General features: G+C 52.5%; 95 protein-coding genes and 1 rRNA gene (2 of these 96 running past the window's edge). 40 read left to right on the top strand and 56 right to left on the bottom strand.

Annotated elements, in window-relative coordinates:
* From AC2IBB_RS10710 to pyrG, 4 genes are all read right to left on the bottom strand, one after another.
* A 16S ribosomal RNA gene (locus tag AC2IBB_RS10710) occupies positions 1-228 on the bottom strand; it reaches 1307 nt to the left of the window's first position.
* A 441-nt stretch (positions 229-669) separates the two neighbouring features.
* Entirely contained in the window at positions 670-1965 is a 1296-nt protein-coding gene (gene eno, locus AC2IBB_RS10705; RefSeq protein ID WP_486332847.1) for a phosphopyruvate hydratase, read from the bottom strand.
* Positions 1966-2092: 127 nt separating this feature from the next.
* Positions 2093-2938, bottom strand: coding sequence for a 3-deoxy-8-phosphooctulonate synthase (gene kdsA / locus AC2IBB_RS10700; RefSeq protein ID WP_486332846.1), 846 nt, complete (start codon positions 2936-2938; stop codon positions 2093-2095).
* Positions 2939-3080: 142 nt separating this feature from the next.
* Complete coding sequence (gene pyrG / locus AC2IBB_RS10695) at positions 3081-4709, bottom strand: CTP synthase (RefSeq protein ID WP_486332845.1); 1629 nt, start codon at positions 4707-4709, stop codon at positions 3081-3083.
* A 387-nt stretch (positions 4710-5096) separates the two neighbouring features.
* Here pyrG and AC2IBB_RS10690 point away from each other — a divergent pair, with 387 nt between their 5' ends.
* On the top strand, positions 5097-5876 hold the full coding sequence (locus AC2IBB_RS10690; protein WP_486332844.1) for an amino acid ABC transporter substrate-binding protein: 780 nt from the start codon (positions 5097-5099) through the stop codon (positions 5874-5876).
* Positions 5877-5906: 30 nt separating this feature from the next.
* Here AC2IBB_RS10690 and tilS read toward each other — a convergent pair whose 3' ends face one another.
* The 4 genes from tilS to AC2IBB_RS10670 form a co-directional block, all read right to left on the bottom strand.
* The gene (gene tilS / locus AC2IBB_RS10685; protein WP_486332843.1) at positions 5907-7244 is read right to left on the bottom strand and encodes a tRNA lysidine(34) synthetase TilS; all 1338 of its coding nucleotides are present in this window, start codon (positions 7242-7244) and stop codon (positions 5907-5909) included.
* Positions 7228-8181 (bottom strand): acetyl-CoA carboxylase carboxyl transferase subunit alpha, encoded by a 954-nt coding sequence (accA, locus tag AC2IBB_RS10680; RefSeq protein ID WP_486333948.1) that lies wholly within the window; start codon positions 8179-8181, stop codon positions 7228-7230. The genes tilS and accA overlap by 17 nt, the downstream gene beginning before the upstream one ends.
* A gap of 103 nt (positions 8182-8284) precedes the next feature.
* On the bottom strand, positions 8285-11761 hold the full coding sequence (gene dnaE, locus AC2IBB_RS10675; protein ID WP_486333947.1) for a DNA polymerase III subunit alpha: 3477 nt from the start codon (positions 11759-11761) through the stop codon (positions 8285-8287).
* A gap of 109 nt (positions 11762-11870) precedes the next feature.
* Positions 11871-12398, bottom strand: a complete 528-nt coding sequence (locus AC2IBB_RS10670; RefSeq protein WP_486332842.1) for a TlpA family protein disulfide reductase — start codon at positions 12396-12398, stop codon at positions 11871-11873.
* Positions 12399-12547: 149 nt separating this feature from the next.
* Here AC2IBB_RS10670 and arsC point away from each other — a divergent pair, with 149 nt between their 5' ends.
* The 4 genes from arsC to tfpB all read left to right on the top strand — a co-directional run bounded on the left by arsC (position 12548) and on the right by tfpB (position 15827).
* The gene (gene arsC / locus AC2IBB_RS10665) at positions 12548-12904 is read left to right on the top strand and encodes an arsenate reductase (glutaredoxin) (RefSeq protein WP_486332841.1); all 357 of its coding nucleotides are present in this window, start codon (positions 12548-12550) and stop codon (positions 12902-12904) included.
* Positions 12905-12934: 30 nt separating this feature from the next.
* Positions 12935-13555, top strand: a complete 621-nt coding sequence (gene wrbA, locus AC2IBB_RS10660) for an NAD(P)H:quinone oxidoreductase (protein WP_486332840.1) — start codon at positions 12935-12937, stop codon at positions 13553-13555.
* 28 nt (positions 13556-13583) lie between these two features.
* Positions 13584-13952 carry a DUF2069 domain-containing protein gene (locus AC2IBB_RS10655; RefSeq protein ID WP_486332839.1) on the top strand — a complete coding sequence of 123 codons (369 nt, stop codon included), beginning with the start codon at positions 13584-13586 and terminating at the stop codon, positions 13950-13952.
* Positions 13953-14042: 90 nt separating this feature from the next.
* Positions 14043-15827 (top strand): type IV pilus assembly ATPase TfpB, encoded by a 1785-nt coding sequence (tfpB, locus tag AC2IBB_RS10650; protein ID WP_486332838.1) that lies wholly within the window; start codon positions 14043-14045, stop codon positions 15825-15827.
* Here tfpB and AC2IBB_RS10645 read toward each other — a convergent pair.
* A complete protein-coding gene (locus AC2IBB_RS10645) occupies positions 15804-16913 on the bottom strand; it encodes a DUF3080 domain-containing protein (RefSeq protein WP_486332837.1) in 1110 nt (369 codons plus the stop codon). The genes tfpB and AC2IBB_RS10645 overlap by 24 nt on opposite strands.
* Positions 16914-17042: 129 nt before the next feature.
* Positions 17043-18563 (bottom strand): acetaldehyde dehydrogenase ExaC, encoded by a 1521-nt coding sequence (exaC, locus tag AC2IBB_RS10640; RefSeq protein ID WP_486332836.1) that lies wholly within the window; start codon positions 18561-18563, stop codon positions 17043-17045.
* A gap of 206 nt (positions 18564-18769) precedes the next feature.
* Here exaC and AC2IBB_RS10635 point away from each other — a divergent pair, with 206 nt between their 5' ends.
* From AC2IBB_RS10635 to AC2IBB_RS10620, 4 genes are all read left to right on the top strand, one after another.
* Positions 18770-19678: a helix-turn-helix domain-containing protein gene (locus AC2IBB_RS10635; RefSeq protein ID WP_486332835.1), complete on the top strand. Its 909-nt coding sequence runs from the start codon at positions 18770-18772 to the stop codon at positions 19676-19678.
* Positions 19679-19831: 153 nt separating this feature from the next.
* Positions 19832-21793, top strand: a complete 1962-nt coding sequence (locus AC2IBB_RS10630) for an endo alpha-1,4 polygalactosaminidase (protein WP_486332834.1) — start codon at positions 19832-19834, stop codon at positions 21791-21793.
* 220 nt (positions 21794-22013) lie between these two features.
* On the top strand, positions 22014-22685 hold the full coding sequence (locus AC2IBB_RS10625) for a response regulator transcription factor (protein WP_486332833.1): 672 nt from the start codon (positions 22014-22016) through the stop codon (positions 22683-22685).
* 33 nt (positions 22686-22718) lie between these two features.
* Complete coding sequence (locus tag AC2IBB_RS10620; protein ID WP_486332832.1) at positions 22719-24137, top strand: sensor histidine kinase; 1419 nt, start codon at positions 22719-22721, stop codon at positions 24135-24137.
* A gap of 354 nt (positions 24138-24491) precedes the next feature.
* Here AC2IBB_RS10620 and mtnC read toward each other — a convergent pair whose 3' ends face one another.
* Genes mtnC through AC2IBB_RS10605 form a run of 3 tightly spaced genes read right to left on the bottom strand, consistent with a single transcriptional unit; the run spans position 24492 to position 26373 of the window.
* Positions 24492-25193, bottom strand: coding sequence for an acireductone synthase (gene mtnC / locus AC2IBB_RS10615; protein WP_486332831.1), 702 nt, complete (start codon positions 25191-25193; stop codon positions 24492-24494).
* Positions 25193-25750 carry a 1,2-dihydroxy-3-keto-5-methylthiopentene dioxygenase gene (locus AC2IBB_RS10610; RefSeq protein WP_486332830.1) on the bottom strand — a complete coding sequence of 186 codons (558 nt, stop codon included), beginning with the start codon at positions 25748-25750 and terminating at the stop codon, positions 25193-25195. Before AC2IBB_RS10610 ends, mtnC begins: the two co-directional genes overlap by 1 nt.
* Positions 25747-26373 carry a methylthioribulose 1-phosphate dehydratase gene (locus AC2IBB_RS10605; RefSeq protein WP_486332829.1) on the bottom strand — a complete coding sequence of 209 codons (627 nt, stop codon included), beginning with the start codon at positions 26371-26373 and terminating at the stop codon, positions 25747-25749. The genes AC2IBB_RS10610 and AC2IBB_RS10605 overlap by 4 nt, the downstream gene beginning before the upstream one ends.
* 216 nt (positions 26374-26589) lie before the next feature.
* Here AC2IBB_RS10605 and AC2IBB_RS10600 point away from each other — a divergent pair, with 216 nt between their 5' ends.
* From AC2IBB_RS10600 to aspA, 3 genes are all read left to right on the top strand, one after another.
* Positions 26590-26844 carry a hypothetical protein gene (locus AC2IBB_RS10600; protein WP_486332828.1) on the top strand — a complete coding sequence of 85 codons (255 nt, stop codon included), beginning with the start codon at positions 26590-26592 and terminating at the stop codon, positions 26842-26844.
* 23 nt (positions 26845-26867) lie between these two features.
* A complete protein-coding gene (locus AC2IBB_RS10595) occupies positions 26868-29039 on the top strand; it encodes a tRNA(Met) cytidine acetyltransferase TmcA (RefSeq protein ID WP_486332827.1) in 2172 nt (723 codons plus the stop codon).
* Between the two features lie 74 nt (positions 29040-29113).
* Positions 29114-30526 (top strand): aspartate ammonia-lyase, encoded by a 1413-nt coding sequence (aspA, locus tag AC2IBB_RS10590; RefSeq protein ID WP_486332826.1) that lies wholly within the window; start codon positions 29114-29116, stop codon positions 30524-30526.
* Between the two features lie 64 nt (positions 30527-30590).
* Here the strand turns inward: aspA and AC2IBB_RS10585 are convergent, their stop codons facing one another.
* Positions 30591-31184: an SIS domain-containing protein gene (locus AC2IBB_RS10585; protein ID WP_486332825.1), complete on the bottom strand. Its 594-nt coding sequence runs from the start codon at positions 31182-31184 to the stop codon at positions 30591-30593.
* A 519-nt stretch (positions 31185-31703) separates the two neighbouring features.
* Between AC2IBB_RS10585 and AC2IBB_RS10580 the strand changes: the two genes are divergently transcribed.
* The 7 genes from AC2IBB_RS10580 to AC2IBB_RS10550 all read left to right on the top strand — a co-directional run bounded on the left by AC2IBB_RS10580 (position 31704) and on the right by AC2IBB_RS10550 (position 41340).
* Positions 31704-34109 (top strand): M64 family metallopeptidase, encoded by a 2406-nt coding sequence (locus tag AC2IBB_RS10580; protein ID WP_486332824.1) that lies wholly within the window; start codon positions 31704-31706, stop codon positions 34107-34109.
* 578 nt (positions 34110-34687) lie between these two features.
* Positions 34688-36238, top strand: coding sequence for an ABC transporter substrate-binding protein (locus tag AC2IBB_RS10575; RefSeq protein WP_486332823.1), 1551 nt, complete (start codon positions 34688-34690; stop codon positions 36236-36238).
* Positions 36239-36376: 138 nt separating this feature from the next.
* Complete coding sequence (locus AC2IBB_RS10570; RefSeq protein ID WP_486332822.1) at positions 36377-37354, top strand: ABC transporter permease; 978 nt, start codon at positions 36377-36379, stop codon at positions 37352-37354.
* 23 nt (positions 37355-37377) lie between these two features.
* Positions 37378-38319 (top strand): ABC transporter permease, encoded by a 942-nt coding sequence (locus AC2IBB_RS10565; RefSeq protein ID WP_486332821.1) that lies wholly within the window; start codon positions 37378-37380, stop codon positions 38317-38319.
* Positions 38320-38322: 3 nt separating this feature from the next.
* Positions 38323-39321: an ABC transporter ATP-binding protein gene (locus tag AC2IBB_RS10560; protein ID WP_486332820.1), complete on the top strand. Its 999-nt coding sequence runs from the start codon at positions 38323-38325 to the stop codon at positions 39319-39321.
* Positions 39322-39341: 20 nt separating this feature from the next.
* A complete protein-coding gene (locus AC2IBB_RS10555) occupies positions 39342-40349 on the top strand; it encodes an ABC transporter ATP-binding protein (RefSeq protein ID WP_486332819.1) in 1008 nt (335 codons plus the stop codon).
* A gap of 52 nt (positions 40350-40401) precedes the next feature.
* On the top strand, positions 40402-41340 hold the full coding sequence (locus AC2IBB_RS10550; protein ID WP_486332818.1) for a LysR family transcriptional regulator: 939 nt from the start codon (positions 40402-40404) through the stop codon (positions 41338-41340).
* 32 nt (positions 41341-41372) lie between these two features.
* Here AC2IBB_RS10550 and AC2IBB_RS10545 read toward each other — a convergent pair whose 3' ends face one another.
* Together AC2IBB_RS10545 and AC2IBB_RS10540 are read right to left on the bottom strand one after the other, a co-directional pair.
* Positions 41373-42254: a TraB/GumN family protein gene (locus AC2IBB_RS10545; RefSeq protein WP_486332817.1), complete on the bottom strand. Its 882-nt coding sequence runs from the start codon at positions 42252-42254 to the stop codon at positions 41373-41375.
* Between the two features lie 210 nt (positions 42255-42464).
* Entirely contained in the window at positions 42465-44093 is a 1629-nt protein-coding gene (locus tag AC2IBB_RS10540; RefSeq protein WP_486332816.1) for an immunoglobulin domain-containing protein, read from the bottom strand.
* 449 nt (positions 44094-44542) lie between these two features.
* Between AC2IBB_RS10540 and AC2IBB_RS10535 the strand changes: the two genes are divergently transcribed.
* The 4 genes from AC2IBB_RS10535 to AC2IBB_RS10520 all read left to right on the top strand — a co-directional run bounded on the left by AC2IBB_RS10535 (position 44543) and on the right by AC2IBB_RS10520 (position 51815).
* Complete coding sequence (locus AC2IBB_RS10535) at positions 44543-45328, top strand: helix-turn-helix domain-containing protein (protein ID WP_486332815.1); 786 nt, start codon at positions 44543-44545, stop codon at positions 45326-45328.
* A 245-nt stretch (positions 45329-45573) separates the two neighbouring features.
* Positions 45574-48747 carry a bifunctional proline dehydrogenase/L-glutamate gamma-semialdehyde dehydrogenase PutA gene (gene putA, locus AC2IBB_RS10530; protein ID WP_486332814.1) on the top strand — a complete coding sequence of 1058 codons (3174 nt, stop codon included), beginning with the start codon at positions 45574-45576 and terminating at the stop codon, positions 48745-48747.
* An 85-nt stretch (positions 48748-48832) separates the two neighbouring features.
* Positions 48833-50305 (top strand): sodium/proline symporter PutP, encoded by a 1473-nt coding sequence (gene putP, locus AC2IBB_RS10525; protein WP_486332813.1) that lies wholly within the window; start codon positions 48833-48835, stop codon positions 50303-50305.
* Between the two features lie 136 nt (positions 50306-50441).
* Complete coding sequence (locus tag AC2IBB_RS10520) at positions 50442-51815, top strand: C13 family peptidase (protein ID WP_486332812.1); 1374 nt, start codon at positions 50442-50444, stop codon at positions 51813-51815.
* Between the two features lie 60 nt (positions 51816-51875).
* On the opposite strand, the gene AC2IBB_RS10515 is transcribed toward AC2IBB_RS10520, so the two are convergent.
* The 10 genes from AC2IBB_RS10515 to ppc form a co-directional block, all read right to left on the bottom strand.
* Positions 51876-52451: a YceI family protein gene (locus AC2IBB_RS10515; RefSeq protein ID WP_486332811.1), complete on the bottom strand. Its 576-nt coding sequence runs from the start codon at positions 52449-52451 to the stop codon at positions 51876-51878.
* 66 nt (positions 52452-52517) lie between these two features.
* Positions 52518-53063: a cytochrome b gene (locus tag AC2IBB_RS10510; RefSeq protein WP_486332810.1), complete on the bottom strand. Its 546-nt coding sequence runs from the start codon at positions 53061-53063 to the stop codon at positions 52518-52520.
* Between the two features lie 98 nt (positions 53064-53161).
* Positions 53162-54061 (bottom strand): DMT family transporter, encoded by a 900-nt coding sequence (locus AC2IBB_RS10505; RefSeq protein WP_486332809.1) that lies wholly within the window; start codon positions 54059-54061, stop codon positions 53162-53164.
* Positions 54062-54478: 417 nt separating this feature from the next.
* On the bottom strand, positions 54479-55270 hold the full coding sequence (locus AC2IBB_RS10500; RefSeq protein ID WP_486332808.1) for a class I SAM-dependent methyltransferase: 792 nt from the start codon (positions 55268-55270) through the stop codon (positions 54479-54481).
* Positions 55271-55316: 46 nt separating this feature from the next.
* Positions 55317-55664 (bottom strand): hypothetical protein, encoded by a 348-nt coding sequence (locus AC2IBB_RS10495; RefSeq protein ID WP_486332807.1) that lies wholly within the window; start codon positions 55662-55664, stop codon positions 55317-55319.
* 152 nt (positions 55665-55816) lie between these two features.
* Positions 55817-56617, bottom strand: a complete 801-nt coding sequence (locus AC2IBB_RS10490; protein ID WP_486332806.1) for an undecaprenyl-diphosphate phosphatase — start codon at positions 56615-56617, stop codon at positions 55817-55819.
* 131 nt (positions 56618-56748) lie between these two features.
* Entirely contained in the window at positions 56749-57444 is a 696-nt protein-coding gene (gene tsaB, locus AC2IBB_RS10485; protein ID WP_486332805.1) for a tRNA (adenosine(37)-N6)-threonylcarbamoyltransferase complex dimerization subunit type 1 TsaB, read from the bottom strand.
* Between the two features lie 71 nt (positions 57445-57515).
* Positions 57516-58172, bottom strand: coding sequence for an adenylate kinase (gene adk, locus AC2IBB_RS10480; protein WP_486332804.1), 657 nt, complete (start codon positions 58170-58172; stop codon positions 57516-57518).
* A gap of 301 nt (positions 58173-58473) precedes the next feature.
* A complete protein-coding gene (locus tag AC2IBB_RS10475) occupies positions 58474-59862 on the bottom strand; it encodes an HDOD domain-containing protein (RefSeq protein ID WP_486332803.1) in 1389 nt (462 codons plus the stop codon).
* A gap of 175 nt (positions 59863-60037) precedes the next feature.
* Positions 60038-62683, bottom strand: coding sequence for a phosphoenolpyruvate carboxylase (gene ppc, locus AC2IBB_RS10470; RefSeq protein ID WP_486332802.1), 2646 nt, complete (start codon positions 62681-62683; stop codon positions 60038-60040).
* A gap of 418 nt (positions 62684-63101) precedes the next feature.
* On the opposite strand from ppc, the gene AC2IBB_RS10465 reads away from it, so the two are divergent.
* Positions 63102-63446, top strand: a complete 345-nt coding sequence (locus AC2IBB_RS10465; protein ID WP_486332801.1) for a type 1 pili tip component — start codon at positions 63102-63104, stop codon at positions 63444-63446.
* Between the two features lie 37 nt (positions 63447-63483).
* Here AC2IBB_RS10465 and mazG read toward each other — a convergent pair whose 3' ends face one another.
* The 4 genes from mazG to cysM all read right to left on the bottom strand — a co-directional run bounded on the left by mazG (position 63484) and on the right by cysM (position 68959).
* Positions 63484-64347 carry a nucleoside triphosphate pyrophosphohydrolase gene (gene mazG / locus AC2IBB_RS10460; RefSeq protein ID WP_486332800.1) on the bottom strand — a complete coding sequence of 288 codons (864 nt, stop codon included), beginning with the start codon at positions 64345-64347 and terminating at the stop codon, positions 63484-63486.
* Positions 64347-66587 (bottom strand): GTP diphosphokinase, encoded by a 2241-nt coding sequence (gene relA, locus AC2IBB_RS10455; RefSeq protein WP_486332799.1) that lies wholly within the window; start codon positions 66585-66587, stop codon positions 64347-64349. Before relA ends, mazG begins: the two co-directional genes overlap by 1 nt.
* Positions 66588-66631: 44 nt before the next feature.
* Complete coding sequence (rlmD, locus tag AC2IBB_RS10450) at positions 66632-67972, bottom strand: 23S rRNA (uracil(1939)-C(5))-methyltransferase RlmD (protein WP_486332798.1); 1341 nt, start codon at positions 67970-67972, stop codon at positions 66632-66634.
* Positions 67973-68068: 96 nt separating this feature from the next.
* Positions 68069-68959 carry a cysteine synthase CysM gene (gene cysM, locus AC2IBB_RS10445; RefSeq protein WP_486332797.1) on the bottom strand — a complete coding sequence of 297 codons (891 nt, stop codon included), beginning with the start codon at positions 68957-68959 and terminating at the stop codon, positions 68069-68071.
* 297 nt (positions 68960-69256) lie between these two features.
* Between cysM and AC2IBB_RS10440 the strand changes: the two genes are divergently transcribed.
* Positions 69257-72130 (top strand): response regulator, encoded by a 2874-nt coding sequence (locus AC2IBB_RS10440; protein WP_486332796.1) that lies wholly within the window; start codon positions 69257-69259, stop codon positions 72128-72130.
* A 40-nt stretch (positions 72131-72170) separates the two neighbouring features.
* Here AC2IBB_RS10440 and recO read toward each other — a convergent pair whose 3' ends face one another.
* From recO to rpoE, 11 genes are all read right to left on the bottom strand, one after another.
* Positions 72171-72887: a DNA repair protein RecO gene (recO, locus tag AC2IBB_RS10435; RefSeq protein WP_486332795.1), complete on the bottom strand. Its 717-nt coding sequence runs from the start codon at positions 72885-72887 to the stop codon at positions 72171-72173.
* 17 nt (positions 72888-72904) lie between these two features.
* Positions 72905-73819 carry a GTPase Era gene (gene era / locus AC2IBB_RS10430; RefSeq protein ID WP_486332794.1) on the bottom strand — a complete coding sequence of 305 codons (915 nt, stop codon included), beginning with the start codon at positions 73817-73819 and terminating at the stop codon, positions 72905-72907.
* On the bottom strand, positions 73816-74496 hold the full coding sequence (gene rnc, locus AC2IBB_RS10425) for a ribonuclease III (RefSeq protein WP_486332793.1): 681 nt from the start codon (positions 74494-74496) through the stop codon (positions 73816-73818). Before rnc ends, era begins: the two co-directional genes overlap by 4 nt.
* Positions 74493-74861, bottom strand: coding sequence for a DUF4845 domain-containing protein (locus AC2IBB_RS10420; RefSeq protein ID WP_486332792.1), 369 nt, complete (start codon positions 74859-74861; stop codon positions 74493-74495). Before AC2IBB_RS10420 ends, rnc begins: the two co-directional genes overlap by 4 nt.
* Before the next feature lie 80 nt (positions 74862-74941).
* Positions 74942-75709: a signal peptidase I gene (gene lepB, locus AC2IBB_RS10415; RefSeq protein WP_486333946.1), complete on the bottom strand. Its 768-nt coding sequence runs from the start codon at positions 75707-75709 to the stop codon at positions 74942-74944.
* Between the two features lie 50 nt (positions 75710-75759).
* Positions 75760-77559, bottom strand: a complete 1800-nt coding sequence (lepA, locus tag AC2IBB_RS10410) for a translation elongation factor 4 (RefSeq protein WP_486332791.1) — start codon at positions 77557-77559, stop codon at positions 75760-75762.
* 201 nt (positions 77560-77760) lie between these two features.
* Positions 77761-79170 (bottom strand): DegQ family serine endoprotease, encoded by a 1410-nt coding sequence (locus AC2IBB_RS10405; RefSeq protein ID WP_486333945.1) that lies wholly within the window; start codon positions 79168-79170, stop codon positions 77761-77763.
* Between the two features lie 150 nt (positions 79171-79320).
* A complete protein-coding gene (locus AC2IBB_RS10400) occupies positions 79321-79731 on the bottom strand; it encodes a SoxR reducing system RseC family protein (RefSeq protein ID WP_486333944.1) in 411 nt (136 codons plus the stop codon).
* 20 nt (positions 79732-79751) lie between these two features.
* On the bottom strand, positions 79752-80780 hold the full coding sequence (locus AC2IBB_RS10395) for a MucB/RseB C-terminal domain-containing protein (RefSeq protein WP_486332790.1): 1029 nt from the start codon (positions 80778-80780) through the stop codon (positions 79752-79754).
* 3 nt (positions 80781-80783) lie between these two features.
* Positions 80784-81416, bottom strand: a complete 633-nt coding sequence (locus AC2IBB_RS10390; protein WP_486332789.1) for a sigma-E factor negative regulatory protein — start codon at positions 81414-81416, stop codon at positions 80784-80786.
* Positions 81417-81554: 138 nt separating this feature from the next.
* Positions 81555-82151, bottom strand: coding sequence for an RNA polymerase sigma factor RpoE (gene rpoE / locus AC2IBB_RS10385; protein ID WP_127972760.1), 597 nt, complete (start codon positions 82149-82151; stop codon positions 81555-81557).
* A 255-nt stretch (positions 82152-82406) separates the two neighbouring features.
* Here rpoE and nadB point away from each other — a divergent pair, with 255 nt between their 5' ends.
* The 5 genes from nadB (at position 82407) to AC2IBB_RS10360 (ending at position 86804) form a co-directional block, all read left to right on the top strand.
* Positions 82407-84023, top strand: coding sequence for an L-aspartate oxidase (nadB, locus tag AC2IBB_RS10380; RefSeq protein ID WP_486332788.1), 1617 nt, complete (start codon positions 82407-82409; stop codon positions 84021-84023).
* 111 nt (positions 84024-84134) lie between these two features.
* Positions 84135-84395, top strand: coding sequence for an FAD assembly factor SdhE (locus AC2IBB_RS10375; RefSeq protein ID WP_486332787.1), 261 nt, complete (start codon positions 84135-84137; stop codon positions 84393-84395).
* Positions 84373-84804 carry a protein YgfX gene (locus tag AC2IBB_RS10370; protein ID WP_486332786.1) on the top strand — a complete coding sequence of 144 codons (432 nt, stop codon included), beginning with the start codon at positions 84373-84375 and terminating at the stop codon, positions 84802-84804. Before AC2IBB_RS10375 ends, AC2IBB_RS10370 begins: the two co-directional genes overlap by 23 nt.
* 15 nt (positions 84805-84819) lie before the next feature.
* Entirely contained in the window at positions 84820-85812 is a 993-nt protein-coding gene (gene ygfZ / locus AC2IBB_RS10365) for a CAF17-like 4Fe-4S cluster assembly/insertion protein YgfZ (RefSeq protein ID WP_486332785.1), read from the top strand.
* A 152-nt stretch (positions 85813-85964) separates the two neighbouring features.
* Positions 85965-86804 carry an HDOD domain-containing protein gene (locus tag AC2IBB_RS10360; protein WP_486332784.1) on the top strand — a complete coding sequence of 280 codons (840 nt, stop codon included), beginning with the start codon at positions 85965-85967 and terminating at the stop codon, positions 86802-86804.
* A 45-nt stretch (positions 86805-86849) separates the two neighbouring features.
* Here the strand turns inward: AC2IBB_RS10360 and ung are convergent, their stop codons facing one another.
* The 14 genes from ung to ffh all read right to left on the bottom strand — a co-directional run bounded on the left by ung (position 86850) and on the right by ffh (position 102201).
* Positions 86850-87611, bottom strand: coding sequence for a uracil-DNA glycosylase (ung, locus tag AC2IBB_RS10355; protein ID WP_486332783.1), 762 nt, complete (start codon positions 87609-87611; stop codon positions 86850-86852).
* Between the two features lie 42 nt (positions 87612-87653).
* A complete protein-coding gene (lysS, locus tag AC2IBB_RS10350; protein WP_486332782.1) occupies positions 87654-89177 on the bottom strand; it encodes a lysine--tRNA ligase in 1524 nt (507 codons plus the stop codon).
* Positions 89178-89248: 71 nt separating this feature from the next.
* Positions 89249-90347, bottom strand: a protein-coding gene (prfB, locus tag AC2IBB_RS10345) for a peptide chain release factor 2 (protein ID WP_486332781.1) whose coding sequence is annotated in 2 segments (ribosomal slippage) — positions 89249-90271 and positions 90273-90347 — 1098 coding nt in all. Because the reading frame shifts where the segments join, the coding sequence is not laid out codon by codon here.
* Positions 90348-90478: 131 nt separating this feature from the next.
* The gene (gene recJ / locus AC2IBB_RS10340) at positions 90479-92164 is read right to left on the bottom strand and encodes a single-stranded-DNA-specific exonuclease RecJ (protein ID WP_486333943.1); all 1686 of its coding nucleotides are present in this window, start codon (positions 92162-92164) and stop codon (positions 90479-90481) included.
* 152 nt (positions 92165-92316) lie between these two features.
* Positions 92317-93711 (bottom strand): threonine synthase, encoded by a 1395-nt coding sequence (gene thrC / locus AC2IBB_RS10335; protein WP_486332780.1) that lies wholly within the window; start codon positions 93709-93711, stop codon positions 92317-92319.
* 103 nt (positions 93712-93814) lie between these two features.
* Complete coding sequence (locus AC2IBB_RS10330; protein ID WP_486332779.1) at positions 93815-95110, bottom strand: homoserine dehydrogenase; 1296 nt, start codon at positions 95108-95110, stop codon at positions 93815-93817.
* 52 nt (positions 95111-95162) lie between these two features.
* Positions 95163-96353 carry an alanine transaminase gene (gene alaC, locus AC2IBB_RS10325; RefSeq protein WP_486332778.1) on the bottom strand — a complete coding sequence of 397 codons (1191 nt, stop codon included), beginning with the start codon at positions 96351-96353 and terminating at the stop codon, positions 95163-95165.
* A 524-nt stretch (positions 96354-96877) separates the two neighbouring features.
* The gene (locus AC2IBB_RS10320; RefSeq protein ID WP_486332777.1) at positions 96878-97621 is read right to left on the bottom strand and encodes a DsbC family protein; all 744 of its coding nucleotides are present in this window, start codon (positions 97619-97621) and stop codon (positions 96878-96880) included.
* Between the two features lie 146 nt (positions 97622-97767).
* Positions 97768-98673, bottom strand: coding sequence for a site-specific tyrosine recombinase XerD (xerD, locus tag AC2IBB_RS10315; protein ID WP_486332776.1), 906 nt, complete (start codon positions 98671-98673; stop codon positions 97768-97770).
* A 98-nt stretch (positions 98674-98771) separates the two neighbouring features.
* Positions 98772-99128, bottom strand: a complete 357-nt coding sequence (gene rplS, locus AC2IBB_RS10310) for a 50S ribosomal protein L19 (RefSeq protein ID WP_127972772.1) — start codon at positions 99126-99128, stop codon at positions 98772-98774.
* A gap of 29 nt (positions 99129-99157) precedes the next feature.
* The gene (gene trmD, locus AC2IBB_RS10305) at positions 99158-99934 is read right to left on the bottom strand and encodes a tRNA (guanosine(37)-N1)-methyltransferase TrmD (protein WP_486332775.1); all 777 of its coding nucleotides are present in this window, start codon (positions 99932-99934) and stop codon (positions 99158-99160) included.
* Positions 99909-100430, bottom strand: coding sequence for a ribosome maturation factor RimM (gene rimM, locus AC2IBB_RS10300; protein ID WP_486332774.1), 522 nt, complete (start codon positions 100428-100430; stop codon positions 99909-99911). The genes trmD and rimM overlap by 26 nt, the downstream gene beginning before the upstream one ends.
* A 21-nt stretch (positions 100431-100451) precedes the next feature.
* Positions 100452-100691 (bottom strand): 30S ribosomal protein S16, encoded by a 240-nt coding sequence (rpsP, locus tag AC2IBB_RS10295; RefSeq protein ID WP_486332773.1) that lies wholly within the window; start codon positions 100689-100691, stop codon positions 100452-100454.
* A 127-nt stretch (positions 100692-100818) separates the two neighbouring features.
* Positions 100819-102201, bottom strand: coding sequence for a signal recognition particle protein (gene ffh, locus AC2IBB_RS10290; RefSeq protein ID WP_486332772.1), 1383 nt, complete (start codon positions 102199-102201; stop codon positions 100819-100821).
* 247 nt (positions 102202-102448) lie between these two features.
* Here ffh and AC2IBB_RS10285 point away from each other — a divergent pair, with 247 nt between their 5' ends.
* The 5 genes from AC2IBB_RS10285 to AC2IBB_RS10265 all read left to right on the top strand — a co-directional run bounded on the left by AC2IBB_RS10285 (position 102449) and on the right by AC2IBB_RS10265 (position 108748).
* On the top strand, positions 102449-103255 hold the full coding sequence (locus tag AC2IBB_RS10285) for a cytochrome C assembly family protein (protein ID WP_486332771.1): 807 nt from the start codon (positions 102449-102451) through the stop codon (positions 103253-103255).
* 96 nt (positions 103256-103351) lie between these two features.
* Entirely contained in the window at positions 103352-104620 is a 1269-nt protein-coding gene (locus AC2IBB_RS10280; RefSeq protein WP_486333942.1) for an HlyC/CorC family transporter, read from the top strand.
* A gap of 174 nt (positions 104621-104794) precedes the next feature.
* Complete coding sequence (locus tag AC2IBB_RS10275) at positions 104795-105397, top strand: Yip1 family protein (RefSeq protein WP_486332770.1); 603 nt, start codon at positions 104795-104797, stop codon at positions 105395-105397.
* A gap of 240 nt (positions 105398-105637) precedes the next feature.
* The gene (locus AC2IBB_RS10270) at positions 105638-107905 is read left to right on the top strand and encodes a DUF1631 domain-containing protein (RefSeq protein WP_486332769.1); all 2268 of its coding nucleotides are present in this window, start codon (positions 105638-105640) and stop codon (positions 107903-107905) included.
* A gap of 93 nt (positions 107906-107998) precedes the next feature.
* On the top strand, positions 107999-108748 hold the full coding sequence (locus AC2IBB_RS10265; protein ID WP_486332768.1) for a hypothetical protein: 750 nt from the start codon (positions 107999-108001) through the stop codon (positions 108746-108748).
* A 41-nt stretch (positions 108749-108789) separates the two neighbouring features.
* Here AC2IBB_RS10265 and grxD read toward each other — a convergent pair whose 3' ends face one another.
* Positions 108790-109110 (bottom strand): Grx4 family monothiol glutaredoxin, encoded by a 321-nt coding sequence (grxD, locus tag AC2IBB_RS10260; protein WP_305900669.1) that lies wholly within the window; start codon positions 109108-109110, stop codon positions 108790-108792.
* 349 nt (positions 109111-109459) lie between these two features.
* Between grxD and AC2IBB_RS10255 the strand changes: the two genes are divergently transcribed.
* From AC2IBB_RS10255 to mep72, 5 genes are all read left to right on the top strand, one after another.
* Entirely contained in the window at positions 109460-110656 is a 1197-nt protein-coding gene (locus AC2IBB_RS10255) for an acetylornithine/succinylornithine family transaminase (RefSeq protein ID WP_486332767.1), read from the top strand.
* A 90-nt stretch (positions 110657-110746) separates the two neighbouring features.
* Entirely contained in the window at positions 110747-111661 is a 915-nt protein-coding gene (gene argF / locus AC2IBB_RS10250; protein WP_486332766.1) for an ornithine carbamoyltransferase, read from the top strand.
* Between the two features lies 1 nt (position 111662).
* Positions 111663-112715 (top strand): ABC transporter ATP-binding protein, encoded by a 1053-nt coding sequence (locus AC2IBB_RS10245; protein ID WP_486332765.1) that lies wholly within the window; start codon positions 111663-111665, stop codon positions 112713-112715.
* 554 nt (positions 112716-113269) lie between these two features.
* Positions 113270-114025 carry a biofilm-associated metzincin protease inhibitor BamI gene (bamI, locus tag AC2IBB_RS10240; RefSeq protein WP_486332764.1) on the top strand — a complete coding sequence of 252 codons (756 nt, stop codon included), beginning with the start codon at positions 113270-113272 and terminating at the stop codon, positions 114023-114025.
* A 26-nt stretch (positions 114026-114051) separates the two neighbouring features.
* Positions 114052-114861 carry the 5' end (the start) of a biofilm-associated metzincin protease Mep72 gene (gene mep72 / locus AC2IBB_RS10235; RefSeq protein ID WP_486332763.1) on the top strand. The gene runs 1035 nt beyond the window's last position, so only the first 810 of its 1845 coding nucleotides appear in the window; its start codon is at positions 114052-114054; the stop codon falls past the right edge of the window.

The following is a 114861-nucleotide window of genomic DNA, read 5'->3' as shown; positions in this document are numbered from 1 at the left end:
TAGGCTCATCTGTTAGCGCAAGGTCCGAAGATCCCCTGCTTTCCCCCGTAGGGCGTATGCGGTATTAATCCGAGTTTCCCCGGGCTATCCCCCTCTAACAGGCAGATTCCTATGCATTACTCACCCGTCCGCCGCTCGTCAGCTCCCGAAGGACTGTTACCGCTCGACTTGCATGTGTTAAGCCTGCCGCCAGCGTTCAATCTGAGCCATGATCAAACTCTTCAGTTTAAAGAGTGTGAATCAATAAGATTCTTAATCTTGCTCAAGTTAAAACTACTGTACTCTTGAGTGATTGCTCACTCATGAATTGTACGAGTCACTAACTTAAGACTTAATCTTTTCCAGATCCGCCTCAGTTAGCGCCCACAACAAATTGCTTGATTAACTTTTTAAAGAACTTTCTCTTTCGGAGAACCTCTCCGACCGAGGCGCGCATTCTACACTTTCAAACCTCTGTGTCAACTCCTTTTTAGCGCCGCCGACTCTCTCGAACCAGCTCTTTTCCCTTCCCCCCGAACGGCTTCCCCGTCGAAGTGGGGCGCATTATACGCACATCCTTTTTCCCGTCAACTCCATTCTTTCACTTTTATTGAAAAAAATTCACTTTACTCGTTAGCGGTACCCTAACAACAAGAAAGGAGGGCCTGGGCCCTCCTTTCTGAACAGCAATCAGCCTTGGCCTTTGATCTCTTTAAGGCCACGATATGGTGCGCTGCCCGCCAACTCTTCCTCAATTCGCAGCAAACGGTTGTACTTCGCTACACGATCCGAACGACACAATGAGCCCGTCTTGATTTGCCCAGCGCTAGTAGCGACAGACAAGTCAGCAATAGTTGTATCTTCCGTTTCACCGGAGCGGTGAGAAATTACCGCAGTAAAACCAGCATCCTTGGCCATTTTGATGGCGTCCAACGTTTCGGACAGGCTACCGATCTGGTTAAACTTAATCAGAATGGAGTTAGCAATTCCTTTATCGATACCTTGCTTCAGAATCTTAGTGTTGGTGACGAACAGGTCATCGCCAACCAACTGCACCTTGTCTCCAAGCTTTCTGGTTAAAGCCGCCCAGCCGTCCCAATCACTTTCATCCATACCATCTTCTATAGAGACGATTGGATAGCGTTGCGACAGGTCCCCCAAATAATCAGCAAACTCTTCAGAAGAGAACACCTTGCCCTCGCCAGCAAGGTTGTACTGACCGTCTTTATAGAACTCAGAAGATGCGCAATCCAACGCCAGAGTTATATCTGAACCCAGCTTATAACCCGCTTTAGTGACAGCCTCTTCGATCGCCGCCAATGCAGCTTCGTTGGAAGGCAAGTTAGGCGCAAAGCCACCTTCGTCTCCAACCGCTGTATTCAAGCCTTTATCGTGCAGAACCTTTTTCAGGTTGTGAAAAATCTCCGCACCAACACGTAACGCCTCACGAAAGCTGGCGACGCCTACGGGCTGAACCATGAATTCCTGAATGTCTACATTATTGTCAGCGTGCTCACCGCCATTAAGAATGTTCATCATTGGCACAGGCATAGAGTACTGACCAGACGTACCATTGATGTCAGCAATATGGGCGTAGAGAGGCACGCCTTTTTCCTGCGCCGCCGCCTTCGCAGCCGCCAAAGATACCGCCAAAATCGCATTAGCGCCCAAATTGGCTTTATTCTCTGTGCCGTCCAGCTCAATCATGACGCGATCCAGCTCACGCTGCTCTCTTGCATCCCTCCCAATTAATGCAGAACGAATAGAAGTATTAACAGCATCAACGGCCTTTAAGACGCCCTTACCCATGTAGCGCGCCGGATCTTTATCGCGTAGCTCCAAGGCTTCACGAGAACCTGTGGAAGCCCCTGACGGCGCGCATGCGGAACCAACAACGCCAGACTTCAGCACTACATCCGCTTCAACGGTAGGATTACCGCGAGAGTCGAGCACCTCTCGGGCGCGCACATCTACTATTTCAGCCATATCTCAATTTCTCCTGTAACAGTTGGTAATGTTTCGGAATTAATAATTATTGTGGTTATTGAAGTCATCAGTAGTATTTAGAAAACAGTCTATTGACCGTTTCTACACCAAGACAACCCACCCTTCCTCACGCAGTATCAATATTGGGAAATTGTTTGACCAAGTCGTCCAGCGACTTCATTTGAGCCAAAAATGGTTCGAGTTGAGACAAGCGCAACGCGCAGGGGCCGTCACACTTCGCCACATCAGGATCAGGATGCGCCTCCAGGAACAATCCCGCCAAGCCAACAGCCATTCCTGAGCGGGCTAGTTGCACGACTTGCTCCCTGCGACCGCCAGCTGAACTCGACCGTCCACCCGGCATCTGCAGTGAGTGCGTCACGTCAAAAAATACCGGGTAACCAAATTGCTTCATAACGCCAAAGCCAAGCATATCGACGACTAAATTGTTATAGCCAAACGACGAGCCGCGCTCGCAGAGGATCAGCTGATCATTTCCAGCTTCCTCACACTTGCTCAGAATATGTTTCATTTCCTGAGGCGCAAGGAACTGGGCCTTCTTGATGTTAACCGGACGTCCAGTCCGCGCCATCGCAGCAACCAGATCTGTCTGACGGGATAAAAAAGCTGGCAACTGAATAATATCCGCCACTTCCGCTACCGGTTGCGCCTGATGTGGCTCATGCACATCCGTGATGACCGGGACATTAAAAGTACGCTTGATCTCTTCAAAAATCTTGAGGCCTTCATCCAGGCCTGGACCACGATAGGAACTGATGGAAGAGCGGTTGGCTTTGTCGAAAGAGGCTTTAAAGACGTATGGAATGCCCAGCTTCTGGGTGACTTTCACATAGGATTCTGCGACTTGAAGAGCCAGATCACGGGATTCCAGCACATTCATACCACCGAACAGAACAAAGGGACGATCATTTGCGATATCAATACCGCCCACTTTCACAGTTCTAGTTGACATGTATTCAACCTTATTTTTGAGCATCCCCATCTAACGCCCGGGGTTGCATTGGGCCATAAAATGAAAAGGCCGCTATTTTAGCAAAAGCGGCCTCTCAAATAACCCTCAACTTTTGCTCATGGAACAAAATACATTGAATCGCCTACTTTCCGTCAGCATTCTCCAGCGCTGCGCGGACAAACCCTTCAAATAATGGGTGCCCATCACGGGGCGTCGACTTGAACTCTGGATGGAACTGACAGGCGACGAACCAAGGATGGTCCTTTACTTCAACCACTTCCACCAAAGAACCGTCTTGAGACCAGCCCGCAACCTGCAAACCAGCCTCTTCCAGTCGCGGCACAAGGTTACTATTCACCTCATAGCGATGTCGATGACGCTCCTGAATCAGCCCCTTGCCATAGCAATCACGCACCGTGGAGCCTTCAACCAGCTTACATTCCTGCGCACCCAAACGCATAGTTCCGCCGAGGTCAGAGGCCTCGTTACGTTGCTCGGTCTTGCCACTCGCATCCTGCCACTCAGTGATCAAGCCTACAACCGGATGAGCGGATTTCGGATTAAACTCAGTACTGTGCGCATCCTCCATGCCCGCCACATGACGAGCGTATTCGATTACCGCAACCTGCAACCCCAGACAAATACCCAAATAAGGAATTTTATTCTCGCGGGCGTAGCGGACTGTTTGAATCTTGCCTTCCACGCCACGCTCACCAAAGCCGCCCGGCACCAAAATCGCGTCAACGCCTTTGAGCAAATCAACGCCTTGCTGGTAAACCTGTTCGGAGTCGATATAACGAATATTCACCTTGGTTTTGTTGCGAATACCTGCATGTTTCAACGCCTCAATCAAGGATTTATAAGCGTCCAACAGCTCCATGTACTTACCGACCATGGCGATAGTGACTTCATGCTCAGGATTGGCTTCATTGTCGACAACATTCTGCCACTCGCTGAGGTCAGCAGGCCCACATTCCAGCCCGAAACGCTCCACGATAATCTCATCCAGGCCCTGCGCATGCAGCATCATAGGGATAGAATAAATGGATTTGGCGTCCTCAAGCGCAATAACCGCACGTTCTTCAACGTTGGTAAACAGTGCAATCTTGCGACGGGATGATTGATCAATACTATGCTCAGAACGACATACCAGAACATCCGGCTGCAGGCCTATCGAACGCATTTCTTTGACTGAGTGCTGGGTCGGCTTGGTCTTTACCTCACCGGCGGTAGCGATATAAGGCACCAGGGTCAAATGCATGAATAGCGCGCGCTTGGAGCCCACCTCCACTTTCAACTGACGAGTGGCCTCGAGAAATGGCAGCGATTCGATATCTCCCACTGTGCCGCCGATTTCAACCAGCGCCACGTCCGCATCGCCAGCGCCTTCCACGATACGGCGCTTGATTTCGTCAGTAATGTGCGGAATGACCTGCACCGTGCCGCCCAAATAATCGCCGCGACGCTCTTTGCGCAACACGGTTTCATATACGCGACCAGTAGTGAAGTTATTGCGTTTGGTCATGGTCGTGCGGATAAACCGCTCGTAGTGACCAAGGTCAAGATCCGTTTCCGCGCCGTCTTCAGTGACGAAGACCTCTCCGTGCTGGAAGGGGCTCATGGTGCCCGGGTCCACGTTGATGTAAGGATCCAGTTTCAGGATGGTGACTTTCAGTCCGCGTGCTTCAAGGATAGCGGCCAAAGATGCGGATGCGATGCCCTTCCCCAAGGAAGAAACAACCCCACCTGTGACGAATATATAGCGCGTCATGCAAAACCCGTTGGTGTAACAGATGTTAATCGGAAAGGAGGGAGATATTCATCTCAAAGATGGGACGCCAGAGTAACAGAAACAGGGGGGTATCTCAATGAATGATGCGATGATTTGCCCGAATTGATGCAGCGCCTTCGGCCGCTGCGACCATGGAAAGTGAGCGTTATAAGGAGACATTCGAGCTGTTTCCGGCCAACTGGCTATACTTCAACTATGGCCAGCTCCATCCTGTATAGGCAACCTGAGACAACAGACGTTACCAAGGCGTCGTCATTTTCTCTTTTTCTATCAAGAATAACTGGAGTTCTTCTACTTCTGACTTTTTCTCTCTTTGTCGACGCCTCAGAGATAACCAAGGTGCGGTACCCTGTTCCCGAGTCCGAAATGGATCTTCGCTATGAGTACCCCAAACAGCTTTTGAAGCTGGTCCTTGAAGAGACTCTCGACTCTCACGGAGCCTATAAAATCGAAGACGCCCCAATTAGAGCGTCTCAGACCCGTAACGAGATCTTCCTGCGCCAAGGATACAATATCGATATCATCTGGAGACCGGAAAACGGTTCTCTTGATGAAAACTTTCTTCCTATTCGCATTCCCTTACTTAAGGGGGCGTTGGGATATCGCGTTTTTCTGATTCGGCAGTCCGATCAGAGCCGCTTCCACGCCATCAGCACACTCAGCGAGTTAAAGTCCCTGACTGCCGGTTTTGGCCATGACTGGCCCGACGTTCATGTACTGAAGGCGAACAATATTCCCCTTGAGTTGAGCTCAGACTATGAAGCGCTCTTCAAAATGCTTATCACTGAGCGGTTCGACTATTTTCCCCGGGGTATAAATGAAGCCTGGGATGAGTATGAGCAGCGACATCCATTTCTCCCAGAGCTAAAAGTAGAAGACTCCATCCTCCTGTATTACCCCCTGCCCGTTTACTTTGTAGTGAACAAGTCAAACAAGAAACTCGCACAACGCATAGAAACCGGTTTACAGAAGGCCATTGCAAAAGGCGCTTTTGACCAGCTTTTTCTCTCTCACCACCAAAGCATGCTGGAGAGAGCCAATCTAAGCGGAAGAAAGTTGTTTGTTCTTGAGAATCCCTATCTACCGGAGTCTACACCCAGTGGAAGCCAATACTGGCTCAAGGTTGGCGACAGTCGAGCGCAATAAAGGGGGGGGTATAAGACGTCTCCAGTGTATTCAGTCGCACAGCAAGGGCAGCCAGGCTTCGCCGGCAGCAGCGAAGGGCTCTGCGACGCCATAGCCGACAACGGCGACCAACTCTTCGTTGAAGAAGATCAAGGGAATACTGTCTCGTCGCCAAGGGGGAACATTACGCTCTTGCAACCACTTTTTTAAAGGGCAGGAGCCGCCTCGTCCATTGGGTCGAAAGCTCTCCCCTCCACGACGAAATCTAACAACAACTTTTTCATCAGTACGAGGAGCCCTTATGCCCTCTACGACTTTCTCGGCAACCAGCAAACCAACCGGAGTCTGCAATGGTTCAGGCAGACTCCAAATCGCTTCATATCCTGGCGGAGGCGCCTCAGTCTTCTTTGTGACATAGAGCTTTCCGCCGTGACGACGCAAAACACAGCTCCCTAATTGATAGGCTGGCTGCCGAGAGGACTCCGCCCCCAACATCTGCGCAAGGATCTCAGACAAATCAACTTCAGAAGCAATTAACCCCACGGATTGCAGCCAATAGCGCAGCGCGTTCTTCCGACGATGAAGCGACAGACTCGACAGCACCCTAATCTCCAGCTCCGGCTCATCCGCGCTCGCCACACAGGAGTTCAAATCGATCTCAGCCAACTCATCCAACAATTTGGAAGCCTCGGACATCCGTCGCCCGCTTTCAGCGATCATAGCTACCGCACCGCGCCACCTTGCAGTCAACGGCCCGATTATTTCGTTACGAAGAAAATTCCTGTCAAATACAGAGCCCGCGTTGCTTTCATCCTCTACCCAATGCAAACCCCAATGCTGAGCCAAAATCTCAAGTTCCAGCCGGGTATAGCCCAACAGCGGCCGCACCAACATTCCTTTCCCGAGGCCACGCTGATAGGGAATACCTGCCAGGCCCTTAACGCCATGCCCTTTGAGCAGCCTGAATAAGATAGTTTCCGCCTGATCATTCTGATGATGACCTTGCAACAGCAGCGCGCCGGGGCGCTTAGAAAGATAGTGTTCAAACAGGCGGTAACGGGCATTGCGGGCGGCGGCCTCAAGTCCGGCGCCGTCACGCGCGACGTTCTCCCTATGGGCATGAAGCGATACGTCTAAGTCTTGACACTGCTGGCGACAGTGCGCCAACCAGGCGTCTGCATTCGGGCTGAGTCCATGATGGACATGTATCGCCTCAATCGCCACGCCAGCAGGCCATGCGCGAAGCGCGGCATGCAACAACACGCTGGAGTCCAGACCACCACTATAGGCGATGTACAACAGGGAAGATTCAGGCGCCCTTCGCAGGGCCAGGAGAAGACGCCGCTCAATATCGGCGGCGTCATGGGAAGTATTAGAGGAAGCGGTCATAGGAAGTCAGGCGCTTATACCGCTCTGCAACCAGTTCCTCGGCATCCATTTCCAGCAATTGACCCAATGAGTCTTTCAGCGCCGCCTTGATATGGCCCGCCATCAGCTCAGGGTTACGGTGCGCGCCGCCCAGAGGCTCATCCAGCACCTTATCCGCAAAGCCCAGCTCGGCGAGACGCTTGGCTGTGATACCCATCGCTTCCGCCGCATTGGCGGCGTATTCGGCGTTCTTCCACAAAATGGAAGCACAACCTTCTGGAGAGATGACGGAGTAAGTAGAGTACTGCAGCATGATCAAACGATCACAAACCCCAACCGCCAAAGCGCCGCCGGAACCGCCTTCGCCGATTACCGTGGAGATGATCGGCGTCTTCAAGCGGGACATGACCGCCAGATTAAACGCAATCGCCTCACTTTGACCGCGCTCTTCCGCGCCGATGCCAGGATAGGCCCCTGGAGTATCGATAAAGGTCAGGATCGGCATTTTGAAACGCTCGGCCATTTCCATCAGTCGAAGCGCTTTGCGGTAACCTTCAGGGCGCGGCATACCGAAATTACGCTTCACTTTCTCTTTGATCTCACGCCCTTTCTGATGCCCGATGATCATAACGGGCTCATCATCCAGTCTGGCGATGCCGCCAACGATAGCCAGATCGTCCGCGTATTTACGATCGCCATGCAGCTCGTCGAAATCTTCGAAAATCATCCGCACATAGTCCAGCGTATAAGGACGCTTGGGATGACGGGACAGCCGGGAAATATCCCAGGAGGACAGATCCGCAAATATATTTTCCGTGAGCGACACGCTCTTGGATTTCAGACGGTTGATCTCGTCAGTGATATTTAACTCACTGTCGTTACCAACCAGACGCAACTCCTCTATCTTTTCCTCCAGCTCGGCGATCGGCTGTTCGAAGTCGAGATAATAAGGGTTCATCTGCTTTTCATGCTTACTCATAGTTTTTTCTTGCTCGGCTATGTCTCTTGAGCTTGAGCTGACGCGCATGTCTTTACATGCCTTGTCGAATACAAGCGAGGGGTTAACTGTAACGCAGTTGCACCCGCTCCTTGCCCAACAAATATCGCAGCCCCTGAATCAATTCATCGCTTGGATTAACCCGCCAATCTTCCGCCAGACGCAGTCTGGTGCGGGCCGTTTCCGTTTCATAATTGATCAAAACCGGGCAACCTTCGGCGCGATGTTCTCCCAGAACGCCGCCCAGTTCGTCAATAAAGCCGTTATTAAAGTCTTTTTCGTGTACAAAGAGAATAAGCTCTTTGGCGAACTTCAGTCGCGCCTGACCGATATCCGAGGTCAATTTCGCCCGGACAGAAAGCCCACCAGAATAGTCATCCTCGCCGACCACGCCCTCAATCACCAGAATACGGTCATTGTGCAACATCTCTTTGGCCTGCTCATAAGCGTCGGAGAAAAACGTCACCTCAATACGACCGCTACGATCATCCAGCGTCGCGAAGCCAATGTAACCGCCGCGCTTGCTTTTCATGGTGCGCACCGCCACCACTAGGCCCGCGACATTCTGCGGACTCTTGCCAGGACGCAACTCCGAAATAGGAGTGCGCACGAAACGGCGCACCTCCTGCTCGTACTCATCGAATGGATGCCCGGTCAGGTAAAGACCCAGAGTTTCCTTTTCTAATTTCAGACGCTCTTTATCGCTCCACTCCTGCATACCTTCCGTCGCGCTGTAGGGATTCGGGTCCGTTTCCGGCACTACCTCGCCGAACAGGTCCAGCATACCGGCGTCTTCATTGCGGGAGTGCTGGTCCGCGCGGCGCACAGCTTCGTTGATGGACGCCAGCATACGAGCGCGATTCGGCCCCAGCTTATCCATGGCGCCAGAGCGAATTAGCGCTTCCAGCGCGCGTTTGTTGACCCTGCGCAGATCTACGCGCTGACAGAAGTCGAACAGGTCACGGAAGGGGCCGCCTTCTTCGCGGGCGTCCAGAATACTTTGCACAGGGCCTTCCCCCAGCCCTTTTACCGCGCCCAGACCGTAAACGATGCGATGCTTATCGTCGACAGTGAAGGTATAGCTACTGTTATTGACGTCCGGCAACACCAAGTCCAGCTTCATGCGCCGACACTCTTCCACCAGCGTCACCACTTTGTCGGTGTTCTGCATATCCGCAGTAAGCACCGCCGCCATGAACGGCGCAGGATAGTGGCACTTGAGCCATGCAGTCTGGTAAGACACCAAAGCGTAGGCGGCGGAATGCGATTTGTTGAAACCGTAACCCGCAAACTTTTCCACCAGGTCAAAAATCTTTTCCGCCAGGTCCTGCCCAATCCCCTGATTGATGCTCCCCTCTACGAAGATTTCCTTTTGCTTGGCCATTTCCTCGGGTTTCTTTTTACCCATCGCACGACGCAGCAAATCCGCGCCGCCAAGTGTGTATCCCGCCATCACCTGGGCGATCTGCATGACCTGCTCCTGATACAGGATGATGCCGTAGGTAGGCTGCAGGACCGGTTTCAAGGACTCCAACTGATAATCCGGGTGAGGATACGCCAGCTCCGCGCGACCATGCTTACGGTTGATAAAGTCGTCAACCATGCCCGATTGCAGCGGCCCCGGACGGAACAGGGCCACAAGAGCGATGATGTCTTCGAAGCAGTCCGGCATCAGGCGCCGGATAAGCTCTTTCATTCCGCGGGATTCAAGCTGGAACACCGCGGTGGTTTCACCATGCTTGAGCAAATTGAACGTAGGCGCGTCATCCAGAGGAATGAAGTTGATATCCAGCGGCGGCTGGCCTTTTTCCGCATGCTGGCGGTTAATGATATCTACCGCCCAATCAACGATGGTCAGCGTACGCAACCCCAGGAAGTCGAACTTGACCAGACCTGCCGATTCTACGTCGTCCTTATCGAACTGAGTCACCAGGCCCGAGCCCGTCTCATCACAGTACAAAGGCGCAAAGTCGGTCAGCTTGGTTGGGGCGATCACCACGCCACCCGCGTGCTTACCAACGTTACGGGTCACGCCTTCCAGCTTGCGCGCCATCTCCCAGATTTCCGCCGCTTCTTCATCTGTGGTCAGGTATTCCCGCAGCGGTTCTTCCTGTTCATAGGCTTTGGCCAGAGTCATGCCCACTTCGAAAGGAATCAGCTTGGACAGACGGTCGCCCATGGAGTAAGGACGCCCCTGCACCCGCGCCACGTCCCGCACTACCGCCTTCGCCGCCATGGTTCCAAAAGTAATAATCTGGGACACCGCATTACGACCGTATGCTTCAGCCACGTATGCGATAACCCGGTCCCGACCTTCCATACAGAAGTCGACGTCAAAGTCAGGCATCGACACCCGTTCCGGGTTAAGGAATCGCTCGAACAGCAAGTCGTAGGCGAGAGGGTCCAAATCGGTGATTTTTAGCGCGTAGGCCACCAGGGAGCCTGCGCCGGACCCCCGTCCCGGTCCCACTGGCACGCCGTTATTCTTGGCCCACTTGATGAAGTCCATAACGATGAGGAAGTATCCGGGGAACCCCATCTGGGTGATGATATCCAGCTCAAATTTGAGCCGGTCATAGTAGCTTTGGCGCTTATTGCCGTATTCTGGATCATCTTGCCTGAGCAGAGTGGCCAACCGCTCCTCCAGCCCCTCCTCCGAGACTTTGATGAAGAACTCATCAATGGTCATTCCTTCCGGTATGGGGTAATTCGGCAGGAAATATTTGCCCAAACGCAAGCTGACGTTGCAGCGCTGGGCGATTTCCACCGTATTCTCGATCGCTTCAGGAATATCCGAGAACAACTCTCGCATTTCCTCCGCTGTTTTCAGGTACTGCTCTTCGCTGAAGCGACGCTCCCGACGCGGATCGTCCAAAGTGCGGCTTTCGTGGATACACACTCGCGCTTCATGAGCTTCAAAGTCATCACGCTCAAGGAAGTGCACATCGTTGGTGGCCACCACCGGGCAGCCTGTTTCCAGCGCCAGCTCCACAGAGGCGTGTACGCACTCTTCGTCATTAACCCGCCCCGTGCGCTGCAGCTCCAGATAAAACGCATCCGGGAACATTTCCATCCAAAAGGCCAACCGTTCGCGCGCCAGCTCCGGCTTACCCGCCAGCAACGCCTGACCAACATCGCCATATTTAGCGCCGGACATCGCCAACATGCCTTCCGCCTGAGCGCCGATCCAGTCTTTCTTCAAAATGGCGCGACCGTGAGACTGCCCTTCGGTAAAACCACGGGATATGAGTTCCGTCAGGTTACGGTAGCCGGTTTCATTGCGAGCGAATAAAGTAAGCCGAAATGGGAGCAAGGGGTCATCCAGGTTTTCAACCCAGACATCTGCGCCGACCACCGGCTTCACGCCAGCGCCAGAGGCGGCCTTGTAATATTTAACTAGGCAACACATGTTGGACTGGTCTGTCACCGCCACAGCAGGCATCCCCATATCGGCCAGTTTTTTGACCAAAGGTTTGACTTTTACCAGTCCGTCAACCAGAGAAAATTCTGTATGAATGCGTAAATGAATGAAATCGCCCATCGGGCCTTTATCTCCAGCTTCTTCGCGCCACACGGCTTTCAGATCCGCGCTAGCCAACAATTCTCAGTAAAGTCACAAATTCTTAAATATAGACGCCAATTGGCGGCGATTATTGTGGAATAGCCGACAAAATCGCATTTTTCGTCTGTGCGCCAATCATCTCGCGCTGCACCTTGCCGTCATGAATCAACAGCGTAGTCGGCAACACCTTGGGGATTTCCACTTTCCAGTGACGGGTCGGATCGCCTTGCAAAACTGGGAAGTTAATGCCCATTTTGTCGATGGTTTTGGTCAGCGCCTCTCCCTTGTGGCTATCATAATCCACCCCCAGAACGATGACGCCGGGATGTCTATTTAGCTCATTCAACTCAGGAATTTCAACCTTACAGGGGCCACACCACTCCGCCCAAAAATTCAGAATAATCCACTGCCCGCCCAGTTGATCCAGGTTGATTTCTCCGCCATCCGCCAGCTTCACCACGGTCGTCAGCGGCTCATCGCCTTTGTCTTCCGAACAGCCCGCCAGTAACGCCAGCAGGGCTCCTGCGATCAGCGCGCTGAACATGGCCTGACGTATCGTCGAGACGCCACTTGCAATGACTTGAAACAGACCGAGGGTAATTTGACGGGCGATCAAAATGTTTCTCCTGATAATACGCAGACCGGCATTCTACACGAAAAAGGGTGGAGAATTGGGAGTCTGGCTTTTCCGTCATTGAAAGTGTTAGAAATGCGCTCCCCAGATGCTTAAACTTGCCCTCCTAATGCAATAACAGGAAACAGACGATGAGTAAAAACACCCTCACAATCTGGCACAACCCACGCTGCTCCAAATCCCGGCAAACGCTGCAGATTATTGAAGAAAGCGGCGTAGAGCCAGCGGTTGTGAAATACCTGGAAACACCTCCCAGTGCGGAGGAACTGAAGGCGGCGCTGTCCAAGCTGGGCATATCCGCAAGGGAGCTGTTGCGCAAAGGCGAAGAAGAGTACAAAGCTCTCAATTTAGCCAACCCTGATCTCAGCGAAGACGCGCTGATTGAAGCAATGGCCGCTCACCCTAAGCTGATCGAACGCCCTGTTGTCATTAAAGGCGACCGCGCCGTATTGGGTCGTCCACCGGAAAATGTTAACGAACTGCTGTAATTTCTCCATCTCTTATAAATGAAGGAAACCATGAAGCCAGCGACAGACGCCCCGTATCTACTGGTGCTTTACTACAGCCGCAACGGCGCCACCCGCCTGCTGGCGCAGCATGTCGCCCGCGGCGCAGCGCAGGCAACCGGCATGGACGTACGCGTCCGCACCGTTCCCCCCGTATCCGCCGTATGTGAAGCGACAGCGCCGACCATTCCCGAAGAAGGCGATGTTTATTGCACGTTGGAAGACCTGGAAAATTGCAGCGGACTGGTGATCGGGTCGCCGACGCGGTTTGGCAATATGGCCGCTCCCCTGAAATACTTTCTCGACCAGACTGGCTCACTCTGGCAGGCGGGAGCGCTAATTGATAAACCCGCCGCAGCCTTTACATCCACCAGCAGCCTGCATGGAGGACAGGAAACTACCCTGCAAACCATGCTCACCCCCCTCTTGCATCACGGCATGCTGCTGGTTGGCCTGCCCTATAGTGAGGCCGGTCTCAGCGAAACGCGAGGCGGCGGTTCACCCTACGGCGCAGGCCATTGGTCAGGCTCCGACGGCGCCCGTCGCGCAGACGAAACCGAACTACAGCTGTGTCGAGCCTTAGGCCGCCGGGTGGCGGAGCTGGCGCATCGACTGGCGATCACCAGGGTTTGACCCCTGTCGCGTAAACTGGAGATTAACGTTGTCCCTATCGCAAAAAGTAAAAGCCGCCCGCTCTTTGGTGACGGCGAGCTATCTGATACTGACTCTTTTGGTGCTGTTCAGCACCTGGCAGAGCATTTCTCAGAATACCGAAACATCATGGCTGCTGATTGTCGGCGTCAAATGTCTACCGCTGCTGGCGTTTTTCCCGGCGGTGTATCTGGGCCATATACGCGGCCTGATCTGGTTATGCTTTGTGCTCTGCCTATACTTTATAAGGGCCGTCGGCGATTACGCCGCAGGTCAGAATTTAATGATCAGTGGCGCTCTCGCTGTAATGAGCGTTATCCTGTTCAGTACGATTCTGTGCTTTATTAAATGGAACGCACAAGCGCGCCGCGCTGGCTAAACCCAGCGTCCAAGCCGCATTGACAGCGATGTCTGCGGCTTGCGGCGGGCAATACATATTCTCGGATTAGACAACAGTTATATTAAGCCAATGAGCATCGCCGCCTCCGCACAACCCCAATGGCTGACCACCGTCGACATCATCAAACGTCTGGTGCGTCTGAAACGGATCACACAGGAAGAGGGAGAGAAGTTCCTCAGCTCTCCTCGCAGCAAAAGCGAACTGGCTTTGCACCCTATCGAGCAGGTGGTCAACTCAGGCCTGATTGATCATAGTTCCGGCAAAGCTTTTGAACTGGAGGAACTTTCCTCCTGGCTGGCGAAAGAAGCCGGTCAATCTTATTTCCACATCGATCCGCTGAAGATAGACGCCAGAGGCGTAGCCTCTCTGATGTCCTTCGCCTATGCGCAGCGCCATCGCATACTGGGCGTGGAAATTCACAAAGACCATGTGGTGATCGCCAGCGCCGAGCCATTCGTCACCGGCTGGGAAGACAATCTTCGCCATGTCGTCCGTAAAGATATCAAACGGGTGGTGGCCAACCCTGCGGACATCCGTCGCTTTACCGTAGAATTTTATCGACTGGCCACTTCGGTGGACAAAGCCGTCGGAGGACGCGGTGAAACCTCCGCCGCTATCGGCAACTTCGAACAGCTATTGGAGCTGGGCAATGTCGCCAACCCTGACGCCAATGACCAGCACATCGTCAATATCGTGGATTGGCTGCTGCAGTACGCCTTCGACCAGCGCGCCAGCGATATTCACATTGAGCCCCGCCGAGAAATTGGCCATGTCAGGTTCCGCATCGATGGCGTGCTGCATAACGTCTATGAACTCCCCATGCAGGTCTCCATGGCGGTAGTGAGCCGACTGAAAATACTGGGTCGCCTGAACGTTGCTGAAAAGCGCAAACCCCAGGACGGTCGCATCAAAACCAAAAATCCGGACGGCCTGGAAATCGAGTTGCGTCTTTCCACGCTACCTACAGCTTTTGGCGAAAAGCTCGTCATGCGGGTATTTGACCCGGATGTATTGTTACGTTCTTTCTCCGATCTTGGCTTTGGCCATGACGATAATCGCCGCTGGAACGCCATGACCCGCCAGCCCAACGGCATCATTCTGGTGACCGGTCCTACCGGATCAGGCAAAACCACAACGCTTTATTCCACACTGAAAAGCCTGGCCACATCGGAAGTCAACGTCTGCACCATTGAGGACCCCATCGAAATGGTGGAGCCCGCCTTCAATCAGATGCAGGTGCAAAGCGGTATTGGCGTCACTTTCGCCAGCGGCGTCAGGGCGTTGCTGCGACAGGACCCCGACATCATCATGGTGGGCGAGATTCGTGACCTGGAAACAGCGGAGATGGCGATCCAGGCGGCGTTGACTGGCCACCTGGTGCTCTCCACGCTGCACACTAACGACGCTCCCAGCGCCATTACCCGACTGCTTGAGCTGGGCGTGCCCGGTTATCTGGTGAAAGCCACTGTGCTGGGGGTTATGGCGCAACGTTTGGTTCGCGTGCTTTGCCCTAACTGCAAGGAACCCACCACCATTGACGAAAAAGACTGGCAAAACCTGATTCACCCCTGGAAAGCCTCCATGCCGGATCATGCCTGCGCCCCGGTAGGTTGTCTTGAGTGTCGCAATACCGGTTATCGCGGTCGGGCTGGCGTGTACGAAGTCATGACGCTGAGCGAAAGCGTGAAAGAGTCCATCAACGAACAATGCGACCTGGAGCGTATCCGTAAAGTAGCCGTGAAGGAAGGTATGCGTACGCTGCGACTTAGCGGTGCGCAAAAAGTGGCTAACGGCATGACGACGATCGACGAAGTCTTGCGGGTGACGCCGTCATCGAGCCTGGCCATCGTCTGATTCTGCGGCGCCCGGAGTGCCGGGCGCCATCCCGCACTGAGCCAGCATTTGCGTCCATATCGCCGCGTGCTCAGCGGCGCTTTGACGGAACTCCCACCATAAACTGAACTCGCCCTCCTGCAAATATCGCTGCGCAAAAGCCTGCAGCGCCGCGGATTTATCCCCCTGCAAGAGACGATATGAACGCTGCAGCGGCGGCAACCATTCTCGACGGGCTTTTTCCAGCTGCGCCAGATAGGGCTGCACCCGAACGCTATATATATTCACCAGTACATTTTGCAGGATGCGGCTTCGCTCCGTCGGCGCTCCGCTCACACAGAGAGGCCGCTCCGCGAGCCGCCGCCGCAACCCCGCCACAATCGCCTTCATTTCCACAGTCGAACGCTCTGCGGAGAAAAACAATCGTCCCGCCAGGGGATAAGTCAGCAAACGACGATTAAGCGCCTCCAGACTGTCCGCGCTCAGACTCGGAGACTCAGGCTGCGCCGACCACTCCGCCAGCGAAGACAGAGCCAGACTCAACTCAGTCCAGTCGCCGGCCTGAAAATCCAATTCGAAGCCGCCCTCCTTCTGGGACATCAACGTCTGCCACTCCGGTCCGGCCCAGGTTGCATTCCAGGCTGTATTACGAATCTCGTCGCGTTTGCTCGCCAGCACACGTCGCAGCTCCCCGGCAAGCTCAGTGTCGCCATTCTGGGTTTCAAGCACCGCCAGACAGGCCTCCCCCAAACGCAAGAATTGCTGCTCATAAAGCCATTTCTGACTGGCGGGCATCACCTTGCCCAGTGAACTGTTGCGAAAGCCTACGAGACGATTCAATTCACAGTCGGATAAGCTCAGAAAGTCCAGTATGTTAATCTTCAGTTCAGCGACATCCCGCACCAGGTCTTTACTGCGCGGATAGAGCGCAACGGGTAATGCGCGCTCGCCAGATGGAAAATCTGTGTCCAGTACACGCTCCAGGCGGTCACGGTAATCCTGAAACAATTCCTCAGCAGTGTCGGGAGGGCCAATACAGGAGGACAGCGATGCGGTGACGAGAAGAATAGCCGCTGTCGCCAATATTTGACGTAAAGAAACAATCATGAAAAAAACGGCCGCTCCGATAGTCCTGTCAGTATCGAAATTGTCGGCCGCAAGCAGTCTGAAAGTCCAGCCCTCAGCTCCAGGGCTTAGGGGAATCCGCGCGTCCTGGCCAGAGTCCCCTGTCTGTATTTAGAAAAAGCCTAGCGGATTAATGTCATAACTCACCAGCAGATTCTTGGTTTGCTGGTAGTGTTCCAACGCCACCTTGTGGGTTTCCCGTCCGACGCCGGACTTTTTGTAACCGCCAAAGGCGGCATGCGCTGGATAGTGATGATAGCAGTTGGTCCATACCCTGCCCGCTTTGATTTGCCGCCCCATCCTGAACGCCAGATTGATATCCCGCGTCCACACGCCGGCGCCCAAGCCATACTCAGTATCATTAGCGATACGTAGCGCTTCATCCTCCGTTTTGAAAGTAGTGACCCCAACTACCGGACCGAAGATTTCCTCCTGAAACACTCTCATGTCATTACCGCCTTTCAATAGGGTCGGCTGGATATATAAGCCGTCCTGCAGATCGCCGTTAAGCTTTTCAATGCCGCCGCCCAACAACACTTGCGCCCCTTCTTTGCGGCCGATTTCGATGTAGCTGAGAATTTTATCAAACTGCTCTTGAGACGCTTGCGCACCAACTTGAGTGTCAGTATCCAGAGGGTTGCCCCGTTTTATGGTTTTGGTGCGATCAATAACTCTGCCGATGAAATCGTCGTAAATAGACTCATGAATCAACGCCCGCGAGGGGCAGGTGCAGACTTCGCCCTGATTGAAAAACGCCAGCACCAGACCTTCCACGCACTTGCTGATGAAAGCCTCTTCCTGGCGCAGGATGTCCGCAAAATAGATATTGGGGGACTTGCCGCCCAGCTCCACAGTAGAAGGAATAATATTTTCCGCCGCGCATTTCAGAATATGCGAGCCGACAGGCGTCGAGCCGGTGAATGCGATTTTGGCGATACGCTTACTGGTGGCCAACGCCTGACCGGCTTCCTGGCCCCAGCCATTAACAATATTCACCACGCCCGGGGGCAGCAAGTCGCTGATCAGCTCCATCAGCACCAATATAGAAGCTGGCGTCTGCTCCGCCGGCTTGAGCACCACGCAGTTGCCCGCCGCCAGCGCCGGCGCCAGTTTCCAGGCCGCCATCAGAATCGGGAAGTTCCAGGGAATGATCTGCCCCACGACGCCCAGCGGTTCATGGATATGATATGACAAGGTATTGGCGTCAATTTCCGCCAGCCCGCCCTCCTGAGCGCGAATACAGCCGGCGAAGTAGCGGAAATGATCTACTGAGAGAGGAATATCCGCCGCCAGGGTCTCCCGCACCGGCTTACCGTTATCCCAGGTCTCCGCCACAGCCAGGATTTCGAGGTTTTGCTCAATGCGGTCAGCTATTTTCAGCAACAGATTGGAACGTTCAGTAGCGGATGTTCTCCCCCAGGCGTCTTTGGCTTTGTGCGCCGCATCCAGCGCCAGTTCGATATCTTCTGAACCGGAGCGGGGGATTTCGCAGAATTTCTTACCATTAACCGGAGAGATGTTGTCGAAGTAGCGGCCTTGTACTGGCGCCACCCATTCGCCGCCAATAAAGTTCTGGTAGCGGGCTTTGAAGTTAACCAAGGCTTTATCGAGACCAGGTTGTTCATAAATCATGCCGTTGTCCTCTCTATTTTTGTTATGGCTACTTGTCGTTATGGACTGCGCCTGCCGGGCGCGGCGGCGCTACCGCCATAGGGCCACTTTAAACCTCTGGACAGTGGCTCTGCTTATCTGTTAGTACATATCTGTTGTCTGTGAGTCCACGGACACTGAGGTCTGCTGGTTACTCCCAAAAATAAAAACACTGACGGGTGACAGAGGTGACAAGAGCAATAGCCATTGCAGCCCGCGAGCCACGCGAGCTGATAGAAAACAGGGTCTCCTTCGCCGGCCCTAACTCGGAGTTGAGCGTCTACGACACCTATCTCCCCGCGCAAAGCGTCGGCCTGTCGGCGGACGAGCTGCTTTATTGCGGCATGATCAGCGGACGCAAAATTCTGCACGGTCGCGACGACTACACGGCGGAGTTTCTGCCGCAGGAATCGTTCGTGATGGCCCCCGGCGAAACCATCAGCATAGATTTTCCCGACGCTGAGCTGGACCGCCCGACCTCCTGCCTGACGGTAGAAATCTCGCGCACGCGGGTGGACAGCATTTGTTCGCATATGAACAACGTGGCGCCGCTGCATAAAGACTTTGAAGAATGGCGCTACCGCAGGGAGACGCTGCTCCACACACCTCATACTCAGGCCACCCAGGCGCTGCTTGAGAGAATGATCGCCACGTTCAGCGAAAACGGGCCAGACCGGGATATTTTGATCGATTTGGGCGTCAGCGAATTAATAGTGAGGATGCTGCGCCAGCAGACCCGCGCCTTCTTATTGGGCGCTTGTGAACGTCAGCCCGACATTAACGGCTTGGCCGCCGCACTCAGTCATATCCAGAAACATATCACACAGCCCTTGGATATTGATCAGCTCTGCAAAATCGCCTGCATGAGCCGCAGCCGTTTCTTCACCGAGTTTAAAAACCACTTCGGCTGCGCCCCTGCAGAGTTTCAACAACAACTAAGACTGCAACGGGCGGGCGAGCTTTTGCGTCAGGGTGAGTCCGTCACCCGTGTTTGCTTCGAGATGGGGTATCGCAATCTGAGCCACTTCAGCCGACGGTTCCAGCGACAGTACGGGCGCAGCCCCAGTCAATATCAGAAGCAGTTTACGACCACATAGAAACACGACAAAAAGTTCAGTTTTTGCTCAGCGCAAAAATCAAGCAATCATAATGTTCCGGTAAGTTTCTCCTGATTAGGATGAAACTGGCTCGCTCAAAAAGTGAGTCAGTCTTCCTACTTAACTAATAATTAGAACCTCAGGAGATCAGCAATGACCCAGAAGTTATTCGGTCCTTACATTTCCGCCAATCCGCCCTTCGCACGCAAACGCCTGCAACCAGCACTGGTTGCGGCTACGCTTGCCTGCGCATTGGGCCTCACCGCCTGCAACTCCGACGCAGGTACCCGGGATAATGAGACAAAAGCAACCAACAACGGCTCTGCTTCCGATGCTGGATCGCAAAACACCGCCAATATCTGGCGTCCCAAACCGGGAACAACCTGGATGTGGCAGCTGCAAAACTACGGCTCCATGAATATGAATCTGGATGTCACCGCCTACGACATTGATCTGTTTGAAGGCAGCGACAATGGTTCCAATAGCCTGATTCGGCAGTTGAAAAACAAAGGCAAACGCGTCATTTGTTACTTCAGCGCAGGCACCCGCGAAGATTGGCGACCCGATGCGGAGCAATTCACCCCTGGTTCGGTGATCGCAGATGGCGGCATGCAGGACTGGCCTGGCGAGACCTGGCTGAACATTGGCAATAAATCCGCCCTGGAACAGACCATCAAACCCATCATGGAAGCACGGCTGGATTTGGCCCGGGACGCAGGCTGCGACGCGGTGGAGCCCGATAATGTGGATGGCTACGCGAACCGGGACGAAACCCATGGCGCCATCAGCGCTTCCGATCAGCTTGCCTACAATAAATGGCTGGCGGAAGCCGCACACGCCCGAGGTCTCAGCATCGGCTTAAAAAATGACGTAGACCAGTTGCAAGAACTAGCGCCTTATTTTGATTTCGCCGTCAACGAACAATGCTACGCCTGGGGCAACGAGTGCGTGGCCTACGAGAACACTTTTCTAAGCGCCGGCAAAGCTGTATTCAATCAGGAATATTATGAAAGTGGCGAAGAAGGCGTCATCACCAAGGAGCAATTCCTCGGCAACGCCTGTTCCTATTTCGTCAGCGCCGGCATATCCGCTCTTTGGCGACAAAGCTTCGAACTGGATGGCGGAACCAGCCTGTCCTGTCCAGGCGCAACAGATCCCGGCGACGACGGGGATGGGGATGGAGATGACGACGGTGGCGATACCGGCGGAGACAATGGTGGCGACACCGGTGGTGATAACGGCGGAGATACTGGTGGTGACGGCGACGACGGAGACAGCGGCGGCGATACCGGCGGTGATGATGGAGACAACAGCGGCGATATCTGGAGCCCGACGCCGGGAACAACCTGGATGTGGCAACTACAGCGTTATGGTTCCATTAACTTGGACCTGGACGTCGACGCCTATGACATTGACCTGTTCGAGGGCAGTGAAAATGGCTCCAACAGCCTCATCCAGCAGTTGAAAAACAAAGGCAAGAAAGTCATTTGCTACTTCAGCGCGGGCACCCGTGAAGATTGGCGTCCTGACGCCAACCAGTTCACCGAGGATTCTGTCATCGTTGATGGCGACATGGACGACTGGCCCGGCGAAACCTGGTTGAACATTGGCGACCACACAGCATTGGAGCAGACCATCAAACCCATCATGGAAGCACGCCTGGACTTAGCCCGGGACGCAGGTTGCGACGCCGTTGAGCCGGATAATGTCGACGGCTACGATAACCCCGACGAAACTCAGGGGGAAATCAGCGCGGCGGACCAGCTGGCCTATAATATCTGGATCGCTCAGGCGGCCCACGCCCGCGGCCTCAGCGTCGGACTGAAGAACGATGTCGGTCAGGCGGAGGAACTCGTGGCTTACTTCGATTTCGCGGTCAATGAACAGTGCTTCGCCTATGAAGAGTGTGAGGAATATGAAGATACCTTCCTTAACGCCAACAAGGCCGTGTTCAATCAGGAGTACTACACGGACGGCGACGAAGGAGAAATATCCAAACGCCGCTTCCTGCGTCGGGCCTGCCCCTATTTCGAAAGCGTAGGAATTTCCGGCCTTTGGGCGAGAGGCTACAGCCTGAACGGACGTAACGTCGTCGCCTGCGAAGGCTATTATTAATCCTGCGTCTCGCCGCCAAGGGTGACAGGTCCTGACATGCGCAGGCCCTGTCGTTGTAGACAAGTGTCGTTGCAGGCGAATAGAAGGAAGCTATTTGTCCGCCTGATTAATAATATGGCCATGATATTGGCATGTTAATGAAAGTTGAGGCGAAAGGGCGCAGGGACGCGCCCGACTATCAGGGTCGGACAGACCGTCACTACAGGATCAAGTCCTTTTTATGCGCTTACTAGTCATTGAAGACGCCGAAATATTACGCCAAAGCCTGGTCATGGGACTGGGCGACGCCGGTTATGTGGTCGACGCCGCCGCAGACGGCGAGGAAGGTTTGTGGCTCGCCAGCGAGCAGGCCTACGACCTGATTATTCTCGACATCATGCTTCCCCGCATGAACGGATTCGAATTGCTGGACCGACTGCGCACACTGGGCGCCGACAGCCTGGTGCTGATGTTAACCGCCCGCGACGACGTTGAAGATCGCGTGCTGGGCCTCCGCAGCGGCGCCGACGACTATCTGGTAAAGCCCTTTGACTTCGCTGAATTGCTGGCTCGTATTGAAGCGTTATTGCGTCGCCGCGCTGGTTGCGCCAGCAACCTACTGGAAATCGGCGAACTGACGATTAACTTACACAGCAAGCAAGTCAGTGTCAGCGGGGCTCCCATCGCTCTGCCGCCTCGGGAGTATGCGCTGCTGGAGTGTCTGGCCTTGAACCGTCACCGCGTAGTATCCCGGCAGGAAATCGAGCACAAAATTTATGACGATAAAGTCGAGCCTATGAGCAATGTCGTGGACTCCGCCATTTCCAGCCTGCGAAAAATGATTGATCACAAAGACCGTCCTTCGTTTATCCTTACCCGCCGGGGACATGGCTATCAGATACGCCAGTCATAACCATCGACTTTCAACTTCCAAACGTTCAATGCGATGAAATCCATCCGTTTCACCACCACCTGGTTGACCTTCGTAGGCGTCAGTCTGCTGGGGCTGGCCCTGTGCTCCGCCGCCTATCTGGTTGCGCGCAAGATTCTCATCGACAACTTTGATCGCGATCTGCTGCTGGAATTTCAGAATGTCGCCAGCGTCGCCCGAGTCTGGCCGGACGGCGACTTCTATATCGATATCGACTTCGACGTGGCGACACACTATAACTCCGGCGGTTCACGCATTTTCCAGGCGTGGAGCGCAAATGGCTCAGAAATAATGGATCAGTCTCCCATGCTGGAGGAAGAAAATCGCCGTTTGTCCTACCCGCCTCGTCCTGCAGATAGAACTCCCTACTTCTTCGATCTGGAGGACAAACATCCAGCGCGGGCAGTTTTTCAGAAAGTCGACGCGCAATGGGGCTGGGCCGAGGAACAGCCCGACCTGGAGGTTTCAGAGGCCGTGCAGGGAATGCAAGTACAACTGTTGGTCGCCCGGGAGCGAGCCTCCCTGGACCAATCTATCGCGCTGCTGCGCAACTGGATGCTGGCTATCGCAGCAATCCTGCCTGCAATCACTTTTCTGATTGTTTACTTTACCATCGGCCACGGACTTAGACCGTTACGAGAACTGACATTCAAAGTCAGCGCCATTCGCTCCAGTGGCGAAAAACTGGAGGCAGATTCTCATTGGCCGCAGGAGATCACGCCGGTTGCGGATACGCTCAACGCACTGTTGAAACGACTGGACTTCACCCTGCAAAGGGAGCGACGCTTCACCTCCGACGCCGCCCACGAACTGAGAACGCCGCTGGCGGAGTTACGCATCGCCACGGACATCGCGCTACGCGCCCAGCAAAATCGGGAGCGCCTGCTGACAGCGGTGCGCCACGCGAACCACTTGTCGCATTCAATGGCCAATCTGGTCAACTCCATGTTGCTATTGGCCCGCTTCCAATCCGGGTCAAGCAAACCAGAAAACGCCTCCATCAACGCCGCCGCCTTATTCGACGAACAGCGTCAGCGTATACACGGACTCGCCAAGAAACGAGGTCTGCTGGTGCAGGCGGAAACGCCGGACACACTCATCATCACCAGCGACAAGGGACTACTCACCACTATCATGGCCAATTTATTTACCAACGCCGTGGAGTACGCCCCTCTGGAGTCCACCGTCGTCCTGACCCTGTCCGAGGGCGCCGACGGCTTTACCCTGGAAACTCAAAACACCGCGTCGGAGTTGAACCAAGAGGACCTCGACCGCCTATTCCATCCCTTCTGGCGTAAGGGCGAGTCCCGTAGTCAGCGCGACCACTACGGACTCGGCCTGGCTATAGTGCAGGAAGCCGTCGCCTGTCTTGCTTTGAAGTTGAACGTCTCATTAAATGAAGACAAAGTTCTAACCATTCGGATACAAACATAGCCGCGACAGATTTAGAGGCTTTTTAAAAACATAAAAGCCTCTTAATTTCAAAGCATTACGCCAAGACCAATCTTTCAGTTATGGCAGAGATAAACGGTTCGGAGGCTTCGCAAAAAGCCAGACAAGAAGCGCTGGATAAGGGGCGAGAAGTAAAGTCTGTCGATGATGATGATGATGGCAATATCGTAATTGATAAAAAGGACTCAAACGGGGTGACACGAACGACTATCGTTAAACGCAAAGTTGACTCATAGCCCGTCGCAATGAGCGGTCAACGTGAAAGCCGTTTAAATTAAAATCTCCTGCTAGTCACAGAAGTTTAAGGGGGCGTTCTTCATCGCCCCCTGTTTATACTCAGGCAGGCTTAATCACCAGATCAGCAAAGCTGGCGACCGCCGGATAAGTCTCCTGACGCTCGATGCCTTCTCCTCTCACCAGCTGGCACACCTGCAACTCGGCTTCCGCCGCTGCGCTGAGCTCCGCCGGCACATCGGAGAGAAACAAGACGCTGGACGCTGGCTCCGACACCTCGCGCACTATCGCCCGATAGGAGTCCGCTTCTCGTTTGCCGCCGACGCGCGTATCAAAATAGCCGCTAAATAACGGCGTCAGGTCGCCCGCTTCGGAAAAACCAAAAATCTGCTTCTGCGCCGCAACTGAGCCGGATGAATAGACAAACAAGCGAATGCCCAGCTCGCGCCAATGGCGCAGACGCTCGGCCACTTCAGGATAGACATGCCCCTTGTAGGCGCCCTCGTCGTAACCGGAGCGCCAGATCATGCCCTGCAGCGCCTTCAGCGGAGTGATTTTTTTGTCTTCCGCGATCCAGTCCAACAGCTGCTTGATCAGCGCATCCGGGCTTTTGCGGTCAACGCCGCCTAAACGAGCGACCTCATCCAATTGCTCTGCGACAGCAGGCGCGGAAAAGTTCTCCCGGATAAAAGCGTCCATATTCTTGGCGGCAAACGGGAACAACACCTCATGCACAAAACTGATGCTACTTGTGGTGCCTTCAATATCGGTGACGATGGCTCTGATTCCGTTAAACTCCGCCATTACGCCGCCTCGATCAGCTGCTCGAAGCGAGGCGCTTTAGATGCGATTTCGTCGCCAGTAAATTGCGCCACCCAGCCTTCAGGATTAGTGAACAAACGCACACAGGTGAACTCAGGCTCCGGCCCCATATCGAACCAGTGTTTAGTTCCGTTAGGAACGCTGATCAGATCATTTTTCCGACATTGCACAACATAAACCTTGTCTTCCAGGTGCAAATAAAACAGGCCTTGTCCACGCACGAAGAAGCGCACTTCGTCTTCACTGTGACGGTGCTCGTCGAGAAATTTCTTACGGAACTCATCTTTCTGTGGGTGGGCTGGGGTCAGGCTGACCACATCCGCCGTAGTGAAGCCGTTTTCCGCTTTCAGTTTTTCCACTTCAGCCTGGTACGCGGCCAGGATAGAGTCCGGCGTCGCGCCGTCTTCCAGTTCGCGGGTGGACCAGCGCTCAAAGCGAATGCCAACTTCGTTTAACTGGCGGGAAATTTCCGCGCCGTCTTCTGTAAACACCAGGGGGTGCGAAAAGTCGTTGTCGTTATAAATACGCAGGCTACTCATGACTTGATCCTCATCATCTCCAATTCACAGGCTAGCAGGAATTCCATGGCTTCCACATGGCGCAGACATTCCGCCATGGTCTCTCCCCAGGTATACATACCGTGACCGCGAATAAGGTAACCGGGGCAATCCGAATGCTCTTTCAGATATTCCACCGATAACGCGGACAACGCTTCAATATCCTGAGTGTTATCAAATATGGGAACAACACAGCGCCCTTCGTGGGTATATACGCCACGGAAGGCTTTTTGGAGTTCGTAATCTTCAAATACGATCTCCGTATTGGGACGCAATGCGCGGGAAAGCACCGTGGCGGTCACGGAATGGGTATGCAGCACCGCGCCGACATGGGGTTTCAGGTCGTAGATAACGGTATGCAGCAGGGTTTCCGCGGAGGATTTCATTTGGCTGGCCACCGCCCTCCCTTGCAGATCCACGACCATAATATCCTGCGCTTGCAGACGCCCTTTGTGCTTGCCGGATACCGTGATGGCGATGTTGGCGTCGTCGATGCGCGCGGAGTAATTGCTGCTGGTGGCGGGAGACCAGCCGGCGCCGTACAAAAACTTGCCGGCCTCAATGATTTCCTGCGCGCGAAGGGAAAATTTATGCAAATCAAACACAGTGGGTCCCCCTGAAATAATTGGCCGGTATTATAAGCGCCTCCGCCCTGTATTTGTATGGTTTCATCAGCATTCAAGCCATCTATGCGAACACTCTATAAAAACGCCCCATACGAACGCGCTATATGATCTCGTGCGGCGCTGCTAACATAGACACCACAGAGCCGACATGTTTGCACAGCCGGTTCCAAGGCCAACCACAGTGAGGAGCACAGGATGGACATTTCAGCGGAATTGAGCTTTTACCCCTTCACCAGCGACTTCAAACCACCGGTTCGGGACGTCATCAAGCACCTTGAGCAGCAATCTGGCGTGGATGTCCGCCCCAACCGCATGAGCACTCAGGTATTCGGTTCTTTCGACGATGTCATAGCGGCGATTAACGCCACGATGCGCTGGTCATTCGAGCGTTATGACAGCTGCGTGTTCGTCACCAAATTCATGAACAGCGACCGCACTCCAAAAGACTGACCCGACGCAGAAAACGACCATTCATGCAGTATTCCGTTCTTTCTCAAGGCGAGAGCTGGTCCGACGCCCTGGCGTCCATCCACGCTTCCGCCCGCGCGGCCAATTTCAGACTGCCTGTTTTAATTCAAGGAAACGCTGCTGAAATTGAGTCCGTGCTTTGGCCAATATTGGATGCCTTAGATCCCAGACAGAGAATGATTTGGGTCGGAGCCCCTCCCTCCCCACCCACCTCCTTCAGGGCCAACCTGGAAACCTTGGAAGCCGCTCGCTTTCAAACTCGGCTCGGACAAGAGGCCGACTGCCTGATCTATGACGCGCGCAACGGATTCCATGCAGATGCATTCGCCGCACTCACTGGAATAGTACGCGGCGGCGGCGCACTGCTCCTGCTGACTCCTCCGGCCCGGGAGTGGCCAACATTCGACGATCCAGACTACCGCAGGCTATTGGCGCATCCGTTTACCTACCAGGATGTCGAAGGCCATTATCTACGCCATTTGCAAAGCCATCTGAGCATCGCCCGCGGTTGGCTGCGAATCACATTTACGAATAACGCAACTCCCGTTGTCAGTCACACTGCGACAGGTCATTTATCCAATACCCGCGCAGACGCAGGAACAGTTTCTCAGTCCGCCGTGATAACCGCGCTGCGTTCGCTGGCGGCCAGACAGCAGGACGCCTTGGTGGTGACCGCAGACCGCGGTCGCGGCAAATCCGCCGCATTGGGCGTTGCAGCGGCGCACCGAATCGCAGAGCGTATGGAAACCATTGTGGTGACGGCGCCTTCCTTCGCCGCCGCCGCCACTCTTTTCAAACACGCGGAAATGACCTTCACGGAACTGGGACTGGATCAGGAGCAGTTAAAACGGCGCCTTACCTTCATTGCTCCCGACGACCTGCTCCAACGCCTTCCCACCGCGGACATGCTGCTTATTGATGAAGCAGCCGCAATCCCAACACCGATCCTCGCGTCTCTGATGGACTGCTATCCCACCATAGTCTTCGCCACTACGATTCATGGCTATGAAGGCACCGGACAAGGGTTTCCGCTGCGCGTCTTTCCTCTCCTGAATAAATGCCGCCCGGGATGGCGACGCCTCGCGATGTCGCAACCGGTTCGCTGGTCTCATGGCGACCCGTTGGAGGCGTTTATTAACGAGGCCCTGCTAGTCAACCTATACCAGCCCGCTCCCCTTCCGACAGAATGGAGAGAGACCGAACTATGCTTCGAAAAGCTTGATGGCCAGACGCTGCTACAAAGTCCGCAGCAGCTATCCGAAATATTTCAGCTGTTGACCCTGGCCCACTACCGCACGACCCCGGACGACTTAAGGACTCTATTAGACAGCCCAGGATTGGACACCTTCGTGCTAAAGGCGCAAGACCGTATACTGGGCGCCGTCCTACTGTCCCACGAGCGCCCGTTCACCGAGCCGTCATTGATAGAAGCGATCTGGCGCGGCGCCCGACGCCCTCGAGGTCACTTACTGCAACAGTTGTTCGCACAGCAGATGGGCATTGCCGAGGGCTTGCGTCTTCCTATGGCGAGGGTCATTCGCATCGCGGTGCACCCTGAACGCCAGAGACGCGGCGCTGGCTTATGGATGTTGCAGGCGTTAAAGAAAGCTTTGCAAGAAACCGACTGCGCTCTGATTGGCGCCAGTTTCGGCGCCTCCGATCCACTATTGCAATTCTGGGAACAGGCCGGTTACCGTTTGTTGCGCCTGGGCGGCAAACGGGATCATGTCGCCGGCGCCTACGCAGCCTGTGTGGCCACGCCTCTCACCCCACAGGGTAAAACACTGATAGCGCATGCTTACGCTCGCTTTGCTCGTCGTAGCGCTTTCGATGGCCGTTATGTTTTCGCCCATGAGCCCTGGATACTTTCTCGACTCCCCTCTGTCCCATGTGAAGCATTGAAAGCTGCGGAAATCGAGCTAATAAAATTGTTTGTGAAAGAGCATCGGCCCTACGAAAACGTCGAAGATCTCTTGCTGGAATTGAGCGCATCCAGCGACCCACCTGACTTGGATGAAAAAGCCGCTGCGCTCTGGAACGCCAAAGTACAACAACAGAAAGACTGGAGCGAAGTCTCCCTGCTGACAGGCTTAAGCGGCCGAAAACAAATCATCGCCCGTCTGAGAGACTGTGCGCAGAGGTTGCTGACGTCGCTCGAAGCCCCGCAGGATAAGTGATTCTACGAGATTGCAGCGGTCCGGCCGCCATGTTTCCATTGCCTGCATAATTGTTGGCCATGCGAGAAGTATCTATGACCGAGGTTCGAATCGAACACGACTTACTGGGTGATGAGCCCGTTCCCCGGGACGCGTATTACGGAATTCAAACCCAACGCGCCAAGCAGAATTTCAACATCACAGGCGTTCCCATCAGCCACTTTCCAGAACTGATCAACTCCCTGGCCATGGTCAAAATGGCGGCCGCCCGCGCTAACCAACAAACCGGCCAGCTAAGCGACGCCAAAGCGGACGTCATTGAAGCGGCCTGCCGCGACATTATCAACGGCGGCTATCACGACCAGTTTATCGTCGACCTCATTCAGGGCGGCGCAGGCACGTCCACCAATATGAACGCCAATGAAGTGATCGCCAACCGCGCGCTGGAGATCATGGGACACGTCAAGGGCGAGTATGAATTCCTGCACCCCAACAACGACGTTAATATGTCTCAGTCCACCAACGACGCCTACCCGACCGCTGCGCGACTCGCCATTATCTTCGCCTCGGAACCGCTGAGCGCTGCGCTGTCTGACCTGATCAAGGCTTTGGAAGAGAAGTCACGTGAGTTCGCTGACGTCATCAAGATGGGGCGTACGCAGTTACAAGATGCGGTTCCCATGACCCTGGGCCAGGAGTTTGGCGCTTACGCCGTGACGCTGCGCGAAGATATTGATCGCATCAGCTATGCGGCGGGCCTGCTGCAGGAAGTGAATCTGGGCGGAACCGCTATCGGCACCGGTCTGAACGCGCACCCGGATTACCCTGACCTGGCGATTGATGCGCTCGCGGACATCTCGGGCAAACCGATGCAATTGGCGCACTGCCTGGTTGAAGCCACCTCAGATATGGGCGCCTTCATTCTGTTCTCCGGCGTACTCAAGCGCCTGGCCGTAAAGCTGTCGAAAGTCAGCAACGATTTACGCCTGCTGTCCAGCGGCCCCCGCGCAGGTTTCAATGAAATCAACCTGCCTCCCATGCAGCCCGGCTCTTCTATCATGCCCGGCAAAGTTAACCCGGTTATCCCTGAGGCCATGAACCAGACGGCGTTTCAGGTCATCGGCAACGATCTCGCCATCACTATGGCGGCGGAAGCCGGGCAGCTGCAGCTGAACGCAATGGAGCCATTGATCATTTACAACTTGCTTAGCGGCATGCGTATGCTTGGCGAAGCCATCAAAATGCTGGAAACCAAGTGCATCGCCGGCATTACCGCCAACAAAGAGCACTGTGAAAACACCGTTAAGAACAGCATCGGCATCATCACCGCACTGAACCCTTTCATCGGTTATCAAAACGCCACGCGCATCGCCAAGAAAGCGCTGCATACCGGGCGCGGCGTTGTGGAGCTGGTGCTGGAGGAAGGGTTGTTGACTGCAGCGCAACTGGATGATTTGCTGCAACCATCCAAGATGCTTTCCACGCGCAGAATCAAGCCGCGCGGGTAAGCCATCGATCTGAACAGAAAAAAACCGGGATTCAAGCCCGGTTTTTTTATGGAAGCGCCGGGACTCATTCCTGCTCGTAGTTCTCAGGAAAGAAACGTCGCTCAACCAACTCAATTAATATGTGCAGCACTTTGATGTGCAGTTCCTGCACCCTGTCTGCATATGAGCCGCCGGGGGCGCAGATGCAGACATCCGCCAGACTCTCTAGTGGCGAGCCCGCTTTGCCGGTCAGGGCGATGACGCTGACGCCCATTTCTCTCGCCACCTTCGCTGCATTGAGTATGGTTGGACTCTTGCCGCTGGTGCTGATAGCGATGAGGCTATCGCCTTCACGACCATGACTCTCAATGTATCTTGAAAAAACAAAGTCGTATCCGAAGTCGTTGGCGACGCAGCTCATATGGCTGGGGTCGCTGATAGCAATCGCTCCCAGACCTGAGCGGTTTTTACGGTACCGCCCGGTCAACTCTTCCGCAAAATGCATGGCGTCGCACATGGAGCCGCCGTTGCCACAGGAGTATACCCGCCCTCTGTTTTCGTAGGTCCGAATCAAGGTTTCGGCCGCCGCCTCCACACCACGCATAGCCTCCGCATTGGCGATAAAGTCATTCAAAGCCCGCTGAGCTTCAAGCAGACTGCCTTTGATATGTTCGATCACAGTGGAGACACCCTTCATAAAAATTTAATAAAAGCTTATTTGGCCGTGCAGCCTGATTCCGATAATAAGCGTCAGAAGTTAATTTTCCTAATTTTTCATACGCTTTGTCGTCGGCAAAGTCAGCCGCGAATACAACACCCTCTATTTAATAAACGCATCCGTAATTATCCGCTTCAATTAATTTATTCGAAAAAAGTATTTCTTTATTTCCCTGAGTTATTTAGAGCTGGCGTTATGCAGGAAAGCAAATCGCCCTCTCATTTAGAAATAAGCCTAGGCCATTGATTTAACAAGCCATACGCCCTCCTGCATAGCTCCTAGGAACTACATAAAAGGCCTCCGCTCCTGTGTATTATTAAGCGGCTATGCTTATCAATTAACCAGTCCGGCGCAGAGGGAGTTAAGGCTCCGGGCATGTCATTAACCATGAGAAATGGATGATTCCGGATGATGCCGCCGACGCACAAACTCCAGCGCATATCCCGTCCATGGACCTCTTGCCTGAAAGGAGAGCTAGAAATGAAGGCGCTTGCGAAGTTATTCATACCTGTCTTTTTGCTGTGCTCATCCGCCTTCGCCACAGCAGAATCAGTGACCGAGCTGTATATCCAGCTGGATCGCACTCAAATTAACGCCGCCAATCCCAGCGACCTTTCCGCCGGCGTCAACGCCAGTGTGAAAGACAAAATCGCCAAACAGGCCAAATTTCACCAGGACGATGAAATCGTTTCCGACGACCAACTGATGGTCATCGGGAAAGACGCCCAGGGGCGTGAAGTCTACCGACAAGCGGTCGACAACCCTTTACTTATGCATGCGGAAGCGTTCGACCCCGAAAGCGGCCGGATAGAAGTTGCGGAGGAGATCGTCAAAAACACTGGGACGCTGCGTCTCGACGTCCCCAATCGCCTGGATATCCGCACATTGGAATTGAACACCGTTAAAAAGCAGCGCTCTGGCTATCAATTCAACTTATTACAGCGCATCAAGCTGGGAAAGAAACAGACAGCGCAGACGGCCGCCGCGGTGAGCCTGGAAGCCCAGGCGGATAACGGGGTTTTCAGCGTTTTCAAAACCGGTGATTCAGAAAACCGGGCTGACCTGGTATTGGTCTCCGAAGGCTACACCAACAGCGACCTCGGCAAGTTCGAAGAAGACGTTCGCAAAATCGTTGAAGGCTACTTCGGCGAGGATATTTACAAAGAATACAAAAACCATTTCAACGTATGGCGCGTGGAAGTACCGAGCAATCAAAGCGGCGCAGGCAACGGCGGCCCTATCGACACCAAATTTGGCGCTTACTTCAACTGTTACAACATCGAACGCCTTCTTTGTGTGGATGAAAACAAAGTATTCAACTACCTGAAATCAGTGATGCCGGCCAACGCCATGGATAAAGTTCTAGTGGTGGTTAACACTGAAAAATACGGCGGCGCGGGTGGCCAGGTAGCGACCATGTCCCTGGCGCCCCAGGCGATCGACCTTGCACTGCACGAGCTGGGGCACAGCTTCGCCAAACTGGCCGATGAGTACGACTACGGCACATGCCAGGTTCGTGAGCCAGACAACGCCAACGCGACGGCGGACTCCACCGGCGCAAAATGGCGCCACTGGTCGGATGTCGACGCAAACGTGGGCGTATATGAAGGCGCTATGTACTGCGCGCGCGGCATGTACCGCCCCACGCAGAATTCAATGATGAAAGAGCTGGGCCAGCCTTTCTACGCCGTCAATGAAAGCGAAATCGTGCGCCGCATCTATGGACGCGTTAATGTCATCGATGCGGCGAATCCCGCACAAACCGACATTTCCATGGGACAGGGCGAATCCAGAGATTTTTCCGTTACGCCAGTGAATACCGCTTCTCAGACCGTGAAGACCCTGTGGTATCTGAATGACCAACAAGTAGGCGAAGGCGCTGAATTCAATTTCAATAGCGGTAAGTACCAGGAGGGCGTATACAAACTGAAAGCCGTGGCGGCAGACAAGACACCTCGCGTCATTAAAGACCCCAACAAGCTGCTGGTCGCTGAGAACACCTGGACAATCACACTGGGCGATTCCGATACCGGCTGTAAAGAAGCCCCGGCCACGCCTACCGGTCTGGCTTCAGCAAATATCGGGTCAACCTCCTTCAGTTTCAGCTGGAGCGCCGTCTCTGCGGCGGAAAGCTACCATACCGAGATCTGGAGCGAGTCCGCTTCTAAGTGGGAAGCGCTGGAAGACACCTCTGAGACTACTTTGTCCGTCAACGGGCTGGAACAAGGCAGCACTCAATGGGTCAGAGTATCCGCCAAGAACGCCTGTGGAGCCTCCACGCCCTCGGAGCATCTCACTGTAGAACTGACTGACAGTCAGGATTGCACACAACCTCCTGGCGCTCCCGGCGCATTCGCCGCATCGGACGTAACGGACGGCCGCTTCACGCTGAGCTGGAGCGCAGCAGACGGCGCAGCGTCCTATGCAGTGCAAAAGTGGACTGGCAGGGAATGGCGCGATCATGAGGAAACGGATGCGACTTCTATGGAAGTCACGGCAAGCCGTCTGGGCACAACCGAGTACTATCGTGTTTACGCCAAGAATCAGTGCGGCTCCGGGCAGGCGACCAACTGGATCAAAGTGGTCATCCCTCAGAGTAAAGGCTGCACAAACCCTCCCGCCAAGCCGACTGGCCTGCAGTCCTCCTATGTGTACTCAACTCAGTTCAGACTGAATTGGCCGAAAGTAAACGGCGCTACACAGTATGAAGTGCAAACCTGGGACGGCTATGCAAGGGCCTGGAAACCTTATCAAAACACCCAGGGCAACTACGTGGACTTCTACCAGCTGCAAAGGGGTTACGTCTACTATCCAAGAGTGGTGGCGAAAAACGCCTGCGGAGCAAGCACTCCCTCCAACTATCTGACGGTTAGACTTCCACGCTAACCCAAACGCAAAGAACCCGGCTCCCGCCGGGTTCTTTTTTATTAACATGGTAATGATATTGGCATGTTAATAACCTGACGCATGAATGCGCCTGCGCGGCGGCCAGCCACGAGAGACGGGCCTGACATATGCGTAAAATCTATGGTGAATCCGACCACCTAAGATAGTCGATAGACTGTTTTTTCTCCATTTTCATCACAGTTCCCGTTATTTCAATCACTTACATACACCTGCCATAAGGTGAGAAAATATCGCAGAAACACCAGTTCATTCTGCACCAATTAATTTCAGCGTTTCACAATACGGGTGCATACTTATACGTTTCATGCATGAGCCGTGTCGAAATTTCGATTGTCTGAGTGATACGCGAGCCATTAGGCTGCTTATCTCATGATGCAGTACTCGCTTCTAACGACCATGTATCATTTTCTTTAGGGATAACCTGAATCAACGCTAGCTTGATTTAACGCCTTCTAGTGCTGACCTGTCGGCAGTAGACGCGGCTGGTGGCTCCAGGACGGAAATATCCGGTCGCTCATAATAAACAGTCATTCCCAACGAAGAAGGAAGACGAAACAATGAAAAAGTCTCTTGGTATTATTGCTGGGGCCGTTCTATCACTGGGCCTGGTAAACGCTAACGCCGCGACACTCAAGCTCGCGCTGGACGCAGATCCCGTTTCACTTGATCCCCACGAACAACTTTCCGGCGGCACCTTACAGTTGTCCCACTGGTTGTTCGATCCATTGGTGCGCTGGACCAAAGACCTCACTTTCGAACCGCGTTTAGCGGAAAAATGGGAGAGAGTCGACGATTTGACTATGCGCTTCCACCTGCGCAAGGGCGTTAAGTTCCACTCCGGAAACACATTCACCGCCAAAGATGTGAAGTGGACTTTTAATCGCCTGAAACAGTCTCCAGACTTCAAGGGAATCTTCGACCCATTCGCGGATGTTAAAGTCGTTGACGATTACACCGTTGATCTGGTGACCAAAGAGCCTTTTCCATTGGTGCTGAACAACGCCACTTATCTATTCCCAATGGACAGCGCCTTCTACAGCGGCAAAGATGACAACGGCCAACCCAAGGACCTGCTGGTCAAACACGGCAACTCTTTCGCCTCCCGCAAAGCTTCCGGCACAGGGCCTTTCACTGTGTCCTACCGTGAGCAAGGCGTAAAGGTTGAGTTCACCCGTTATCCCGGTTACTGGGACTCCAATTCTCCCGGCAATGTCGACAAGATGGTGCTGACTCCGATCAAAGAAGACCCGACCCGCGTTGCGGCGCTGCTTTCCGGAGACGTGGATTATATTGCGCCGGTTCCGCCGACAGACCTCAAGCGCATCGAGTCCGACAAGAATTCGAAACTGGTGACCATGAGCGGCACCCGCATCATCACTTTCCAGATGAACCAGAAACGTCGCCCGGAATTCAAGGACGCTCGCGTACGTCAAGCGATCAACTACGCGATCAACCAGGAAGCGATCAGCGACAAGATCATGAAAGGCTTCTCAACGCCAGCCGCTCAGCTGAGCCCAAAAGGTTACCTGGGATACAACGAAGACCTGAAACCTCGCTATGACCTGAACAAGGCCAAAGAGCTGATGAAAGAAGCCGGTTACGAAAAAGGCTTCAGCGTCACTATGATGGCGCCGAACAACCGCTACGTGAACGACGAGAAAATCGCACAGGCCGCTGCCGCCATGCTGGCGAAAATCAACATCAAGGTCGACCTGAAAACCCTGCCGAAAGCCCAGTACTGGCCTGAGTTCGACGCTCGCGCGGCGGATATCATGATGATCGGCTGGCACTCTGACACCGAGGACTCCAACAACTTCTACGAGTTCCTGGTGATGTGTCCCAACACCGAAACGGGCGCTGGACAGTACAACAGCGGCAACTACTGCAACCCGAAAGTGGATGAAATGGTGAAACAGGCCAACAAGTCCACTGACTCCAAAGAACGCGCAGAAATCATGCAGACCATCGAGAAAACCCTTTACGACGAGGGCGCTTTCGTCCCACTGCACTGGCAGGACCTGGCCTGGGCCTCCAAGAAGAATGTCGGCGCCGAAGAAGTGTTGAACGTTATGGACTTCCCGTACTTCGGCGACTTGGTGGTTAAGTAAGCTAACCAAGCTTAATTAGCCCGCCATTCAGGCAAAGAATCAGAGCCAGATTCTGGAGGGGATCGGACAGCAGTGATGGGACTGCTGTCCGAAGGGAAAGAATCTGGCTCTCCTTTTAACGCCTTAGGTATCTATTAGATGTTGGCATTTTTAATTCGCAGAATCGCTCAGGCTGCGGTGGTGATGTTTGTCATCAGCCTGATCAGTTTCTCCATTCAAGACAATCTTGGCGACCCACTCAGAGAACTGGTGGGACAAGCCGTATCCGAACAAGAACGCAACGCGCTGCGGGAAGAAATGGGGCTCAACGACCCTTTCCTGACCCAATACTGGCGTTTTGCAAAAAAAGCCGTTCAGGGAGATCTTGGCGACTCTTACTTTTTTAAAGAGCCCGCCCTGCAGGTTATCCTCAAGAAACTTCCCGCCACCCTGGAATTAGTTTTTGGCGCTACGTTGATCATTGTCCTGCTGTCGGTGCCGCTCGGCGTATTTTCAGCCATCCGGCCACACCACTGGTTTTCCAAGCTGGTGATGGGCGTCAGCATTATCGGGATATCAATACCGGTGTTTCTGACCGCCATACTATTAATGTATGTATTCGCTATTGAGCTGGGGCTAATGCCGTCCTTCGGACGCGGCGAACTGGTCCATGTCTTTGGCTACTGGGATACAGGCTTCGTTACCTGGGACGGGATAATGCACTTGATTCTTCCCTCCATCGCCCTGTCCTCTATCATGCTGCCGCTATTCATCCGTCTGATTCGCTCAGAGATGATGGAAGTTCTGGAGTCGGAATACGTGCGTTACGCATGGGCGAAAGGCCTGAACCCGAAACGTATCTACTTTCTGCATGCGCTTAAAAACACCATGTTGCCCGTCATTACCGTCGGCGGCGTGCAGATAGGCACCATGGTCGCTTACACGATCCTGACCGAAACGGTCTTTCAATGGCCAGGCATGGGCTTCCTGTTTCTGGAAGCAGTGAACCGGGTCGATACGCCATTGATCGTGGCGTATCTGATCGTCGTCGGCGGTATCTTCGTGATAACCAACACTATCGTGGACCTGATTTACGGACTGGTTAACCCAACCGTAAAACTGGCCGGTAAGCAATAGCATCAGGAAGGAGAGTAACCCTCATGCAATCTAACGTTAAAGCTTCACCGAGCCGATGGGCGCAGTTTAAAGACTCTCACTTTTGGCACAGCTTCAAAAAAGACAAGATCGCGATCGTCAGTTTCACTATCTTCGCATTGATTCTGATTGCGAGTCTGCTAGCTCCCGTATTGGCGCCCTTTGATCCTTACGACCTTACCCAGGTCGACATCATGGACGCGGAAATCCCACCCAACTGGGAAGAAAACGGAGACGAACGTTTCGTTTTCGGCACCGACGCCCAAGGGCGCGATATGTGGAGCACCATCCTCTATGGCACTCGCATCTCGCTGATGATTGGCGTCTGCGCCGTCGTGCTGCAGGCGTTCCTGGGAATTGTCATCGGCCTGATCGCCGGTTACTTCGGCGGTAAAGTCGACAGCTTCCTGATGCGCCTGGCGGATATCCAGCTATCTTTCTCCACACTGATGGTGGCGATCATCGTCCTGGCGGTATTTCAAGCAGCCTTCGGCGCAGAGCTTTATCAGGATCTGGCCCTGTTCATGCTGATTCTCGTCATCGGCATCGCCGAGTGGCCGCAGTACGCCCGGACTGTTCGCGCAACAGTATTGGCTGAGCGCAAGAAAGAGTATGTCGACGCGGCCCGAGTCATCGGCCTGCGCTCCAATCGCATTATGTTCCGCCATATTCTGCCGAATACTTTGTCGCCGGTGCTGGTCATCTCTACGGTGCAAATCGCCAACGCTATTATTTCGGAGGCGTCCCTGTCCTTCTTAGGGCTAGGCATGCCGCCTTCCAAGCCGTCTCTCGGCTCTCTGATTTCCAGCGGATTTGAGTTCATTTTCTCCGGCTCCTGGTGGATTACCATCATCCCCGGCATCGTGCTGATATGTCTGGTTCTGGTAGTGAATCTACTGGGCGACTGGATGCGCGACGTTCTCAATCCCAAGCTTTACAAGGGCTGATCCATGGCGCTATTAGAAGTTAAAAACCTGGAAGTAAAATTTGGATTGCGCAGCGGCGCCGTGACCGCTCTGCGGGACATCAGCTTCACTGTCGATCGAGGCCAGCGCCTGGGTATCGTGGGAGAATCCGGCGCAGGAAAATCCGTCGCCGCATTCTCGATTCTCAATTTGTTGAGCCGTCCTGGTTACATCTCTGGCGGAGAAATCAACTTCGACGGCAAAAACCTGTTGAAGATGCCCCCCGACCAACTGCGTAATGTGCGCGGCAACCGCATCAGCATGATTTTTCAGGACCCCATGATGACCCTGAACCCCGTGCTGTCGGTAGGCGAGCAGATGATTGAATGTCTGCAGGCGCACACTCGCGTGTCCAAAGAAGAAGCGAGAAAAATCGCTCTGGAAAAACTCAAACTGGTGCAAATTCCTTCTCCGGAAAAACGCCTTGATCAATATCCTCATGAGCTTTCCGGCGGTATGAAGCAACGCATCATTATCGCCATCGCTCTTTTGCTTAATCCAGACATCATCATCGCCGATGAACCTACTACCGCTCTGGACGTCACCATCCAGGCGGAGATCATGGACCTGCTGTTGGAGCTGTGCAAAAGCCAGAATCTGGGGCTGATCCTGATTACTCACGACCTGGGAGTTGTTTCCCAGGTCACACAACAAATGATCGTCATGTATGCAGGGAAAATAATCGAACAGGGCCCGACCAAGGAAATCATCAATGACGCTCAGCATCCCTATACGCAAGGACTGATCAACGCCTTGCCGCAACAGGGAGTGCCTGGAGAACGCCTGTACCAGATTCCCGGAGCGATGCCGCCGCTGCAACGCATCCCCAAAGGATGCGCTTTCCACCCGCGCTGCGCCTATGCGCAGGAACGGTGCGAAAAGGAGCAACCGGATTTTACGGTATCCGGCGGTTGCCACGTGGCCTGCCATATGGTGGAGGACATGATCAAACAGGCTGACGTCCCCGCTTCCGAAGAGAAATAGAATTACAAGAGCCCGGTCTTATGACAGCATTGGTGAATATAAAAAACTTATACAAAAAGTTTCCGATACATGGCGACTGGTTGGATCAAATCAGCTTCTCCAACGGTCGCTTCCATATGAAGCGCGAGTATGTGCACGCCATTAACGGCGTCTCTCTTGACGTACAAAAAGGAGAAGCGCTGTGCGTGGTCGGTGAGTCCGGCTGCGGCAAGTCCACGGTCGCACGCGTTGTGATGGGACTTCTGTCCCCCAGCGGCGGAGAGATTCGCTACGAAGGACAGCGCATCGATCATTTGTCGTCCAATGCGATGATGCCTTTCCGCCGCAAGATGCAGATGATTTTCCAGAACCCCTATGCATCGCTTAACCCGCGCATGACAATCAAGCAGACGCTTGAAGAGCCGATTCGTTGGCACCAGCCAAAACTGGCAGGCGGTGAGCTGAAAGACAAGGTCGAGGAAGTCATGAAGTCCGTTGGCGTAGACCCTTCCTGGGGCGAGCGCTTTCCTCATGAATTTTCCGGCGGTCAGCGGCAACGTATCAGCATTGCGCGCGCCTTGATCGTAGATCCCGAGTTCATTGTCGCTGACGAACCGATTTCCGCGCTGGACGTATCTATTCAGGCGCAAGTGTTGAACCTGCTGATGGACGCACAGGAACAGCGCGGACTCACTTATCTGTTCATTACCCATGACCTGTCCGTAGTTGAGCACTTCGGCACCCGGGTCGCCGTCATGTACTTGGGGTCACTCTGCGAAGTCACCACAGCCCGTAAATTATTCGCCGCCCCCAGACACCCCTATACCCAGGCGCTGCTCAGCGCAATTCCCAGACTGGAAGATGAAAAGCCTGATTTCATACGCCTCAAAGGCGAGGTTCCAACTCCAGTAAACCTTCCCTCAGGCTGCGTATTCCATGGACGCTGCCCCCACGCAAATGATCGCTGCAAGCGTGAAGTCCCCGTATTAAGGGAGGTAGACGGAACCCAGGTGGCGTGTCATGCTGTTGAAGAAGGCCGGCTGGATTAGCCGGCTTTTTCAACTACCCCAACAATAAAATCTTATAGCGGACTGTAGATCTGTGGAAATTCGTTGGCTTGAAGACTTCATAGCTCTCGCTAAAACCCGGCACTTTTCACGCGCCGCGGATGAGCAGAATGTGACGCAGCCGACATTTAGCCGTCGGATAAAACTTCTGGAAGAAGAAATGGGCGTACAGCTAGTGGACAGGAACACCCTTCCCTTATCGCTGACGCCGGCAGGTGAGCTGTTTTTGGACGCCGCCGACAAAATCACCCGAATCCTGCGAGATACGCGAGAGGAATGTCACGCTATCCGCGAGGAGCAATCGAGTCGACTGGTTTTCGCGACAACGCAAACGCTTTACCTTTCTTTCTACAAGGCATGGCTGGAGCCCTTCAGTCGCGCGCTGGATATCGTACTGGATCTGAACCTCCATTCGACGGCCTGGACAGTTCGCGACTTTTCCCATGCGCTACTGGAACAGCAATGCGACATCATGCTGTGCTATTGGCACCCCAGTATTGAACTATTGGCGGATGCAGCGCCCAATGAGTTCGAATACGTCAAAATTGCGGGAGAGCGATTACTGCCATGCAGCTCCGTCGATGAGACTGGCGCCCCCAAATTTGTTCTGCCTGGACATAAAAGAAGACCAATACCATTTATCGATTATCACGACAACGCCTTCCTCAAACCGGTAGTGCACCATACGATTACCCACTCGCAGAACGACCTGCACTTGGTGACCGTTAACAAGAATTTCCATTCAGTCAGCGTCAAAGCAATGATTAGGGAGGGATTTGGCGTAGGCTGGATTCCTTTCAGACTGGCGCAGGAAAGCATTCGCTATGGAAGAATGAAGCCTGCTGGAGATGAGAGGTACTATACAGACTTGGAAGTGCGCTTTTATCGTAAAAAAGACAACAAACACCCCAGCTTGGAAAAACTATGGAATAAGCTGAAAGAACATACGGAGGCCAATGTAAGCTTGGTTTAACCTCCGTATCAGGATATGGCGATCCAAGCGGATTATTGTTGCGAAACCCGGTAGCCCTGCTGTTGCAGCAAGTCCACTACACTGCCGGGGCCCACCAAGTGGCCTGCGCCCACCACCACAAAACAGATTTCCTTGTTACCCAGGCAAGTCTCAACCGATTTGGCCATCTTTGGATTGCGACCGTCAAACATCAGCTCGTATACCGGCTTTGCCTCAGGCGTCTCCTTCAAGGGATCTCCAATCGCCAACCGATACATTCCGTCCGCATCTCCTTTCTTCCAGGCGGTGGCCATCTCCTCCCAGATTTTTTCATACTCATCCATTCTGGACAGTTCTTCTCGCGTGGCCTCCTCTACTTCAGGGAGCTTCATGACCAACTCCATCTGTTCTTGAAAAGACTCAATTTCTCGAATGGGCTTACTCCCCCTCGCCTGACTAAGGAAGTAATAATCAATGCCCCTATCCTGCGAGTACCCCAGACGCATGGCCTCCAAAGCCGCCAATGTCAGCTCGATGAAACCAATGCGTTGGCGCTCAATCGCCTGCAATGGAATCTGATGCAAGCTGAGTCGCTCTCTAAGCAGTTTTATCGTTTCAGGAGACAGATGATCATGAATCGTTTCACCATTGGGATAAAACGCTGAACGCTGAATGATCTCCTGCTGCTTCTCTGGCGATGTCGCTTTCTCATCCATTTCCACAACCAAAACATTGCTACGTTTAAAAGCATCCATTATTTCCCGACGCATAGGGTAAAAATCATCTGATCCAAAGTGAATAGCGCCAAGTAGATAGGCTGTAGCGCCGTCTGACTCCACTCTCCAGAACAGCCCCTTATCTCCAGCCGCCTGAGCACAGACAGCCACAAATTGCAGAACGAGAAAGCACATAACGCGCTTCAACATGACATGCATTTTAACTCCTTGTTGCGATAGCTAAATCTGAAGGCCAACAGAGCCGCCCTACCATCGCCTAGCATAGCAGTAGAACTTATCAGGTAAAGGTAAATTATTCGCCAAGAAAGGGAGGGATAACTAATAACGAGAGACAATAAAAGGCCGGGCTTTATCCATTGCAGACAGGCTTCCGGCCTTAATCCATTCCAGCGCGCCCCGCGCTAGTGGTTATTTGAAAGTTTTAGACAGCGTTTTAGAGGATTCGCTTTCCAGTCCGCTTACATCAACCGCCGTTATCGCAAACGTATTGTAGCCTGCAGGCAGGTTAGACAATTCAATACTGGTCTGGGATGGGCTGTTTATCTGAATCACTTTTTCATAGTTTTCATCTGGAGCGCGATGGTAGATACGAAATCCTTTCAACTCAGACCTGGCCAACCCATCGCCATTCTCTCGCGTAGTTGGAGTACTCCAAGCAATCTTCACCTTACGCTCAGGCTTGGGAGATATTTTAATACTGGCGAGATTACTGGTGACGCTGCTTACATCATTGCTGACAACCACATCGTAGTTACCACTGTTACTCACAGTCAGGCCTTTCAACGCCAATGAACTATGTGTGGCGTTAGGCAAATTAACCCCGTTCTTACGCCATTGGTAGCGAATCGGATCGGTACCAGTAGCGGAGACATTCAATGTGACAGACTCCGATACGTAAGCGCTTGCTGAGGTAGGCTGGATAGATATCTTTACTGGCGTGGAGTCGCCTAACGCAGCGCGTTTGGCGAAGTCTGAAGATTGCTGGCTGATTTGCGAAAGTAATGACTGCACCGACTTATTGCCAGTCATCGCCTCCAGATCCAAAGAAATAGCCGACGCCTCATTGAACAGTACATTCATTGTCACCAGCGCCTGCGTATTGAAATCGCTGGCGGGAAGCTCACCGGAATCGGTATAAGACTTCACCGCATCAACCATAACTTTGGCGATCGACATACCTTGACGCTGCGCCAAACCAGCGAATGCGGCGTTGACCACGCTCACGCGCATGTACTCAATATCCACGCCAGCGGCATCGCCATTAGGCAAGGCGACCAGATCCAGAGGTCTCTTATCAATCAATTCGGCTTGAATACCCAAAGATTCAGCCAGATCAGCTTTGGCCTTACTCCAGGTTACTGATGTTAAACCTTTACTACTTTTATGGCTGAGCGCTACAGCAAGATGGGTCAATGCAGAGATATTCAGAACCGCTTTATCGGCTGACGGCAATGGCAGATAGGAATCAAGAACAAAACCTTCCGACAGAGACATAACGTCGCCAAAGGATGTTCCCTGCCCCGACGCATTCAAACCACAACCTGCAGTGGCGTCACATGCCATCCGCGTGCTTTCGTTGGAGGTCGCCTCGATCAGGTAACCTCCCGGCGCAGGATTCTTAATAATTAACTCATAACTGCCGTCAGCATTGGTCAGAGTCAGCGCAGCAGGATTTTGAAAATCAGCATCGTTCGCTGCGCCTTTCTCCACAACGGGAAACGCAGCGACCAGCGCATTCTTCAGCGCGCCTTTTATCACATATCCACTAACGGTCAGTGAGCGCTCCGGCTCTACAGGAGCGTCATCGTTGGAAGCATTGTCGCCATCATCAGGATTTGATGGCTCGGAAGGCGTAGTTGGCTCCGTGGGCGTATCCGGTTCAGAAGGCGTGTCTGGCTGAGTAGGATTTGTTGTGCCGCTCCCATCTGGATCGGGATTTGTTGGGGTGGACGTACCGGGGTCTGTGGAGCCGGAATCCGCACCAGTATTATTGCTATTGGAGTCTGAGCCGTTTTGCGTTGGAGAGGATGGATCCACAGGGGCGCTGTTGGACTGTCCGCTATTTTGGGCGGACTTGTCCCCATTGGAATCATGTTCGTTACAGGCTGCCAATCCCAAAGCGACAGCAAAGCATCCTGCCATTAGCAGCACACGGCGGTGAAAGGTGTAGGAGATCATTGTGTGTCGTTCTCTATTAGTCGCACGGTAAGGATACTGATCACAGTAAAATCCACCATTGGCCGTTAGGCCTATTTACCAAAACCGCACACAATCCATTTGGACTATTTTCATCCAAAGACAACACGTTGATTGCGTTAAGGAAAACACTCGGACCGGAAAAAGCGTGCAGTATAAATTTCAGCAGCATATAAAGGAAGAGGGTGGTAATATTGCGCCGCCTGACTTGCATGCCGCAATGGATGCATTTACCCTGAGCATATCTGTATATTTTTCAACCAAACCTAAACATTTATTCGATACTTTGCATGCTGCAAGCAAATGTGATCAGCCTGCCGCAAAACGTAAATCGGCACAAACATACGCATTACCAACTAGTGCTGGGTCTAACCGGCACCGCTGAAATTGATATGTGTGGTCTCGCAGCCCGGTTGGACGTGAGCCACGCCTGCATCGTTCCGACCGAAACATTCCACGACTTCTACGGCCGTCCCCGCAACCACGTGCTGGTCATAGATTTGGACCAGGACTATCCCGCCTTTCTTGATTCACACCATCCCGACTACGACCTTTTGAACCCTATGTTTGAAAGACCACAGCTTGTGACACTGGATCGCGGATTACAACAACTGACGCAGGTATCCATTCAGGAAATACAGTGGGCGCAAGACGACCGCGCACTGCGCCACCACTTGGCATGCAGCATTATCCGCTGCTTGAGCCGAAGAATCTCGCCCAGCGTAAAACGGCAGAAGTCGCCTGTACTGGACATGCACAGAATCGATCAATTCATTTATAAACATTTGCATGAGCGAATCTGTATATCAGATCTTGCTGGCAGCATTTGCGTCAGCGAGCGCCACTTCCACGAACTCTTCAAAATGGCGACCAATCAAACGCCCCACCAGTATGTCATCAGGGCGCGTCTGGATTACGCCAAACGCTTAATGCTGGAGACAAATCTGTCTATTGCGGAAATTAGTCAGAAATGCGGATTTTCCAGCCAAAGCGCCCTGACAAACTGCATGCGTAAGCATGACGGACTCACCCCCAAACAGGTGCAAAAACGCAGTCAGCAATCCGACAGAATGTAAATGCGACAGGTCAATTTCTGATTATTGCAGTTCTGTAAAGCACAGTTTTTTGCAAAATCCATGCAGTTTTTTGTAAGACCTGAACGATAGCAAAACATTACATTCTGTCCATTCGCCCCGACTCCGGCCACTGACGTTATTTCGACCAACTAAAACGACAGCGGATCAAGCCGGGCCGGCTCGACTTCAAGAGCCGGATCTTTACAAACAACAACGCCAATTATCGCGGTTCTGGAGTACTCCGTATGTTTAAAGCTTCATCCGTACTTTCGCCCGACATCCAAGCTGTAAGCCTGGACTCGCTGTGGACGGCGATAACTCAAAACTACGCCGTTGACGAAGCGGCCTATCTCGAAGAACTCATGGCTCTGGCCACGCCCGGAACCGAAGAGTTAAAGTCGATTACACAAGGCGCCACCAAACTGATCGAAGATGTCCGCGCCCAGGACGACTCCGTACACATGGTTGACGCCCTTTTGCAGGAATACAGCCTGGATACGCAGGAAGGCGTACTGCTGATGTGTTTGGCGGAAGCCCTCATGCGCATCCCCGATAAAGCAACAGCCGACGCTCTTATTCGCGACAAGATGTCCGCCGCCCAATGGGACAAGCATATGGGCAAGAGCGAGTCCACGCTCGTCAACGCCTCAACCTGGGGCCTGTTGCTGACCGGCAAAGTAGTCAAGCTCGATCGCAACATCGACGGCACTCCCGCCAACGTTTTAAAGCGTCTGATCAATAAATGCGGCGAGCCGGTTATCCGCAGCGCCATGAACCAGGCCATGAAAATCATGGGCAAGCAGTTCGTTTTGGGCCGCGACATCAGCGAGGCGCTGCAAAACGGGCGCAAATACCGAGACAAAGGCTATAGCTACTCCTTTGACATGCTGGGCGAAGCCGCACTGACGGCGGAAGACGCAGAGCGCTACTTCCAATCCTACATAAAAGCGATTGAGACCGTCGGCGCCGACCAATATGACTCTCGCCCGGGCGCGTCCAGTATTTCCATCAAGTTGTCCGCGCTGCACCCTCGTTACGAGCAAGCCCATCAGGACCGCGTCCTGACCGAAATGTACGAAAAAGTCCTGTTGCTGGTGCGCGCCGCTCGTGAACGCAACGTCAGTCTGACTATCGACGCAGAAGAAATGGACCGTCTGGAGCTGTCCCTGCGTCTTTTCGAAAAGCTTTATCGCTCACCTGACAGCCGCGGCTGGGGCGAGTTTGGTCTGGTGGTTCAGGCATATTCCAAGCGCGCACTGCCAGTATTGTGCTGGCTTACCGCCCTGGCGGCGGAGCAAGGCGACCGCATTCCGGTGCGCTTGGTTAAAGGCGCTTACTGGGATAGCGAAATCAAGCTGTGCCAACAACGAGGCCTCTCCGCCTATCCTGTGTATACTCGCAAAGAAAGCACCGACGTGTCTTACTTGGCCTGCGCCCGCTTCCTGTTCAGCGAATATGCGCGCAATCATATTTATCCGCAGTTCGCTACGCACAACGCACATACTGTGGCGTCCGTGCAGGCTCTGGCGGAAAAGAGCGACCGCTCTTTCGAGTTTCAGCGCCTGCACGGTATGGGCGATGCGCTCTATAACGCGATGTTGGCGAAGCAAAAACGCACAGTACGCATTTACGCTCCGGTAGGCGCGCACAAAGACCTGCTGCCTTACTTGGTTCGTCGTTTGCTGGAAAACGGTGCAAACTCCTCTTTCGTACACCGTCTGGTGGACGCAGAAACGCCCATCGACAGCCTGGTGCAACATCCGGTGCATGAGTTGACCCGATACTCTTCGCTAGCCAACCATCGCATCCCCCTGCCTGCACAGATATTCGGCAACCGTATTAACTCAATGGGAGTGAACCTGTTCGTGGAAAATCAATATTCGCCGTTAGAAAAACAATTGAGAGCCTGGGATCAGCACCAGTGGAAAGCCAGCCCCATCGTTAATGGTGAGCGCCGCACCCTGAATGCGCCCACGCCTGTCTTGAGCCCCTACGACCAGTCCCAGTCCGCAGGCGTCGTCCACTGGAGCCAGTCTAACGACGTCGATGACGCCTTGGCGGCCGCCTATGCCGGATTCGAAAAGTGGAACAGCACACCTGTCGAAAAACGTGCGCAAAGCCTGGAAAAGCTGGCGGACCTGATGGAGGCCAATTTGCCTGAGTTCATGGCGTTATGCTGCCGTGAAGCAGGCAAGACGCTGCAGGACAGCATTGACGAAGTTCGCGAAGCCGTGGACTTCTGCCGCTACTACGCGGATCAGGCCCGTAAGCACTTCAGCAAGCCTACCGTTTTGCCAGGGCCTACAGGTGAGTCCAACGAATTGTACCTTGAAGGCAAGGGCGTCTTTGTCTGCATCAGCCCATGGAACTTCCCACTGGCGATTTTCATCGGGCAAATCACCTCCGCTCTGGCTGCAGGCAACGCCGTTATCGCCAAACCAGCAGAGCAAACCAACCTGGTTGCTGCTCGCGCAATTGACATGATGCTGGAAGCGGGTGTCGCCAAAGAAGCCATCCACTTCCTACCGGGCGACGGCGCGCAAATTGGGCCACAGCTGCTGAATGACAACCGCGTATGCGGCGTCGCATTCACAGGCTCTACTCAGACAGCGCACATCATCAACCGCACGCTCGCGTCTCGCGATGGCGCAATTGCAACGCTAATCGCAGAAACCGGCGGCCAGAACGCCATGATCGTGGACAGTACTGCGTTACCTGAACAGGTGGTTAAAGATGTAGTACAATCCGCCTTCGCCAGTGCAGGTCAGCGCTGTTCAGCACTCCGCGTATTATTCGTGCAAAAGGATATCGCCAACGGAATCCTGGAGCTTCTGTCTGGCGCGCTGAAAGAACTCAAGGTTGATCATCCAAAGCATTTGAGCACTGACGTAGGCCCGGTTATCGACGCCGAAGCGCAGGCAGGCCTTCTGAAGCACATCGAAGAGATGAAAGCGAGCGCCCGCTGGAGCGCAGAGGCCACACTGCCGAGCGATCACAACAAAGGCTTTTTCGTTACGCCGAGCGCGTTTGAAATCGGTTCAATTAATGAACTAAGCAAAGAGCATTTCGGCCCAATTCTGCACATCGTTCGCTATGCTGCGGAAGAGCTCGACAATGTGATCGACAGCATCAACAACACAGGCTTCGGACTGACGCTGGGCATTCACAGCCGCAACGAAACAACCGCCGCTCACATCGAGAAGCGAGTAAAAGTAGGCAACACCTACATTAACCGCAACCAGATTGGCGCAGTGGTCGGTGTGCAGCCATTTGGCGGTCACGGCCTGTCAGGCACTGGCCCGAAAGCCGGTGGCCCCCACTACCTGTTGCGTTTCGCAAATGAGCGGACTCGCACCATTAACACGACAGCCGTCGGCGGAAACGCAACTCTGCTGTCGCTGGGCGTCGAGCACATTTAATTTCGCTCAGCGCCGCACTCATAGCGGGCGTCCTGCGTACGCCCGCGTTCATAGAACAATTAAAAACAAGCAGGAGTAACCTAGCATGATTGAAAATCAATTTGCTGTGGGAATGACTTTCTTAGTATATCTGTTAGGGATGCTGGGTATTGGAGTTTGGTCATACTTACGCACTAAGAACCTCTCCGATTATATTTTAGGTGGGCGTAGCCTTGGCCCATTTCCTTCCGCACTGAGCGCTGGCGCTTCCGACATGAGCGGCTGGCTGCTGTTAGGCTTGCCTGGCTATGCTTACGCCGCCGGCTATGAAGCTGCCTGGATCGCCATTGGCCTGTTGACCGGCACTTGGTTGAACTGGCTTATCGTTGCGCGCCGTCTACGCGTTTACAGTAAGGCCGCCAACGACTCCCTTACTCTCCCCGAGTTTTTCGAAAACCGCTTTGAAGACAGCAGCCGTCTATTGCGGGTAATTTCCGCGTTTTTCATCCTGATGTTCTTCCTGTTCTACACCAGCTCCGGCTTAGTGGCTGGCGGCAAACTGTTCGCCACTGTATTCGGGCTTGACTACAACTGGGCGGTATTCGCGGGCGTGGTGGCTGTTGTTTCCTATACCCTGTTCGGCGGCTTCCTCGCTGTCTCTTGGACTGACGTAGTGCAAGGCCTATTAATGGCCGCCGCATTGGTTATCGTACCAATTATCGCGATCAACGCAGATGGCGGCTGGGGCGCAGCCAATGCCGCTATGGCGGCGAAGAACCCCGAATTGCTGGACGTATGGACAAGCGTCAAAGGCGAACCACTAGGCATTATCGCCATCCTGTCGTTGCTTGGCTGGGGTCTGGGTTATTTTGGCCAACCGCACATTTTGGCCCGCTTCAAGGCCATCCGCTCTGAAGACGATATTCCAATGGCGCGCCGCATCGCAGTATCCTGGACCGCCGTGACTCTGATTGGCGCGCTCGCGTGCGGTTTCGCTGCGATCTCTTATTTCGCCAATCCGCTGGAAGACTCCGAGAAAGCCTTCATGCTGCTGATCAACGCTCTGTTCAACCCTGTCGTAGCAGGCATTCTGCTGGCGGCGATCCTGGCGGCGGTAATGAGCACTGCAGACTCTCAGTTGCTGGTATCCTCTTCCGCACTGGCTGAAGACTTCTACAAGGCGCTGTTCCGCAAAGACGCAAGCCAACAGGAGCTGGTCAACGTTGGCCGCCTCGCGGTAGTCGTTATTGCTGTTATTGCTGCACTGATCGCGCTAAACCCTGACAGCAAAGTACTGGGCATGGTGAGCTACGCATGGGCCGGATTTGGCGCTGCATTTGGTCCCGCCTTGATCCTGGCGTTATTCTGGAAGCGCATGAACCGTAACGGCGCTCTTGCAGGCATTCTTGTGGGCGGCATTACTGTCGTCGTCTGGAAGCAATTAAGCGGCGGTCTGTTCGACCTTTATGAGATCATCCCTGGTTTCATTCTAGCGACCGTAGCTATCATTGTTGTTTCTCTGGCGACGGAAGAGCCTTCCGCTTCCGTCCAAAAGCAGTTTGACAACGCTGTAGGCTAGCTTTTCCCGCGGCGCACCTTTTGCGCCAGTAGAGAATAGCCGGGCGCAGGGATGCGCCCTTCCCTTCGATTCAGCTTATCTCCCCATAAGGTTATACTGACCGCCAACTGCCCTACTTATTTAACGGCGTTTCAGTATGCTTAATAACCTTGCCCAGGGCTTACGCCTGGCTTTTTTCTTTCCCGCCGCCGCTATTCGGTTCCGCTTGAGCCCTGGCGCTTTCTGGTTCGTCGCCATAGTTGGCGCTTTGACAAGTGTGCTGACTGGTTTATATGCAACGGAGAGCCCTCGAATATTTCAGGCTGAAGGCGTATTTAGCGAAAGCTTCCTGTTAATAGCAATTCTGGCTGGCAGCTTTATCGCCAGTAAAATAGTTGGCGACCCATACTCTCAATACCGTATCCCCACGCTATTTCTCAACGCAATCATAGCGCCATATATTCTTTACACGGTATTCGAGCAGGAAGTCACCCTCACCTATTATTCCGACTACCCCCAACTTTTCTGGTGGTCATATTACGCTCTGGTCATCTGGACTCTGATCATCGCCTATCGGGCTGTGCGACTGTCCTCCTCCGGCCATCCTCTCCGACGCCTCACCGCCGCCTTACTGCTCACCATCGTGACGTTTCTACCAGCGCATTATCTGTACTTTTATGACTTCTGGATTACGGATTACAGCCAGAGCTTCGCACAGGAGCCCGAAGCGCCAAGCCTGAACGCAGAGCGCATACTCAGTCGCCAAGGGCCTCTGTTGCAAAGACAATTGGAAAAGCTACAGGCTTCCAAACCTGGCGAGCAAGACATGTTCTTCATCGGTTATGCCGGCTGGGGCGAACAACAAGTCTTCGCCAATGAGGTGGCTTTCGCCAGACGCTTGTTCAATCAGCAATATACCCGGTCCGAGCAAGAGCTGATCCTGGTCAATGATGTCAATAACCCCGAAGGCGCGCCTCTCGCCACTGCAACGAACCTCGAGACGGCGCTCACCCACATGGAGACATTAATCCAGCCGGAAGAAGACATTCTGTTCCTATTCATGACAAGCCACGGCGGAGAAGACCACAGCATCGCCACCAGTCTCAGCAATGTGCCGTTGAACGATATTCCTGCCGAAAAGCTTGGCCAAATACTAGACGCCAGTCCATTCAAGTGGAAAGTTGTGGTTGTTTCCGCCTGTTATTCTGGCGGCGTTATCCCCTATCTTGAAGGAGAAAACACCCTCGTTATTACAGCCGCCCGACCTGACCGCACCTCATTTGGTTGTAGCGATGACGCTGAGTACACCTATTTCGGTCGTGCGTTCTTGGTAGAGTCTTTAACGCAAACTCCTTCTTTCGTCACCGCCTTTAACAAAGCCAAAGATTTAGTGAGCCGCTGGGAGAAAAGAGACGGATTCACCCCGTCAGAGCCGCAAATTCGCGTGGGGGAGAAGGTATTACAACAACTGGTGCAGTGGAGCGAGAAAAGAGGCGCCGGCGAAGAGGTCCATTGCCGGACTAAGTGCTGATGGAGTTATTCCCTGCGACGGCTCCATACGGCGCCGCCGAGGGATACTCAGAGAAAGACCTTACTTGCGAATGCCTTCTACTGTCATGTATAGCTGGATTTCTTCCGCCGCGGGCCCCAGGCTTTTGGGAATGCCAAAATCTTTCAGCTTAAAAGTGGTAGTTCCCTCAAAGCCTTCACGATAGCCGCCCCAAGGGTCGTTGCCGCCAGCAATATGCGTAGCATCCAGTACAACTTCTTTGGTAACGCCACGCAAAGTCAGATCACCAACAATTTTCGCTTTGCCGTCCCCTTCAGGAACCACTTTCTTGCTCACAAATTTCGCAGAAGGAAACTCGTCTACATGCAAGAAGTCTTCGCTACGGATGTGCTTATCACGCTCAGCATGGTTGGTGTCCACACTGGCCGGATCGATGTTCACCGCCACTTTCGCCGCAGAAGGGTTAGCCTCATCATAAGAAAATTCGCCGTCAAACTTGTTGAAGCGCCCTAATACCCAGCTATAGCCCAAGTGGGACATTTTGAACTGGATAAAAGAGTGCGCGTTCTTGGTGTCCATGACAAAGTCCGCCGCATGAACAGATGCTGCGCCGGTCAACATAACGCCCAAGACAGCGCCAACGATACTCTTCTTCATAACTGTTTATCTCCTTGGATTTAGGTTAAATATATCTGTACTCACCGCCGCCGACAGCACTGGCGGCTATTTTGGGGAAAGCATTCTCATCAGAGTTTTATCTTTATCTATCACGTGATGCTTAATAGCCGCCAAAGCATGTAAAACGGCCAGCCCTACCAATGACCACGCCAGCCATTCGTGAACCTCGCCTGCAATATCCTCCATCCCTTTCACAGGGGGCAACAAAGCAGGAACCTCAAACAGACCAAACACATCAATACCCCGTCCGTCGGCGGTGGAAATGAGATATCCGGCGACCATGGCGGAGATCAACAACAGGTATAACAGGCGATGCGCCCATTCACTGGCGACCTTTTCGATACGGCTCAGTGAGGGCTCTGGCTCAGGACGCACATTGATAAGCCGCCAAACCAACCTGAATACAATTACAAACAGCAACAGCATGCCAATGCTTTTGTGGATGAAAGGAGCTTTTTGGTACCAGGCGTCATAATAGGACAGGTCTGTCATATAGAGCCCCAATCCGAATAAACCGAAAACAGCGAGCGCAACCAGCCAGTGCAGCAGAATTGCTATAAGTCCGTAATTTTGTTGCGTATTTTTCCACATTATAAGCAGCTCCCATCATCAATTGCCGTAGTCTAACCTCAATTATTTCGTATAAATATCGATAAATTTGAGATAGAGGATTCTATTTTTTAGAAAGCTTAGACCGAAGCTCCCCTCCTGCCAGCAAGTAGATAAAAAACTCGCCGCAACTGCTCCCTGGGCACATTAATAACAATGACTCCCAACAGCGTTAAAGCGCCGCCCAAGGCCAACTTCCAGGTCAAAACATCTCCAAACCATAGTATCCCGAACACCATTGCAAAGATCGGCGCCAGCAGCATCATCGGAGTCACCAAGGAGACGCTGTAACGCCCAAGCAAGCGATACACAATGCCGTGTCCGACAATGGATGCCACCACAGCGGAATAAAGTGGAGCCCAATAATCCGTCCACTCACTTTGAGCCAGAAGCCGCCATTGGCCCTCTTCAAATATATAAGACAACGCCAGCAGTGACGGTGTAGCCACTAATGCAATCCAGGCCTGTAGTCGCATGACGCCTAAATTCGGGCACTGCTTCATTAATATAGTCGCTATCGCCATACTCGCAGCAGCGCCCACCACCCAAGCCAGCGCGTCAAGATGATTAAAGACTACTGGATCAAACCCGATTATAAATACCCCGACTAAAGCCAGAATAATCGCACCACCTTTAACCCAACCAATGCTCTCTTTTAATATCGCCGCCGCCAGAATGGCTGAGAATGGCACATACAGCTGTGTCGCAATGGCGACCGACGCTATATTTCCTCCTGCGTTAAGCCCTAAAAACATCATACTGAAGTGTAATACACCCAATACAAATGCAACTGACAGCAACGGCTTCATATATCCTTTCGCTGGCTTCAGCCAAGGCGCCGTCAACACCAGCAAAAAAGCAAAACGCAGAGCAGTAAACAACAGAGGCTGAAAGTGCTGGGCGCCCTCCTTGCCTGCAATAAAGTTAAACCCCCACGCGAGGTTCGCCAGCAGGCCCAACAACAAATCCAATAGGGTCATAAATAGTCTTCGCCTGCGGCGACAGTTTGATACAAATTACAGCGTAAAAAGCATATACAAAATAACTTGGAATGAATCGTTAACATGCTGTAATCAGAAGGGCTCAGCGGATGTTCAATATTAGTACATTAGTATAGATAGGTAACTCTACTTAACTTGTTTTGTGGATAATTGGACTATATTTAACCAGTCCTTAAAAGGAGGGGAATCATGGAAAATCAATTTGACGAAGACGTAATTATCCCAAGCAACAACTAGAAGTAGTTGAAGTATCGCGAAGCCAGTTTACCGAACCGGCAGTCGTAAAGTCCGCTGACGCAACGGCGGAACCGCGCCTCAAAAAGGCGCCAAATAGAATTCGGATCAGTCATTATATCCAGACGCAGTGCGCCGTTGCGCGGCTACAACCGGTTGATGTTATCCACCGGTCAGCTTGCGTAGGGCGTAGACATCAAACCGGCCGCTTTTTCCTGCCACAATAAAGCTCGGCTCTCGCCCCAACAGGCATGGCGCGCCCTTAGGCCGTTTAACCACCACTCGCTTAACATCCTTCTGCAGAGCAGCAGCAAGCAATTCATTCGCATCTGGATCAGCGCCAACAATATCCTTAAACGCCTGCATTTCTTTTTTCACCGCACTACTCTTGCGACGCTCAGGAAACATGGGGTCAAGGTAAACCACATCAATCCCATCAGGAAAGGAACCAAAGGCCTCCCCTAAGTGCAATTTCATTCTAGACGCTACTGTCGCAGCCTCTGAACAATTTTGCGCTCTGCGCAGGCCATCCGCCAACAGGCAGTGGACAAGCGGATTACGCTCAAACATGTCCACTCGACATCCCAACGCAGCTAATACGTAGGCATCCCTTCCCAGACCAGCCGTAGCATCAAGGACATTCAGACTTTTCACTTCGCCCTTTAGACCTACCGCCTTCGCAACCATTTCACCACGACCGCCTCCATGCTCACGCCGATATGCCAGCGCACCTTCTACAAAATCTACAAAAACAGCGCCTGGCGCCTGCAAGCGCCAGTTCACCAGCTCTACTCTTGCATCAGAAAAGTTCAGCACGTATATCGGCCTGTCGCTCTTGGCAGGTAATGAATCAGAAGTAACAAAACGTAGCCCGAACTGAGAAGAAAACGCCTCGGCCTCGTTCAAGCGCATCTCACCCGAACTGACCAATACCTGCTCGTCATACGAAATCATGGTGCAATATCCATAACCAAAAAGAGGGGGGGATAGAAACAGGACTTTATACAAACAAATCAATACTTACCAAGCTGTCGACGCCATCGCGGGGGGAGTTGTTAGCGGTTGACTGGTAGGTTTGTATAGCCTGCTGCGCGGCAAGAGAGACATCGTCCGGTTCAGGATTCCGTTGTAACTGATTTTGCTCGGCGGAAGTGGTGGCGTAGACGCGGCGAAATGGCGTGATTTCCTGCCCCCCGGTCTGTAACACGTCTTCGGTCGCAGTCGCCTGCTCAATATTACGGCGTTGCGAGTCGTCGCGACGCGAAGCGTCAGCATCACTTATCGTCGATGCTTCATTGCGCTTAATCGTAGGTACTAACGGTAGCGAAGAGCCAACTCCGCCAATCATACGGCTATCCTTCCAGCGATAATCGCTCGGTCCGTGTCAATTTGAGACATTCAATCAGCAGGACTCCGAGCATATTGTCGGGGCGTTTTTCTAAAGTATAGACCGCCCCGAATCAGCCGCTAACAGAAGTCCGGCTAGTGCAGGCCGCTAACTCAGGCTACATACAGCCAAATCAACAAGCCTGCGCCTAGTATCATGCGATAAATTACAAACGGCATAAAACCTATCTTCTGTAAAAATTTTAAAAATAAGTGAATGCATGCATAGGCGCTGATTGCGGAAATAATGGTCGCCGCAGCGATTTCAGACCATTGCGAGCTGGCGCCCGTATTCACTAACTCCAGCCCTTTAAACAGACCAGCCGCGGCGATCAATGGAATAGAAAGAAGGAAGGAAAAACGGGCGGCTGTTTCTCGGTTCAGCCCCAAAAACAAAGCTGATGTCATGGTAATGCCTGAACGCGATGTGCCTGGAATCAGGGCCAATGCCTGAGACACGCCAATTATCAGCGCATCTTTTAACGTAAATTGATCCGTGTCGCGAGTTCCTTCTTTGCGATCAGCCAGCCCCAGCAAAATGCCGAAGCCGATTGTCGCCAAAGCAATAACCAATGCCGAGCGCAGGTTTTCTTCGATCCAGCTGTCCAACAATACGCCAGCCAATCCAGCCGGTATCGTACCTAGAATAACGGCCCAGGCGAGACGTGATTCCTGCGATGCGCCACCACCGGCGATCTGTTTAAACCAACCATTGAGCAAATTGAAAATATCAGCTCGGAAATAAACCATAACCGCCAGCAAGGTGCCGACATGAACGGCTACGTCAAACGCCAACCCCTGATCCTGCCACCCCCAAACCTCGGAGGGAAGAATCAGGTGCGCAGAGCTGGAGACAGGAAGAAATTCCGTCAGCCCCTGAATCAGCGCCAAAACAACGATCTCAAGCCAAGTCATTTAAAATGTTCCCATAAAAATAGTAAGCACTAATAAAAAAGCTCCTTAAAGTTCCACTTGTCGACGTCGGCGTCAAGCGCGACTTTCGTGAAAGTTTGGAGAGATATACAGACAAGAGGAAAAGTTAGCTTTTAACGTCCGGGGAGCTTCTTCCAGGCTACTTCATCGCGCAAATAGATCGGTTGGGCCTGTATGGCTGGCGTTACGCATCCCGCCTCAAACATCGCTACCGCCATTTCAGCCATAGCAGCGGCTCGAGGGCCCCACTCCAACTCCTGTATTCGAGCTTTCTCGGCCAACACGGCCGGCAAGCGTTTCAGATAAAGCAGACCGCTCCCCAATAATGCCGCCTCACCACTTTGCGTGGATACATCGACCATTTCAGGGGGAGTTACCTGCTCCGCATACACTTCCATCAAGCCCCCAGGGGAATTCTCATAACCCGCCCAGTAAACTTCGTTCATGCGCGCATCAAGTAGACATATCGCCTGACTGGCGAAGTTTTCTTGACTCTTAAACCAGGCGAAAGCCATCGCCTCCAATGTAGACACTGACGCGACAGGCAAATCCGCGCCAAACGCCAACCCCTGAACAATACCTGCTGCAATGCGCAGTCCGGTGAACGAGCCCGGCCCTCTTCCAAACGCCAGGGCATCCAACTGCTTAACGCGCAAACCGCTGTCGCCAAGCAAACTATCAATCATTGGCAGGCACCGTTTGGCGTGAGCCCTTGGCGTCGTTTCCAGCAGCTCAGTCAGTTCGCCATCGTTCCATAAAGCCACGGAGCAGGCGTCACTTGAAGTATCCAGTGCGAGTATTTTGGCCATGAAGGTTGTTCAATAAAATCTGAAGAGAAGGCGACGCAGAGTAGCGTCGCCCAATGATGAAGGTATAATTTTTACTTCTGCAAACCTGCGAAGACACGGTCACGAATTTCGTCGACAGAACCAATGCCTTCAACACGGAGATACGCAGGTGCGGCATCCACATCTTTCTCCGCCCAGCTACGATAATAATCAACCAGTGGAGCGGTTTGTGAGTGATAGACTTCCAAGCGCTTGCGCACTGTTTCTTCTTTATCGTCTTCACGCTGAACCAAAGACTCGCCTGTGACGTCGTCCTTCCCCTCCACTTTAGGCGGATTGTAGTCGACATGATAAACACGGCCGCTAGCTTCATGTACGCGACGCCCACTCAGGCGCTTGATGATCTCCTGGTCGTCAACTGCGATCTCCACGACATGGTCAATTTTCACACCAGCCTCACGCAACGCTTCCGCCTGGGGAATCGTGCGAGGGAAACCATCAAACAGGAAACCGTTGGCGCAATCGTTTTCTGTAATGCGGTCTTTTACCAGCGCTATGATGGTTTCGTCCGATACCAGTCCACCCGACGCCATCACTTCTTTCACTTTCAGACCCAATGGAGAGCCCGCTTTTACCGCAGCGCGCAGCATGTCGCCAGTGGAAATCTGGGGTATCCCGAATTTCTTCATAATATTCTGCGCTTGCGTGCCCTTTCCGGCGCCGGGTGCGCCCAATAAAATAATTCTCATACCAATTACACTCCTGATCCAAGCAACAAATTCCTGTGCGCTTACGTCAGCCGCAAGCTGACGCAGCAGTCTGTCGACGAGTTATTATTGTCGAGTTCCATGGAGCCCCTTTAAGGGACTTTTCTCTCAACACATTGATTCCAATCGCATTTCCCCGCGATTCCGGCGACAATACACATCCGATTAGAGACGCTGCACATTGTAGGGAAGATTAGCAAAGAGCTGAATTATACGGATATAGGCAGGCAACCTGAAGCGCCAATCTCGATAAAGCCGCCCGGGCGACGGCGCCCAGGCGAATCTATCCCATTTGTGAGGCAAGTTGATTCAGCGAATCGCTGGACTGCTTCAGCTGTTCGAACACTTCAAACACAATCTCAGGCTGCATATCCAGGCGTTTTGCGTAGTAGACAGGATCGTCCGGAACTTGATCGTCGCCTAACTCAAGCTCCTTGAGCAGGCAGTTGGACAGCTGGATCAGTAAAACGTAATCCTCGTAGGGACCGTGGTAATCCTTGACTTGATGCCCAGCAGCAGTCATAGAAACTTCCTTCGGCAAGCGCCAATGCTCCAACAGAATTGAGCCCAGCATACCGTGTCCCAATCCCACTAGCTCCTTAGCTCCACCCATGCCGAGCACCTGCTTTTCCAAAACAGCCAGCTCCGTCATCGGGTCCGCCTCGGCAAGCTTGTTCAGCATGGTGTATTCAGGGCGAAACAGATGCCCAAGGAGCAAAATACCGAAGTTATGCAGCAAACCGGTCAAGTAGGCCAGGGATGGATTGACGCGATCATCAGGAACATGGAAAGCCAAACGCTGCGCCAATAGCGAGACATGCAGCGCATGCCGCCAAAAGCAAACGATGCCGAGGGGGCCCTCATTGGGTAAATCAAACGCCTTACTGGCGGAAATAGATAACGCCAACTGGCTGACGCGCTCAAATCCCAGAACGCGCATAACCGCATCCTTGACGCTCTCAAGCTTCCCTCTATATCCGTAAAGCGCCGAGCGGGCTTGTCGCATAATCTGCGCCGCCAGACTGGGATCTTGCTCGATGATCGCCGCCAACTCCCCCGCGGTGGCGTCTGGATCAGAGGTAGCCTGCAGTATCCGCGTCGCAACCGTCGGCATCGGCGGTAGTTTATAAAGACGCTTTAAACGCTCCGCCACACGCTCGGCGTTGGCTTCGCCTACATCAGTACCTTCTGGAATATCGGATGACAAAGAATTCATTGCTAGCGCCTCACAGCAGCCTTGCTTAAGTTTTATAGCACGACTCATCACTCTCTGAAAGCTTTCGCGATCCAGACGCAACAGAGTATTGTGGCACCCTGACTGGATATATATTTGCTCCTTGGTGAACAAGCTCTCATCACACACGGCGTGAACGCCATAGGCGCTGGCGATGGGAGGGTGTGATCCAGGCTCACAGTCTCGGAACAAGCGATCCGCCTGACGCCCGGTAAGGCGCTGAAGGTTGCGACGAATAGCGCCATTAAGGGCGTCCAGATTCATTTGCATCCCGAATTCGGTGATCGCCATGACGACGCCTTTGGCGTCCACCAGGATTTCCGCCACCGCCACACAATCAGGCAGCACTTCAGCCGCCCTCAAAGCAGCGTCAATATTGCCTGCGCGATCATGGTGTATCTGCTGATACGGCACTCCCTGCCGGCTCAGATACTGCATAACTCTGGATGCAAGCGGCACACTTCCCCCGTTTTACTAAAACAACCCAAATAATAGTTTAGTTTATATGCGCCTGAAGGGACGTGCGTGATAGGAATCACATGCAAAGGTAAGCTTGCGTTGCGCTGTGTTGGAGTTTGGTAACCGCCCCGGCGACGCCGGGGCGACAGCGGGACTAGCCCGTATTACGCATACCAGCGGCGACGCCCGCCATCGTGACCTTCAGCGCTTTCTCAACCGTCTCTTTATTGGTTTCTCCCTCGGCTCGATCACGCACCAGGAGCTCCACCTGCAAGTAATGCAAAGGGTCGGTGTAGGGGTTGCGAACCTGCAGGGAATGCATGAAGACAGGGTTATCCAGCAGCAGCTCACCCTGTTCCTTTAGCTCATTGATCAGGTCCACGGCGCGACCCGCCCGGCGACGCAGCTCATCTCCCAACTGGTGTAGCTCTGGTTTGACCAGTCGCTCCTCATAAAATCGCGCAATCTCAGGGTCCACCTTGGAAAGCACCATTTCCAGCATATCCACGTGAGTTTCAAAGAACGGCCAGCCAGTCAACATCGCCTTCAATGTGTCCGCGCCGCCATCATCGACGGCAGTTTGCAGCGCTGTATCGCTACCCAGCCAAGCAGGCAGCATGAGTCGCATTTGCGTCCAAGCGAAAATCCATGGGATAGCACGCAGGCTTTCAACACCGCCGGAGGCCTTGCGACGCGCAGGACGACTACCCAACGCCAGTTTGCCGAGTTCCTGCTCCGGCGTCGCGGAGCGAAAGTACTCCACGAAACCGGGCCGCTCGCGCACCACTTCACGGTAAGAAGTCACCGCCAGACTGGATAGCTTATCCATCATCTCGCGCCAGGCAGGCTCTGGTTCCGGCGGCGGCACCAACGAGGCCTCCAGTACAGCGCCTAGATAGAGATTGAAGCTCTGTTTGGCGACTTTCGGCTGCCCGAATTTAAAGCGGATCATCTCGCCCTGTTCAGTAATTCTGAAGTTACCAGCGACCGACCCCGGGGGCTGCGAGAGAATTGCCCGGTTAGCCGGGCCGCCGCCGCGGCCGACCGTTCCACCACGACCGTGGAAGAGCGTCAGTTTTACATCATGCTTCGACGCCACCTTGACCAGCGCCTCTTGCGCCTGATACTGCGCCCAGGCCGCCGCCATCTGACCCGCGTCTTTGGCGGAGTCCGAGTAACCAATCATGACCTCTTGTTTACCGCCCATGTACTCCCGGTACCATGGAAGGTCGAGCAAACGACCAATGCTATCCGCAGCGCCTTGCAAATCACTCAGGGTCTCAAACAGGGGCGCAATCGGAATGCGGTGACGCATGCCGCTCTCACGCAGCAATAGAATCACCGCCAGAACATCGGACGGATCACTGGCCATGGAAATAACATAGGAGCCCAGTCCCTCCGGAGGCTGCGTCGCGACAACTCGACAGGTAGCCAACACTTCCTTGGCTTCCGCAGAAGCCGGCCACTCCTTGGGAAGCAGTGGACGCCGACCTTCCAGCTCACGAATCAAAAAGGCCTGCTTCTCCTCTTCGCTCCACTCTGAGTAATCGCCAATGCCAAGGTAAGCGCATACTTCTTTCATCACATCGCTGTGGCGTTCTGAGTCTTGCCGAATATCCAGCCTCACCAACTGTAAACCGAAGCATTGCGCGCGACGAATCACGTCCAGCAGCGGCCCATTGGCGATCACTTCCATGCCGCAATCCCGCAACGAGCGATAACACACCATTAACGGCTCAATCAGTTCCGCATTATTGAGCAAAACATCAGCGGATGGTTTTTTCGTGGCGTCCAGTGCCTCAGCAGCCCATGCCCGCGTTGCTTCCAACCGGCTGCGCAGCTTGGCGAGTATTTTCCGATAAGGCTCCCGGCTCTGCCCAGAGGCCCGCGCCAGTTCGCCATTACAGGCGGTCATGGATAATTCCGAACGTAGCGCTTCTATATCCCGCAGATACAAATCCGCCGCCATCCAGCGGCTCAGTAAAAAGACTTCGCGAGTGACCTCGGAGGTAACGTTAGGATTGCCGTCTCTGTCACCCCCCATCCAGGAGGCGAACCGCACAGGGCTCACGTTGATCGGCAGCCCCTCGCCAAAACGCGACTGCAACGCGGCGTCCATCTGGCGCATAAAATCAGGAACTGCCTGCCATAAGGAATTTTCGATTACGGCGAACCCCCACTTCGCCTCGTCCACCGCCGTGGGGCGCTCATAACGAATCTCATCTGTGTGCCAGGCTTCTGTGATCAAACGTCGCAGACGCTCAACGATCTTGCCGTACTCTTCCTCCAATAAGTCGCTACGGTCCGAGGCCTCCAGGCACTCAGAAATCTGGTCATATTTCTGAATCAGCGTGCGGCGGGTAATTTCGGTAGGATGCGCCGTCAGCACAAACTCTAAATTCAGATCCGCCAGTTGCGCGAAGACTTTCTCTTTACTGACGCCTTGACCAATCAAGCGATCAAACACGACTTCGATCGTGTCCAGGCGGTTATCCACCAGTTCGCTGGCAGGCGCCCGACGCCTGACGATATGGTATTGTTCAGCAATATTGGTCAGGTTCAAGAATTGATTGAACGCCCTTGAGACAGGAACCAGCTCTTCATCATTCAATCCAGAAAGCACCTCTTTCAGTTGCTTTCTCTGGCTGATTTCCGCATTACGGTCTGCTTTTGCGGCGATACGGATTTTCTCGATTTTATTGAAAATCTCATCGCCAAGGTGATAGCGAATGCTTTGCCCCAGCAACTCTCCCAGAAGGCGTACGTTTTCTCTCAGTTCAGGATGCAATTCCTTCATCATTTCTCTTACTCCGCCGCTTTTTCAATAGTCTCTTCTTCGTTGACGTTTTGTTGCAATCGCCTTATCTCAACTATAACCCTGTGAAATATCGAAAAATTCCGAACTAAAACAATAGCACCCCCTACCCTGGTTGTCTCATCATTCCACCAATCCGCATGCCGCTTCATCTGAGACGGTCTAAACTATTAATCAGGCAGACAAATAGCTTCCTTCTATTTGTTTACAACGACAGGGCCTGCGCAGGCGCATGAATGCGCCTGAGTACTAACATGCCAATATCATTGCCACGTTAGTAGTTAAAAACCTTCACAGAAAAACCGGCCGCCCTCTCAGGCCGCTACGTACATGCTCTTATGGCCCGACCTGGTGGGGCCTCCTAGACTGAAATTGATGTCGTTTGTTTTACATAGGCCGCTTTATGAAAATTAACGCTCTCGTGCAAAATTGGGAAAACACCGCCAACGTCCGTCTTACGAACAAGGAATATCCGTTGCGCCTGCGCATTGAGGACGCAGCCAGAGTTTCAGCCCTCGCAGAAATGTATCCACTACGCAGCCAGGAAGAAATCATCAGCGAACTCCTTTCCGCTGCGCTGGATGAGCTGGAGAGCAGCTTCCCCTATATTCAGGGAGCCAAGGTGGTTGCTGAAGATGAAATGGGCGACCCCATGTACGAAGACGTCGGGCCGACGCCAAGATTTTTGCAGCTAAGCAAGAAGTACATCAGCCTGCTCAAGCAAGAGCTGAAGGCGGCCAACAATTAAGCTTGCAACAGGTGCGCGTTGACAGCGCGCATTGTGCTTATAGGCCTTCTTCTTTAGCCTTGTCCCACAACAAGTCCATTTCTTGCAACGACGCATCGTCCAAGGTTTTGCCCTGTTCTCTCAATAGCGACTCAATCCGGGAAAAGCGCCTTACAAATTTAGCGTTAGCCCTGCGCAAAGCAGCCTCTGGATCAGCCTTAACGAAACGCGCCAGATTGACACAGCAAAACAACACATCCCCCAGCTCATCTTCCAACTTATCCTGATCCAGAACCGGAGCCGCCAACTCATGGCGCAACTCGTCAATCTCCTCGTGAATTTTATCCAGAACAGGGTTTATTTCCGGCCAGTCGAAGCCGTGTAATGATGCGCGCTTTTGCAGTTTCTGCGCTCGCTGCAGCGCCGGCATGGCGTTAGGGATATCCGCCAGAACACTTCGGTCAGCGTCGGAATCTGGAGCTTCACCCAATTTCTTCAGTTCACGCTCCTGTTGCTTGATCCGCTCCCAATTGGCTTTGATCTGCTCCTCGCTGATCCTTTCATCTGGAGCCAAGCGACTTTTAAGAGTCCCATCAGGAAACACATGAGGGTGCCGGCGCAATAGCTTCCGAACAACGCCATCAACAATATCGGGCCACTGGAACAGGTCCTTCTCCTGCGCCAGCTGGGAATAGAAAACGGCCTGAAACAGTAAGTCTCCCAACTCATCGCGAAGATGCGGCCAGTCTTTCCGTTCTATTGCATCCGCCACTTCATAGGTTTCTTCTATGGTAAATGGAACGATAGACGCAAAGTCCTGTTTCAGATCCCATGGACAACCATCCTTTGGATCACGCAATCGACCCATCAGGTACAGGAGGTCTTCTAGAGTGTACTGAAGAGAATCATTTGCCACACTCATCACCCTTCTCCCGGTTTCGCTCGGCGCGCGTCAATAATATTCGGCAGCCTTCGAATACGATCAAACATGCGGCCCAATACATCTATGGACGTCACTTCTACAGTGAGCCGTATATCTGCCGTACTCTGATTTTTGTCAGTATTTGTCAATGCAGCGGTCACGTTGATCTTCTCATTCGCCAGCAACAAAGTGATATCGCGCAGCAAACCGGGGCGGTCATAGGCATTAATAACCACATCTACAGGATAGGTGTATTCAGTATCGCCCCAGCTTACTTCTATCATGCGGTTGGGCTCGACCGTCTGTAACTGCAGCGCGTTGATGCAATCTTGTCTGTGAATGGAAACCCCCCGACCAATGGTGATATAACCGACGATAGGATCGCCCGGAGCCGGTTTACAGCAGTTCGCCATCTGAGTCATCAGATTACCGACGCCACGAATGTGCACATCAGACGATTTAGCGCTTTCCTGCGCCGCACGCAGATGCAGCGACAGCTGCTCATCCCGCGGCTCCAGCATGTTCTGCGCGGTATGCGCCACTTGCATCGGCTTGAGATCGCCAGCGCCGATGGCGGCGAACATATCCTCCGCCGAGGGATAATTCACTTTCTGCGCCAAGTCATCGAAATCTAGCTGCTCCAATGACAGGCGCTTTAATACGCCTTGCAGAATATCGCGCCCTTCCTCGACATTCTGATCGCGATCCTGCAGCTTGAACCAATGGGTGATTTTCGCCCGCGCTCTGGAAGTATTGGCGTATCCCAGATCCGAGTTGAGCCAGTCGCGACTGGGGCGCGCCTGATTCGAGGTCAGAATCTGCACCTGATCGCCGGTTTTTAACTTGTAGTTCAGCGGCACGATACGGCCGTGAATCTTGGCCCCACGGCAGGCGTGCCCGATTTCCGTGTGCACCTTGTAGGCAAAATCAATGGGGGTTGATCCTGCCGGCAAATCAATAACATGCCCATCTGGCGTGAATACGTAGATGCGGTCGCTAACGATGTCGTTGCGCCACTGATCAACAAGCTCTGAAGTCTTGCTTCCCAGTTCGTCCTGCCACTCCAGCACCTGTCTCAGCCAAGCGATCTTCTGCTCATACCCATGAGATTTCTGCTGCGTATCGGTGCCTTTATATAGCCAGTGCGCACAAACTCCCAGCTCCGCCTCTTCATGCATTTTCTGCGTGCGGATCTGTACTTCCATGATTTTCCCGGACGGACCCACTACCGCCGTGTGCAGCGACTGATACCCGTTCTGCTTTGGGTTGGCGATATAGTCATCAAACTCATGGGGAATGTGGCGCCACAATGCATGCACCACTCCTAGAGCAGAGTAGCAATCGCGTATGCTGGGAACCAGAATACGAATGGCGCGGATGTCATAGACTTGCGAAAAGTCGATCCCCTTGCGGTGCATTTTGCGCCATATGCTGTAAATGTGCTTGGCGCGGCCGGAAAGCTCCGCCTTGATACCGCTGGCTTCCAGTTCCTGACGCAATGCGGAGAGGGCCTCCTCAATGAACTTCTGCCGGTCCATACGGCGTTCATCCAGCAGCTTGGCGATTTTTTTGTAGGCGGTTTCATGCAGATAGCGGAAAGACAAATCCTCCAGCTCCCACTTTAGATAACCGATCCCCAAGCGGTGAGCCAGTGGCGCATATATATCAAAGACTTCTCTGGCCACGCGATGACGCTTGTCCGATCCAGCGTTTTTCACGTCTCGAATGGCGCAGGTCCGCTCCGCCAGCTTGATCAGCGCTACGCGCACGTCGTCTATCATGGTGACCAGCATACGGCGGATGTTGTCCACCTGGGTCTGGGTCTGCCCCAGCACACTGCCCTGAATGGGGTGACGTAAGCTGGAAATCGCCGCCATCTGCGAGACGCCTTCAATCAGTTTGGAGACTTCTTCGCCAAATTCTTCATTCACTCGGATCAAAGAAAGTTTGCCTTCCCGCACTGCACGATAGAGCACCGCTGCGATCAGGCTGGGCGTATCCAGTTGTAACTCAGACAGAATCTGGGTCATTTCCAAGCCGGTCAAAAAGCTGCTGGAGCCTTCCGACCAAAGGTTTCCGGCGCGCACCGCCTCTGATTCGATCTCTTTCGCCAGCAGGCAGGCGCGGCGAAACGACGCCACATCCTCCAATTCAACCTGTTGCTGTAAACGGTCAATCCAACCGTTGATATCAACTGACCCGTCCTGAGCCAAAGGATAATCTTCGCGAACTTTAACCATAGTGACGCCTTTCGCCAGACTCTCTTATTTTCTGAGTAACGGGCTTATGCTTTCTCGAATAAGGCCATTGACTCGACATGGGCCGTATGCGGGAACATATCCATTACCCCGGCCTTGATCAGCCTGTATCCCTGCGCCGCCAGAATGCCGGCGTCCCGCGCCAATGTAGCGGGGTTACAGGACACATAAACAATTCGCTTCGCCCCAAAACGGGTCATTTGCTTCGCTAACTCTTCCGCACCAGAGCGCGGCGGGTCCAGTAAAATTTTGTCATAAGTTCGCAGCCACGCATGCTTCGCCTCATTCGCCGGCGCTAATGGAAGGTGCAGATCCGCAGCGTGAAACTCTACATTGCTAACGCCATTGAGTTCCGCATTGGCGTAGCCTCTGCGCACCATATCCTCGCTGCCCTCCACTCCCACCACATGCGCCGCCGAGCGGGCAATGGGCAGGGTGAAGTTACCCAGCCCGCAAAACAGGTCGAGAATAGTCTCGCCCGCCTGCGGCTGCAGCCATTCCAACGCCTGCGCCAGCATACGACGATTGATATCGCGATTGACCTGAGTAAAGTCCATTGGATGGAACTGCATTGTCAGATCATAGTCGCTCAACTGATAGCTGAGCAGTTCCCGCCCATCTTTCGGCCATAACTTGGCGACCGTGTCAGGACCTTTGGGTTGCAAGTAAATTGCCAACCCGGTTTGCTCAGAGAAATCGATGAGCTTTTGCACGTCGTCTTCAGTGAGCGGGTCCATATGACGGATTACCAGTGCGCAAACATCATCACCTGCCGCCACCTCAATCTGGGGAGTGCGCTGGTAGACGGAAAGCCCCCGAACCAAAGCTTTCAGCTCAGGGATACGACCACCGACGGATTCAATCAGAACCGCGCACTCATCAATAGCGGTCAGAAAGTTACTGTAGCGCTCACGAAAGCCCACCAGGACTTCATCGCGCTTGGCTACGTAGCGCACACCCAATCTCGCCTTGGTGCGATAGCCGCGACCCGCGCCTACTAGCGGAGGAACGACCTGCTCCGGCTTTAAGTCGCCAAAGTGTCTCAGGTGGTCCAGTAAGACAGACTCTTTGTGATTGATCTGAAACCCCAGGTCGACATGCTGCATGCTGCAACCGCCACAGAGTTTGGAGAACTGGCAGTCAGGCTCAATACGTTGCGGATGCTGCGTCAACACTTCTTCTACAGCAAGCTCATCATAGCTGCGACGGCTGTTTACATATCGCGCAGTTACAGTTTCGCCGGGCAAAGCGCCTTCGACGAACAGGGTTTTACCGTCTTTATGGGAGACGCCACGACCTTCGTGACTGAGAGATTCAATTTCGCAGGTAATGGACTCTTGGGGTAACTTCTTTCTACGACGAGACATGCTTATAAACCTGGGCTATGAGGCCGATCTGGATAAAAAGCCGGCCATTATAGCGGCCTCCCGCAACAGATATAAGGGCTTTGCCAGAGCAACGGGTCAGCCGCGGAATACGCCTGTAGACAGGTAGCGGTCGCCCCGATCACAGATAATGGCGACGATCACCGCATTTTCAACCTCGCGGGATAAACGTAATGCTCCAGCGATTGCGCCGCCAGAGGATACGCCGCAGAAGATACCTTCCTCCCGAGCCAGCGCCCGCATTGTCTCTTCGGCTTCCTGCTGCCCAATATCCAAAACCAAATCCACAGACTCAGGCTGATATATTTTAGGTAAATAAGCTTCCGGCCAGCGCCGAATACCAGGTATGGACGCTCCATCCGCAGGCTGCAATCCGACTATCTGAATATCCGGGTTACACTCCTTAAGATAGCGAGAGGTACCCATAATAGTACCAGTGGTTCCCATAGAGCTGACGAAGTGGGTAATAGAGCCGTCGGTTTGCCGCCAGATTTCCGGGCCTGTGGTCTTGTAATGCGCAAGGGGATTATCAGGGTTAGCGAACTGATCCAGCACTTTGCCTTTGCCTTCCGCCTCCATCTGCTTAGCGAGATCACGCGCCCCTTCCATCCCCTCCTCTTTGGACACAGAGATGATCTCCGCACCGTAGGCGGTCATCGCTGCGCGGCGCTCCTCACTCATGTGCGCCGGCATGATCAAAACCATGCGATAGCCTTTGATCGCTGCCGCCATAGCCAAGGCAATCCCGGTATTGCCGCTGGTCGCCTCAATCAAAGTATCGCCAGGACGGATATCTCCCCGGTTTTCAGCCTCTTGAATCATGCTCAACGCAGGTCGGTCTTTGACTGACCCAGCTGGATTATTCCCTTCAAGCTTCGCCAGAATGACATTAGTGGTGTCGCCGGGCAGTCTCTGCAGTCGAACAAGCGGTGTGTTTCCAACGTAGGATTCAATCGTGGGGTATGACATCTTTAACGTTCGCTTCTTTTTAAATTCAATCAATTAGCTGTAGAATCGGAAGTATCCTTGTCCGCTGTGACAATGACGCGACGTCGCCAGAGCGAAAGTCCGGTCCCTGTTCCACTATCGAAGCATTTCCCTCGATAGCCATGTCCGGACTTGATATTGGCCGAACATCGGCCATGATAAGCAATAATCTGAGAGTGGCGATATATTCTTTTTTAATATAAAAATCACTTTATATCATAAATACCATAATATGCCGTTTATCCGCGCCTCCTCCACAAGCCGCCAAAGGGCCCCTGCATGAAACGTTGGGGCATAAAAGTAAAGGTCATTTTATTGACCTTGGCGCCGTCACTCACCATCGCATTTACGCTGTCCGCCGCCTTTGTATTTACACGCCTGGACGACCTCAGCGACGTACTTCTGGAGCGCGGCTCAGACTCCGCCCGTCACCTCGCCAACGCTGCGGAGTATGGCGTTTTCACAGGAAATCGCCGTCAATTGATCGGGCTGACCAACGCCGTGTTGGAAGAGAAAGATATTCGCTCTGTATCGATTTATGGGCGTCAACGGCAGATATTGGCCCACGCCGGTCCACGCATCCAGGAAGAGCACACGATCCCCGCGAGCTTATCCACCCAGCTTACGATTTATTCCAGTGAGGATGTGCTGCGCTTCACCGCCCCGGTCACACTGCAGGATCTCAGCCTGAGTGAGGACGCCAATTTACAGGAATCCGAAACCTCTAATGGACTGCAAGACAATATTCTAGGGTGGGCGGTCATTGAGGTGTCCCGAGCGCCAACTCAGGTCGCCAAGTATCGAACGATTCTCTTCGCCGTCAGCGCCGTGTTCACCGCCATTATTGTGTGCACCTTTCTTGCGCTTCGTTTGAGCCGCGACCTTACTTCGCCGCTGTCTCAAGTAGCTCAGGCGCTTACCCGTATAAAAGAAGGCAAACTGGATACCCGTGTATATATCGAAGCCAGCCCGGAACTGGCGTTATTGCAGGACGGCATCAACTCCATGGCGGAGGCGCTCGCCAAGGCCCGCAGCGAGATGCAGCAGAATATTGATCAAGCCACGGAAGATCTGAGGGAAACGCTGGAAACTATAGAAATCCAGAACATTGAATTGGATATGGCCCGCAAAGAAGCAATTGAAGCCAGCCGTGTGAAGTCCGAGTTTCTCGCTAACATGTCCCACGAAATCCGCACGCCGCTTAACGGCATCATCGGTTTCACGCACCTTCTACTGAAATCCAATCTGGGACCACAGCAACGGGACCAGCTCAACACCATTCTAAAATCATCCGAGATCCTGCTGACTATCATCAACGACATCCTCGACTTCTCCAAGATCGAAGCTGGCAAGCTGGTGCTGGACAACACCACCGTCAACCTGCAGGAAATCGTGGAAGACGTCCTTACAATGCTCGCCCCCGGCGCTCACGAGAAAAACCTGGATCTGGCAGGCCTCGTCTACTCCGATGTGCCCAGCCACATTATGGGCGACCCATTGCGCATCAAGCAGATTGTCACCAACCTGGTCAACAATGGCATTAAGTTCACTCAAAGCGGCGAGGTTGTGGTTCGCGTCATGCTGGAGGATGAGTCCGATGAAAGCTCTCTCATTAAAATCACCGTCACCGACAGCGGCGTAGGGCTCTCCCGCGTACAACAGCAGACATTGTTCAGCGCCTTCAGTCAGGCGGACGCTTCAACAGCAAGGCGCTTCGGCGGCACCGGGCTCGGCCTGGTGATATCAAGACGTTTGACTGAACAAATGGGAGGCCAGATCGGCGTCGAAAGCGAACTCGGCAAAGGCTCCACTTTCTGGATTGAACTCCCAGTAGAAATTGCGCCCAACCAGCCAGACAATGAGCTCAACCACCGCCTGTTCGAAGGCGAGCGCATTATCTACCTTGAGCACCAGAAGAAAACCGGACTGGCCGTGGAGCATACGCTCAAAAAATGGGGAGCTAATGTCACCCAAGTAGACAATATCAAAGACTTGGCGGACAAGGTGGAGGAAGCGCAACGCAAAGGAGAAGGCTTCGCCGTCGCCATTATTGGCCTGACTCGCCACCACCTGCGCTCCAACTCTTATCTACAGACTGTGCGCAAGCTGGAGTACAAACTCGATTGCCGCACACTCATATTGACCCCAACGATAGACACCGGCAACGAAGAACCGCCGATCCTGACGGACGCTTCGACCTTCCTGATCAAGCCCGCTTCGCAACGCCGTCTGGCGAATGCGCTAGGCTGGCTGATTGAAGGGCGCTCAGAGGAAGAGGAAGCGCCATCGGCGGTAACGATCAAGCAATTGAACGCCAATAGCGGCCGCAAGCCATTAGTGCTGGCGGTGGACGATAATCTCGCCAACCTCAAGCTAGTCGAAGCTTTCCTGTTAGACTTGGGCGCGGTTGTGGAAACCGCCATGAGCGGCTACGAAGCGCTCACCAAAGCCAAGCAGAAACGCTTCGACGTCATCTTTATGGATGTGCAAATGCCCGGTATGGACGGCGTCGAAACCACGATCAAGATACGAGAGTTTGAAGCAGGCAAGCGGCGCACGCCAATCATAGCTCTAACCGCTCACGCCATGTCGGAAGAACGCAAACAACTGCTGCAAAGCGGTTTCGACGACTATCTGACCAAACCCACAAACGAGGATGAACTGCAACGAATCATCGAACGCAGAACTGGATTCCAGCTGACGCCTCAGCCTTTACTGACCCAACAACCAGTGCGAGAGCCCGGGAAGATAAAGCCTTCAGTGAAGGCCGCAACCGAGCCATGTGTAGACATTCGTAGTTGCGTTACGCTTGCCGGCGGCAAAAAAGGGTTAGCGGAAGAGTTGTTCTCCATGTTACTTGAAAACCTGCCGGAAGAACGCAAGTCCATTGAGCACGCTTGGGAGCAGCAAGACAGGTCCGAACTGCTGGAGCGCGTTCACCGCCTGCACGGAGCGACGCGATACTGCGGCGTCCCCTTGCTTCGCAACGCCGCCGCAGACCTGGAAGGACAGATAAAACGCGACGTGGAACCACTGGAAGTAGCTGTATCCAAGTTATTTGAGGAAATAGAAAGAGTGCTTTACTGGTCGGACAGAAACGATTGGCAGACTGAGTTTCGGGAGTATCAAGCCCAGTCAGCTCCTCAATCTTAGATAGCGATTGTCCTTTGGCGATTTTTGATTCTGACGGCTTCTAACTTTTGGAAAGCTTCAGGTAACTGCGCATCAGCTCTCGGGAGTGCAGTGGACGACCGCACAGCAGCTCATCAAGGCAGTGTCGAGTCAAACGCTTGGCTGCCAGCAGACTTCCTGGAACACTCCAGTCACGCTTGGCCATCGCAAGCAAGTGCTGCCCTTGTACAACAATAGAGGACGGTTCCACGTCCTGACATACGCCTTCAGTGAGCGAGACATAATAAGCCATCCCATTTATCACTGGATCGCCAGTAGCGCTTTCTACACCAAAGTCCACGCCGAACCCCAGTTCAGCCAACAATGCAAACTCCAGCTCCCGCAAGCCAGGCTCCAGACTCGATTGAGGGTGAGATAAAAAAGACAGGCTCGATTTGTAGGCGTTAAAAACCTCCTGGCAGGTTTCCAACGGCTGCAGCAACTTCAGCAACAACTCGTTAAGGTAAAGGCCAGCGTAAAGAGCCTCTCCAACTAAAGGAAAACGAGTATTGGTCGTGTCACAGCGAATGAGGGTTTTCAGCTCGTTACGCCCTACCAGCTCAACTTCCAGCTCGGTGAAGGGCTGCAGTATATTGGCGACCTTGTTCCTGCGGCCGCCGACTTTCAACACAGCAGAGGTTTTTCCATCAACCTCGGTTATCAGATCGACTAATTGACTGTTCTCGCGATACGGCCTGCTATGCAACACATAGGCGGCTTGAAGCGCAACCGGCGGCATAATGGCCAGAGCGCCCGTTAACGGTCGTCGTAACCCAGACTTTGCAGAGCGCGCTCGTTGTCGCTCCAGCCCGACTTCACCTTCACCCAGGTTTCCAGCATGACCTTGCTCTCAAACAACTTTTCCATATCTTTACGAGCGTCAGAACCAATGCGCTTGATTCTTTCTCCCTTCTGGCCGATCACTATTTTCTTCTGCCCCTCTCTTTCCACCAGAATCAGGGCGCTTATGCGCAACAAGGCGCCTTCACGTTTAAATTGCTCGATCTCCACGGCAATCTCATAAGGCACTTCGTTACCCAGTTGCCGCATGACTTTTTCACGGATAATTTCCACCGCCATGAAACGCTCACTGCGGTCTGTAATTTGATCTTCAGGAAAGAAGTGGATGCCTTGCGGCAGCATTTCATGAATAACCACTTCCAGCCTGTCAATGTTCTGTCCGCGCAAGGCGGATAGTGGAATGATGTGTTGAAACTCACACATCTTCTGCACTTTATCAATAAACGGCAGCAAGTCGTTTTTATTTTCCAACTTGTCCACTTTATTGATTGCAAGAATACGCGGTCGATTCACCTTGGCGATTTTTGACAAAACGTAATCATCTTCTTCTGTCCAACGTTTTCTATCGACAACAAAAACAATCACATCCGCATCTTTGATCGCAGACGAAGAGGTTTTGTTCAGCACTCGGTTAAGCGCTTTTTTATCCAACTGGTGCAAACCAGGCGTATCCACATAAATAGCCTGATAGTCGCCTTCTGTCTTGATCCCCAGAATTTGATGGCGGGTAGTCTGCGGCTTTTTCGAGGTAATGCTAATCTTCTGCCCCAATATATGGTTCAGCAGAGTGGATTTACCTACATTTGGCCGTCCAACGATCGCAACATAGCCGCAACGGCTATTCTCTTGCGGATTTACATCAATACTCACTGATCCACTCCTAACGCCACCAAAGCTTGTTTCGCCGCTTTCTGTTCCGCCACTCTACGACTGCTTCCTGTTCCCTCTGTCGGCTCAGGCAAACCGTCTATGTCACAACGCACGTGAAAGGTCTGCGCATGGGCCTCCCCCTGAACCGACATAACGTCGTAGCGAGGCAAATTGAGCTGGCGCGCCTGCAAATACTCCTGCAAGCGTGTTTTGGAGTCTTTCTGAGTGTCTTTGAGATTAAGCTTCTGCAAACGCGCCTCAAACCAGTTCAAGACCCTGTCCGCGCACACTTCAAACCCAGCATCTAAATAGATAGCGCCAATAATTGATTCCAGCGCATCCGCCAGGATGGATTCCCGACGAAAGCCGCCGCTCTTCATTTCACCTGATCCTAGACGCAGATACTCGCCCAGATCAAACTCCCTGGCGATTTCAGCGAGAGTCACCCCTTTAACCATTCTGGCCCGCAAGCGACTCAACTGCCCTTCCCGCGCCTCTTCAAAACGACCAAAAAGATAATCGGCGATAATAAAATTGAGGACAGAATCCCCTAAAAATTCCAAGCGCTCATTATTACGACCACCAAAGCTGCGATGGGTAAGCGCCAAAGTAAGCAAAGCGGGCTCTTTAAATGTATATCCGAGCGCCCGCTGCAGTCTTTCCAGCTTAGCTGTCACTGATTATTGGCTTCCAAGTGATGATTAAATGAAACAACGGCGCTAACATTGCTAACAATATCAGTGCGCTGCTCATAAACGATATCTATGCGCATCTTGGTCTTCTCGCGAGTGATTTTGATATTCTTCTTATCAAAGTTACGTACGTTATTGACCATGAAGTGCTTGTCCAACCTCGACAGAATTTCCGCATTAGACAACTGCGCCAATTCAGCCTCTCTATTAAGCCCCTCCAAAGATGATTTCACAGCAAAATCATCGATATAAATTGGGATAAGCTTTATGCCAAGTGTGATAACAGATATACCAATCAAGACCCATATTAATGTCACCAGAAGAGAAGCGCCCTGCTGATTCTTGCGCATATTCACTCCTTACCATCCTCTTGTTTATCAATATTATTTAGAGAGTAGACGTTAACTCACTGTTTTTACAGTAAAGCGCGTTACTGTATCGAGCCCACACGGGAAAAAGAGGGTAGAGAGAGGAAGGTTTCCCAATGCATCCAGATTGCAAATGCTCTACCAACGATATTTTCATCCGGCACCAGACCAATATAACGGCTGTCCTTACTGCGATCACGGTTATCGCCCATCATGAAATACTTGCCTTCCGGCACGACCCATTGCCCTTCATGTCCAGAGTTTGGGTAATTTTCCTTGATAATACGGTGTAGTTTCTCCCCCAGCTGCTCCTCGTAGTGGAGTTCTCTCGGAGCGCCAGCGGGCAGTGCGGCGATTAATTTCTCATCCACAGGTTCTCCATTGATGATCAGCCGCTTATCTTTGTATTCCACCGTATCGCCAGGTACGCCTATCACGCGTTTTATGTAGTTGGTGCTGTTGTCCTCAGGCGTACGAAACACCATTACATCGCCACGTTGCGGGTCTCCCAGATCCAGAAACTTATAACCCAGAACGGGAACCCTTAGACCATAAGAGTACTTATTGACCAAGATAAAGTCGCCAACTTCCAAGGTTGGCATCATAGACTGAGAGGGTATCTGGAAAGGCTCGATAAGAAAGGAGCGAACCACCAACACTAAAAACAGGACCGGAAAAAAAGACCGGGAATATTCCACCACCACTGGCTCTTTGATCATCACGCTGTTCTCGCCCCGCGTTTTGGCTTTCACGAACAACCAAAAAGCCAACCAAATCAAGCCGGAGACAAGAGTCAGCACAACCAGAATCAGAGAGAAATCAAAGTCCATCATGTGTCCTATTCAATTCGTTTTTTATTGCTAACGGTTTGCAACTTGTTTTATTTATCGACTTTCAGTACCGCAAGAAACGCATCCTGTGGAATTTCAACGCTGCCCACCTGCTTCATACGCTTCTTACCTTCTTTCTGTTTCTGTAACAGTTTTTTCTTCCGTGAAACGTCTCCGCCATAGCATTTGGCCAATACGTTTTTACGCAACGCTTTGACTGTGGTTCTGGCGACAATTTGCCCTCCAATGGCCGCTTGGATGGCCACATCGAACATCTGACGGGGAATCAGCTCTTTCATTTTCTCCGTCAGCAAACGCCCACGCGAGGCGGCATTATCACGGTGTACGATAAGCGCCAACGCATCCACTTTGTCGCCATTGATAAGAATATCCAAACGCACCAGATTGGCGGCCTGGAAGCGTACAAAATGATAATCCAGGGACGCGTAGCCACGGCTTACCGACTTGAGGCGATCAAAGAAATCTAGAACAACCTCCCCCATAGGAATTTCGTAGGACAGAGCGACCTGATTGCCCAAAAACTGCATATTCTTCTGTACGCCGCGCTTCTCCACACAGAGAGCTATGACGTTGCCAAGATACGCCTGCGGCACAAGAATATTGGCTTCAACGATCGGCTCACGCATTTCTTCAATGAAACCCGGATCTGGCAACCTTGAAGGGTTGTCGACTTTGTTGACCTCATTTTTTTTGGTCAGCACTTCATAAACAACCGTTGGCGCAGTGGTGATCAAATCCAGATCGTATTCCCGCTCCAAACGCTCCTGGATAATCTCCATATGCAGCATCCCCAGGAAGCCGCAGCGGAAACCAAACCCCAAAGCATCGGAGGTTTCAGGCTCGAAGAACAGTGACGCATCGTTGAGCGTCAACTTATCCAGAGCGTCACGGAAGTCTTCGTAGTCATCAGAACTAACCGGGAATACGCCAGCGTACACTTGAGGCTGTACACGCTTGAATCCTGGCAAAGAGGCCACATCAGGCGTTTTCGCCAGAGTAATGGTGTCGCCGACGGGAGCCCCGTGAATATCTTTGATGCCAGCAATGACATAACCTACTTCGCCCGCTTTAAGGCATCCGGTTTCTGTACGCTTTGGCGTAAACACGCCGATGGAAGTCACCAGTTCCTGAGTCTTGGTCGACTTGATCAGGATTTTATCGCCTTTGTTCAGCGTTCCGTTTTTAACCCGCACCAAAGACACAACGCCTAAATAGTTATCAAACCAGGAATCGATAATAAGAGCCTGCAATGACGCATCCGGATCTCCTTCCGGCGGCGGCACCAGCTGTACGATCTGCTCCAGGCTTTCCTGGATGCCTATGCCTGCTTTAGCGCTGGCTTCCACCGCGCCAGCTGCATCAATACCTATAATCTCTTCTATTTCGTGGCGCACTCGCGCTGGCTCCGCCTGAGGCAGATCCATCTTGTTCAGAATGGGAATAACCTCCAGCCCCATCTCAATGGCTGTGTAGCAATTCGCCACAGACTGCGCCTCAACGCCCTGCGCCGCATCGACAACCAATAATGCCCCCTCACAAGCCGCTAAAGAGCGGGAAACCTCATAAGAGAAGTCCACGTGTCCGGGAGTATCGATAAAGTTAAGCTGGTAACGAACGCCGTCTTTTGCATCGTAATAAAGCGTTACGCTCTGCGCCTTGATGGTAATGCCGCGCTCCCGCTCGATATCCATCGAATCGAGCACCTGTTCGGACATTTCACGATCAGTCAGACCGCCGCAATATTGAATAAAGCGGTCAGCCAGGGTGGACTTACCATGGTCAATGTGGGCAATGATAGAAAAATTTCTAATATGGTTGAGTTTACTCACGGACTACTGTCACTCAGATTCAAAGTTGAAGGCGGCGAAATTTTAACAGCTCCGCCGAGTAAATTGCAGCGAATTAACAAAATACCCTCAGAATTCCCACCGATATTGGGAGATGCGCCGCTTTCTCGCCATTCAAACGAGCAACGGCCGGACTTCGTCATCAGAAGCCCGGCCGTTTACAGTCTCTAATCGGCGCCTAACCTACTTATTGTTCAACTTCAATACTATAAAGGCCGGATTTCCTTGACGATTGATCAGCACTGGCAGCGACTTGCCAACGGGCAGTTTCTCAACCACATCATGGAACTGAGCTACGGTTTCAACATCTTTATTGTTGATGCTGCTGATCACATCATTAGGTTGAATGCCTGCGGTCGCAGCGGGCCCTGGGAAAACTTGCGCCACCATGACCCCTCCCGACACCTTCAGGCTCTCTTTCTCTTCATCCGTCAAGTCACGGACCTGCAAATTCAGAGCGTTGCTCTGTGGCGCAGTCTGGCCTGCCGGCACACTGGCGACGCCGTTGTCATCCGCCGGCAACTGCCCGATCTCGACGCTGACATCCATCTCGTTACCGCGACGCACAATTTTCATACTCGATTTCTCTCCTGGCGTAGTGCGCCCTACAAGATGCGGCAACTCAGAAGACAACCCGATTTCATTACCGTTATAGCTGACAATGACATCGCCCGGCTGCAGACCCGCTTTATCCGCAGGCGAGCCTTTCATGACCTGCGCCACCAAAGCGCCACGCGGTTTATTCAGGTTAAAAGACTCAGCCAGATCTTTGTTCACCTCCTGAATCAGCACACCTAACCAGCCTCGCTTGACCGCGCCAGTGTCTTTCAGCTGATTCATCACATCCAACGCAACGTCGATGGGGATAGCAAAGGATACCCCCATGAAACCTCCAGAGCGGGTATAAATCTGCGAGTTGATACCAACAACTTCTCCTTCGAGATTAAACAGCGGCCCCCCTGAATTGCCAGGATTAATAGCCACGTCAGTTTGAATAAAAGGCACGTAGTTTTCATTTGGCAAACTACGTCCCTTGGCGCTGACGATCCCCGCCGTCACCGTGTACTCAAAACCGAACGGAGAACCGATGGCGACCACCCACTCTCCTACTTTCAACTCAGCGGACTTGCCCAATTTAAGGACCGGCAGGTCATCCGCTTCCACCTTCAAAACAGCCAGATCCGACTTCTCATCAGACCCAATCAACTTCGCCGTTAATTCGCGACGATCCATAAGGCGCACAAAAATTTCGTCGGCGCCCGCTACGACATGGTTATTAGTGAGAATGTAACCATCCTGGGACACAATAAAGCCGGACCCCGTGGACTGAGCCTCTTGCGGCCCTCTACGGCGGTATGGGTCACCAAAGAAGTGACGAAAGAATTCAGGAATCTGGTCTTGCTCTGGACCACCAAAGTAATACTGGGCGCTATCGTCTCCGGCTTTGCGTACGGTGCTAATATTCACCACCGCCGGAGATGTTTTCTCCACCAACCCGGTGAAATCAGGTAAATCAACAGCCCCTGCCCGCATGCTGATAGCGGCGCTTAACCATACCAGCAAAACCGCCGTATATCTCTGACAAACCTTCATATGCAACTCCACTTGGCCATCGAACACGCCTACGCTAACCATAGACTTAGTCGTTTAACCCAGGCGCCCAAGCCAGAGGAGCCTGCGCCTCTCAGCTCTCATGGCGGCGTCAGGTTTTCCTTAGATAATTGGAACTAGGCTATACGACAATTAACAAAGCTTGCGTAATAATTGGGGATGGTAGGAGGGATTGCAAGACAGCCTTGATGACAAGATTTTAACAAAAACAAAGCCTAAGCCCAGTCCCGACAAGCCCGCCAGAGCAACGCTAAGGTCGGGCCAATATAGCAGTGAGTGAGCGACTCCCGCCAAACAAATCATCAAAGCCAAGGGAGTCAGATATACCAGCACAGATGCGCGAAACAATGCCTCCTCCGCCACACCGATTTCCACTTCGTCGCCAACTTCAACATCAAACGCTTTGGCTACTTTAATCTGGGTCGAGGCTCCATCGCTCATTTGGCTTAGCAGCCTTGAACCACAACCTTTGCGGGCCGAGCAACTCTGGCAAACCGACTCACGAATAGTCCTTACCCAGACTTCAGTTTCACCGACAGCCACTACTTTTCCCGTTTCCAATATCAAGAAGCGTCTCCAACAGATGGACTTACCTCCATATTATCCGCCACCCGCTTGACCGTCTCAATGGGCACCTCGCCCACGACAGTAATAACGTATGTCATGTCGCCATGCTTGATATGTTTCGAATAAGCAGTTGTCGCGCCAATCCGCGAGGCGCCTTCCGGCATGGCTTGAACTCCATTTTCTTCAACAAATATGCTGAACATGGTCAATCCATCGCCGTATACCTGCGTACGCATATCTCCAGGCATAACGTCATTACGCTTGGTCACATTAGGCGACATGCTGAACCCTTTCGGAAGCCACGCCGGCGTCCATTGCGCAGGCAGCGTTTCCGGCGCTTCCGCTTTGCTAGGTTTAACGGCTTTCACGTCCGCCTCAGGCATGGAAGGAGTTAGTTCCTGATCAGTCACTTGAGCTCCCAGCTCCAACACCGTGTACTGGAAGTGTTCAAGCACCTCCCCCTTACGGTTGGTCAAAAGAGATTTCAGCAACATGCCCGTGTTCTTTTCCAACCAGAGATAGTAGCTATAGCGGTACTGATCCTTGGCCATAACCGCCATTTTTAGCACTTCGTAACCAGCCACCCGTTCCTCGCCGGCCATTTTAAACTCGTACACTGCATCAATGTCTGAGCCGCCGTTTAGCATCGCCCCTGGAAAAGGCCCTGTGTATGCCGCTTGCTCCAGCCTGACTTGCTTACCGCCGGGAAACACGCAAATCAGCAGATCTCCATCTCGAATAATCTCCCTCTTTTCACCATCCATAGCGATCAGGCGTTCCTTCTCCATGCCATCCTGAGTGCGATGAAATACCTTCATCGAGCTCATTTCATCGCCACGACTATATATAAACGCCCCCCGGTATGAGAGCTCCTGGCGCGCCTCCAACATGCGCTGCAACCATTCTTGAGGCGCTGAAGCCTGCGCCGTCACCGACATCAGAGACATTAAGGCCAAGATCCAGAACGCTCTCCACAGCCCCAGGCCCTTCTTGATTGCAGCCACTTTACGAATTACCCGTTTCATTTCTTACCTGCGCTGCTCCGTTCCTTGCTCCTCAACCACCTCAAAGGCGCTCAAACGGGCGTATGGGGAAATAACCTGAGAGCCGTTCAACGCAGCCTGCTCGGCATGCTTCATCAAGTACGCATTCAGTCTGCTTGCATGCTCTGTGGAAAACTGGACAGCGACGCCACTTTCCGCGGCGGAATCCGCCACTAAATGAGAACCAGCGCCGCTCACATTCACCGAAGGCGGATTCTGTTGGCCGGTCGCCACGGCAGGAGCCGGTTGCGTCGTGCCGGGACCTCCGGAAAACTCCACCATAAACACAGCGGCGAAAGCCACCGACGCAGCGACGGCGACTCCCCGCCACCAGCCATTACCGGCGCGAGCCTCTTCCAGCGCAACCTCTTCCTCTACAACGTTATCATTGCGGTCAACGCCTTCCTCTTTCTCCAGCGCAGACCAGATGCCCTGCCGTAAATCTACGTGCGCCCATTGCGCTGATTCTTCGTGGAGTTCATCGCGAACACGCTGATATCGACTCCAGGTCGCCATCACCTCTTCATCGTGAGATTGCGCCAGTATCCGGCGCACCTCCAACTCATCCGCTTCTCCATCCAAGAGCGCAGACATGGATTCTTTCAGTCGTTCATTCATAACCGTCAACCTCTGCAAGTCCGGAGCCTGTGCGCCGCTCCGGCATCTCTATAATACTTTTCATTTCGCCAACCTTGGAGATTTCAACATTCCACTAAAAACCAGGACACTCCCGCGTTCAATCCTTACTCCCCAACTTCAGGCTCGCATTTTCTGCTCCAGCATGGGGGCAATTCGCGTATCGACTGCGTCCCGAGCCCTAAAGATCCTCGATCGCACCGTGCCCACTGGGCATTGCATGATCTCAGCTATCTCCTCGTAGCTAAGGCCATCGAATTCACGCAGCGTCAGGGCTGAACGTAAATCTTCCGGCAGTTCATCCAGAGCCTGAAATATCGCCTGTTTGACCTGATCGCGATGCACCTGACGTTCGGGGGAATCAATATCTTTCAAAGCAGAGCCGCCTTCGTATAAAACCGCCTCGTCGGCGTCCACATCTTCCCCTGGCGGACGACGCCCTTGCGCCATAAGATGATTTTTCGCCGCATTGATGGCGATACGATAAAGCCATGTGTAAAACGCGCTCTCGCCTCGAAAGTTGGCAAGCGCCTTATAGGCTTTGATAAACGCCTCCTGCGCAACATCCATCACTTCGTGGTGATCTCGAATATAGCGTGCGATAATCGCCATGACTTTGCTTTGATATTTCACCACCAGCATGTCAAAGGCGCGCTTGTCGCCGCGCTGAACCCGCTCAACCAATTGTTGGTCTGTCGTCTTGTTAGGAGCGCTCATATTTTCCTTATTATCCAGTAATTCAGCGCGACCACGCGTTGATTCAAGAGCGGTCAAAACCTGCACTGACATAAAAGAACCACCGTTTGCTGCGTCTATTAAGTTGATTGCATAGCCCTATAGACACAACTTTTTTCGGATAGTTCACTCTTAGCCATTAATGTTAGTATATTCAGCTATTCTGCTTGGGCCCAACAACCATCAGGCCCTTTTCCCCCTGGCTGTTTTCCTGATTGCTGGAGTTGCGCAAAGGCTATGAGTTTAAGCTTCGAACACGATGTTCTCATTATCGGCAGTGGCGCCGCGGGCCTTACCGTCGCCCTGAACCTTCCTTCCGATTTAAGAATAGCGGTATTGTCCAAGACGGAGCTTAAAAGCGGCTCCACGCTGTGGGCTCAGGGCGGTATTGCAGCAGTGCTGGATGACGACGACAGCATTGAGTCTCACCTTCAGGATACTTTGGTTGCAGGGGCCGGGCTATGCGAAAAGGAAAGCGTACGTTTTACCGTTGAGCATGGCCGTGAGGCGATTGAATGGCTGATTACCCAAGGTGTGCAGTTCGATACGGATGAATCCGAAGATTCCACGCAGAAGTACCATCTCACTAAAGAAGGCGGCCATAGCCATCGCCGCATCGTACATGCCGCCGACGCGACAGGTCGCGCTGTTTCAGGTTCTCTGGCCGACCGCGCGCGCGAAAGAGCCAATATTGAAATTTTTGAAGACCGCGTAGGCATTGACCTGATCACCCACAGCAAACTCTTTCTTCCCGGCAACCGCTGTGTTGGCGCTTATGTGCTGAACAAAAACACCAGCCATGTAGAGCTGTTTCGCGCCAAATTTGTGGTGCTCGCCACCGGCGGCGCCAGCAAAGTCTATCTCTACACCAGCAATCCTGACGTGGCGACTGGCGACGGCATTGCAATGGCCTGGCGCGCCGGCTGTCGTATGGGCAACATGGAATTCAATCAGTTTCATCCTACGTGCCTCTACCACCCCCAGGCGAAATCTTTCTTGATTACAGAGGCCGTTCGTGGCGAGGGCGGCAAGCTTTTGCTGCCCAACGGCAAGCGCTTCATGCGGCAGTTTGACGAGCGAGAGGAGCTCGCCCCGCGAGATGTCGTCGCCCGAGCCATCGACCATGAAATGAAGCGGCTTGGCGCAGATTGTCTATACCTCGACATCAGCCATAAAGACAGAGAGTTTATTATTGGGCACTTTCCCACAGTCCACGAGCGTTGCCTGTCTTATGGGATCGACATAACCAAAGAGCCCATCCCGGTTGTTCCCGCCGCCCATTACACCTGCGGCGGAGTGGTGACCGACAGCGCCGGGCGCACTGACCTGAACTCATTATACGCCGTTGGCGAGACCGCCTTTACCGGGCTCCACGGCGCCAACCGCATGGCCAGCAACTCTTTGCTGGAGTGCCTGGTATTCGGCAAATCCTGCGCTGAAGATATCGCCCGCCGCATTACGCATACGCCAACCCCACCACCCGCGCCCTCTTGGGACGAAAGCCAGGTGACGGACTCAGACGAAGATGTCGTGATCTCGCACAACTGGGATGAGCTGCGCCGCTTCATGTGGGATTATGTCGGCATCGTACGCACCAATAAACGGCTGCAGCGCGCCAAACACCGCGTAGACTTGTTGCACCAGGAAATTCGCGAGTATTACAGCAACTACAAGGTATCCAACGACCTGCTGGAGTTGCGCAATCTGGTAACTGTCGCAGACTTGATTATTTGTTCAGCCATTCAGCGAAAAGAAAGCCGCGGATTGCATTACACCCTGGATTATCCTCATCCAGTCAAAACGCCGGAAAACACCATTTTGACCCCCGTTAACTTTCCCGCTGAACCCTGGTGACTCTGACCAGCACGGCAACAAGGTTTCACGCCGTCATGGGTGGCGGCGAACGCCTTGGGCCGTTATCATGCAGCCAGAATGACAGCCTACGGGCGACATACAGAGGCGCAAATGACTGAAGATGTAGAATACAAGCGTTTATTCTGGCACAGCCGACGCGGAATGCTGGAGTTGGACGTACTGCTGGTTCCTTTCCTTAAGGAAGCCTACCCCGACCTCCCCGACGAGGACAAAGCGCGCTACCGTATGCTTTTAGAGTGTGAGGATACGGATATGTTCCAGTGGTTCATGCAAAAATCCACGCCTGAAGACCCAGATCTGGCGCGCATCGTTAAAATCATCCTAGACCGTGTTCAACCAAGCTACGATTGAGCTGCGGCCATCGCTACAACTGACGCTGTTCTTTACCGTTTTTTTCGGTCTCATCGGTATCGTGCTGGTGGCCCTGACGATGCCCATCTGGTTGAAGATATCCTTGTGCGCACTGCTAGGAACCCACTTTATCTTTACTGTCGGTCAGTACGCGCTATTAGTCTGGCCGACGAGTGTGATAAAAATCCGTTATGAAAAAAACGGTGATGAAGATGTGAGAGTACGCTTGATAAAACGCAATAAGCGCGAGCTGGACACTCATCTGCATGGGGACACCTGCGTCACCTCATTGTTAACCCTGCTGGTCTGTCGCACAGGCTGGCGGGACTTGGTGTTTTTGGTCCGGGACAACTGCGACCCGGATGCATTTCGCCGCTTTCGAGTCTGCTTACGCTTCGCCAGGAATTAAGGGAGATTCACTCATATGACGTCCTTTTGGAACGCCTTCGCCGAACCAGCGATGACCTCAACGGCGCAGCCAGACGCCACTGCGCCGCGCCTCTATAGATTGACCAACGTCGCCTTGCTGGAAATCAAGGGGCCTGACGCGGTCAAGTTCATGCAAGGACAATTCACCTGCGACATTCAGGACATTTCCAGCACACACTCATCACTGGCTGCATGCTGTACTCCGAAAGGCCGCATGGTCGCCTTATTCCGCATCACCCTGATCCAGCCCGATTGCTACCTGCTGAAAGTTCCTGCGGAGATAGCGCAAAACTTTCTGGCCCACCTAAACAAGTACAAGGTTTTCTATAAATGCACCGTCACCTTGTTGGAAGATTGGGGTGTCATTGGTCTAAGCGGCGACCTGGATGGGCTCTCTCATATTTTTCCCAACCTTCCCGCGTCCGCAAATGCTTGTGAGACCAGCGACCACCTACTTCTGACTCGCTCTCCCGGAGACGTCTCTCGTATGGAGTGCTGGCTTGACAGCACCCAGGCTCCTGCCTTGCTCACCGACCTGGACGCCCAGTGCGCACCCGGCTCCATTGAAGACTGGGAACACCTGGAAGTCATGTCAGGACTGGGGAATGTTTATCCGCAAACACAGGATGAATTTATTCCTCAAATGCTGAACCTGCAGGCTTTAGGCGCCATCAGCTTCAAAAAAGGATGTTATACCGGGCAGGAAATTGTAGCCCGCATGCAATACTTGGGAACATTAAAGAAGCGAATGTTTCTGCTTTCCGCCGAGGGGGCTGATCCAGCGCCTGGCTCCGGGATTATCAACGAAACAGGCGTCCGCGTTGGCGTGGTAGTTCGTAGCGCACAGGGAAAAGTCCTCGCGGTTCTGGACAAGTCAGCGGCCATAGACTCAAGCCTGCATCTGGAGGAATCCACCGCCATTACCTTGAAGTTACTGGAGCTTCCCTACGCAATTGAAGAAGTTAGCAATACCAAGAAGAAGCTTTAACATAATCCCTTCCCTTAGCGGCGCGATTCTATGCGCCGCAGCCAAGCATCCCCCAGAATTTCTGCTATAACTTAAATTGGACCTAGAAAGAGGCTGAAACGCTCCTCAGCGGGCCCGCATCCAATGCAGCAAACCTATTCACGGATATGCAAATGGCAGAATTAGAAGAGAAAATCAAAGCAGACATACTTCAGGCGATAGATTCCGATAAGCTGGTGCTGCCCACCCTTCCAGAGGTCGCTCTGCAGGTTCGAGAAGTGGCGGAAAGCCCGGACTCCTCCGTCCAGGACCTCGCTAAAGTCATCAGCAATGACACCGCTATGACAGCCCGCATTATACGTGTATGTAACAGTCCGCTATTACGCGGAAGCCGGGAGATATCAAACCTGACCATGGCGATTGGCCGGCTCGGCATGGCCTACACGACCAACCTTGCAACCGGGCTGGCGATGGAGCAGATGTTCCAGGCGACTTCCGAGCAAGTAGATCAGCGTATGCGGGAAATCTGGCGCAACAGCACGGAAGTGGCGGGGATCTGTCACGTGCTCGCCCAGCATTACACCAAACTGAAGCCAGACCAAGCTACTCTCGCAGGTTTAGTACACCAGATCGGAGCCCTGCCTGTACTCACCTATATCGAGCATAACGATATTCATATCGACAACGAAACCCTCGATAAACTGATTGAAAGCCTGCAGCCCACTATCGGACAGTACATCCTCAAGAAGTGGGACTTCCCGGCAGAGCTGCAGATTGTGCCGACAGAGTTCAGCAACTTCCAAAGGGAGGCGTCCAGCGTCGACTACGCGGATGTGGTAATGGTCGCCAAGCTGCAAAGCCTGATAGGCAGCCAGCACCCTTATACAGAGATGGATTGGGGACAGATATCGGCGTTCAACCGACTCGGGCTCGACCCGGAAATAGATATGAACGAAGCGGAGGATTTAAGCGCAGAGATGGAAGCCGCCATGGCGTTACTTTCACCCTCCTGACGCAAACAAAAAACGGCGGTCCTGGGTCCGCCGTTTTGGCCTGATTTATTCTACAGAGGCTGGCGCCTTCTTGATCAGCCGCCCCTTCTCATCTAATCGATCCTTTGGAGGCAGACGCCAATCAATCGCTTTCTTTTGATGAGTGCGCAGATAATCATTCGTACTGGCGAAATGACCGCATCCCATAAAACCGCGATGGGCGGATAACGGCGACGGGTGAACGCTCTCCAGCACACAGTGACGCTGACGATCGATAAAAGCGCCTTTGCGTTGCGCATAACTGCCCCACAGCAAAAACACCACATTTTCCCGCTCACTGTTAATAAGCTGTATCACCCTATCAGTGAATTGCTCCCAGCCTTTGCCCTGGTGCGAGGCGGCCTTGCTCTGCTCCACTGTCAGCACGCTGTTCAGCAGTAAAACGCCCTGTTGCGCCCAATAAGCCAAGCACCCATGCTCAGGGACGCCCAAGCCCAACTCATTATTGATTTCCTTAAAAATATTCACCAATGATGGCGGCGGCGCAATACCAGGCAGCACGGAGAAGCTAAGCCCGTGCGCCTGCCCTGGACCGTGATAAGGGTCCTGCCCCAATATCACCACTGACACATTCTCAAAAGGCGTCGTGTTGAGAGCGTTGAAGCAGTTATCCAAGCTAGGGTAAATAACCTTACCCAGTCCATCTTGCGCTCCAAGAAACTGTTCCAATTGCACCATATAGGGCTTGGAAAACTCCTCTCTCAGAGCTTTCTTCCAGTGGGTGTCTGGAGCTAAAGCCCCAAACAACACCTCTGCGCAGCTTTGCATCTGCATTCTCCTTTTCTCTGTTCGCTTGAAGCGACCGGGGAATTAATCCGCCAGCGGACGCATATGCGGGAACAAAATAACGTCTCTTATAGAGGGCGAATCCGTCAGCAACATCACCAGCCGATCGATACCGATCCCTTCTCCCGCAGTAGGAGGCATACCATGCTCCAGCGCAGTGATGTAGTCCTCATCAAAGAACATCGCCTCATCGTCGCCCGCCTCTTTCTCCGCCACCTGGTTACGGAAACGCTCAGCCTGGTCTTCCGGGTCATTCAGCTCAGAGAAGCCATTGGCGATTTCACGCCCCCCCACAAAAAACTCAAACCGGTCGGTGACAAAGGGGTTGTCGTCATTACGACGCGCTAAAGGAGACACCTCAGTTGGGTACTCCGTAATGAAGGTCGGTTGCATCAAGCGATGCTCAACCGTTTTCTCGAAGATTTCAATCTGGACCTTACCCAATCCCCAAGACCCTTTAAGCGGGATACCAAGGCTCGCCGCAACTTTTTTGGCGCTCTCGATATTGTCGATATCAGCCAACGTCATCTCTGGGTTGAAGTGCAGAATGGACTCCACTACCGTCATACGCTGGAATGGTTTGCCGAAATCATAAGTGATCTCGTCGACCACCTCGCCATCCGCGTTCCTGGATGTATTGCGCACTTCCGTCGTCCCCAGCGCCTCCTGAGCCACCCAGCGCAGCATCTCTTCGGTCAGATTCATCAGGTCCTTGTAATCGGCAAACGCCTGATAGAATTCGATCATGGTGAATTCAGGATTATGGCGAGTGGACAAGCCTTCATTACGGAAGTTTCGGTTAATTTCAAACACTCGCTCAAAGCCGCCCACCACCAGACGCTTCAGATATAACTCCGGCGCAATACGCAGAAACATTTCGATATCCAGAGCGTTGTGATAAGTCACAAACGGACGCGCCGTAGCGCCGCCGGGAATCACCTGCAACATCGGCGTCTCCGCCTCGATAAAGTCGCGCTTGGTCAGGAAGTAGCGAATACTTTCAATCACCTTGGAGCGTATACGGAAAGTTTCCCGTGCTTCTTCATTGGTGATGAGATCCAAATAGCGCTGGCGATAGCGCATTTCGGTGTTGGTCAGGCCTTTATGCTTGTCTGGAAGAGGACGCAACGCTTTCACCATCAGACGCGGGTTTTCCATACTTACATACAGATCGCCCTTGCCCGACTTATGCAGAGCGCCCTCCGCCGCGACGATGTCGCCCAAATCCCACAGTTTGACATTTTCCAACTGCTCCGGGGGTAGACCTTTACGGTCTATGTACAACTGAATACGACCTGTCGAGTCCTGAATGACGACAAAAGGTCCACGCATCGCCATGATACGGCCAGACACTTTCGCGCGCACACCCGCTTCTTCCAGTTCTTCCTTGCTTTTATCACCATAACGAGCCTGCAGGTCTGCACAGTAGCTGTCGCGACGAAAATCATTCGGAAACGCCTGCCCCTTTTCCCGCAACTTGCCCAGCTTGCCTCGGCGCTCAGCGATCAGTTTATTTTCATCTACTGCAGGATTTTGGTTCTCTGTCATGGTTTGCTTAATCCACTATTTATCAATCAATTGGCAAAAATTACGGGTCGAGATATAAGCGAAGGGCCTGATTACAGGCCCTGCTTCAAACTCGCCTCGATAAACTCATCAATATCGCCGTCAAGCACCGCCTGACAATTGGAGTTTTCTACGGATGTACGCAAGTCTTTAATGCGCGACTGGTCCAATACGTAAGACCGGATCTGGCTGCCCCAACCAATATCGGACTTACTGTCTTCCAGCTGCTGCGCTTCCGCATTGCGTTTCTGCATTTCAAGCTCATACAGCTTCGCTTTCAGCTGCTTCATCGCCTGATCTTTGTTCTTGTGCTGAGAACGGTCGTTCTGGCACTGCGTCACAATGCCAGAAGGCATGTGCGTGATACGTACGGCGGACTCAGTCCTGTTAACGTGCTGACCGCCTGCGCCAGAGGCGCGATAAACGTCTATACGCAAATCAGCCGGATTAATGTCGATCTCAATATCGTCATCCACTTCCGGCGACACAAACACGGACGCAAAAGAGGTGTGGCGGCGATTGCCGGAATCGAAAGGCGACTTACGCACGAGTCGATGCACGCCTGTTTCCGTGCGCAACCAACCGTACGCATACTCACCCTGAAAATGAATGGTGGCGCTCTTAATGCCCGCCACTTCACCAGGAGACTCTTCAATCAAGTCGGTTTTGAAACCGCGGCGTTCGCCCCAGCGCAAGAACATACGCAGCAGCATGCTCGCCCAATCCTGCGCTTCAGTTCCCCCTGAGCCAGCCTGGATATCCAGGTACGCATTGTTGGGGTCCATCTCGCCGGAGAACATTCTGCGGAACTCCAGGGTCTCTACCTGAGCCTGGATTGACTCCAGTTCACTCTCCACCTCAGCGACTGCGTCAGCGTCCTGCTCCTCCACCGCCATGTCCAGCAAATCAGAGCAATCAGTCAACCCGCCGGTCACGTCGTCGACGGTTTTAACCACAACTTCAAGGGAAGAGCGCTCTCTTCCAAGCCCTTGAGCTCGCTCGGGATTATTCCAGACGTTGGAATCTTCCAGTTCTCTTTCTACTTCGACCAGACGCTCTTTCTTGCTGTCGTAGTCAAAGATACCTCCGTAAAGATTCTACGCGGGTGCGCAGGTCCTTGATGGTATTAACAATTGGATTCACTTCTAACATAGTTGTCGGGGCCTCAAAAAACGGTTGGAACGGCGGCGATTCATTCACCGACCGTAAAGAAAGCCCGCTATTGTAAACAAACTGACCAGTGAGTTACACCATGGAAGACGTCGATAGACGGGCGATTTACCCTAATTACGGGGCTCAAGATATTCGATAAGCAGTTGTAAACTACTGTGCCCACGAAACTCATTTACATCAAGCCTGTAAACCACCTTCACCCGGTCCCATTCACTGAAAGGCGTCGCAGGGTCGACATTAAAATAAATTGCGTCGTAACAATTACCAGAACGATTGTCCGCCAACGTCATCTTCAAGTGACGCTCACCGACAATCCTGCAACTGGCGATGCGGAACAAGCCATCAAACAACGGTTCAGGGAAAGATTGCCCCCATGGCCCGGCATTCTTCAAAGTTATCGCCATATTCATACAGAGCTCTTCAGGGGACAGCTCGCCATCCGTCAGAATCCTGGCCTGCAGATCATCCGTATTCACCGCCTCCGCCACCACTTCTTGGAAAGCCTCGGTGAAAGCCGTGAAATCCTCTGGACGTAGCGACAACCCCGCCGCCATGGCGTGACCGCCAAATTTAGTCAACAATCCGCTACGCCTGGTTGCAACCGCATCCAGTGCGTCACGTATATGCAGGCCGGGTATCGAGCGGGCGGACCCCTTCAGCTCGCCATTATCTCCTGGTGCGAAAGCAATTACTGGACGATGCATGCGATCCTTGATGCGGGACGCAAGAATCCCCACCACCCCCTGATGCCAGCTCTCATCATAAAGACAAACCGCTGCCGGAGGATTGTCGTAAGTCCAGTTCATTCGATCCAGTATCGATAGCGCCTGGGCTTGCATGCCCCGTTCAATTTCCTTGCGCGCCTGATTCAATCCGTCAAGCTCTTGCGCAATCATCAACGCCTTGGAAGGATCTTCAGTCAGCAGCAGCTCAATACCGACCGTCATATCCTCCAGCCGACCGGCCGCATTGAGCCTCGGCGCAATGGAAAACCCCAAATCGGATGCGCTGAGCTTATCCTGATTACGACCGGCGACCTGCAATAATGCATTAATGCCAGGTCGACAACGTTTTGCGCGAATCCTGCGCAAGCCTTGCTCCACCATAATTCGATTATTGGCGTCCAAAGAAACCACATCCGCAACGGTTCCCAGCGCCACCAAATCCAACAAATTGGCCAGATTCGGCTCAATCATCCCGGTAGTGGAAAACCAGCCACTGTCTCGCAACGCCTGCCGTAACGCCAGCATCACATAAAAAATAACGCCTACACCTGCAATAGACTTACTGGGAAAACCGCATCCTGGCTGATTGGGATTAACAATTGCGTCAGCTTCCGGCAACTCCGCACCCGCCAAATGATGATCGGTTACTATAACCTGTAAGCCAGCCTGTTTGGCGGCTTTAACACCATCAATACTGGCGATGCCATTATCTACCGTAATAAGCACATCCGGCTGACGTGACAGCGCCACTTCCACGATCTCTGGAGAGAGGCCATAGCCATATTCAAAACGGTTGGGAACGATGTAATCCACATAAGCAGCGCCAAACATACGTAGCGCCAACACCCCCAGAGCAGTGCTCGTAGCGCCGTCAGCATCAAAGTCGCCGACAAAAATAATACGTTGATTCCGCCGCAGCGCCTCAGCCAGGATAACTGCAGCGCTCTGCACACCCGCCAAGCTATCCAGCTGCAACAAATGATTCAGGGAATACTCCAGTTCATCAGTGCTGCCGACCCCTCTGGCGGCGTAGATACGCTGCAATAAAGGGGGCAGACTGGCGACACCCATGAAATTCGCCTGAACAGGACGACGTTCAATATGCTTTTTAGGTAACGTTCGGGAAAGCTCGCTCACCGGCCATCCAATTTTTTGACTAGCATGTTGAGAAGGGGCTAACAGCAGGATCGGCGCTTACCGGTCCTGCCGCCCGCCAAAGGAGGTTATTGCTTCAGGTGATCCTGCACAAACTGCTGAACCGCCTGCAAATCATTCGGAAGCACGGTAAAGCGCTCCTCTCTCTCGAAGAGATCAGCCATGTGAACAGGCAACTTAGGTTCTTCCTTAACGCCTGCTTTAGCCACAGCTTCCGGAAATTTGACTGCATGCGCCGTCGCCAGGATCACCATTGGCGCACGCTCGTCACGACGACAGGCCCGCGCAGCCTTGATCCCAATGGCGGTATGCGGGTCGACGACCTCTTCAGTTTCTGCAAAGATCTGATCGATACTCGCCAATGTAGACTCATCATCAACCGCATACGAGTCAAACAGATCCCGGGCGTGACGCCAGCGGTATTCCTCAATGGCGACATCGTCTTTGCTCATTTTCTCCATCAGGTCCGCCAATAAAGCGCCATTACGACCATGCAGGTCAAACAAAAGACGTTCGAAATTGCTGGATACGACAATGTCCATACTCGGAGACAAGGTATGTTGCAACGGCTGCAGATTGTACTGGTTATTGCTCATAAAGCGGTGTAGTACGTCATTGCGATTGGTCGCGATGACCAGCTGACTTACTGGCAGCCCCATGTTTCGCGCTAGATATCCGGCAAAAATGTCGCCAAAGTTTCCTGTCGGCACAGAGAACGCGACGCTCCGGTGAGGCGCGCCGACACTCAACCCTGCATGGAAGTAATATACGATCTGGGCCATGATCCGCGCCCAGTTAATCGAATTCACCGCCACCAGAGGGCGTCCGCCTAAAAATGTCTGGTCGCCGAAGCTCGCCTTGACCATGCGCTGACAGTCGTCGAAGTTACCTTCAATCGCAAGGTTGTGCACATTGTCGCCGGAAACCGTAGTCATTTGCCTGCGCTGAACTTCAGAAACGCGGCCATGGGGATGAAGAATAAAAATATCGACATGCTTGGAATGGCGACACCCTTCAATCGCCGCAGAGCCTGTATCGCCGGAAGTCGCCCCTAGAATCGCCACTTTCTCGCCACGCTTTTCCAGAAAGTGATCAACCAAACGCCCAAGAAGCTGCAACGCATAGTCCTTGAACGCCAGAGTGGGCCCATGAAAAAGCTCCATCACCCATTCATTCGAAGAAATCTGCTTCAGCGGCGCAACTGCGGAATGAGCAAACTCTGAATATGCATCATTGACGATGGCGGAGAACTCTTCGATAGACAGAGAGCCTTCCACGAATGGATACATGACCTTGACCGCCAGTTCCGGGTAACTCAGCCCAGCCCAAGAGGCAATCTCCTCCGGGGTAAAACGAGGTAAAAACTCAGGTACGTACAGGCCGCCATCCGAAGCCAACCCGGTCAACAAAACTTCTTCAAAGTTAAGCGCAGGCGCTTTGCCTCTGGTGCTTACATACTTCACGATTTAAACCCTTTGCCATTATCACAGCGGCGCTATTCACGCCGCTTTTTTCAACCTATATCGTTAAAAGGAAGCCCCACTTGATCAGGACATCTAGAGCTTACTAGCTAAATGACTCAACGCGTATGCGAGTTACTTTACCTACCACGTCCGGCAACGCTTCAATAACCGCCAGCGCATGGTTCATATTCTTTTCCTGCACTCTGTGAGTCAGCATGATCATGGGAATCAGCCCGTCGTGCTGCTCACTTTCCTTTTGCACAATCGACTCGATGTTAATGCTGTGCTCGCTCAGAATTTGGGCTACATTCGCCAACACGCCCGGGTGATCCTGCACAAGAATACGCAAGTAGTAAGCGCTAACCACATCTTCAACAGGCACCACTTCAAGATCATTAAGGTGCTCGGGGCTATGCCCCAGTGAAGGAACGCCAACAGCTACGCCCTGACGCGACGCCCTGGCGATATCCACGAGATCAGCCACTACCGCCGATGCTGTAGCTTCAGCGCCAGCGCCGGCTCCATAGTACAAAGTCGGCCCCACGGCATCGCCGTCAACCATCACCGCGTTCATCACGCCATCAACTTTTGCAATCAGCTGGGATTCCGGAACCAGCGTAGGATGCACGCGCAACTCGACCCCGTGATCCAAACGTCTCGCTATCCCCAAGTGTTTGATGCGATAGCCGAACTCTTCCGCATATTGAACGTCTTCAGGCGCAATCGCACTAATGCCTTCCGTATAGGCGCGCTTGAACTGCAAAGGAATACCGAACGCCACCGAGGCCAGGATAGTTAACTTGTGCGCTGCATCAATCCCTTCCACATCGAATGTGGGATCAGCTTCGGCATACCCCAGAGCCTGCGCCTCTTTTAGCACATCCTCAAACGCACGACCTTTGTCACGCATTTCCGTCAGGATGAAATTACCGGTGCCGTTGATGATTCCCGCCAGCCAGTTAATACGATTCGCGGCAAGGCCCTCGCGCAGGGCTTTAATTACCGGCACGCCACCGGCTACCGCCGCCTCAAACGCGACCGTAACGCCCTTTTGCGCCGCCAGCTCAAATATTTCCCCACCGTGTTCTGCGATCAATGCTTTATTAGCAGTAACCACATGCTTGCCGTTCTCGATCGCTTTGAGAATCAACTCTTTCGCGATAGTCGTGCCGCCCAGCAGCTCGACAACGACTTCAACTTCCGGGTCAGAAGCTACAGCAAAAATATCTGTCGTAAATTGCGTGGAGTCCAACTCACAAGCTGGATTCATTCGACGGGATGCGACACGAATCACCTCAATAGCCATACCTGCGCGCGCGGAAATATCCGCGCCGTTGCGCGCCAGCACGTTAAACGTTCCACTACCGACAGTGCCCAATCCACAAATAGCTATCTTCATCTACCACGTCTCCACAACATTACGCGCTCGTGATGGCGCATTTAAGAGTGCTTTAATCTTGTATCAATCCGTCTTTGCGAAACATCGCTTTAACGCCACGAATCGCCTGTCGCGTCCTGTGTTCGTTTTCAATCAACGCGAATCGCACATACTCGTCGCCATAATGCCCAAAGCCCAAACCTGGAGAAACCGCCACCTTCGCCTCCAGCAATAGTTTCTTAGAAAACTCCAGAGACCCCATGTGGCGATAAAATTCAGGTATCTTCGCCCAGACGAACATGGTCGCCTTAGGCGGGGTTACATCCCAGCCAATACTGCCCAGCCCTCGACATAACACATCGCGCCGAGACTGATACATCGCCCGTATCTCTTCCACACATGACTGGTCACCCTCCAAAGCAGCAATAGCCGCCACTTGGATAGGAGTAAAAGTTCCATAGTCCAGATAAGATTTAATTCTGGCCAGAGCAGCAATCAACTCAGCGTTGCCACAACAAAAACCAACGCGCCAACCCGGCATATTATAGCTTTTGGATAGCGAGAAAAATTCTACCGCCACCTCTTTAGCTCCGGGCACTTGCAATATCGAAGGGGCTTTATAGCCATCAAATACGATATCTGCGTATGCGATATCCTGCACAACCCAGATTTTATGTTCTCGAGCGATAGCAATGACTTTTTCAAAAAAGCCCAACTCAACACATTGCGAAGTCGGGTTGCCAGGGAAGTTCAATACCAGCATTTTGGGGCGAGGCCAGGAATCCAAAATCGCCTTTTCCAGTTCAGTGAAAAAAGCATTAGTGTCTTCGCCCAGAGGAATATGCCGGATATCCGCCCCAGCAATGACAAACCCGTAGGGATGTATAGGATAACTCGGGTTCGGCACCAGCACGGCATCTCCTGGCCCCATTGTAGCCAAAGCCAAGTGAGCAAGCCCCTCTTTGGAGCCAATAGTAACTATCGCTTCTTTTTCCGGATCCAGATCCACATCAAACCGACTCTTATACCAATGGGCGATAGCCCTTCTCAGCCGGGGGATGCCTTTGGATTGCGAGTAGCGATGCGTACCGTCTCGCTGTGCGGTTTCCGTCAGCTTGTCAACTATATGTTTGGGAGTAGACTGGTCAGGATTGCCCATGCCAAAGTCAATAATATCTTCCCCCCTCGCTCGCGCCTGCTGCTTGAGCTCCCCAACGATGTTAAAAACATAGGGCGGCAAGCGACTGATGCGCGGAAAATCCATTACTATCTCCTGAACGACAGTGGGCGAAGATTAAGTTAAGTACATTATAGAGAACAGGCCACAATACCCCGCACCCCATAGAGTGTCAACGTGATGCGGTTCTAAATTACAGGAAGGGGAGCTGCGGAAATCAGCACTCAATAAAGCCGTGCCGAACCAGGAAAAATGGCGCAGAAAAAAAACCAGGACTAACCTGTTAGGTAACGCCTTCCTGCATCGACAAACTTTGCGGAAATAACAATGATTAATTGGACGATAAAATCAGCGCGCCCTCGCCTGAGAAACAGCCTCATTATCACCCTAATATTGCTCGCAGGATGTGATAGCAGCACGCCATTTACTGAATTGAGCAATTACGAACTGAGCATGGAATATAGCGCATGCCAAAAGGAAGGACTGTCTCCCGGTGGAGCCCAAAGGTGCAACAATATTGAGAGAGAGTGCGATATAAGAAGAAAGGAAAAGAGCTTTCGGTGCTAGCTAGCGAAGAGGGGCTCTCCCCCTCCGCTTTCAACCCCAGCGCCTTACTTAACTTCTAGCCCTAACCCCTTAGCAAGAGAGTCAGCCGGAACATATCCTGGAATCAAACGACCATCGTGCAACACAATGGCTGGCGTACCACTAATACCAATCTGGTTTCCAAGATTGTATTGGTCAGAAACTGGGTTCTTACAGTCTTTGGCGGAAGGTGTTTTACCCAGCTTCGCCTCGGTCAAAGCAGCTTGCTGATCATCCGCACACCAAATGGAAACCATTTTCTGATAACTTCCAGACCCCACGCCAGCGCGCGGATACGCCAAGTAGTTAACCTGAACGCCCAATTCATTCAAACGAGGCACTTCTTTATGAAGCTTTCTGCAGTAGCCACAGTCCACGTCCGTAAAGATAGTAATGGAAGCCTTTACTACTTCTGGCTTGAACACAACCATCTTTGACTCATCGATTGAATTAACCAGCTCGGCGCGGGTTTCTTCGCGACGACGCTCCGCCAGATTAGTAATACGCCCCTCGCTCACCTGGTAAATATCGCCCGCCACAAAATATTGACCATCAGCACTGGTATACAATAATTGCGGGTTATTGGACTCAACCTCATACACCCCCGGTATTGGACTTGGGCTAACCTTAAGGATTTTCAGGCCTGGCACAGCCTCAGCCAAGCGTTGCTTGATCACCTTAACAGCTTGCTCTTGCTGCTCGTCAGCGCGCGCTCCGAAAGCGACCGACAATGCCATTAGTACCAGTACAAAAGGGCGCATTACGTGCATGAATCTACCTTCATCCGTTCTTGAATATGTAATTAGACCCTAAAATTACACAAATGCTCCTATCAAAACTAGGCCAATTGTGTAACGTGAAATAGATTTAACCTAACCCCATTCCATCAACATCCAAGAGACGCCGACACCGAATACTAAGAGCGCGGATGATGCCTGGAATGCAATTGTTGGAGCCGCGCCTTGGCGACATGAGTATAAATTTGGGTAGTGGACAAATCACTATGCCCGAGTAGCAACTGAACGACCCGCAAGTCTGCGCCGTGATTAAGAAGATGTGTCGCAAACGCATGTCGAAGAGTATGCGGCGTAATATTCTTGGCAATCCCACTTCGCAAAGCATACAGCTTAATGCGATGCCAGAATGTCTGCCTGGTCATCTCCCTTCCACGAACACTAGGAAAAAGAACCCCGTTCTCTCCGCCGCCCAACAACTCACCTCGAACACCCGCTATATAGCTTTCCAACTGCTCCACCGCCTGCTCTCCCAAAGGGGTCAACCTCTCCTTATCCCCCTTCCCTACAACACGCAACACCCCTTGCCTCAGGTTAACTTGATAGAGCTGAAGACCAACCAATTCAGTCACACGCAACCCACTGGCGTATAACACCTCCAACATCACCCTGTCGCGCGCCTCAATAGGAAGCGACATATCCGGCTCCGCCAGCAGCCTTTCCACCTCCTTTTCAGAAAGGGCGCCCGGCAACAAACGCCCGACCTTAGGGTGCTCGATCCTTAGCGTTGGATCTTCCCGAATCCTGCCCTCCCTCAACAAATAACGGTAGAACTTACGCAGCGTCGACAACATACGAGCAGAGGATGCACTCTTAGCTCCTTTCTGCATACGCATCGATAGAAAAGAGAACAAATCCTCGCGAGAAGCCTCATCAAGCCTGCGCCCCTTACTCGCCAACCACTCAGCCAAGCGAATAAGATCTGAACGGTAAGACATCCTCGTATTTTCGGACAATCCTTGTTCTAGCCACAACATCTCTATAAAGCCATCTATGACCTCCAAGCACGCCAGCGAACCACTCACCATTACCGCCCCATCCAATCACAAAAAATCCAGGCAACCACAAACAAAAAAGGGCGGCCATCAGACCACCCTTTTTTTAAAACGCCTTTATAAAGCGAATATTAATCCAACTTCTCTTTGATACGAGCAGCCTTACCGCTAAGGTCACGAAGGTGATACAGCTTGGCTTTGCGAACGTCACCGCGACGCTTAACATTTATACTATCAACCAAGCGACTGTGCGTTTGGAAAGTTCTCTCAACGCCAACACCGTATGAAACCTTACGAACAGTAAAAGAAGAGTTCAGACCGCGATTTCTTTTCGCAATCACAACACCTTCAAAAGCCTGCAGACGCTCACGCGAGCCTTCCACCACTTTTACACTTACAGTTACTGTATCACCCGGAGCAAACTCTGGGATTTCTTTGGTCATTTGCTCAGCTTCAAGCTGGCTAATGATTGTGTTTTTGCTGCTCATGGCTCGCTCCTAACTAATCCGAAGTAATCCTACGTTTCTGATATTAACTGCCCGCGCCGCAACTCTTGTATGATCTGAGCCTCTTCTTCGGATAGCTCACGCTGCTCGAGCAAATCGGGTCTACGCTGAAGCGTCCTAAGCAAAGCCTGCTCCAGTCTCCAGCGCCTAATTTTTTCATGATTACCGCTAAGCAACACCTCAGGAACTCGCTTATCGCGATATAATTCCGGCCTGGTGTAATGCGGACAATCCAATAAGCTATTCTCGAAAGAGTCCTGCTCAGCAGACTCATTGTGACCAAGCACCCCCGGAGCAAGCCGAGAAACACTATCGATAATAGCCATAGCGGCAATCTCACCGCCACTGAGAACAAAGTCGCCTAAAGACCATTCCTCGTCGACCTCATCCTCGACCAATCTTTCATCAATCCCTTCATAACGACCACACAAAAGAATCAACCCCGGAACCGTTAAAGAAGAACGAACTAAAGCCTGATCTATTCGCTTTCCCTGAGGAGAGAGATAAACAACTTTACTTCCAGCCGGAGCCGCAGACCTCGCCGCACTCAGCGCAAGCTCTAATGGCTCCACCTTCATCAACATCCCAGGGCCACCGCCATACGGCCGGTCGTCCACTGTGCGATAGCTATCGGTTGCATAATCTCGGGGATTCCAGCAGCTTACCTCTACAGAGCTCTGCTTGACGGCCTTTCCAACCACACCAAAGTCAGTAACTGACTTCAGCATTTCCGGAAATAAAGTTATGACACCAAACCACACTTTAAAAATCCGGGTCCCAATCAACAACCATTAACTTCTTATCCAGATCTATGCTCTCGATGAACTGACCTGGCAAATATGGGATTAGTCGCTCACGCTTATCAATACTTTCCGTAGAGCCCGTAACAACGAGAACATCATTAGCGCCGGTTTCAATCAGATGGCTTACACGACCGATATTTGCCCCCTTAGAGGTAAAAACCGTCAAGCCCTCCAACTCACGCCAATAATACTCACCATCTTCTAGGACAGGAAGCTCTGAGGACTCAATTTCAATCTGACAACCAACAAACTCCTTGGCCAGATCTCGATCTTCCACCCCTGCAAGCGCTATCACGATTCCTTTACCCTGAGGCTTTCCGGAACGAAGCCTTGCCTCCGAGCGACTACCGTCTTCACGAACCAATTCCCAACCAGCGTACCGAAGCACATTCTCCGGGGGAGATGTGAAAGAGTGAACTTTCAACCAACCCTGTACGCCATACACACCGACGATTTTGCCTATGCAAATTTTTTCGCTCATCGGCGTGTATAACCTATCTGCTTATGCGCCAGCTTTTACCAGACCACGAACGCGATCAGACATTTGCGCGCCGCGCTCAACCCAGAACTGCAGACGCTCAGCGTCTACACGGAAGCGCTCATCATTGCCGCGCGCAGTAGGGTTAAAGAAACCCAGACGCTCAATGAAACGGCCGTCACGGGCCTTTCTGCTGTCAGTCACATTAAGGTGATAAAAAGGACGTTTTTTTGAACCGCCACGCGCTAATCGAATTGTAACCATCTCAGTCTGAATCCTGTTGTAAAAAAACCAATGTTGTTGGCTCAACACCTGAAAGGGCGCATATTCTACGCAATAATTCAAGCGTTGAAAACCTTTTTATTCGCCCTCTGGCAATTAGAGGCCAATTCTATCTCATACGTCCCATTGGAGGCATCCCACCACCAGGAGGCATCATACCTCCCATCCCCCGCATCATGTTCATCATGCCTCCCTTCTTGCTGAACTTTTTCATCATCTTCTGCATCTGCTTATGCTGCTTAAGAAGGCGATTCACGTCTTGAATCTGCAACCCCGATCCTGACGCAATACGACGCTTACGGGAGTTATTGATAACATCAGGAAACCGTCTTTCATGGGGAGTCATTGAGCTTATCAGCGCCTCCATATGCACAAACATTTTATCGTTCATATGCTGCTGGGCGACCTGAGAAATTTGCCCCATTCCCGGCAGCTTATCCAGCATCCCAGCCATGCCCCCCATATTCTTCATTTGCTGAAGCTGATCACGAAAATCCTCCAAGTCGAAAGACTTCCCTTTAATCACCTTCTTAGCGAGCTTTTCCGCCTTTTGCTTATCAAGCTTGCGCTCAGCCTCCTCAATCAGAGAAAGAACATCCCCCATCCCGAGAATTCTTGACGCAACCCGATCAGGGTGAAATGGCTCCAAGGCTTCAACCTTTTCCCCCATACCCATAAATTTGATGGGCTTGCCAGTAATCGAGCGAACGGATAATGCAGCGCCACCGCGAGCATCACCATCCGCTTTCGTCAGAATAACCCCCGTCAAAGGCAACGCGTCATTAAACGCCTTGGCGGTATTCGCAGCATCCTGCCCCGTCATTGCGTCAACAACAAACAACGTTTCAATCGGCCTGACCGCAGCATGCAACCGCTTGATTTCGGTCATCATATCTGCGTCGATGTGCAACCGTCCCGCTGTATCGACAATCACCACATCATTAAAACGCTTGCGAGCCTCAGCAATCGCAGCATTAGCAATATCTACTGGATCCTGATCTGAGGTGCTAGGAAAAAAATTAACCCCTACCTCTCCCGCAAGAGTCTCTAGCTGCTTAATTGCCGCAGGACGATAAACGTCTGCACTCACAACCATAACAGACTTCTTGCGACGCTCCTTCAGGAAGCGAGCCAACTTGCCCACAGAGGTAGTCTTCCCCGCCCCTTGCAAACCAGCCATCAAAATGACAGCAGGCGGTTGGCAGTTGAGATTTAAGTCCTCATTCGCCTGCCCCATAACGCTGACGAGCTCACTCTGAACAACACGAATGAACTCCTGCCCTGGGGTCAGACTGCGCATAACATCCTGACCGACTGCTTTAGCCTTAACGCTGTCGATAAACTCTTTTACGACGGGGAGGGCGACATCCGCTTCCAGCAAAGCCATGCGAACTTCCCTGAGAGTTTCCTGGATGTTGTCTTCAGTTAGCTTCGCCTGGCCGGTAATCTTTTTAAGGCTGTCGGACAACCTTTCCGTCAGACTATCAAACATATAGCGTTCCCCTTAATAATCAGGTATGTCGTAAAAGGGCTTGGATTATATCCAACCCTACGGCATACTTCATCTAACAAATGGACCCGGCCGAAATCTATTTTTCCAACTCTTTGTTTATTAGGCGACTTTCGGCGCTTTCAGTGTAAGCGCAAGATAAGCCGAAACGCCTCATTTCCTTAAGCAAAGACAACAACCAGCAGGGCCAGAATAGCTAACATACCCCAGCCGGCATGACTTACATTTAATGAGCGTTGTCACCCTTAGCATAGTCGCCACCATCTTTTACACCATCGCTACAGCCTTTCAGTACGCCGTTTATGAAGGCAAAACGCACCAGCGCCCACACTTGGCCGGAGCAATCGGATTCCTAGCTGTCGCTGCACACGCTATCAGTGTTTGGTTACTCAGCTCCACATCCCTCGGCGCAGACTTTGGCTTCTTCAAAATCATTTCCATCATAAGCCTGTTTCTTAGCGCTCTGGCCGTATCTTTCTCCTATATCAAACCAGTACACAACCTAAAACTTCTGATCTACCCGATAGCAATCATAACAGTTATCGCCGCGGTCAGCTTTAAAGGGCCAACTCAAGTAGTTGAACCTGGACACGTCGGCCTCATGGCGCATATCACCCTGTCAGTCATCGCATACTCCGTCTTCAGCTTGGCCGGGTTGCAGGCAGCACTTCTTTATGCCCAAAACAAACAATTGAAGTCCCATATGACAGGCCGACTTGTCAAAGCGCTCCCCCCTCTCCAAACCACCGAAGACATACTGTTTGAGATAATTTGGACTGGCTTAATTCTGCTCACTTTAGCGATAGTGACCGGAAGTTTTTTTGTGGAAGACTTGTTCGCTCAACATTTAGTGCACAAAACAGCGCTCTCACTCTTATCCTGGCTGATTTTCGCCCTACTCGCCATTGGCCGCCACCTATGGGGCTGGAGAGGGCTGCTTGCAGCCAGACTAACTATTGGCGGATGCTTATTGCTCGCCTTAGGGTTTCTAGGCAGCAAGATCGCATTAGAGTTTATAATTCAACCCAAAATCTGATCTTGACACGCCTTCACGCGTTTCTATGATGACTTCGTAATCACAACAAATGGTTTAACGCTCCCCTTGAACGACTTATCCACCACATTTCTATTAATTGTTCTAGTTGTTTTAATAACCCTATCTGGATTCTTTTCAGGATCAGAAACGGGAATGATGACCTTAAACAGGTACCGTTTGAGGCACATGGCAAAAAATGGACACAAAGGCGCAAAGCGCGCCAACACTTTATTGCAGCGCCCCGACCAATTGATCGGCGTCATTCTCATTGGAAATAACTTTGTCAACATACTCGCATCAGCAATCGCCACCGTTATTGCTACTCGCCTATGGGGAGACGCTGGCGTTGCTATCGCCACCGCGGCACTAACGTTAACCATCCTCGTTTTTTCTGAGGTCACACCTAAAACACTCGCCGCGCTCTACCCTGAACGAGTAGCCTTTCCCGCTTCTGTGGCGCTAATTCCCTTACTAAAGCTCCTCTACCCCTTTGTACGATGCGTCAATCTTGCCTCCAACTCGCTATTACGCCTGTTTGGAGTCACCGAGTACCAAGCAGGCGCCGACCATTTATCACGCGAGGAATTACGCACACTGGTTCACGAGGCAGGGGTTCGAATACCCAAACGACACAAGCAAATGCTACTTAGTATTCTGGACTTGGAGAAAGTCACCATAGAGGACATTATGATTCCCCGAAATGAAATTACGGGGGTGGACATAGAGGATGACATCGACGAGATAGTCGAACAACTGCGCTCAGCACAACACACTCGGCTGCCAGTCTACCGGGGCGACATAAACAACATCATCGGCATACTCCACCTCCGCAATGCAGCCAAGTTTCTCACTCAGGACGATATAAACAAGGCGATGATCATGCAAAGCTGCCGGGAGCCTTACTTCATTCCTGAGGGCACCCCTCTCCACACGCAGCTTTTCAACTTCCAAAAAGAAAAAAGGCGTATTGCTGTAGTCGTTGACGAATACGGTGACGTTCAAGGCATCGCCACCCTCGAGGATATACTTGAAGAAATCGTTGGCGAGTTCACCACCGATATAGCCGCCACCAGTCCCGACATCACTCCACTGGACGACAATCGGTACATGATCGACGGCTTCGCCACTGTCCGCACAGTCAACAAAGTACTGGGCTGGAGACTCCCCACAGATGGCCCCAAAACAATCAACGGCCTCATTATGGAGCTACTGGAGACAATACCGGAAAACCCCACCTGCCTGAAGCTGCACGGTTACAATGTGGAGATCAAGCAGGTCAAAGACAATGTCGTGAAGGCTGCTATCATTCACGACCCACTTGCCCCCCCTAAAAGCAGCAAGAAGAAAAAAGCCGCCCCGCAATAACCCTTCGTGCGCGCCGGAAATCCATTAAAATCAATATCCGGCGCCCCTCCATATGCAGTTAGCGAATAAAAAAAGACCGCTTAAAAGATCAAAATATAAGCTACTTCTTGACTAAAAATACCCGGAACACTATGAAGTAATAGTGACCATAAAAATAAGAAGGAGGCTTCCTATATGATCCTGGGCCACACATTAGGTCTTTTTACGCATCCAGATCAGGAATGGCTGTCAATACGCGAAGAGCGCTCCACCACTGGGCGACTGTACGCGCAACACACGCTATTGCTGGCCTTGATTCCATCAATCGCAGCCTATATCGGCTCCACCCAAGTGGGCTGGACCATCGGCAGTGAAGAAACCGTTAAACTAACTCAAGTCAGCGCCTTTAATTTATGCGCGCTTTTCTATGTAGCGATGCTGTCCGGCATTTATATTCTAGGCAAATTTATTGACTTCATGGCGCTTACCTACGGCGTAGACAAACATGCGCCCAGGGGTATTGAGTTGGCGGCATATGCGGCGACTCCGCTTTTTATTATGGGAGCCATAGCAGTTTACCCTAATATCTGGGTAGGCATGCTCGCTGGATTGATAGGGGTGTCGTACTCTGTCTACCTTCTGTACGAAGGTCTACCTATTCTGATGAAGATACCTAAGGAAAGGGGCTTTATGTTCGCCACCAGCGTCCTGACCGTTGGCCTCGTCATGCTGGTAGCGCTTATCGCTACCAGCGTAGTGATATGGAGCGTTGGAATCGGCCCGGTTTACACAAACTGACGCCTTTAAACCTAAACCAAGACGGTCAACTGTGTGGCCGCCTTGGTTTAACCAAACGGCTGACGCCAGCTTCGAATGGCAAGACCGTTTTAGTAACTTATGGTAGATTTTTGTATATAAAGCCGTAAAATAGACGGCAATTATTATAACGACTCACCGCCGAACCCATATCCAAAAAAATAACAATATCTGCTGTCAGCTTGTTTTTGACGCCCCATTTGGGTGCAACAGGAGAAGTTTATGAATAAGGGGAGCGGTGTAAGTTACATTCGCGAGCGCGCGAAAGCTCATCCCAAGCCTGCAGATGAGCAGCTGCTAACGCGTATTCGCGATCACTCCGTGTCAATGCTCCTTAATTTTCTCAACAGCATGTTCGATGGTGTTGATGATTCTTTTTTTGAACTAGCGAACCACGCTCATACTAACAATGAGCAGAACCGCTATTTCGAAGCTATGCGTGAGATCCGAATTAAAAGGAAAGGGATAGAAAACCATTTCCAACAGGAACTCGCACGCCTGTTCAATCAACCCCCTTCTCAGCACAAAACAAGTGAATCACTGTCCGACAGTGTCGATGTCGATGTTCTCAGCCTGGTGCAAAATGATGCATTGGAGGAGTCTGTCGCCGTCAACAGCATGATCGGCAAAGCAAGAGCCAACTTCTCCGGCTCGCTATTGCAGTTCCAGACTCGGGTATCCAGCGTCTATGGCGAAACCAAAGAAGAAAATGCGGTAAACCCTCTAGACCCAGAACATATTTGTAAAGCCTTTTCCGACGCCTGTATCGGCCTTGATATCGAGATAAAGGAAAAGCTGATTGTTTACAAGCAATTCGACCGGTACGTAATGGGTAATCTGGTCGAGTGCCTGGAAGAAGCCAATAAGATCATGGTCCAAGCGGGCATTATGCCCAACCTAAAATACACAGCGAAAAAGTCACGCGTGACACCCCGGTCAACGTCAGACGTCTCCGCCCGCCCGCTTGATACCCAAAGCGACGCAAATACTTATGACTCCTCTGGCTCAGGCGACGTATTCACGCAAGTCCAAGAACTTTTATCCGCACTTAGAAACTCCACCTCTGATCCTGGCCAACACACAGACTCAAGCGCAAGCCCCGCTGGAGGAAGGCAAGCGCCGCCTTCTGGAAACGTACAATTCATCGCTGACGCAGACTTACTTTCAATCCTGTCACGACTACAGCATAGCGTTCGCACCGAAAATCTGGCGGAAGGCCCTGTCGTGGCGCTGGACCTGCGCTCTGCAGTGCAAGGGCTGTTAACTGAAGAAAGCCAAAAGTCAGGTAAAGCAACAGCCCTCGACCAAGTTGACGAAGACCTTATTAACTTGGTTTCCATGCTTTTCGAATTCATCCTTGATGATTACAATTTGTCTGCGCCAATCCAGGTACTGATAAGCCGTTTGCAAATTCCCATTCTGAAAGTAGCCATCAGAGATAAAAGCTTCTTCAGCAAACCCTCTCACCCTGCTCGCAAACTGTTGAACGCATTAGCGAAAGCCGGTATTGGCTGGAGTGACGCCTCAGAGAAGAAGCGAGATAAACTCTATGAACAAATCCACAGAGCAGTACAACGCATCCTTGAAGAGTTCAATGGCGAAAGCGGACTCTTCGAAGAGATATACCAGGAGTTCTCCCAATATTTAAGCAGGGAAGAGAGGAAGGCCAAGCTAGTTGAGCAACGCACCAAAGAAGCTGAAATTGGGCGCGTCAAGTCCCATAAAGCCCATCAGGTAGTAGAGCAGATTCTCAGCGAAAAAATCGCCGCACAACCCCTCCCTCCGGTAGCCGTTGAACTGCTTCGCGGAGGCTGGAGCCGTGTCATGTTCCTGGCCTACTTAAAAGAAGACACGGAGCATCGCTTGAATCAGTGCACAAAAGTGGTAGACGAACTGACATGGTGCTTACAACCCCATGCAGAAGTTGAAGCCAGGCAACGCTGGGTCAAAGTAGTCCCCCAGCTACTCAAAAATCTCAAAGCTGGCCTAAAGGAAGTATCCTACAATTCCGCCAAGCTTGAGCACATGCTGGGAGAGCTGAAAAAGGCGCTGACAGAAACCTTCAAACAGCAATCCATCACCAGTGCGCAGAATGACGCACCCAAGCCCCCAATTCCCGTCACCCCGGTGATAGAACAAAAACTCACTCCCGCCGCCAAAACCGCCGTGGAACGGCAAAGCGAGCACGAGGATGCTGCGCTAGCAGAGTATCTCGCCAAGGTAGATGAGATGGAGTGTGGCGCCTGGATAGAATTCTCGCTGGTTAATGGAACCCGCTTCAGATGTAAGCTATCGACAAAAATTGAAGATTCCGACACTTACATATTCGTAAACCGGCTAGGGCTGAAGGTTGTAGAAAAGTCACGCGGAGAACTCGCTCATGAGTTACGCAAAGGCCGCCTGAAGGCATTGGAGGAAGGGCTTCTGTTCGATAGGGCGATGGATGCAGTAATCGGCAATCTACGGAAAATGTCAGGCAAAGCAGCGTGAAGCGGCATAGGACTAACCGCTTCACATAACTAACGGAAACACATATCTAGCGCCCCCGAAAATAAGTTAAATTCACTGCAGACACCAAGTCCCATGAATGCTATGACTTACAGTGAATTTAACGGCGGACGCCCCACCAGCTCGATTCTTATATCTATCCTTGCTCATGCAGGCATACTCCTCCTGCTGTTTTGCACTCCGTTCTCTCCAAGAGAAAGCCAAACGATCACAGTCACTCTCAGCGCAAAAACGCCCACGGAACAAAGCCTGCCACCCCACACTCAGAGAGACACTGCACAAACCGGAACACCTAGAGAACCTGGGGTCTCAAAAGACATAGCAGATGACGCTCTTCCATGGAAAGGCTCACAGCAAACCACTTTCTCCGGCGTCCCCCAAAGAAATACAAACCGCACAAACCTGGACTGGGTTAGCGATTTATTCAAAGCCCCCCCAAACACCAAAGCCCCCCCGGCCACCGCCCCCCAAAACGCCACATATGAAATGGACTCAGCGATTCTGGAACTGCTAAAAGGCCAACCGTCAACCCATTCGACATTCTGGCCTTACTTGGTTCGCCACTTGGCGCAAAACCGGCTCTATAATAACCAGTACATTTACAGCGATCTGACAGAACCGCGCATGGTGGTGCTAAAACTGCAATTTCAGGAAACAGGAATGCTGATTAAAGCGGAAGTAGAGAGGAGTAGCGGCAATGAGAAGCTAGACGCGGCGGCGATTCGCAGCGCATACGCCGCCAATCCTTACCAGCGCCCTCCTGCAACAGATAGCGTATTTGGCTATAGCTACCTGGTGCAGATTCTATACGCCCCCGCCAGCTAAGCGTCCTAAGCCGTAGAGGGCAATTCATCCAACTTACAGAGTTATTCCGTAACGGCAGCGCCTTTAACCATACCCTGCAACTCACCAGACTCATAAAGCTCAGTGACGATATCACATCCACCGACCAACTCGCCTTTAATATAAAGCTGGGGATAAGTAGGCCAGTTAGAGTATGTTTTCAAAGCCTCTCGAATTTCTGGGTGCTCCAGAATATTCACGTAAGCGAACTTTTCACCACAGGCCATCAGCGCCTGGACAGTGCGAGCGGAGAATCCGCACTGAGGAGCATTCGGCGACCCCTTCATAAACAGAATGACAGGGTTGCTGGTTAACTGCTCTTTGATAACTTCGATGACATCCATAAACCTAACCTTTAATAACAGTCATTGAGTGATTGGTTGACTATTTTACTATGTTTTTAAGCATGGCGACGACTGTTTGACCAACGTCAGCGGTAACACACTATCAATAATGCGCTTTGCTTCTTCAAGGGCGGAAGTATACGCGAAAAAAATCGCTTATTCAGGGACAATTAATCGCTTCAAAACCAAGAAATTTAAGCCAGGCCAGGGGTCCCTGACCTTCGTTGCCATATGTAACGATTATCTATACTATAGCTGTTGGAACAGGCAGCCGGGGCTGCCTTTTTGCGTTATATAGGGTTTTCAACCATATATAGAGTTTAAGGTTGTATATAAGAGGACAAAGAAAATGGCCGGTCCAACCCTGATGAATACTTATGGCAGACTGCCCATCTCCTTTACGCACGGAGAAGGTTGCTGGTTATACGACAACCAAGGCAACCGCTATTTTGACTCAGTGACCGGAATCGCCGTATGTGGACTGGGCCACGCACACCCCGCCGTTTCTGAGGCGGTATGCAATCAATCCAAGAAGCTTCTGCACTGCTCCAATCTTTACCAAGTTCCTCTACAACAACAGCTGGGCGATTTGTTATGTCAGGTCGCTGGCATGGACAGTGTTTTCTTTTGCAACTCCGGCGCTGAGGCCAACGAAGCCGCGATCAAGCTGGCTCGCCTTCACGGCAAAAAGAAAGGCGTCGAGTCGCCTTCAATCATTGTCATGGAGCACTCTTTCCACGGTCGCACCCTCGCCACATTGAGCGCTACAGGCAACCGCAAGGTCCAGGCCGGGTTTGAACCGTTAGTGTCAGGATTTGTTCGCGCCCCCTACAACGACATGAAAACACTGGAGAACATCGCCCGCGCCAACAACAATGTCGTCGCAGTATTGATGGAGCCTATCCAGGGTGAAGGTGGCGTGAACATCGCTCCAGTAGAATACCTTCACGCGGTGAGAAAGCTGTGTGACGCCAAAGGCTGGCTGCTTATGCTGGATGAAGTACAGACCGGGAATGGCCGCACCGGCGCCTATTTCGCTTACCAGGACTACGGTATCGCCCCAGACGTGGTGACTACCGCCAAGGGCCTGGGCAATGGCGTCCCTATCGGCGCATGCCTGGCCAAAGGCGGCGCCTCCGAAGTGTTTCACCCTGGCTCCCATGGCTCTACTTTTGGCGGGAATCCGTTAGCCTGCGCAGCGGCGATGGCGGTTATCAAGACGATTCAAAGCAATAATCTGACAGAAAGAGCGCGCACTCTCGGCGAACAGATCCTGAGTAAACTGAAGCAAGAGTTCAGCGGCGCAGACTATATCAAGGATATTCGCGGCAAAGGTCTGATAATCGGAATAGAAATGACAGAACCCTGCCCCGAATTGGTTCCACTGGCGCAGACCGTGGGCCTGCTGATCAATGTCACCTCAGACCGCGTCATTCGCTTACTGCCCGCACTGACCATGACGGATGTAGAAGCCGAACACCTGGTGACGACACTAGTGCGCCTGATCAAGCTGTACGCTGCGGATGATCGAAAAAAACCAAGGTAGGTTTAACCGTACAATCTGAAAGACAGCGACAGCTGTCTTTCTCTCCTTCTATATTTGTCTTTAACCTACTGAAATGACGAGTAACGCACCATGAGCATCAGACATTTTCTGACATTGTGTGACTTTTCCCCGGCGGAACTGGAGTATGTAATAGAGCGCGCTATCCAGCTAAAAGCCAAACATAAAAGCAGACAAGCCTGCACCCCAATGCAAGGCCAGGTTCTAGGGATGATTTTTGAAAAGTCGTCCACCCGCACCCGGGTCTCATTCGAAGCCGGGGCGGCGCAACTGGGCGGTTCAGCCATATTCCTTTCTCCTCGCGACACGCAACTGGGTCGCGGCGAACCGGTAGAAGACAGTGCGCGAGTTCTATCGCGCATGGTGGACATCATCATGGTCCGCACATTCGAGCACAGCAAACTTGAACTTTTCGCTAAATACTCCTCAGCCCCAGTTATCAATGCGCTGACTGACGACTACCACCCATGCCAGCTACTCGCCGACATTCAAACTTACGTAGAGCATAGAGGCTCTATTCGAGGCAAGAAGGTCGCCTGGATTGGCGACGGTAACAACATGTGCAATTCATACATCAATGCAGCGCGTCAATTCGGGTTTGAACTGACTGTCGCCTGCCCCGAGGGTTATGAGCCCATGCAATCCCTGGTGGAGCAAAATTCTGACCGGGTGAAAATATTCCGCACCCCATCTGACGCCGTCGCAGGCGCTCATTTGGTCGTTACTGATGTATGGGCCTCCATGGGGCAGGAACAAGAACAGGCTGAGCGCGAACAGGCCTTCGCAACATTTCAGGTTTCACCTGAATTAATGAACAAAGCCGCGCCCGACGCACTGTTCATGCATTGCCTGCCTGCACACAGAGGCGAAGAAATCAGTACAGATATGCTGGACGACCAGCGTTCTGTCGTCTGGGATGAAGCCGAAAATCGTTTGCACGCCCAAAAGGCTCTCATGGAGTTCCTGCTATACGGCAAGCAGGCGTAAGATGATAGCGAACGCGCCTCTGCTGGAGGCAAAAGATCTCAGCTGCGGCTATGCCGATCAGGCAGTCATTTCTCACCTGTCTTTTCAACTGAATAAAGGTGAAATTGCAAGCTTGCTGGGCCCCAGCGGCTGCGGCAAGACCACGGTTCTGCGAGTATTGGCGGGGTTTCAGCCTGTGTTTGCAGGAGAAGTGAGAGTAAACGGCGCGCCTGTTTCGACGCCATCAGCCACCCTGCCGACAGAAAAGCGCCATGTCGGCATGGTGTTTCAGGACTACGCACTGTTTCCCCATTTAAGCGTAGCGGCGAACATCAAGTTTGGTCTACACAATCGAGGCACGGCGGAAACGGAAGCAAAGCTTAAAGATATGCTGGAGCTGACGGGAATGGCGGCCTACGCCAACGCATACCCTCATCAGCTGTCTGGAGGCCAGCAACAACGTGTCGCATTAGCCCGAGCACTTGCGCCCGATCCAGTACTATTGTTAATGGATGAACCTTTCTCCAATCTGGATGCGGAATTGCGTTCTCGCTTAAGCGTAGATGTCAGGGAAATACTAAAGAAGCGAGACATCACCGCCATTCTGGTGACTCACGACCAGAATGAAGCCTTTGCAATGGCCGACCACGTGGGAATTCTTCATGGCGGCGGCTTACAGCAGTGGGACACGCCTTACAACCTTTACCACGAACCGGCCAATCGCTTCGTCGCCAACTTTATCGGCCGAGGCGCACTGTTACCCGGCATATTGACGACACACGATAGCGTTGAAACAGAACTCGGCGTTATTCGTGGCAACAGAGCCTATCCCTGGAACCCTCAACAAGCCGTCGAGGTTTTGATTCGTCCAGATGACCTGGTGTTCGACGCCACCTCCCCTCAAAAAGCCAAGATTATCGACAAGATATTCGCCGGCTCCTCAACGCTCTACCGGCTCCTGCTAAGCTCCGGGCGCAAACTGGAAGCCCTGACGCCCAGCCACCAAGACTTTCCAATTGACGCGGAAGTCGCTATACGCCTCAAGGCGGAACACCTAATCGCATTTAAAAAATAAAAGCGGTATTCAGCTCTGAAGTCTGAAGTCTGAAGTCTGAAGTCTGAAGTCTGAAGTCTGAAGTCTGAAGTCTGAAGTCTGAAGTCTGAAGTCTGAAGTCTGAAGTCTGAAGTCTGAAGTCTGAAGTCTGAAGTCTGAAAGGCGGGCAAAAAAAAGGGGGCCAAATATAGCCCCTCAATGAAACAAGGAAAGTTCGATAGAACTACAACCTCAAAGAGTCATCCCTTACGAGTTAAATTATGAATTTCTCTCGCCTTCGTGTCTGTTAGAGAAGTGTCGCCTTATGTAACAAATGGTAAGCAAAAAGGCCTAACTCTTTCTTTTCCAATCACCTAAACCAGTCAACCTCTCAACTCAATGTTTTTATCCCTCTCAAAATCCTGACCAAGCAGACAGATATAGATAAGCCAAAAGTCCAATACCCATTTGCACGATTGAGGCGTAAGCGGCATTTGGCTAAATTCTCGAACCGCCCGGTAAGATCGCTCGTTTATGGATGAATGTGAGCGGAATGTTAATTGTTCGATTCCAAACACAGTCAGAAAGGAACGCAAATGAAGAAGCCACTGATCCTGGGCGCAGCCGGTCTGGTCGCCTTGGCGTCGGTCGTGGGAATACTTCGCTATTCCGATGGCCCCAAGCCAAGCCCCGACACGCCAGCCGCTTCCAACGAAGCACAACCTGGAGGCGCGGCCCCTGCTAACGCCGCATTTAGCTCTCCGGCGCCGCTTGACGCCCAATCTCAGACCACAGCGCCTCCGCAGTCCTCCGGCCCCGCTATGCAGGCTGATATGGACTTTTCCGCTGATGGCCCTCCACCAGAACCAGTAAATGATGAGTTGGACGCTAACGACTCCAACGAGGTCATGTCCATGTGGAGTGCGCCTGGTGAAGCTGAGGACATAGTTGTGAACGGCATCCCCGCCAAAAGGATGCATGCAAATATGGAAGCGCTGGACAAACTGCGCGTAGGAAGGCAGTTGGAGCTGCCAATTCCACAAAGAAATGAATCGCTGCTTGCGGAAATCACTTCCACTCACAATCAGCTCGATACGATAGAAGTCTGGAAAGGCCCGCTGGTAGGCGGCGCTCCAACAGACAACGTCATTATCACCCGCGGAGAGATGGACACTCACGTAGTTATCGCCACCCGCACCGGCACTTATTCCGCTGTCATCAATAACGACACAGGACAGGTCACCATCACCGACGAAGGCGAAATAAACAGCCGAATCACCCCCACTGACGACGGCGTACCTATTCCACCACTGGATCTGCCCACGCCGGAGCAGCCTCAAAGCAATTCATAAAATATAAATTAAAAAGGAAAACTATAATGAATTTTAGTAAAGCCGCCGCCCTCATGTTCGCCGCCAGTGTCGGAGCTGGCTCTGCCCACGCGACGAACACCGTAGACGTTCTGGTTCTGTACATTGACCAAGCCACACAAACCTCCAATGGCCGCGACATTGACGCACGTATTGCGTCCTATATCGAGTACAGCAATCAAGCGTTCACAAACAGTAATGTCGATATGCGTCTGCGCCTGGTCGGCGCGGAAAAACTTAATTCAAACTACGTATATGTAAACAGCTCCAACCTGGACGCCTTCAGCCGCAACAACACCGTTGCGTCACTGCGTCAGAAATATGGGGCGGACCTGGTAACCCTGATTAACCTGCGCGAGCCTATGAATGGCGGATATGTGTGCGGTATCGGTTACGTTCCACCCGGAAACGCAAGCTCAGGCCAACTATACAGCAACGCCGCTTCAGCAGGCTTCAGCCTGGTTGGCGTAGACTGCGGGTACAGCACATTCACTCACGAGCTCGGTCATAACATGAGCCTCGGCCACTCCTATGTGCAAAACTCGCAAGGCGGCATCTGGCCGTGGGCCCGTGGACACGGTGTATACGGCTCATTCAGCACTATCATGGCCTATCCACATGCCTATAACACTCGCAACCAACTGCAAATGATGTCCAACCCGGACCTCAGTAAGTGCGAAGGTCAGGCTTGCGGCGTTAGCGCCGGACAAAGCAACGGCGCCGACGCAGCACAAAACCTGCGTAAGATTGGCGACCAGATCGCAGCCTTCTTTCCCACCAAAATCGACGACGGTGGAGATGGCGACGATAACGGCGGG

This window comes from Hahella sp. NS-SX17 (assembly GCF_057367735.1).
This window is presented reverse-complemented; position numbering and strand designations above follow the sequence as displayed.

Coding starts and splice junctions, on each gene's coding strand:
- eno (WP_486332847.1), bottom strand. CDS start 1,965: ATGGCTGAAATAGTAGATGTGCGCGCCCGAGAGGTGCTCGACTCTCGC.
- kdsA (WP_486332846.1), bottom strand. CDS start 2,938: ATGTCAACTAGAACTGTGAAAGTGGGCGGTATTGATATCGCAAATGAT.
- pyrG (WP_486332845.1), bottom strand. CDS start 4,709: ATGACGCGCTATATATTCGTCACAGGTGGGGTTGTTTCTTCCTTGGGG.
- AC2IBB_RS10690 (WP_486332844.1), top strand. CDS start 5,097: ATGGATCTTCGCTATGAGTACCCCAAACAGCTTTTGAAGCTGGTCCTT.
- tilS (WP_486332843.1), bottom strand. CDS start 7,244: ATGACCGCTTCCTCTAATACTTCCCATGACGCCGCCGATATTGAGCGG.
- accA (WP_486333948.1), bottom strand. CDS start 8,181: ATGAACCCTTATTATCTCGACTTCGAACAGCCGATCGCCGAGCTGGAG.
- dnaE (WP_486333947.1), bottom strand. CDS start 11,761: ATGGGCGATTTCATTCATTTACGCATTCATACAGAATTTTCTCTGGTT.
- arsC (WP_486332841.1), top strand. CDS start 12,548: ATGAGTAAAAACACCCTCACAATCTGGCACAACCCACGCTGCTCCAAA.
- wrbA (WP_486332840.1), top strand. CDS start 12,935: ATGAAGCCAGCGACAGACGCCCCGTATCTACTGGTGCTTTACTACAGC.
- tfpB (WP_486332838.1), top strand. CDS start 14,043: ATGAGCATCGCCGCCTCCGCACAACCCCAATGGCTGACCACCGTCGAC.
- AC2IBB_RS10645 (WP_486332837.1), bottom strand. CDS start 16,913: ATGATTGTTTCTTTACGTCAAATATTGGCGACAGCGGCTATTCTTCTC.
- exaC (WP_486332836.1), bottom strand. CDS start 18,563: ATGATTTATGAACAACCTGGTCTCGATAAAGCCTTGGTTAACTTCAAA.
- AC2IBB_RS10630 (WP_486332834.1), top strand. CDS start 19,832: ATGACCCAGAAGTTATTCGGTCCTTACATTTCCGCCAATCCGCCCTTC.
- AC2IBB_RS10625 (WP_486332833.1), top strand. CDS start 22,014: ATGCGCTTACTAGTCATTGAAGACGCCGAAATATTACGCCAAAGCCTG.
- AC2IBB_RS10620 (WP_486332832.1), top strand. CDS start 22,719: ATGAAATCCATCCGTTTCACCACCACCTGGTTGACCTTCGTAGGCGTC.
- mtnC (WP_486332831.1), bottom strand. CDS start 25,193: ATGGCGGAGTTTAACGGAATCAGAGCCATCGTCACCGATATTGAAGGC.
- AC2IBB_RS10610 (WP_486332830.1), bottom strand. CDS start 25,750: ATGAGTAGCCTGCGTATTTATAACGACAACGACTTTTCGCACCCCCTG.
- AC2IBB_RS10600 (WP_486332828.1), top strand. CDS start 26,590: ATGGACATTTCAGCGGAATTGAGCTTTTACCCCTTCACCAGCGACTTC.
- AC2IBB_RS10595 (WP_486332827.1), top strand. CDS start 26,868: ATGCAGTATTCCGTTCTTTCTCAAGGCGAGAGCTGGTCCGACGCCCTG.
- aspA (WP_486332826.1), top strand. CDS start 29,114: ATGACCGAGGTTCGAATCGAACACGACTTACTGGGTGATGAGCCCGTT.
- AC2IBB_RS10580 (WP_486332824.1), top strand. CDS start 31,704: ATGAAGGCGCTTGCGAAGTTATTCATACCTGTCTTTTTGCTGTGCTCA.
- AC2IBB_RS10575 (WP_486332823.1), top strand. CDS start 34,688: ATGAAAAAGTCTCTTGGTATTATTGCTGGGGCCGTTCTATCACTGGGC.
- AC2IBB_RS10570 (WP_486332822.1), top strand. CDS start 36,377: ATGTTGGCATTTTTAATTCGCAGAATCGCTCAGGCTGCGGTGGTGATG.
- AC2IBB_RS10565 (WP_486332821.1), top strand. CDS start 37,378: ATGCAATCTAACGTTAAAGCTTCACCGAGCCGATGGGCGCAGTTTAAA.
- AC2IBB_RS10560 (WP_486332820.1), top strand. CDS start 38,323: ATGGCGCTATTAGAAGTTAAAAACCTGGAAGTAAAATTTGGATTGCGC.
- AC2IBB_RS10555 (WP_486332819.1), top strand. CDS start 39,342: ATGACAGCATTGGTGAATATAAAAAACTTATACAAAAAGTTTCCGATA.
- AC2IBB_RS10545 (WP_486332817.1), bottom strand. CDS start 42,254: ATGCATGTCATGTTGAAGCGCGTTATGTGCTTTCTCGTTCTGCAATTT.
- AC2IBB_RS10535 (WP_486332815.1), top strand. CDS start 44,543: ATGCTGCAAGCAAATGTGATCAGCCTGCCGCAAAACGTAAATCGGCAC.
- putA (WP_486332814.1), top strand. CDS start 45,574: ATGTTTAAAGCTTCATCCGTACTTTCGCCCGACATCCAAGCTGTAAGC.
- putP (WP_486332813.1), top strand. CDS start 48,833: ATGATTGAAAATCAATTTGCTGTGGGAATGACTTTCTTAGTATATCTG.
- AC2IBB_RS10520 (WP_486332812.1), top strand. CDS start 50,442: ATGCTTAATAACCTTGCCCAGGGCTTACGCCTGGCTTTTTTCTTTCCC.
- AC2IBB_RS10515 (WP_486332811.1), bottom strand. CDS start 52,451: ATGAAGAAGAGTATCGTTGGCGCTGTCTTGGGCGTTATGTTGACCGGC.
- AC2IBB_RS10510 (WP_486332810.1), bottom strand. CDS start 53,063: ATGTGGAAAAATACGCAACAAAATTACGGACTTATAGCAATTCTGCTG.
- AC2IBB_RS10505 (WP_486332809.1), bottom strand. CDS start 54,061: ATGACCCTATTGGATTTGTTGTTGGGCCTGCTGGCGAACCTCGCGTGG.
- AC2IBB_RS10500 (WP_486332808.1), bottom strand. CDS start 55,270: ATGATTTCGTATGACGAGCAGGTATTGGTCAGTTCGGGTGAGATGCGC.
- AC2IBB_RS10495 (WP_486332807.1), bottom strand. CDS start 55,664: ATGATTGGCGGAGTTGGCTCTTCGCTACCGTTAGTACCTACGATTAAG.
- AC2IBB_RS10490 (WP_486332806.1), bottom strand. CDS start 56,617: ATGACTTGGCTTGAGATCGTTGTTTTGGCGCTGATTCAGGGGCTGACG.
- tsaB (WP_486332805.1), bottom strand. CDS start 57,444: ATGGCCAAAATACTCGCACTGGATACTTCAAGTGACGCCTGCTCCGTG.
- adk (WP_486332804.1), bottom strand. CDS start 58,172: ATGAGAATTATTTTATTGGGCGCACCCGGCGCCGGAAAGGGCACGCAA.
- AC2IBB_RS10475 (WP_486332803.1), bottom strand. CDS start 59,862: ATGCAGTATCTGAGCCGGCAGGGAGTGCCGTATCAGCAGATACACCAT.
- ppc (WP_486332802.1), bottom strand. CDS start 62,683: ATGATGAAGGAATTGCATCCTGAACTGAGAGAAAACGTACGCCTTCTG.
- AC2IBB_RS10465 (WP_486332801.1), top strand. CDS start 63,102: ATGAAAATTAACGCTCTCGTGCAAAATTGGGAAAACACCGCCAACGTC.
- mazG (WP_486332800.1), bottom strand. CDS start 64,347: ATGAGTGTGGCAAATGATTCTCTTCAGTACACTCTAGAAGACCTCCTG.
- relA (WP_486332799.1), bottom strand. CDS start 66,587: ATGGTTAAAGTTCGCGAAGATTATCCTTTGGCTCAGGACGGGTCAGTT.
- rlmD (WP_486332798.1), bottom strand. CDS start 67,972: ATGTCTCGTCGTAGAAAGAAGTTACCCCAAGAGTCCATTACCTGCGAA.
- cysM (WP_486332797.1), bottom strand. CDS start 68,959: ATGTCATACCCCACGATTGAATCCTACGTTGGAAACACACCGCTTGTT.
- AC2IBB_RS10440 (WP_486332796.1), top strand. CDS start 69,257: ATGAAACGTTGGGGCATAAAAGTAAAGGTCATTTTATTGACCTTGGCG.
- recO (WP_486332795.1), bottom strand. CDS start 72,887: ATGCCGCCGGTTGCGCTTCAAGCCGCCTATGTGTTGCATAGCAGGCCG.
- AC2IBB_RS10420 (WP_486332792.1), bottom strand. CDS start 74,861: ATGCGCAAGAATCAGCAGGGCGCTTCTCTTCTGGTGACATTAATATGG.
- lepB (WP_486333946.1), bottom strand. CDS start 75,709: ATGGACTTTGATTTCTCTCTGATTCTGGTTGTGCTGACTCTTGTCTCC.
- AC2IBB_RS10405 (WP_486333945.1), bottom strand. CDS start 79,170: ATGAAGGTTTGTCAGAGATATACGGCGGTTTTGCTGGTATGGTTAAGC.
- AC2IBB_RS10395 (WP_486332790.1), bottom strand. CDS start 80,780: ATGAAACGGGTAATTCGTAAAGTGGCTGCAATCAAGAAGGGCCTGGGG.
- AC2IBB_RS10390 (WP_486332789.1), bottom strand. CDS start 81,416: ATGAATGAACGACTGAAAGAATCCATGTCTGCGCTCTTGGATGGAGAA.
- rpoE (WP_127972760.1), bottom strand. CDS start 82,151: ATGAGCGCTCCTAACAAGACGACAGACCAACAATTGGTTGAGCGGGTT.
- nadB (WP_486332788.1), top strand. CDS start 82,407: ATGAGTTTAAGCTTCGAACACGATGTTCTCATTATCGGCAGTGGCGCC.
- AC2IBB_RS10375 (WP_486332787.1), top strand. CDS start 84,135: ATGACTGAAGATGTAGAATACAAGCGTTTATTCTGGCACAGCCGACGC.
- ygfZ (WP_486332785.1), top strand. CDS start 84,820: ATGACGTCCTTTTGGAACGCCTTCGCCGAACCAGCGATGACCTCAACG.
- AC2IBB_RS10360 (WP_486332784.1), top strand. CDS start 85,965: ATGGCAGAATTAGAAGAGAAAATCAAAGCAGACATACTTCAGGCGATA.
- ung (WP_486332783.1), bottom strand. CDS start 87,611: ATGCAAAGCTGCGCAGAGGTGTTGTTTGGGGCTTTAGCTCCAGACACC.
- lysS (WP_486332782.1), bottom strand. CDS start 89,177: ATGACAGAGAACCAAAATCCTGCAGTAGATGAAAATAAACTGATCGCT.
- recJ (WP_486333943.1), bottom strand. CDS start 92,164: ATGGGTGTCGCCAGTCTGCCCCCTTTATTGCAGCGTATCTACGCCGCC.
- AC2IBB_RS10330 (WP_486332779.1), bottom strand. CDS start 95,110: ATGAAGATAGCTATTTGTGGATTGGGCACTGTCGGTAGTGGAACGTTT.
- alaC (WP_486332778.1), bottom strand. CDS start 96,353: ATGGATTTTCCGCGCATCAGTCGCTTGCCGCCCTATGTTTTTAACATC.
- AC2IBB_RS10320 (WP_486332777.1), bottom strand. CDS start 97,621: ATGCACGTAATGCGCCCTTTTGTACTGGTACTAATGGCATTGTCGGTC.
- xerD (WP_486332776.1), bottom strand. CDS start 98,673: ATGGTGAGTGGTTCGCTGGCGTGCTTGGAGGTCATAGATGGCTTTATA.
- rplS (WP_127972772.1), bottom strand. CDS start 99,128: ATGAGCAGCAAAAACACAATCATTAGCCAGCTTGAAGCTGAGCAAATG.
- rimM (WP_486332774.1), bottom strand. CDS start 100,430: ATGAGCGAAAAAATTTGCATAGGCAAAATCGTCGGTGTGTATGGCGTA.
- rpsP (WP_486332773.1), bottom strand. CDS start 100,691: ATGGTTACAATTCGATTAGCGCGTGGCGGTTCAAAAAAACGTCCTTTT.
- ffh (WP_486332772.1), bottom strand. CDS start 102,201: ATGTTTGATAGTCTGACGGAAAGGTTGTCCGACAGCCTTAAAAAGATT.
- AC2IBB_RS10285 (WP_486332771.1), top strand. CDS start 102,449: ATGAGCGTTGTCACCCTTAGCATAGTCGCCACCATCTTTTACACCATC.
- AC2IBB_RS10275 (WP_486332770.1), top strand. CDS start 104,795: ATGATCCTGGGCCACACATTAGGTCTTTTTACGCATCCAGATCAGGAA.
- AC2IBB_RS10270 (WP_486332769.1), top strand. CDS start 105,638: ATGAATAAGGGGAGCGGTGTAAGTTACATTCGCGAGCGCGCGAAAGCT.
- AC2IBB_RS10265 (WP_486332768.1), top strand. CDS start 107,999: ATGAATGCTATGACTTACAGTGAATTTAACGGCGGACGCCCCACCAGC.
- grxD (WP_305900669.1), bottom strand. CDS start 109,110: ATGGATGTCATCGAAGTTATCAAAGAGCAGTTAACCAGCAACCCTGTC.
- AC2IBB_RS10255 (WP_486332767.1), top strand. CDS start 109,460: ATGGCCGGTCCAACCCTGATGAATACTTATGGCAGACTGCCCATCTCC.
- argF (WP_486332766.1), top strand. CDS start 110,747: ATGAGCATCAGACATTTTCTGACATTGTGTGACTTTTCCCCGGCGGAA.
- AC2IBB_RS10245 (WP_486332765.1), top strand. CDS start 111,663: ATGATAGCGAACGCGCCTCTGCTGGAGGCAAAAGATCTCAGCTGCGGC.
- bamI (WP_486332764.1), top strand. CDS start 113,270: ATGAAGAAGCCACTGATCCTGGGCGCAGCCGGTCTGGTCGCCTTGGCG.